Below are 114084 nucleotides of genomic sequence, written 5' to 3' on the forward strand. Positions count from 1 at the left end.
CCTTGTCGGCACGCTGTCCATGGCCCTGAACTTCTGGGCCTTGTCGCTGCTGTCGTTCCCCGAGGCAACGGCCATAGGCTATGCCGCGCCGCTGCTGGTGGTGATCTTCGCCGCCATGTTTCTGGACGAGGACGTGCGCCTGTTCCGCCTGTCCATGGTGGGCATCGGCCTGACCGGCGTGCTGATCGTGCTGTCGCCGCAGCTGCGGCTGGGCACCGATCCCGATCCCGCCCGGATGCTGGGCGCGGTGGTGGCCCTGGGCGGGGCCTCGGGGGCTGCACTGGCGCAGATCTTCGTGCGCAAACTGGTTCAAGAGGAACGCACATCGGCGATCGTGTTCTGGTTTTCCTTCACGTCAACCGTGCTGGGGCTGGCGACGCTGCCTTTTGGATGGGTCATGCCCGATGCGACAACCGCAGCCCTGTTGATCGGCAGCGGCATCCTGGGGGGCGTGGCACAAATCATGCTGACCTCGGCCTATCGTCATGCCGACGCCTCGCTGGTGGCGCCGTTCGAATATGTCTCGATGCTGCTGGCCATCGCCATCGGCTGGTATGTGTTCGGCGAGGCGCCGACCGGCGTAGTGCTGACCGGCGCGGCCCTGGTCATCGCGGCGGGAATCGCGATCATCTGGCGCGAACGGCGGCTGGGGCTGGAACGCAGCCGCCCGCGCAAGGCGATGACCCCGCAGGGCTAAGGGTCCGCCGGAACCGAAGGCCGTCGATCCGCGCTATAGGTCCGGCGCCCCGCGGGGGGGCATGACATGGGGGACCATCCGATGGTCAGAACGATCTTCACAGCGGCTGTGATCGCCGCGTCCTTGGCGGCACCTGTGCCGGCGCAGGATCTGGGCGAGATCGTGGGCGGCGTCGCGCGGCAGTATCTGCAACAGGAACAGGACCGGGCCACCTTTGCCCAGGCCCAGAGCCAAGGCACCCGGCGGGCCTATCAATCCTATCTGCAACAGTTCCCGGACGGGCTTTACGCCGCGCAGGCGCGGGACCAGATCGCACGGCTGGGCGGCGGAACGGCCGCCGCGCCCGCCAATCCGTACGACGGCGGCGGCACCGCCGGCCTGTCCCGGCAGCAACGCCTGTCGATCCAGCAGCGGCTGAACGCGCTCGGCTACAGCACCAACGGTGCGGACGGCAACTTTGGCCCCGGCACGCGCCGCGCCATCGCCCTGTGGCAACGGGACCGCAACTATGCGCAAACCGGCAGCCTCAGCACCGCCCAGGCGAACGAGATCCTGCGCGGCACCGCCGCCACGACGGTAGGTCGCCCGACCCAGGCCGAACTGGCCGACGCCGGGACAAGCGGCCCCGCCCAGGCCGAGGCGCGGCTTGGCCTGTCCCCATCGCAGCGCCGGGCGGTCCAGGCCGGGCTGACGCAGCGCGGCTTCGACACGCGCGGCATCGACGGAATCTTCGGCCAAGGCACCCGCAATGCCCTCGCGGGCTGGCAGCGCGCCAATGACCAGACCGCCACCGGCTATCTGACCGCGGCGCAATATCAGCGGCTGGCCCAGTAACCCGCAGCCCGCGTCGTCTTAGGCCATAGGCAAGTGCAGTTCCGCCCGCAGCCCGCGTCCGCCCGGCCCATCCAGCAGGGCCAGCCGGCCGCCGAACAGCGCCGCGATCTCGGCCACGATGGCAAGGCCCAGGCCAAGCCCCTCGGCCCCGGTTCCGCCGCGGGCGAAACGGGCGCCCAAGCCCGCGCGGGCATCGGCGGGAATGCCGGGACCATCGTCGATCACGGCCAGGATCGCCCCGTCAGGCCCGCCGCGGACGCTGACCGTCACCATGGCGCCGCGCCCTGCATAGGCAATGGCGTTGTCGATCAGGTTTGCCAAGGCCTCGGCCAGCAGCACGGGTTCCGCGCGGATCTGCGCGGGGTCGCCGCCAAGGCCGTCGTCGAAGCCCAGATCGATCCCGGCATCGGCGGCGCGGGGGATGGAATCGCCCGTGATGCCGCGCGCCAGGGCCGCCAGATCCACCGGGGCCAGGGCCGCCTGTCCCGGCGCGGCATCGATGCGGGCCAGCAGCAGCAGTTGCGTCAGCACCCGTTCGGCATGGGCAAGCGCCGCATCGCCCTTGGCCACGGCGGACTGCATCGCCTGCGGGGTGTCCGCCCGGCTGGCCAGGGCCATTTGCGTGCGCAGGACCGCCAGCGGCGTGCGCAACTGATGGCTGGCGTTGCCGGTGAAATTGCGCAGCGCGTCAAGCGCGGTGCCCAGCCGGGCCATGAAGGAATTGACCGCCTCGACCAGGCCCTGCACCTCGGTCGGGACGCGGTCGCGGATGGGCGACAGATCGTCAGGAGACCGAATCGCGATGGCGTCGCTCAGGCGATTCAAGGGGCGCAGGGCCAACGGCACCGCGATCCAGACGATCAGCGCGGCGCCCCCGATCATGCCCGTCAGCCGCAAAGCCGACCGGATCAAGATCGACCGGGCCAATTCCCGCCGGGCCAGCGTGGATTCGGCGACGGTCACGGCAAAGGGGATGGATTCGACCCCGGTGGACACGGTGCGGGCCAGGGTGATGACGCGGATCGCATCGCCCGCGAAGACGCCATCGGCAAAACCGCGTCCGTCGCTGTCGACCGGGGCAGGCGTCAGGGCGCGATACCCGGTCAGATAGCCCAGCGGCCCATCGACGCGATAAAACACCCGGTCCTGCGCGGTCGAGGTCAGCATTTCCAGGGCCGAATAGGGGATGTCCACCTGCAATCCCGTATCCTCGTCCACCGTCACCCGTTCGGCGATGGCCAGCGCGGATCCGGTCAGCACGCGGTCGGACACGCGGGTCGCGGTCGTCACGGCCTCGCGCCAGGTGTCGGCCAGGGCCAGCAGGCCCAGGATCGCGGTCGCGGCCAGCAGCCAGCCCAGCAGGCGGCGGCGCAGCGACCCCATCAGGACGACCTGTCGATGTAATATCCAATGCCGCGCGCGGTGCGCAGATGCACGTCGTGGGGGGCCAGCCTGCGGCGCAGGCGGCTGGCATACTGCTCGATGGCGTTTTCCGACAGGCTGTCGTCCAGGCTGGTCAGCGACTGGACAATGGTGTCCTTGGTCACGACCTTGCCCGCGCGCATGAACAAAAGTTCCAGCAGCGCCAGTTCGCGGGCGGGCAGATCCAGGGCCGCGCCGCCTGCCGTGAACCGCCGCGCGGCCAGATCCAGCGTGACCCCGCCCACGGTCACGACCGCCGCCCGCAACCCCGCCTGGCGGCGCAGCAGCGAACGGACCCTCGCCTCGAATTCGCCGATGTCGAAGGGCTTGACCATGTAATCGTCCGCGCCCAGGTCCAGCCCGCGCACCCGGTCCTCGGGCGCGCCCCGCGCGGTCAGGACCAGCACGGCCGCCTGGTTGCCCCGCGCCCGCAACTGGCGCAGCACCGACAACCCGTCCATCTGCGGCAGGTTCAGATCCAGGATCACCAGATCGAACCGTTCCGCCGCCGCAAGCGCCTCGGCCGAGGCGCCGTCGGCCACGCGGTCCACCGCATGGCCGGCGCCCGTCAGCAGGGACTGAAGGGCCTCGGCCAGCTGTTCATTGTCCTCGACCAGCAAAAGCCGCATCGCCCATCCCCCTTGGCGATCACGATAGCCGCGCGCCGGGGCGTTGTGAACCGGCCCCGCCGCTGGCATGGTGGCGCGATGATCCTGCGCGCGATCCTTGCCCTGCTGCTTCTGGCGCCGCCCCTGCGGGCCGAGGTCTTTACCTATCCCGGCGGGGATCAGGTGCTGACGATCTATTCGTCGCTGGACAACCACATGGCCGCGCCGCTGATCGCAGGGTTCCAGGCCGAGAACCCCGACGTGACGGTGGCGTATCAGGAATTGCTGACCGGAGAACTGAACGACCGGATCGTGGCCGAAACCGATGCGGGACGGCCCACGGCGGATTTCGCCTTTTCGTCCGCGATGGATCTTCAGGTCAAGCTGGCCAATGACGGCTATGCGCGGCCCGCGATCACGCCCGACAGCGCGGGCTGGCCCCGCTGGGCCAACTGGCGCGACACCGCCTATGCGCTGACCTTCGAACCGGCCGTCCTGATCTATTACCGCCCGGCCTTCCGCGACCGTCCGCCGCCCGCCTCGCGGTTCGACCTGATGGACTGGCTGGCGCGGGGCGGAGCGGCGGTGCGGGGCCGCATCGGCACCTATGACATCGAACGGTCGGCGGTGGGATATCTGTTCCTGGCCCGCGATCAGGAACATTTCCCCGACATCTGGGGGGTGATCGACGCCATGGGCCGGGCAGGGGTGCAACAGTTTTCCACCAGCCAGCAGATCCTGGAACGGGTCGCGGACGGGCGGCTGCTGATCGGGTACAACATCCTGGGATCCTATGCCGCCGACTGGGCGCGCGACCATCCCGACGTGGGCATGGTGCTGCCGCGCGATTTCACGGTGGTCGTGTCCCGCGTGGGGCTGGTGCCGCGCGCCGCCGCCCGGCCCGACCTGGGCGCGCGGTTCCTGGGCTTCTTCATGTCGCGGGCGGGCCAGACCATCCTGGCCGAAAAGCTGCGCCTGCCCGCCGTCAGCCTGGAGGTGTCGGGCGACAACAGCGCCCGGACCATGCAGGCCGCGCTTGGCGCGCAACTGCGCCCGGTGACGGTCAGCCCCGGCCTGCTGGTCTATCTGGACCAGGCCAAGCGCGCCCGCCTGATCGACCGCTGGCGCCGCGCGGTCGGGGGCGGGTAAGGGATTGACGCATGGAACGGGCGCCTTCTAATTCAGGACGCATCATCGGGGGACGATCATGGACAAGCCGCAAATCCTGCGCCTGAACGAGGCCGACAACATCGTCGTGGCCATCGCGGACCTGCGCGAGGGAACCCCGGTCGAGGGCGCCGTCCGCGCCAGCCGCCGCATCCCGCGCGGCCACAAGATCGCGTCCCGCGCCATCGCCCCCGGCGAACCGATCCGCAAGTTCGGCCAGATCATCGGCTTTGCCAGCACCCCGATCGCGCCGGGCGACTGGGTGCACGAACAGAACGTCACCATGGGCGATTTCGACCGCGACTATGCCTTCGCGTCCGAGGCCCGCGCCCCCGAATCCCTGCGCCAAGGCGAGGTTCCGGCGCATTTCCAGGGCTTTCGGCGCCCTGACGGACGGACAGGCACGCGCAATTACATCGGCATCCTGTCGTCGGTGAACTGTTCGGCCACCGTGGTCGACTACATCGCCGATCAGGCGATGCGGTCGGGAATGCTGGACGATCACCCCGACATCGACGGCTTTGTCGCCCTGCCCCACGGACAGGGCTGCGGCATGGCGTCCAGGGGCGAAAGCTATGACCTGCTGGCGCGCACGACCTGGGGCTATGCCAGCCATCCGAACTTTGCCGCCGTGCTGCTGGTGGGCCTGGGATGCGAGGTGTTCCAGATCGCGCGGCTGAAGGACGCCTATGGCATCGCCGAGGGCGATCATTTCCAGTCCCTGACCATCCAGGACACGGGCGGCACCCGCCGCGCCATCGACGCGGGCGTGGCGAAGCTGCGCGACCTGCTGCCCGTCGCGGCGCGGGCGCGGCGCGAGCCTATCCCCGCGTCCGAACTGACCCTGGCGCTGCAATGCGGCGGATCGGACGGATATTCCGGGCTGACGGCCAATCCCGCGCTTGGCGTCGCCGCCGACATGCTGGTGCGCCAGGGCGGCACCGCGATCCTGTCGGAAACGCCCGAGATCTTCGGCGCCGAACACCTGCTGACGCGCCGCGCCGAAACGCCCGAGATCGGCCGCAAGATCGTCGAGCTGATCGACTGGTGGACCGATTACACCACCCGCAACGGCGGAGAGATGAACAACAACCCCTCGCCCGGCAACAAGGCGGGCGGGCTGACCACGATCCTGGAAAAATCGCTGGGCGCGGTCGCCAAGGGCGGCACCTCGACCCTGCGCGGGGTCTATCGCTACGCCGAACGGATCGACCGCAAGGGGTTCGTCTATATGGACACGCCGGGATACGACCCGGTGGCGGCGACGGGGCAGGTGGCGGGGGGCGCCAACGTGCTGTGCTTCACCACCGGGCGGGGGTCGGCCTATGGCTGCAAGCCGGTGCCGTCCATCAAGCTGGCCACGAACACGCCCCTGTTCCAGCGGATGGGGGACGACATGGACATCAACTGCGGCGACATCGTGGACGGCGTGCCGCTGGAGGAAAAGGGCGCCGAGATCTTCCAGGCGATCCTGGCCACCGCCTCGGGCCGAAAGACCAAATCCGAGGATCTGGGCTATGGCCGGCATGAATTCGTGCCCTGGCAGATCGGCGCGGTGATGTAGGGCGCGATTTTTTCGAAACACGACGCTCATGTCAGGCTGATGACAGGTTCATCGTGTTTGGTCGCCTCATCCGGGCTGGAGGGTCCGGTCCGCACGTCCGTGCATCTGGGAGGATGACAAACCATGAAACGCACCCTTTTCGCAGGGCTGATCGCCGCCGCCCTCGCGGTTCCGGCCCATGCCGAAAACTATACCATCATCGCGCCCGCGGCGCCCGGCGGCGGCTGGGACCAGACCGCCCGCACCATGCAGGAAGCCTTGCAGGGCGAAGGCATTTCCGACACCGTGCAGGTCCAGAACGTCCCCGGCGCGGGCGGCACGGTGGGCCTGGCGCAGTTCGTGGCGTCCGCCCAGGGCAAGGCCGACCAGCTGATCGTCGGCGGCTATGTGATGGTCGGCGCGATCCTGACCAATGCCAGCCCCGTGTCCCTGGCCGACGTGACGCCCATCGCGCGGCTGACCGGCGAATACGAGGCGATCGTGGTTCCCGCCGCGTCCGACATCCAGGACATCGGCCAGTTGGTGGAAATGCTGAAGGCCGATCCCGGCGCGGTCAGCTGGGCCGGCGGATCGGCGGGCGGCGCCGACCACATCGCCGTGGGGCTGATCGCCAAGGCGGCGGGCGTGGATCCCACGAAAATCAACTATATCGCCTATTCCGGCGGGGGCGAGGCCCTGGCCGCGATCCTGGGCAGCCAGGTCACGGCGGGCATTTCGTCCCTGGGCGAATTCAAGGCCCAGGCCGATGCGGGGACGCTGCGGATCCTGGCCGTGTCGTCGGACGAACGGATCGAGGGGGTGGACGCGCCCACGCTGAAGGAAGCGGGCCTGGACGTGTCCCTGCAGAACTGGCGCATGGTCGCCGCCGCGCCCGGCCTTACCGACGAACAGAAGGCCGCGATCGGCGCCGACATCGACGCCATGGTCAAATCCAAGACCTGGCAGGATGCCTTGGCGACCAAGGGCTGGGCCGACACCTATCTGGCGGGCGACGAATTCCAGGCGCAGCTTGAACAGGACATCGCCGCCACCGATACGGTCCTTCGGGACATCGGTCTGGTGAAATGAACGGAACCACCCCCGAAACGCGTCGCCCCGATGGGGCGACGCTGGTGGCCGCGGCGATCCTGGCCGCCATCGCCATCGTCATCTGGCGCGACGCCGCGCGTCTGCCGCAGGCGGGGGGTTATGCGGGCGTCGGTCCCGCCGACGTGCCCCGCTGGATCGCCATCGGCCTGGGCGGCCTGGCGCTGTGGTCGCTGGTCGAGGCGTTCCGTTCCGGCAAGACCGGGCGAGAGCCGCAGAACGTCGGCCCGATCCTGTGGATCATCGGCGGACTGGCCGCGCAGCTGGCGCTGCTGACCACGGCGGGGTTTTCCATAGCCACGGGGCTGCTGTTCGCCGCCACGGCCCACGCCTTCGGCAAGCGCAACCTGGTTCTGACCGTGCCGGTCGGCATCGTCTTTGCCCTGGTCGTGTATCTGATCTTCGCGGGGCTTCTCAAGCTCAGCCTGCCCGCCGGTCCGCTTGAAGGGCTGATCTGGGGCCTGTTCCGGGGGACGCCCGCGTGACCACCTTCGATTTCCTGTTGCAGGGCCTGTCGGTCGCGCTTGATCCGATGATCCTGATGTATGCGCTGATCGGCGTGACGCTGGGCACCGCCGTGGGCGTGCTGCCGGGCATCGGCCCCGCGCTGACCGTGGCGCTGCTGCTGCCCGTCACCTATGGGCTGGACCCGGCCGGATCGCTCATCATGTTCGCGGGGATTTACTACGGCGGGATGTATGGCGGATCCACGACCTCGATCCTGCTGAACACGCCCGGCGAAAGCGCGTCCATCGTCACGGCGCTTGAAGGCAACAAGATGGCCCGCGCCGGGCGCGGCGGCCCGGCCCTGGCGACCGCCGCCATCGGATCGTTCATCGCCGGTCTGGGGGCCACGCTGCTTCTGGCCTTCGTCGCCCCCACCGTGGTCAAGCTGGCCCTGGTGTTCGGACCCCGCGACTATTTCGCGCTGATGGTTCTGGCCTTCGTCACCGTGTCGTCCGCCTTTGGGGAAAGCGCGCGCAAGGGGCTGATCTCGCTGTTCGTCGGGCTGGCGCTTGCGCTTGTTGGAATCGACCAGCTGACCGGCCAGGCGCGGCTGTCCTTCGGCGTGCCGCAGCTGCTGGACGGGATCGAGGTCACGACCCTGGCCGTCGCCATGTTCGCCGTGGGCGAGGCGCTGTTCGTGGCAGCCAGGCGCGACACCGTCGATGACGAGGTGATCGCGGTCAAGAGATCGGTCTGGATGACCGCCCGCGACTGGGCGCGATCGTGGAAACCCTGGCTGCGCGGCACCGCCATCGGCTTTCCCATCGGCGCCATGCCCGCGGGCGGCGCCGACATCGCCACCTTTCTGTCCTATGCCGCCGAAAAGCGCATGTCCATGCACCCCGAGGAATTCGGCAACGGCGCCATCGAAGGCGTCGCGGGGCCGGAGGCCGCCAACAACGCCAGTGCCGCCGGAACGCTGGTGCCCCTGCTGACGCTGGGCCTGCCCACCACGGCCACGGCGGCGATCATGCTGGCGGGGTTCCAGCAGTTCGGCCTGCAACCCGGCCCGCTGCTGTTCGCCACCAACCCCCAGCTGGTCTGGGGCCTGATCGCGTCCCTGCTGATCGCCAACCTGATGCTGCTGGTTCTGAACCTGCCGCTGATCGGGCTGTGGGTCAGGCTGCTGACCATACCGCGCCCCTGGCTTTATGCCGGGATCCTGGTGTTCGCGACGCTGGGCACCATTGGCGCCAACCCGTCGCCGGTCGAACTGTCGATGCTGCTGATCTTTGGCGTCATGGGCTATGCGATGCGGCTTTACGGCTATCCCATCGCGCCGGTGGTGGTGGGGCTGATCCTGGGACCGATGGCCGAACAGCAGTTGCGCCGGGCCTTGTCGATCAGCCAGGGCGATCTGTGGACGCTGGTCGGATCGCCGGTGTCGGCCACGCTGCTGGGGCTGTCGGCCATCGCGCTGATCGTGCCGCTGATCCTGCGGGCGCGGGGCAAGGGCGCCGTCCTGAACCAGTTGGCCTCGGACGAGGACTGAGGAGATCCGGGCATGGCCGCATGGCTCCGGCGCGATGCCGGGGCCATCCATGATGCAAACGGCATCCAAGCGGTCGGGGCCTGGTCAGGATCGATTACCCATGCACGGGTCGCATGACCGATCTGCGCATTTGCTGCGTTGCGGCGCGACCGGGAAAGCCCCATCTTTCGTCTGTCAACCAACGACAGAAAAGAGAGATGACCATGACCGCCCTCCGCACCGCCGTGACCCGCATCCGCGCGTTTCTGGACGTGATGGATGCCGCCATTTCCGCGTCGGCCGCAGTGCGTTCGCACCATGTGCCCGCCATCGCCGACCTGCGCCGCCTGGGGATCGATCCGAACCGCGCCGCACTGGACGCCCTGTCGCGCGTCTGATCCGCGCCCGCCCGGATGGTCAGGCCCGCCGACTGGCGGGCCTTTTGCGTTGCGGATCGCGCCGGCCATGGGCCGGACCAGTCAGAACGGGCTGTCGGGGTAATAATAGGTTTCGGCGTTGTCGGGCGTGACCAGCACCGATCCGATGATGAAATCGCCCGACACCGGCGCCGGCGAGACCATGCCCACGGCGGTCAGTTCGATCGCGGTGGCGATCATGGCGGGGGGATAGGTGACATTGGCGGGGATCATCGCGTCGCCGTCCATGGTGCGCTTGACCATCTCCTTCATGCCCGCGCCCCCCAGGACGAACTTGATGTCGTCGCGGCCCGCCGCCTCGATGGCGCCCAGAACCCCGACCGCCATGTCGTCGTCGGATGCCCAGACCGCATCGATCTGCGGATATTTGGACAGGAAATCCTGCATGACGGTAAAGGCCTTGTCGCGGTTCCAGTCGCCGTGTTCCATGCCCAGGACTTCGATGTTCTTGCCCTCGATCGCGGCCTGGAACCCTTCGACGCGTTCGTTGTCGATGGTGGTGGGGATGCCGCGCAGCACGACGATCTTGCCGCCATCCGGCATGGCCTGGGCCATGTATTCGCCCGCGACGCGGCCGAAGCCGGGGTTGTCGCCCGCGACATACAGATCCTCGATCCCGTCCTGCGACAGTCCGCGATCCACCACGGTGATCCAGGCGCCGGACGCCTTGACGTTCTGGACCGGCCCGGTCAGCGGTTCGGATTCGAAGGGCAGCACCACAAGCGCGTCGATGTTGCGGGTGGCCACCATGTCCTCGATGTCGTTGACCTGCTTGGCGGGGTCGGATGCCGTCGCCAGCACGAAATCCAGTTGCGGATAGGTTTCCTCCAGCCGGTCCACGGCGGCCTGCGCGAAATAGTTCATGCCGCCCGCCCAGCCATGCGTGGCGGCCGGGATCGACACGCCGATCACCTTGGTTTCCCCGTCCTGCGCAAGCGCGGGCGCGGCCAGCGCGGCGGCGATGGCCAGACCCGATACGAAATGCTTCATGGTTTTCCCTCCCAGTTGGACCCGGCTCATGCGCGGGCCTTGCCGTCGCGCTGCAACACCACAGCGAGAACGATGATGGCCCCCTGAATGGCGCCGTTCAGATAGGGCGATACGAAATCCGTCAGATTCAGCAGGTTGCCGATCAGCGTCAGGATCAGCACACCGATGACCGTGCCCCAGACCCGGCCGAACCCGCCCTTCAGCACCGTGCCGCCGATGATGACGGCGGCGATGGCCTCCAGTTCCCACAGCATCCCGGTCGCGGATGACGCGGATCCCAGGCGCGGCACATACATGATGGTGGCGATGCCGACCAACAGCCCGAGTGCTGCATAGGTCGTCAGCCGCACCCGATCCACGCGGACCGACGAATACTTGGCGACCTGTTCGTTCGATCCGATGGCCGCGCAATGGCGGCCAAAGGCGGTGGATCGCATGACGATTTCGCCAAGGACCACCACCACGGCAAAGACGATGATGGGCCAGGTGATGCCCGCGATGCCGCCGTAATAGACCGGCTGGTACAGGCTGCGCAGGTTGAAATCCAGCGACAGCGTGCCCCCGTCGGCCAGCCATGTGACCAGGCTGCGATAGATCCCCATGGACCCCAGGGTGACGATGAACGCCTCGATCCCCAGGCGGGTAATCAGGATGCCGTTCAGCAGCCCCGCCGCCAGACCCGCCAGCAGCGCCACGGCCATGCCGACCAGGATCACCGGAATGCCGACGCCCATCGTGGGCACCAGGCTGTTCATCACCAGGATCATCAGCCCGGCGATGAACGCGGCCATGGATCCGACCGACAGGTCCAGCCCGCCCGCCGTGATGACGAAGGTCATGCCCACGGCGATGATGCCGATGAAGGCCGACCGGGCCAGCACGTTCGTCACGTTGTCCCAGCCCAGGAAGTTCGGGTTCATCAGCGCCCCCGCGACGACCAGCAGGACCAGGGCCAGGATGGGGCCGATCACGGTCATGCGGATGCGGCGGGGGGCCGGTGCGGCGGCGTCGGTCATGCGGGTTCCCTTTCCGTCGCAACGCCCATGGCGAGCTTGACGATGGCATCCTCGGTCGCGTTCGCGCCCAACTCGCCGGTGACGCGGCCGTGGCGCATGACCAGGATGCGGTCGGCCAGCCCGATCACCTCCTGCATTTCCGACGAGATGACGACGATGGCCCGCCCCTCGGACGCCAGCTTGCGGATCAGGGCGTACATCTGCTGCTTGGTGCCGATGTCGATGCCGCGCGTGGGTTCGTCGATGACGATGATCCGCGGGTCCGCCAGCAGGGTCTTGGCGAACAGCAGCTTCTGCTGGTTGCCGCCCGACAGGTTGCCGACCAGGGCGGCCCGATCGCCGCGGATGTCGAAATCGGCAATGGCCTGGTCCAGGGCGCGTTCCTCGGCCCCCGTGTCGATCAGGCCCCGGTCGAATTTCGCCAAGGCCTGCAAGGTCAGGTTTTCGCGCAACCCCTTGGACAGCAGCAGGCCGCGCGTCTTGCGATCCTCGGTCAGGTAGCACAGGCCAAGCGCCTGGGCCTGCCATGGGTGGTCGATGCGGACGCTTTCGCCAAAGATCCTCACGTCCCCGGTGGCGGGGCGCAATCCGCACAGCCCCTCGAAGGTCTCGGTGCGGCCCGATCCGATCAGGCCCGCAACGCCCAGGATCTCGCCGCGCCGCAGGGTAAAGCCGACATCATGGGAAAAGCCCGGCACGGTGAGGTCGCGGACCTCCAACGCGACCTCGCCCGGCGTCGAAACCTTGGCGGGGAACAGATCCGACTTTTCCCGGCCCACCATGGCATTGGCCATCGCGTGCTGGTCCATGCGCGACGCCTCTCCGGTCCAGACGACGCGGCCGTCGCGCATGATGGTCAGGTCGTCGGCGATGTCTTCCACCTCGTCCAGCTTGTGGGACGTGAACAGCACCGCCGTTCCCGCATCGCGCAACGCGCGGACCTGGCGCAGCAGGATCGCGGTTTCCGCCCGCGTCAGCACGGCGGTCGGTTCGTCCATCACCAGCACGCGCGTGTCGCGCAGCAGGGCCTTGGCGATTTCCACCATCTGCTTGTCGCTGTTGGACAGGGTCGAGACCACCCGGTCGGGCGCGACGCGGCATTCCAGCCGGTCCAGCAGTTCCCGCGTCCGTGCCCGCATCGCGGGCTTGTCCAGCAAAGGGCCACGTTTCAGTTCCCGGCCCAGGAAGATGTTCTGTTCCACCGTCAGCTGTTCGGCCAGGTTGAATTCCTGGTGGATCATGGAAATCCCCTGCGCCTCGGCCTGGCCCATGTCGGCAAAGGCCACCGGCCGGCCGTCCAGAGCCACCTGCCCCGACGAGGGCGGCTGGTATCCCGCCATGATCTTCATGGTGGTGGACTTGCCGGCGCCGTTTTCGCCGATCAGCGCGTGGACCCGGCCGGGGCGCAGGGCGATGTCCACGCCATGCAGCACCTCGATCGGGCCAAAGCTGCGGCTGACGTTTTTCAGGGCCAGCACGCTCACAGCGTCACCCAGGCGGCATTGTCGCGGGACGACCGGATGCAGGCGTCGATGAAGCGCATTCCGGCCAGCCCCGCGTCCAGCCCCGGCAGCAGGTCCAGGTCGGGCGCGCGTTCGCCGCGCTGCGCCGCCCGGATCGCCCGCGCGGCCCCGGCATAGATATTGGCGAAACCTTCCAGATAGCCCTCGGGGTGGCCGCCCGGCGTGCGGCTGACCGCGTTGGCAGCCTCTGACGCGCCCGCGCCCCGGCGGGTCAGCAGGCGCTTGGGTTGGCCAAAGGGCGCGAACCACAGATAGTTCGGATCCTCCTGCCCCCATTCCAGCCCGCCCTTGTCGCCATAGACGCGCAGGCGCAGGCCGTTCTCGTTGCCCGGCGCGACTTGCGAACACCACAGCATCCCGCGCGCGCCATCGTTCAGGCGCAGCAGGATATGGGCGTTGTCGTCCACCCGCCGCCCCGGCACGAAGCTGTGCAGGTCGGCGGACAGTTTTTCCACCGTCAGCCCGGTCACGAAGCAGGCCAGGTTGTGCGCGTGCGTGCCGATGTCGCCGATGGATCCGCCCGCCCCGGACCGTTCGGGATCGGTGCGCCATTCGGCCTGCTTGTTGGCGCCCGTCTGTTCCGCAGCCTCGGTCAGCCAGTCCTGGGCGTATTCGACCTGCACGATGCGGACCCGGCCCAGATCGCCCGCCGCGACCATGGTGCGCGCCTGCCGGATCATCGGATAGCCGGTATAGTTGTGCGTCAGGATGAACAGCGCGTCCGAGGCCCGGATCGCGGATTCCAGATCCGCCGCCTGATCCATCGTCGCCGTCAGCGGCTTGTCGCAGATCACGTGGATGCCGCGTTCCAGGAACGCCGCCGCCGCCGGGGCGTGGACATGGTTCGGCGTGACGATGGCCACCGCCTCGATCCCGTCGGGACGCGCCGCCTCGGCCTCGGCCATGTCATCGAAACGGCCGTAGCAGCGGTCGGGATCCAGCCCCAGGGCCGCGCCGCTGTCGCGCGCCTTTTCGGGCGTTGATGACAGCGCCCCCGCCACCAGGTCGAAGTCCCCGTCAAGACGCGCGGCGATGCGGTGGACCGCGCCGATGAACGCGTCCTTGCCGCCCCCGACCATGCCCAGCCTGATGCGCGCCATCACGAGATCCCCAGCATCCGGCGGTTCGCGGCGTCGTCCGTGCCGCCGTCCGCGAAATCGTCAAAGGCCTTGTCCGTCACCCGGATGATGTGGTCGCGCACGAATGCGGCGCCTTCGCGCGCGCCGTCCTCGGGGTGTTTCAGGCAGCATTCCCATTCGACCACCGCCCAGCCGTCGAAATCGTTGGCCGCCATCTTGGAAAAGACCGCGCCGAAATCGACCTGCCCGTCGCCCAGCGACCGGAACCGCCCGGCCCGGTCCACCCAGGGCTGGAAGCCGCCATAGACGCCCTTGCGCCCGGTCGGGTTGAATTCCGCGTCCTTGACGTGGAACATGCGGATCCGGTCGCGATAGATGTCGAGGTTGTCCAGATAGTCCAGGCATTGCAGGACGTAATGGGACGGATCGTACAGCATGTTGGCCCGCGCGTGGCCGTTCACGCGGTCCAGGAACATCTCGAAGCTGTCGCCGTCGTGCAGATCCTCTCCGGGATGGATTTCATAGCAGATGTCCACGCCGCAGTCCTCGGCATGGTCCAGGATCGGGCGCCAGCGGCGGGCCAGTTCGTCAAAGGCCATCTCCACCAGCCCCGCCGGGCGCTGCGGCCAGGGATAGACGAAGGGCCAGGCCAGGGCGCCGGAAAAGCTGGCCATCGCGGTCAGGCCCAGGCGGCGGCTGGCACTCAGCGCCTTTTTCACCTGATCCACGGCCCATTCCTGCCGGGCCTCGGGATTGCCGCGCATGTCCGGCACGGTGAATCCGTCGAAGGCGGCGTCATAGGCCGGATGGACGGCGACCAACTGGCCTTGCAGATGGGTGGACAGTTCGGTGATCCGCACGCCGTTCGCGGCGGCCACGCCCGCGATCTCGTCGCAGTAATCCGTGCTGTCCGCCGCACGGGCCAGGTCGAACAGCCGCCCGTCCCAGCTTGGCACCTGGACGCCTTCGTATCCGCAATCGGCCGCCCATGCCGTGATGCCGTCCCATGTGTCGAACGGCGCCTGATCGCCCACGAACTGCGCCAGAAACAGCGCCGGTCCCTTGATGGTCTTCATGGCCGTCCCCCTTCACACATAGCGATTGACCAGGTTTTCCAGAATCTCCTGCCGGCCCGAGACCGGGTGCGGATCCAGCCCCGCTGCCGACGCCCGGTCGGCGATGCCGTCCAGCGTCGCGCCGGGGTCCAGCATCGCCCGCGCGTCCGGGCGGTCCCACCCGGCATAGCGGTCACGGCGCGCGGCCTCCAGCCGGTCGTCCTCCAGCATCGCGGCCGCCGCCGTCAGCCCGCGCGCGCAGACATCCATGGCGCCGGCATGGGCCATGACCAGATCGGCGGGGTCCAGCGACTGGCGCCGGATCTTGGCGTCGAAGTTCGTGCCCCCCGTGGTGAAGCCGCCGCCCCTCAGGATCTCGTAATAGGCCAGCGTCACGTCGGGCACGTTGTTCGGGAACTGATCGGTGTCCCAGCCCGACTGCGGGTCGTTGCGGTTCATGTCGATGGATCCGAAGATGCCGAGCGCGTTGGCAAGCGCGATCTCGTGTTCGAAGCTGTGGCCCGCCAGGATCGCATGGCCCTGTTCGATGTTGACCTTGACCTCGGTTTCCAGGCCGCAGCGTTTCAGGAGGCCATAGACCGTGGCCACGTCGAAATCGTACTGGTGCTTGGTCGGCTCCTGCGGTTTGGGTTCGATCAGGATGGTGCCCTTGAAGCCGATCCTGTGCTTGTACTCGACAACCATCGACAGGAACCGGCCCATCTGGTCCAGCTCGCGGCCCAGGTCGGTGTTCAGCAAGGTCTCGTAGCCCTCGCGCCCGCCCCACAACACGTAATTCTCGCCCCCCAGGCGATGCGTCACGTCCAGGCAGTCGCGCACCGTGGCGGCGGCATGGGCGAACACGTCCGGGTCGGGATTGGTCGCGGCCCCGGCCATGTAGCGGCGGTTGGAAAACAGGTTGGCCGTCCCCCACAGCAGGCGCGGCCCGCCATCGGCCATCCGTTCGCCCATCCGGTCCGCGACGCGGTTCAGCCGGTCGCGGCTTTCGGCCAGGCTGGCGCCTTCGGGGCGGATGTCGTGGTCGTGAAAGCAGAAGAACGGCGCCCCAAGGATCCGAAAGAAATCAAAGGCGGCATCGACGCGCCGTTCGGCCAGATCCATCGTGTCGGCGGGAAACCAGGGACGCTCGAACGTCCGCCCGCCAAAGGGATCGCCGCCTTCCCAGCAAAAGCTGTGCCACCAGGCCGCGGCAAAGCGCAGGTGGTCGGCCAGCCGCTTGCCCATCACCATCCGATCCGGGTCGTAATGGCGAAAGGCCGGGCCGTCCGCGTCGGGATCGAAGGTCAGCGGCGGGATCGCGTCGAAATAGCCGGTCATGCGCAGTCCTCTGGCAGGTTGTCCTTGAAGAAGATGGCGGGCGTGATCGTCGCGGGGACCGGATCCTCGCCATCGGCAATGGACTTCAGCGCGTCAAGCGCGCGGGCGGCCTCCTCGGCGGGTTTCTGATCGATCACCACGTCGATCAGGCCGTCCTGCAACGCGGCGCGCGAATGCGGGGTCAGTTCGTGCACGACGGCGAACGGCCGCCGCGCCATCCCGGCCATGACCGCAAACAGGCCGCGGTTGCCCGCGCCGATCGAATAGATGCCGGTGATGGCCGGATCGTCGGCCAGCGCCTGCCCCACCATCCGGCGCATCCGGTCGGGCTGGTCCCGGACCTGAACGGGCGGCAGCAGATCCAGATGGCCGTCCAGAACCTCGGCCGCGCCGGTCAGGCGGTCGCGGTGATCCTGCAAGGCCAGCGACCCCACCACCGGCAGGATGCGTCCCGGTCCGCCGCGATGCGCGATCCGCAGCAGGCGGGCGGCCGTGCGCCCGGCCACAAGATTGTCGATGCCCACGTAAAGACGCCGGCCCGGCATGTCGGACACCACCGCCACGACCGGCACGCCATCCGCGGACAGGCCGTTCGTCATTGTCCCCAGGCCTTCGGTCTGCGCGCCGACCATGGCGATGCCGTCGCACTCCGGGATCGGTGCGCCATCCGGCGGCAGGTCGCGCAGATCCAGCACAACCCGTTCCCCCGCTCGCGTCCGGGCCTCGTCCAGCAGGGCCTGCCGCAGATGCGAAAAGAAACCGTGGTCGCCGGGCGGGACATAGGCCACGAAGCGGTAGCTGCGCCCACGCGACAGATTGGCCGCGCTGATGTCGCGGCAATAGCCCAGATCGGCGATGGCCTGCCGGACCCGCAGCACAGACTTTTCGGCCACCCCGCCGCGTTGGTTGAGCACGCGGTCGGCGGTCGAATAGCTGACCCCGGCCGCCCGCGCCACATCGTGCAGCGTTGGGTTGCGCATGTCCCGATTGTCCTCCCTCGGGCAGCATCCGCGCGAAAATGAAAGACGTCAATCATTTTTTGCGCCCCCGTGCCGGGCAGGCCGAAATCAGGGGCGCAGGCCATGTCCCCGGTGGGTTCCGATGACGCACCATCACGATTTGGTTTCCGGGAATGCGCGTGTTTTTCGGAACTTGCAGCGCGTGTGCTGGTTGTCTGCCTGCAACCCCGATGGGTGTTCCAATGAGGTATATGATGACCAAGCTTCTGACGTCGACCGCCCTGATCGCCATGCTGGCTGGACCGGCTCTGGCGCAGACCGCGACGGATCCCGCCACCACCGCCCCGGCCACGACCGAGGCCCCGATGACCACGGAAACGATGCCGGCTGGCGATGCCGCCGCGATGCCCGCAGGGGACGCCGCCGCGACCACGGCGGCACCGATGGGCACCGATGCCGGGTTCGGCTTCATGTCCGACCCCACCGACATGTCGGCCGAGACGTTCATCGGCAAGAACCTGTATGTCGCGGAAGCCGACGTCGATATGAACGCCACCTATACCGAAGTCGATGCCGACTGGGATGACATCGGCGAGATCAGCGACATCGTCCTGTCGGCTGACGGGCAGATCAAGGGTGTGCTGATCGATATCGGCGGTTTCCTGGGTCTGGGTGCCAAGACGGTCGCCGTTTCGATGGACCAGTTGCGCGTGATCCGCGACGGCGATGCCGAGAACGAGTATTTCATCGTGTTCACCTCGAACCGCGAGGCTCTGGAAGCCGCGCCGGAATACGAGTGGGCCGAACGCACCTGATCCGAACGACCTTTCGGAACAAGCCCGAGGCGCAACCGCGCTTCGGGCTTTTTCGCATGACATCCACACCATGTGGGTCGGCGGTGCTGACGCGACAGCACCGCCCTTGCTGCGCAGTCGATCACGCCCCATATCGGCGGCATGGCTGACGACCCCTGCTGCCCGCTGTGCCTGCGCCCGATCCCCCCGGATGTGGCGCAAAGCCTGCACCATCTGATCCCGCGCGCGAAAGGCGGCGCCAAGGGACCGACCGTGCTGCTGCACCACATCTGCCACAAGGAAATCCACGCCGCGATCCGCGAAACGGATCTGGCCCGGACGTTCAACACGCCCGAGGCGCTGCGCAGCCATCCGCGCCTTGCCGCCTTTGCCGAATGGGTCCGCCGGCGCCCGCCCGGTTTCCTGTCGCGCGTCCCCGGCGGCACCCGCCGCACGCGGCGATGACCGCCTAATCCCCCCGGTTCAGCCGGTGATAGGATCGGATCACCTGGCTGTCGTCCACCGCCCCGTCGCCGCGTCCGCTGGCGGCCAGGAACATCTGATGCGCGGCGGCGGCCAGCGGGGTGGCGGCCTTGACCTCTCGTCCCGCGTCCAGGACGATGCCCAGATCCTTGACGAAGATGTCCACGGCGCTTGTGACGGCGGGGTCGGTCTGGCTCATCCTCGGGCCGCGATCCCGCAGCATCCAGCTGGACGCGGACGATCCCGACAGGATCTCCAGGGCGACCTGCGGATCGACGCCGACCTTGGCGGCAAGCGCCAGCCCTTCGGCGGCAACGGCCAGATGCACCCCGCACAACAGCTGGTTCACGACCTTGACGGTCGCGCCAAGGCCGGGTTCGGCCCCGACATGGAACAGCTTGTCGCCCATCGCCCCCAGCACCGGCCGAAGGCGCGCGAACACGCCGGGGGGGGCAGCGGCCATGATGGTCAGCGTCGCGGCCTCGGCCCCCGCGGTGCCGCCCGACACGGGGGCATCGACGAAGGCCCGGCCCGTGGCCAGAACGCGTTCGGCCAGATCGCGCACCGATCCCGGCGGGCAGGTCGCCATCAGCACGACGATCCCGTCCGGGGCCAGGGCGTCCAGGGCGCCGCCGTCGAACAGCACCTGTCGCGCCTGATCGGCATTCACGACCATCAGGATCAGCGCATCGGTGCCCCGCGCCGCGTCGGCCACCGACGCCGCAGGCTGCCCGCCGTTTTCGGCAAACCACCGCAACGCCGGCGGATGGGCGTCAAAGCCCCGCACGGCAAACCCGGCCCGGACCAGGTTCCGGGCCATCCGGGTGCCCATGGCGCCCAGTCCGACGAATGACAGTTCCATGATGATCCCCCATGCCCCGGCCCCAGCCTAAGGCAGCGGGTCGCGTGAGCTCAAATGAAATGACAAGGCCGATTTTTGAATTGGCTTCATCCCCCTCGGCGTCCTAGGATCGGGCCGATTCCAGGGCACGAGGCCGCCATGCGACGGATGCCATCGCTGAAATCCCTGCAAGCCTTCGAGGCGGCGGCCCGGCGCGGGTCGTTCACGGCGGCGGCCAACGAACTGCACGTCACGGCATCCGCCATCAGCCACCAGATCCGCTTTCTGGAACGGGCGGTGGGTCTTGGCCTGTTTCACCGCGACACCCGCACCATCGCCCTGACCGACGCGGGCGAGACTTATTTCCAACAGGTGTCCGAGGCGTTTTCCATGATTGAGGCCGCGACCCGGCAGATCGAACGGCACGGCAAGTCCGACATCCTGACCGTCCATTCGGTGCCCAGCTTCGCCACGCAATGGCTGATGCCGCGCCTGTCGCGGTTCAGCGCCCAGCACGGCAGCATCGACGTGCGGCTGTATGCCTCGACCGATCCGGCGGACCTGTCGGCGGGGCTGGTGGACGTGGACATCCGCTATGGCAGCGTGCTGCCATCGCGCGGGGTCGTCACCCTGCCCCTGCTGGACGAGGCGGTGATCGCGCTGTGTTCCCCCGATTACCGCGATCGCGCCGACCCCCCGCTGCGCGACCCCGCCGATCTGTCCCGCCACACCCTGATCCATTCCGAGGTGAACGTGCTGAAATGGGCCGACTGGGCGCGGCTGCACGGCGATGTGGCGCTGCAACTGGATCGCGGGCCGCGTTTCGACCGGTCCTTCATGTCGATCAGCGCCGCCGCCGACGGGCAGGGCATCTGTCTGGAAAGCCATATCCTGGTGGAACGCGAATTGCAGACCGGCCGGCTGGTGCATCTGTTCGGGGACGACGGCCGCCGTCTCAACTGCCATTCGATCTCGATGCTGCGGGCCAAGCAGAACGTGCCCAAGATCAAGGCCTTCCAGACCTGGATGGCCAGCGAACTGGGGCAATCGAGCGCCGAACGGGTGCTGGCCAGGATGAATTCAATTCATCAATAACCGTTCAGTTCGCGTTTGACCCTGCGGCACCCTGCCGCGACTATGAGGGTGCGGTCCCGTTCCGAGGAGGGGGCGGGCCTGCCGCGGGGCACGGCGCCGGTCCGCCTGCGATGCCTGAAAACAGGGGGAGCTTTCCATGTCTCGGACCGCATTCGGCCTGCTGAACGGCATATCCATGCGGCGCCTGGCCGGACATCGTCGGCGCGGCCCGCAGGGCGCCGCCCTGCCGTCGGGCCGCCGATCCTGACGGTTCCGCGCAGGGCCTTGCGGCCATGCGCGCCGCCGGGGCCGCCACGACCGGCCCGGCTTTGCCCCGCGAGGCCGCGACGGCCCCGATCACAACACCATGGGAGGATGACACATGACGACCACGTTCAACCGCCGCGCCCTGCTGCGGGGCGCCACGGCCCTGCTGGCCGCCCCGGCGATCCTGGGCTTTCCGCGCGGCGCCCAGGCGGCGACCACGATGACGCTGGGCCACAACGCCGCCCCCGGCAACCCGCGCGGCACCGCCGCCGATGAATTCGCGCGCCTCGTGGCGGAAAACACCGGCGGCGAATTCGCGGTCCGGGTGGCGGGCGCCGAACAGCTGGGCAACGAACAGTCGCTGCTGACCAGCCTGCGCACCGGCGCGGTGGACATGACGGTGAACAGCCAGGGATCCTGTTCGGCCCTGGTGCCGGAAATCGCGGCGCTTGGCCTGCCGTTCCTGTTCGACACGTCCGAGGATGCGTTCCGCGTGCTGGCCGGACCCGTGGGGGCCGCCCTGGCGGACCGCTTTGCCGCCGTGAACATGGTGCCGCTGGGCTGGTGGGACAACGGCATCCGCCACATCACCAATTCGCAGAAGCCCATCGTGGTCCCGGCGGATCTGGCGGGCCTGACCATCCGCACGCCCCCCGATCCGATGACCATCGACATCTTCACCACCCTGGGCGCCGCGACCGAGCAGATCAGCTTTGGCGAACTGTACATCGCGCTGCAACAGGGCGTGGTGGACGGCCAGGAAAATCCGCTGACCAACATCGCCAGCTCCAAGCTCTACGAGGTCAATCCCTATATCAGCCTGTCCGGCCACAAATGGGAGGTGTCGCCCTTCCTGATGTCCCAGATCCGCTGGCAACAGTTGAACGACGACCAAAAGGGCCAGATCCAGGCCGCGGCCGACGCCGCGACCACGATGCAGCGCGGGCTGATCCAGGACAGCGAAAAGACCCTGTTCGACCAGTTCAGCGCCGATCCGAACCTCAAGATCAACGAGGTCGACAAGGAGGCGTTCCGCGCCGCATCGGCCCCCGTGGCCGATATCTGGACGGCCAAGCCCTTTGGCGATTTCGTCCGCCAGCTGATCGACGCGGCCAAGGCCTGATCCATGACCCGGCCCAACGATCATCAGGAAGACCCGCAGCGCGACATCGCCACCGATGTCCCGCACCCGCCCGGCGGCCTGCTGCGGCTGGCCGACGGGCTGGACCGGATCATCTCGTTCGTGACGCGGACGGTCCTGATGGTCTCGGGCCTGGCGCTGCTTTTGCTGCTGTTCGCCAACGTCGTTGCCCGCTACGCGGCGGGCAGCGGCCTTCCCTTCGCGCAGGAACTGCCCGAACGGCTGTTTCCGTTCTTCATCGTCGCGGGCATCGCGCTTGGCGCGCAGCGCGGCGCCCACATGGCGGTCGAGGCCCTGCCCGAGATGTTCGACCGGCGCGGCAAGCAGGCCATCTATGTGCTGGCCCAGCTTTGCGTGATCGCGGGCAACGCCGTGGTGATGGTCGAGGCGTTCAAGGTCGGCAACATGTCCTGGATCGACCTCAGCCCGGTGCTGGGCCTGCCCGCCACCTACAGCTATTTCGCGCTGGCGGGCGGCGCCGCCCTGGTGATCCTGGCGACCGTCGCCATCATCATCCGTCTGGTCCGCATCGGCCCCGAGGCCCTGCCCATCCCCAACCCCGAGGAGACCGGCCAATGACGCTTGCCCTTGTTCTGTCCTTCACGGTCCTGATGCTGCTGGCCGTGCCGGTGGGCCATGCGCTCGTGCTGGCCTCGGCCTTTGCGATCTATTTCTTCGCCGGGTTGCCGCTGTCCATCGTGGTCCAGCAACTGTACCAGCAGACGCAATCCTTTCCGATGCTGGCGTTGCCCTTCTTCATGCTGGCGGGCACGCTGATGCTGGGGGGCACGCTGGGCAACGAACTGCTGGCCTTCGCGTCCAAGGTCATGCAGCGGTGGAAGGGCGGCCCCTTGGCCACCACCGTCGTCGCCTCTGTGGTGTTCGGCGGCGTGTCGGGATCGGCCGTGGCCAATGCCAGTGCCTTGGGGTCGGTGCTGATCCCCTGGCAAAAGCGGCAGGGATACCCGGCGGCCTTGTGCTCGGCCAACAACTCGACCTCGGCGGTCATCGACATCCTGATCCCGCCGTCGATCCCGCTGATCCTGTATTCGCTGGTCTCGGGCACCTCCATTGCCGACCTGTTCACGGCGGGGCTGCTGCCCGGCGTGCTGCTGGCGGTGGGGCTGATCCTGTGCTGCAACTGGATCGCCCGGCGGCGCGGCTTTACCGCCACCGACAATTCCGCCACCCTGCGCGAACTGGCCCGCCTGGCGCTGCTGTCCAGTCCGGCGCTGCTGCTGCCGGTGCTGATCCTGCTGGGCCTGCGCTTCGGCATCGCCACGCCGACCGAGATTTCCGTCCTGGCCGTCGTCTATGCCCTGGGGATGAGCGTGTTCCTGTACCGCGACATCACCTGGGCGCGGTTCCAGGACAACCTGATCGAGGCGGGCGTGGCCACCGGCGTCGTGATGCTGGTCATCATGGGCAGCGCGGCGGTGGGCTGGATCCTGACCTTCGACCAGGTGCCGACGCGCTTTGCGGCCTGGATCACGGAAACGGTGGAAAACCCGATCCTCATCATCCTGTCCATGAATCTCCTGCTGCTGGTGATCGGGATGCCGCTGGACCTGCCGCCCGCGATCCTGCTGCTGGGACCGATCTTCGTGCCGCTGGCGGCTTCGATCGGCATGGATCCGGTGCAGCTGGGCCTGATGATGGTGCTGAACCTGGGGATCGGGCTTTACACCCCGCCCATCGGCACGACGCTGTTCATCTCGGCGTCCATCGCCAAGACCACGCTGGGGGCCACGACGCGCGAGCTGTGGCCGTTCTTCCTGGTGTCGATGATTGTGCTGGCGCTTGTCAGCTATGTCCCCGCGCTGACCCTCTATTGACCGGGGCGCCCGCGCGCCCCTTCCCATCCAACCCCTTGCCCGCGCCCCCCATCATCGGGGCCGCCAGAAGGAGACTGCCATGAGCGGGACGACCGCACGACCCAACATGAGCCTGCCGCGACGCGCCTGGGAAATCCGCCGCAAGGCCGTCCGCATGGGCGAGGTCCAGGGCCAGGGCTATGTCGGCCAGGCCCTTGGCGTCGCCGACGTTCTGGCCGTGTCCTATTTCCACGCCCTGAACCACCGCCCCGACGATCCCGAATGGGAAGGCCGCGACCGCTTCCTGCTCTCCATCGGCCATTACGCCATCGCGCTCTATTCCGCGCTGATCGAGGCGGGGATCCTGCCCGAAACCGAACTGGAAACCTATGGCGCCGACGATTCGCGCCTGCCCATGTCCGGCATGGCCGCCTATACGCCGGGGATGGAGATCACCGGCGGGTCCCTGGGCCAGGGCCTGGGCATCGCGGTCGGCATGGCGCTCGGCCTGCGCGCCAAGAAGAACCCGGCCTTCGTCTACAACCTGATGTCGGACGGCGAACTGGGCGAGGGGTCCACCTGGGAGGCCGCGATGGCCGCCGCCCATCACCGCCTGGGAAACCTGATCTGCATCGTCGATTTCAACGACCAGCAGGCCGACGGAAAATCGACCGAAACCCTGTCGGCCGAACCCCTGCCCGACAAATGGGCGGCCTTCGGCTGGCATGTGCAGCGCGTGGACGGCAACGACATCGGCGCCCTGGTCGCGGCCTTCGACACCGCGCGCACCCTGCCCGGCGACCGCCCGCGCGCAATCATCTGCGACACGGTGATGTGCAAGGGCGTGCCCTTTTTGGAGGCCCGAGAGATCACGCATTTCGTCCGGGTCGAGCCCGACGAATGGCAAAAGGCGCTGACCGTCCTTGACGAAACCCGGCCGGAGTGACCCCATGACCATCCAGCACCGTTACGACCCGCACCGCAAATACGAACCCCGCCAGCCCGTCGGCGGCGGGGCCAAGACCTCGGCCATGATCGCCTCGCTTGCGGCCGAGGGCTATGATTCCGTGTCCGCCCCCTTCGGCCACGCGCTTGTGGACGCCGCCCGGAACGATCCGCGCATCGTCGGCCTGACGGCCGATCTGGCGAAATACACCGACCTGCACGTCTTCGCCGAGGCGTTCCCGGACCGCTTCTACCAGATGGGCATGGCCGAACAGGTGATGGTGTCCGCCGCCGCCGGCATGGCGCGCGAAGGCTTCGTGCCCTTCGCCACCACCTATGCGGTGTTCGCATCCCGCCGCGCCTATGACTTCATCGCCATGGCCATCGCCGAGGAATACCTGCCCGTCAAGATCGTCTGCGCCCTGCCCGGCCTGACCACCGGCTACGGTCCCAGCCACCAGGCGACCGAGGATCTGGCGATCTTTCGCGGCCTGCCGAACCTGACCATCGTGGATCCCTGCTGTGCCATCGACGTGGCCGGGGCGGTGCCCGCGATCATCGACCATCCCGGCCCGGTCTACATGCGCCTGCCGCGCGGCAAGGTGCCCTCGGTGATCCGCCGGCATTGCCCGGATTACACCTTCGAACTGGGCCGCGCCAAGCTGCTGCGCGACGGCGGCGACGCCCTGGTGATCTCGTCCGGCTTCATGACGATGCGCGCGCTCGATGCCGCGGTCGAAATGGAAAAGGACGGCATCTCGGTCGCGGTGCTGCACTGCCCGACCATCAAGCCGCTGGACACCGAAACCATCCTGGCCGAGGCCGGGCGCGGCACCCGCCTGGTCGTCACCGCCGAAAACCACACCCGCATCGGCGGGCTGGGAGAGGCCGTGGCATCCACCCTGCTGACCAACGGCGTCACGCCCGCGTTCCGCATGATCGGCCTGCCCGATCAGTTTCTGGACGCGGGCGCCCTGCCCACGCTGCACGACCGCTACGGCATCTCGACCACGGCCATCATCCAGCAGATCCGCGGCTGGCTTTGACTTTTTCCAACGGAGGACACCCATGACCACAGCCCTTCTGGACGGCAAATATGCCGTCATCACCGGCGCCGCGTCGAAACGCGGCCTGGGCCTTGCCACCGCGCGGCTGTTCGCCCGGCACGGCGCCACCGTCGCCATCCTGGACCTGGACGAGGGTGCCGCCAAGGAAGCCGCGGCCGAACTGGGCGCGAACCACGTCGGCATGGCCTGCAACGTCACTGATCTCGAAGGCGTCAAGCAGGTGATGGAGGCGCTGATTCAGAAATGGGGCCGCATCGACGTGCTGGTCAACAACGCGGGCATCACCCAGCCGCTGAAGATCATGGAGATCGGGCCAAAGAACTATGACGACGTGCTGGACGTGAACCTGCGCGGCACGCTGTATTGCACCCAGGCGGTGATCCCCGCGATGCGGGCGCAGAAATCGGGCGCCATCGTCAACATGTCCTCGGTCAGCGCACAGCGCGGCGGCGGCATTTTCGGCGGGCCGCATTATTCGGCGGCCAAGGCGGGCGTCCTGGGCCTGACCAAGGCCATGGCCCGCGAACTGGCCCCCGACAACGTGCGCGTCAACGCCATCTGCCCCGGCTTTATCGCCACCGACATCACCGCGGGCAAGCTGACCGACGACATGCGCATGACCATCAACGCCGGCATCCCCATGGGCCGCCCCGGCACCGCCGAGGAGGTGGCGGGCTGCGCACTGTTCCTGGCCTCCGACCTGGCATCCTATGTCACCGGGTCCGAGGTCGACGTGAACGGCGGATCGCTGATCCACTGACGAAGCGGCGCCGGACCGACCGGCGCCCATTTTTGGGAGGGGACCATGAAACTCGGCCTCGGCAGCTATGCGTTCCGCTGGAACATCGGCATCAAGGACCAACAGCCCGCCACGCCCATGACGGCGATGCAGGTGCTGGAGGTGGCCCACGGCCACGGGCTGGCGGTCGTGCAATACGCCGACAACCTGCCGCTGGACCGGCTGTCGGCCGACGACCACCGGGCGCTCAAGGCGCGGGCCGACGCATACGGCATGACGCTGGAACTGGGCACCCAAGGCTTCAACGCCGCCGAACTGGCCCGCTATATCCCCATCGGCCAGCGGATCGGATCAACCATCCTGCGCGTGGCGCTTGACGCCGAAGACGCGCGGATCCCGGTCCCGGCTCTGGCCGCGCAACTGCGCGAGCTGCTGCCCGACGGCAAGGCGGCGGGCCTGCGCTTTGCCATCGAGAACCACTTCAACTACCCCTCGCCCCGCATGGTCGAATTGCTGGACGCGGTGGCCGACGACGCGCTTGGGGTCTGTCTGGACGTGGCCAATTCCATCTGCGCGGGCGAATGGCCGATGGACACGGTGCGGATGCTGGCGCCCTATGCCATCAACCTGCACTTCAAGGACTATCAGATCACGCCCGACCCCTACGGCGTGGGCTTCCGCATCCACGGCACGCCGCTGGGCGAGGGCCGGGCCGAGCTGGACCAGGTTCTGGACGCGCTGTCCCATTGCCCCCCGGATCTCAGCGTGATCCTGGAACACTGGCTGCCGCAGACCGGCGACATGGCGGCGACCCGCGCCCTGGAACATGTCTGGCTGGATCGCAGCGTGGCGGCGGCGAAACGGCTGGTGGCCGGGCGCTAGCCCGCCCTGCCCCGCCCCCCGCCCCGCCGCCCGCGTCCGAACCAGACCCACCGCCCCGGACCCTGGGCGGCCAGCACCAGCAGCCCGCCCGCGACCGCCCAGTTCTTGACGGCGATCGTCACCTGCCAGGGATCGGCGCGCAACTGCCAGTGAAACCAGCTTGTCGCCAGGCAATAGGCCGCCAGCACCACCGCCCAGGCCCGGATGCGAGGCCCCACGATCAAGGCGATCCCCGCGGCCGCATTGAACAGCGCCAGGGGCCAGACCGCCGCGCCGGGCAGGTCGGCCATTCCCAGCATCGCCCGGACCGGATCCGGGTCGGCGACCTTCTGCGCCGCGCCCCCCAGAAACAGCAGGGCGATCAGCACCCGGCCCGCAAGGTTGGCCAGATCGGTCATCGGGCCGGGGCGTCCCCGTCGCCGGACACCAGGTCGGGCGCCATCTCGTGCCAGAACCGGGCGATCCGCGCGGCGTTCAGCGGCGACAGCCAGCCGTGGCGTTCGAAATCGTCGCGCAGCCGGGCCTCGGGCAACTGGCTGGCGAACAGCCGCTTGTCGGCGTCGCGCTGCGTGGGGGTGCGGGCCTTGACCGCCGCCAGGATCCGGCGCAGCCGTTCGGCGCGCGGGGACGGCGCCGGGGTCAGCGCCACGCCGGTCAGCGCCACGCCAGCCTGCGGCGCGGGGGCGTCGGCCGCGCCCTGAAAGGCGGCGGTCAGATAGCCGATCTTGCTGCGCACGTCGTCCTTGGCCTCGACATAGGCCAGCTTGGCCGACACCTGATCCTCGCCATGCGCGGCCAGCCACTGCCGGGCCAGCCGGTCGCTGACGCCAAGCGCGCGCAGCCGGGCATAGACCGGCCCGTGGCGCGCGCCCTCGCCGTCGTCGATGTCCAGGATCGCCAGCTGCGGGTTTTCCCGGATGCGGAACCGGATGTCCGTCACCGCCCGCCCGGTCTTCTTCGTTTCCGGCGCCAGAATGATGTTGCTGGTGCGGTTCACCTCGGCCACGGCGGGTTTGATGATCTTGGCGTTCAGATGCTTGAACGTCTCGTAATAGGCCGACCCGTCCACGCCCATCAGCCGCCGGAACAGCTCGATCGGCCACCAGCCGGTCGATCCGGTCCTGACGAAGCGATAGCAGTTCTCGTACAGCGCCAGCGCGTGCCCGCTGGTGAACCGCCGCTGGATGTTCAGGTTGATAAGCGCGAACACCTTGGGATCGTTCAGCTTTTCGGCAAGCGCGGGGGAATAGGCGTATTCGCAGACGCCGCCCTTCAGCTTGGCATAGGACAGCAGGCTGCTGACCCCCCATTCCTGCTGGCCCTTGTCGTCCAGCATGTCCCATTCCGCGACCGTTTCCACCAGCCCGCGCAGCGACTGCTTCAGCGTGTCGATGTCGTTGGAATTATAGCCGATCATCAGGCACAGGGTGCGGGCGTCGATCTGGTGGCGGGCGCTGCTGGTCAGCGTGTCATAGGCATTGAGCAGCAGCACGTTCGACAGCTTGCGCTGCAACAGCGTCAGCTTGCCCGACACATGGATCGCCGCCACGTGCTTTTTCACCGCGCCCCGGCGCAGCGCGCCCGTCAACTGATCGCGAGGGATGTCGTCCATGGCCGCCCGGTCTACCGCCTGTCTGTTCCGCCGCGCCGACTATGCCCCGAAAAGGTACCCGCTGGCAACGCATCATCGGGCACCGAACCCGCTGTGCGCCCGGCCCGGCCCAGTCCCGGAAACGGGTGCCCTTGGCAATCGCGTCCGGGCCGAGGCACCCGTTTTCGGGATGGCTCCCCGGCCCTGAACCGTCAAGGACGCCGATTTACGCCGGGTTTCGCCTCGAAAGGGGCCATTCCCGCGAATCGGTGCCCCCTTGCCCGGATTCGGGCGCCCATCGTCCCGTGAACAGGCGCCCTTGGTCCCGGAAACGGGTGCCGGATTTTCGATACGGCATTGAAAGGGCTTGCTTATCGGATCGCAAAGATTCTAAAGCGAATCATAGATCTTCTAAATCCGGCGATGATTTTCCATCGCAATTTGGGGATTTCGCGGCGAAACCGCGCGCGGCGATTCCCCTGCGGGGTTTCATGTGCAATAGATGCGGGGACGCGCCTTCATAAGCAGCACATCGCGGGAACAGCGACATGTCATCAGGCAAGGATCCCCTGCCCCCCTATTTCAGCATCGATCCGGCCAAGGCGGCCCGGCGGCTGGCCGATCCCATCGACACGGCCCGATTCGCCAGGGCGGCGGCCTTTGCCGCGCGGGGCCGCCAGGATCTAGCCGAACGCGGCTATGCCCCCGACGGGAACAAGCGCCTGCGCCGGTTTTCAACCTGGGAGATCTGCCGCTATCTGATCCCCGTGGCCCCCGCCCATTTCCGCCGCGTGCTGCGCCGCTTTCCCGACCTGCCCCAAGGCGTGGGCGAGGGGAATTCGAAGTGGTTCACCCTCGAGGACGTGCTGCGCCTGCGCGATCATTTCGCGGCCGAAGGGGCGGCGGGCCGCGAATACCGCCCCTGGCGCCCCGAGGGGCTGCCCGCCAAGACCATCGCGGTGGCCAATTTCAAGGGCGGGGTGGGCAAGACCTCGACCGCCGCGCATCTGGCCATGTCGGCGGCGCTCGATGGCTACAAGGTGCTGGTGGTCGATCTGGACAGCCAGGGCAGCATGACCTCGATCATGGGGGGGACGGTGGCCGACGAATGGTCCACGGCCTTTCCCCTGCTGGCCAAGGATTATGCCCTGGCCCTCCAGGACGAGAACCGCGTCCGCGAGGCGGCGGGCCAGCCGCCCCTGCCCTTTGACGAAACCCTGACCGAGGCGTTGACGATCACCGCCCGCGACGTGATCCAGCCGACCCACTGGCCCAACATCGATCTGCTGGGCGCGCAGCTGAACCTGTACTGGGCGGAATTCCAGGTGCCGGTCTGGCGCATGAACCTGCGCGGCTGGCCCTTGTGGGACGCCCTTGGCAACGCGCTGCGCAACGACCGCATCGTTAACGATTACGACATCATCCTTCTCGATACTCCGCCCGCGCTTGGCTATCTGACGATCAACGCCCTGGCGGCGGCCGACATCCTGCTGGTCCCCCTGGGCGCGTCGTTTCTGGAATTCGATTCGACGGGGCGGTTCTTCGACATGCTGTATTCGACCTTTGCCAGCGTCGAGGACGGGGAAAACGCCGCCCGCAGGCGCGAGGGCCTGCCCGAGATGCGGTTCGAATGGGACGCGGTGCGGGCGATCATCACCCGCTTCGACGCGGCCCAGCAGACCGATCTGGCCAATGTCATCCAGGCCTATTTCGGCGATTTCATGACCACGTTCCGCCAGGACGTGACGGCCATGGTGGGCCAGGCGGGCGAACAGGTGAACGGCATCTACGAGGCCGATTACCGCGAATTCAACCGCGACACCTATGTGCGCGGCCGGGAAACCTTTGACCGCACCTGGGCCGAGGTGAAGGAGCTGATCCTGGGCACCTGGTGGCGCGATCTTCAGATGGAACAGGCCGAAAGGGCCGCAGGGACGGAGCAGGCCGATGGTTAAGCGCAGGCGTCTGGAAACCCCCAGCAGCGACGATCTGACCCGGATCGAGGAGGAGTTTCGCCGCGAAACCCATGGCCGCCCGGCGGTCGGGCCGGGGATCGCGCCGATCGCCCAGGTGGCGGCCGAAACCGCCGCCGCAGGGTCGACCGAGGGCGCGGACGCGCGCGCCGCGCGGGCGCGGGACCGGGCCGACGCCGAACGCCTGCGCCTGGCCGAGGAGCGGGGCCTGCTGATCGCGGATCTGCCCACGGACCGGATCGACGACGGCGCGATGATCCGCGACCGCATGGTCATGGGCGAGGACGAGATGCAGGAACTGCGCCTGTCCATCGCCGCCCACGGCCTGCGCCTGCCCGTCGAGGTGTTCGCGATCCCCGCGCCGGGCGGGCAGGCGCCGCGCTATGGGCTGCTGTCGGGCTATCGCCGCCTGCACGCGGTGCGCGCGCTGCACGCCCTGACCGGGGCCGATGCCCACAGCCGGATCCGCGCCCTGATCCGCCCCCCCGCCGACGCCGACGCGGCCTTCGTCGCCATGGTCGAGGAAAACGAGGTCCGCGAGGATCTGAGCCATTTCGAGCGCGGCCGAATCGCCGTGATCGCCGCGAACCAGGGCGCCTTCGCCAATGTCGAGGATGCCGTGAACCGCCTTTACGCCACCGGATCCAAGGCCAAGCGGTCCAAGGTCCGGTCCTTCGCGCTGATCTTCGAGGAACTGGGCGACATGCTGGCCTTTCCCGAATCGCTGACCGAAAAGCGCGGGTTGCGCCTGGCCTCGGCGCTGCGCAACGGGGCCGAGGGGCGGCTGCGCCAGGCCCTGTCGGCCCGCACCCCCGAGGATGCAGAGGCCGAATGGCTGCTGCTGGAACCCGTGATCGCCGGGTCCGAGGACGCCCCCCGGCCGCAGCCCAGGGGCGGACGGCCGCGCGGCAAGGCGCCCGTGCAGTACGGCTGGCTCGACGACCGGACCGTCCGCACCACCGGCGGCATCACCATCCGCCGCGCCCGCGACGGCGACGCCCATGTCCTGCGCTTCGAAGGCGCCTCCATCGACGGCGACCTGATGGACAGCCTGATGGCCGAAATCCGCGCCCTGCTGGACCGCTGAGGTTTCGCGGCGAAACCCGGCGGCGCGGGATGCGAACGGGAATCAGGACAATCTTGCCAATCTGTCCGGGATCGCCAAGATGGGATCATGACAAGCTGGTCCCCAGATCCCGCCGGGCTGCACCGTCCGGCCTATGTGTCGCTGGCGGACCAGTTCGCCCGCGCCATCGGCGAAGGGCTGCTGCCCGCCGGCGCGCGCCTGCCGCCGCAGCGCAAGCTGGCCGACCGGCTGGATCTGTCGGTGCAGACGGTCTCGCGCGCGTACGAGGATCTGATCCGGCGCGGCCTGGTGGTCGGAGAGGTCGGGCGCGGCTCCTTCGTGCTGCCGGCCGGGGCGGAAAACAGCCCGCCCTATCTGGCCCGGCGTCCGGGCGAACTGATCGACCTGTCGATCCTCAAGCCCGTCACCGACCGGATGCACCTGGACCGGTTCCGCGACGGGATGCGGTGGCTGGCCGACAATCTGGCCGCGCCCTCGGCCCTGTCGTTCCGGCCGAATTCGGTGCTGCCCGCCCATCAGGCCGTCGCAAGCGCCTGGCTGCGCCGCGCCGGGATCGAGGCCGCGCCGGACCACATCGTCATCACCGACGGCGTGACCCAGGCGATGACCACGGCGGTGATGACCGCGGTTCCCCCCGGCGGCACGCTGGCGGCGGCGGCGCTGACCCATCACCTTCTCATGCCGCTGTCGCGCTATCTGGGCCTGCACCTGGAAGGGCTGCCCATCGATGGCCAGGGCATCCTGCCCGCGCCCCTGGACCAGCTCGCCCGGCGCGGCAGCCTGCGCGCGCTCTACATGCAGCCAAGCGCGATCAATCCCACGGCGACCGTCACCGGCGCCGAGCGACGCGCCGAGATCGCCGCCATCGCCCGCCGCCACGACCTGCTGATCGTGGAAAACGACATGCTGAACGCGATGATCGTGGATCGCCCCCCGCCCATGGCGGTGCTGGCGCCCGAACGGACGCTGCACATCAACGGCTTTACCAAGACCACCATGCCGGGGCTGCGGCTGGCCTATCTGGCCGCGCCCGCGCATCTGGCGGCAAGGGTGGCGAACCGGCATCTTGTCACCAACTGGATGGCGACCCCCGCCATGGTCGAACTGCTGAGCCACTGGATCGGCGACGGCACCGTGGACGACCTGATCGGCTGGCAGCGCGCGGCCCTGGCCGACCGCCACCGGATCGCCGCGCAGGTTCTGGGCGGCACCGGCTATCGCTGGCATCCGCAAAGCCTGCACATCTGGCTGGAACTGCCCCCGGATCGGGACGAGGACGGGTTCGTCGCCCAGGCCCGGCAGGCGGGGGTGGCCATCGCCTCGGGGCGGGCCTTCCGGCTGAGCGAGCGGGACCGGCGCAACGCGGTGCGCATCGCCTTGGGATCCACCGGACCCGAGGACTTGCGGCGCGGGCTGGTTCTGGTGGCCGAGACCCTGGCCCGCGATCCCGAACCGCTGCTGCCCATGGTTTAGACAGTCCGCCCTAAAATTGATATGATATTATTTTGTTAATTGACCTGATTTAAATGCGGTGCAATCTTTGCCCTGAACGCAAGGGGACCGCATGGACCAGCCGATCATCCGCATCCGGGATTTGCAGAAATCCTTTGGCCGCCTGACGGTGATCGACGGGCTGGATCTGGACATCGCCAAGGGCGAGAAGCTGGCCCTGATCGGGCCGTCCGGTTCGGGCAAGACCACCATCCTGCGGATCCTGATGACGCTGGAGGACATTTCCGGCGGCCGGATCGAGGTCTGCGGAGAGCCGCTGTTCCACATGTCCCGCAACGGGACCGAAGAACCGGCGAACGACGCCCATCTGCACCGGATGCGCCGCCACATCGGCATGGTGTTCCAGCACTTCAACCTGTTCCCGCACAAGACCGTGTTGCAGAACATCACCCTGGCGCCGGTGCTGACGCAGGGCGCCACTCGCGCCGACGCCGACCGGCGCGGGCGCGACCTGCTGGACATGGTGGGGCTGGCGGACAAGGCCGATCACATGCCCAGCCAGCTGTCGGGCGGCCAGAAGCAGCGCGTGGCCATCGCCCGCGCCCTGGCCCTGCAACCCCAGATCATGCTGTTCGACGAAGTGACATCGGCCCTGGATCCCGAACTGGTCGAGGAGGTGCTGGAGGTGATGCACCGCCTGGCGCGCGAGACCGACATGACCATGCTGCTGGTCACGCACGAGATGGGCTTTGCCCATGACTTCGCCGACCGCGTGCTGTTCTTCGACAAGGGCCGGATCGTCGAGCAAGGCCCGCCCGACCAGATTTTCACCGCCCCCCAAGAGGACCGCACGAAGTCCTTTCTGCGCAAGATCATCGCCGCCGGACAGCGCGTGTGATGCCAACCCGACAGGAGAGAACCATGAAGAAAGCCGTGATCGCGGCCCTGATGCTGGCCGCGCCGCTGCCGGCCCTGGCCGATACGCTGGACGACCTGAAGGAACAGGGCTATGTCCGCATCGCCATCGGCAACGAGCCGCCCTATACCGCCGTCGCGTCCGACGGCAAGGTGTCGGGCGCGGCCCCCGACGTGGCGCGCGCGGTGTTTGCCGCGCTCGGCATCGCCGACTTGGAAGCCTCGATCGCCGAATACGGCGCGATGATCCCCAGCCTTCAGGCCGGGCGCGTCGATGCGATCACCGCGGGCCTGTTCATGAAGCCCGAACGCTGCGACGCGGTCGCCTATTCCGAACCGATCCTGTGCGACGCCGAGGCGCTGCTGGTGCCCGCGGGCAATCCCAAGGGCTTTCAGTCCTATGCCGACATCGCCAACGACCCCGAGGCGACGATGGGCGCGCCGGGCGGCGGGACCGAGGAAAAGCTGGCCCTGGACGCGGGCGTGCCGCGCGACCGGCTGATCGTGGTGCCCGATCCGCAATCGGGGCTGAAGATGATCCAGGACGGGCGCATCGACGCCTATTCGCTGCCCGTGCTGTCGCTGAACGACCTGCTGGCCAAGTCCGGCGACACCGGCCTGGAGGTGTTCGCCCCGGTCCAGGGCGCCCCGGTCTATTGCGACGGGGCCGCCTTCAACAAGAACGACACCGCGCTGCGCGACGCCTTTGACGTCGAACTGGCCAAGCTGAAGGAATCGGGCGAGTTCGCCCGGATCGTCGAGCCTTACGGCTTTTCGGCCGCGGCGGCGATGTCCACCACCCGCGACCAGCTTTGCGCGGCGCAGTGACGCAACCGGGCGGGGCGTGATCCCCGCCCTTTCCGGCAACAAAAGAAAGGCGGCGGCGGCGCATGGGCGACTGGGCGGGATATCTGACCCTGATCCTTGGGGGGGCCTGGGTGACGGTCAAGCTGACCATCCTGGGGTCCGCCCTGGCGCTTGTCGTGGCCTTTGTCGCGGGCTTGGGGCGGTTGTCGCGCCGCGCCGCGCTGCGGTGGACCGCCACCGCCTATATCGAGTTCTTTCGCGGCACCTCGATCTTTGTGCAGCTGTTCTGGATCTATTTCGTGCTGCCGCTGACCGGGGTGCAGCTGTCGCCATTGCAGGCCGGGGTGATGGCGCTTGGCCTGAACGTCGGCGCCTATGGGGCCGAGGTGGTGCGCGGCGCGATCCTGGCCGTGCCGCGCGACCAGTACGAGGCCTGCACCGCCGTCAACCTGACCCGGTTCCAGCGGATGCGCCATGTGATCCTGCCGCAGGCGCTGCCGCTGATGCTGCCCACCTTTGGCAACAATGCCATCGAATTGCTGAAGGCCACGTCCGTCGTGTCGCTGATCTCGCTGGCCGACATGACGTTTCAGGCGCAGGTGGTGCGGTCGCAGACCGGCAACACGCTGATCCCCTTTGCCATGATCCTGCTGATCTATTTCGCGCTGTCGTCGATCATCTCGTTCGCGATCCGGCGGTATGAACGGCGGGTCACGCGCGGCCTGGACGGGGTGCGCTGATGGAATGGGATTGGGAATTCGCCTGGTCGATCCTGCCGCAGCTATTGCAAGGATTTGCGATCACGCTGGTCGCCACGGCCCTGGGCGCGGCGGTCGCGGCCGTGCTGGGGCTAGTGTTCGCGATCCTGCGCCGGTCGCGGAACCGGCCGGTGGCGCGGGCCACGGGGTTCGTCGTGGAATTCATCCGGGGCACGCCGCTGCTGGTCCAGCTTTACGTCATCTTTTATGTCCTGCCCGACCTGGGCATCCGCCTGCCCGCCCTGGCCGCCGGGGTGATCGGCATGGGGCTGCATTACGCGACCTATGCCGCCGAGGTGTATCGCGGCGGCATCGAGGCCGTGGCCCGCGGCCAGTGGGAGGCCGCGAAGGCCACCAACCTGACCGCGCGGCAGACCTGGATCCACGTGATCCTGCCGCAGGCGGTGCCGCCGATGATCCCGGCCATGGCGAATTACCTGCTGGCGATGTTCAAGGAAACGCCGCTGCTGTCGGCGATCACCGTGCTGGAATTGATGAACCAGGCCAAATCCGTGGCCAACAGTTCCTATCGCTATGTCGAGCCGATGACGATGGTGGGGGTGATGTTCCTGGCCGTCAGCGTGGTGTCGGTCATCGGGCTGCGGTGGCTGGAACGCCGATACGGAAGGATCGGCGGATGAGCCTGCGCATCGTTCTGGACGACCGCCCGCTGCCCCGCCGCGTCGGCCTGGTGACGCTGGCGACCGACCACACGACCGAGGTGGATTTTTCGGTCCTGCCCGCGCGCGGCATCGGCGTCTATGCGGCCCGGATCCCCTTTGCCAATCCGGTGACGCCGGAACGGCTGGCGGCGATGGCGGGCGACGTGACCGCCGCCGCCGCCCTGATCCTGCCGGATGAACCGCTGGACGCGGTGGTCTATTCCTGCACCTCGGCATCGGTGGTGATCGGCGACGATGCGGTGCGTGCGGCGATCCGGGCGGGCAAGCCGGGGACGGTCGCGGTCACGCCGATCTCGGCCGGGTTCGCGGCGCTGCGGGCGTTGGGCGCGGACCGGGTCACGCTGCTGACGCCCTATGTGGCCGAGACCGCGCAGCCGATGGCCGATTGCTTCGAGGCCGGGGGCTTTGCGCTGCACGGCGTGTCGTCCCTGGGCCTGGCCGACGACCGGGACATGGCGCGGCTGTCCCACGGCACGATCGTCGATGCCGCGCGCGCGGCGGTCGCGCCGGGCAGCCAGGCGCTGTTCGTCGCCTGCACCGCCGTTCGCGCCTGCGCCATCATCGACCGGATCGAGGATGCCGTGGGCGTCCCCGTCGTGTCGGCCAATTCCGCGACGCTGTGGGCCGCCGCACGGGCTTGCGGCGCGACGGGGCCCATCGCGCCCGGCCAGTTGATGAGGGTGCCATGACCGTCACGCCGGCCGACATCCGCACCGCTGCCGACCGCATCCGCGATCATGTCGTGGACACCCCGCTGCTGCCCGACGAGGCATTGTCCGCGATGCTGGGCCAGCCGGTGCTGATGAAATGCGAACACCGCCAGACCACCGGCGCCTTCAAGCTGCGCGGCGCCGCGAACGCCATCCTGTCGCTGGACCGGGGCGCGCTGCGGGGCGTCGCCACCGCATCGACCGGCAACCACGGTCGCGCGGTGGCCCATGCGGCCCGCGCGTTGGGGGTGCCCGCCGTGGTCTGCCTGTCCCGGCTGGTGCCCGCCAACAAGGTCCGCGCGATCCGCGACCTGGGCGCCGATGTGCGCCTTGTCGGCGACAGTCAGGACGACGCCATGGCCGAGGTGTCCCGCGCCGTGACCCGCGAGGGACTGACCGAGATCCCGCCCTTCGACCACCCCGCCGTGGTGGCGGGACAGGGGACCGTCGGGCTGGAAATCGGCGCGCCCGATACGGTTCTGGTGCCGCTGTCCGGCGGCGGCCTGGCGGCGGGCATCGCGGTGGCCGTCAAGGCGCTGTCACCCCGGACGCGCGTGATCGGCCTGACCATGGAACGCGGCGCCGCGATGGCCGCCAGCCTGCGCGCCGGGCATCCGGTTGCCGTCACCGAAACGGCCACGCTGGCCGACAGCCTGGGCGGCGGCATCGGCTTGCAGAACCGCGTGACCTTTGCCCTGTGCCGCGACCTGCTGGACAGTGTCGTCCTGCTGACCGAGCCCGAGATCGCCCAGGGGATCCGCCATCTGGGCCGCCTGGGCCACATCGTCGAAGGCGCCGCCGCCGTGGGCACCGCCGCCCTGCTGGCCGGCAAGGTCGTGCCCCGTGGCCCCACGGTCGCGATCCTGTCCGGCGGCAACATCGACCCCGCCCTGCACGCCCGCGTCATGGCCGGCGCGGACACGGTGGCCGCATGAGGCCGCCCGTCGCCATCCTGACCGAGGCCGATCTGCGCGGGCTTGTGCCGTTGGACGCGGAGGCCGTGGCCTGCGTCCGAGACGCCTTCGTGGCGCTGGCGACCAGGGCGGTCGCCATGCCACCGATCCTGCGGCTGGACATCCCCGAACATCGCGGAGAGGTGGACGTGAAGACCGCCTATGTGCCGGGCCTGTCGCATTTCGCCATCAAGATCTCGCCCGGATTCTTTGGCAATCCGGCGATCGGCCTGCCCTCGACCAACGGCATGATGGTGGTGCTGTCGGCCACGACCGGGCTGGTCCGGGCGCTGCTGTTGGACAACGGCTGGCTGACCGATCTGCGCACGGCCGCCGCAGGCGCGGTGGCTGCCGACGCCCTGGCCCGCAAGGACGCGACCCGCGCCGCGATCCTGGGCGCCGGGATGCAGGCGCGGATGCAGTTGCGGGCGCTGACCCTGGTGCGGCCGCTGACGCAGGCGGCCGTCTGGGCGCGCGACGGGGCCAAGGCGCGGGCCTTTGCGGCGGAAATGACCGATGCCCTGGCGATCCCCGTCACCGCCGCCGCCACGGTGGCGGACGCCACGCGAAACGCCGATCTGATCGTCACCACCACGCCCGCCGAACGCCCGATCCTGACCGCCGCGGACGTGGCCCCCGGCACCCATGTCACGGCGATGGGATCGGATGCTGGACACAAGAACGAGATCGCCCCCGGCCTGATCGCCGCCGCCCATTACGTCGCGGACCGCCTGTCGCAGACCCGCAGGATGGGCGAACTGCATCATTCGCCGCTGGCCGCCCGGAACTTTCCCGAACTGGGCCAGATCCTGGCCGGGCAGGCGCCGGGCCGCACCGGCGACATGCAGATCACCCTGGCCGACCTGACCGGCACCGGCATCCAGGACACCGCCATCGCCACCCTTGCCCTGATCCGCGCGGACGCGGCCGGGGCGGGCCAGACCTTCACCCCCTGAGAGCAGCCCCATGACCGATGCCACCTTGAAATTCACGCGCGAGGAATACGCGGACCGCCTGGCCAAGACCCGCCGCGCGATGGAGGCGAAAGGCGTCGATCTGCTGATCGTCACCGACCCGTCGAACATGAACTGGCTGACCGGATACGACGGCTGGTCGTTCTATGTCCATCAATGCGTGGTCGTGCCCCCGGACGGAGAGCCGATCTTTTTCGGGCGCGGCATGGATGCGGTGGGCGCGCGGTTCACCGCATACTTGTCGGAAGCCAACGTCATCGGCTATCCCGACAATTACGTCCAGAACACCCAAAAGCATCCGATGGACCTGCTGTCGCGGATCCTGCGCGACAAGGGCTGGGGCGGCAGACGCGTCGGCGTGGAAATGGACAATTACTGGTTCACCGCCGCCGCGTTCGCGTCGCTGCAAGAACACCTGCCCGATGCGCGCTTTCACGACACCACCGGGCTGGTGAACTGGCAGCGGGCGGTGAAATCGGCCACGGAACTGGATTACATGCGCAAGGCGGGCGCCATTGTCACCAGAATGCACGAACGCATCTTCGACGTGATCCAGCCGGGGATGCGCAAATGCGATCTGGTGGCGGAAATCTATGACGCGGGGATCCGTGGCACCGACGGTTTCGGCGGCGATTATCCGGCCATCGTGCCCTTGCTGCCGTCCGGGCGCGAGGCGGCGGCCGCGCATCTGACCTGGGACGACCGCCCCCTGCGGGCGGGCGAAGGCACCTTCTTCGAGATCGCGGGCTGCTATCACCGCTATCACGCGCCCCTGTCGCGCACCGTGTTCCTGGGCAAGCCGCCCCAGGTGTTCCTGGACGGCGAACAGGCCGTGCTGGAGGGGATGGAGGCCGGGCTGGAGGCGGCGCGCGCGGGCAACACCTGCGAACAGTTCGCGGGCGCGTTCTATGCGGTGCTCGGGAAATACGGCATCCTCAAGGACGGACGCACCGGATACGGCATCGGCGTCAGCTATCCGCCCGACTGGGGCGAACGCACCATGTCGCTGCGTCCGGGCGACCGGACCGTGCTGCAACCCGGCATGACCTTTCATTTCATGACCGGCCTGTGGTCCGACGCGATGGGGCTGGAGATCACCGAGTCCATCGTCATCACCGAGGGGGCGCCCGAACTGCTGGCCGCCGTCCCGCGCAAGCTGTTCGTGAAGGACTGATGGGATGCTGCACATGCAACTGACGCCCTCGCCCGTCACGGCAACGGTGGATTTCGCGGCGCCGGGGGTCAATCACGGCTTCCTGCGCCTGCCCTATTCGCGCGACGACGCGGCCTGGGGGTCGGTGATGACGCCGATCACCGTGGTGGTGGGCGGCGACGGCCCGACCGCGCTGCTGACCGGGGCCAACCACGGCGACGAATACGAAGGGCCGATCGCGCTGTTCGACCTGGCGTCCAGCATCCGGGCGCAGGATGTGACGGGCCGCATCATCATCGTGCCCGCGATGAACTGGCCGGCCTTCGGGGCGGGCACGCGGACGTCGCCCATCGACCGGGGCAACCTGAACCGCAGCTTTCCGGGCCGTCCCGACGGCACCGTGACGCAGAAGATCGCCGATTATTTCCAACGCGTGCTGCTGCCGATGGCGGATGTGGTGCTGGATTTCCATTCCGGCGGCAAGACGCTGGATTTCCTGCCCTATTGCGCGGCCCACATCCTGCCCGACAAGCGCCAGCAGGCGCAATGCTTTGACCTGGTGCGGGCATTCGGCGCGCCCTGGTCGGTCAGGATGCTGGAAATCGACGCGGTGGGCATGTACGACACCGCGGCCGAGGAGATGGGCAAGATCTTCGTCACCACCGAACTGGGCGGCGGCGGCACCGCGACCGCGCGCACGGCGGGCATCGCCCGGCGCGGCCTGCGCGACCTGCTGGTCGCCGCCGGCGTGTTGCGCGGCGAGGTCCAGGCCCGGCCGACGCAATGGCTGGACATGCCCGACGACGACTGCTTCACCTTCGCCGAGGACGGCGGACTGATCGAATTCCTGGCCGATCCCGGCGACCGGATCGAACGGGACCAGCCCGTCGCCCGGATCTTTCCCGTGGCCCGAACCGGCCTGCCGCCCGTCACCGTCACCGCCCGCCGCGCCGGGCTGTTCATGGCGCGCCATTTTCCCGGCATCGTCAAGCCCGGCGACTGCGTGGCCGTGATCGGCGTCGAGATCGGGGATGACCATGCTGTCTGACATGACGTTGATGCGGCCCGACGCCTTTGTCGGCGGCGAATGGATCGCTGCCGCCGCGCGCTTTGCCGTGACCGACCCGGCCACCGGCCGGACCGTCGCGCAGGTCGCGAAACTGGATGCGGGCGGGGCGCGCCGGGCCGTCGATGCCGCGCAATCGGCCTTTGGCCCATGGGCCGGCAGGGTGCCGCAGGACCGGTCGGCCATCCTGCGCCGCTGGTTCCGCCTGCTGCTGGACCACCGCGAGGATCTGGCCCGCCTGATGACCGCCGAACAGGGCAAGCCCCTGTCCGAGGCGCGCGGCGAGATCGACTATGCCGCCAGCTTTGTCGAATTCTATGCCGAGGAGGCCAAGCGCCCGAACATCGAAAGCGTGACCTCTCATCTGGCGACGGCCGAGATGGAGCTGTGGCGCGAACCCGTGGGCGTGGCGGCCCTGGTGACGCCGTGGAATTTTCCCTGCGCGATGATTACCCGCAAGGCCGCGGCGGCCCTGGCGGCGGGCTGCACGGTGGTCGTGCATCCGTCCGCCGAAACGCCGCTGTCGGCCACGGCCCTGGCGGAACTGGCGCGGCGCGCGGGGTTTCCGGCGGGCGTCTTCAACGTCGTGACCGGCGATGCGCCGGAAATCGTGGCCGAATGGTGCGCCGATCCGCGCGTGCGGGCGCTGTCCTTTACCGGATCGACCGAAATCGGCAAGCTGCTGTACCGGCAATCCTCGGACACGGTGAAACGGCTGGTGCTGGAACTGGGCGGCCACGCGCCCTTCATCGCCTTTGCCGATTGCGATCTGGATCTGGCGGTGGACGAGGCGGTCAAGGCCAAGTTCGCCACCTCCGGGCAGGATTGCCTGGGCGCCAACCGTTTCCTGATCGAACGGCCGATCCATGCCGAATTCTGCCGCCGCTTTGCCGATCGCGCCGCCGCGCTGACGCTGGGGCCCGGCGATCAGGATTGCGACCTTGGCCCGCTGATGAACGAAGCCGCCGCAGCCAAGCAGGAAGCCCATGTCGCGGATGCCCTGGCACGCGGCGCGCGGCTGCTGACCGGAGGCACGCGCGACCCCCAAGGCCCGCTGTTCTTCCGGCCGACCGTGCTGGCCGACGTTCCGGCCGAGGCGCTGATCTTTCGCCAGGAAACCTTTGGCCCCGTCGCCGCCATCGCCCCCTTCGACACCGAAAACGAGGCCGCCCGGATCGCCAACGCCACCCAATACGGCCTTGTCGCCTATCTTCACACCCAGGATCCGCGCCGGATCTATCGGCTGTCGCGCGCCCTGGAATTCGGCATGGTTGCCGTCAACCGCACCAAGGTCACCGGCGCGCCGATCCCCTTTGGCGGCATGAAGCAGTCGGGCCTCGGCCGCGAGGGAAGCCGTCACGGCATGGAAGCCTTTACCGACATCAAATACGTCTGCCGCGACTGGGCGGACCACAGGAGTGCCCCGGAATGCTGACGAATGACGAACTGGCCAAATGGGACCGCGAGAACCTTTTCCATCCTTCGACCCACCTGGGCCAGTTCGCGCGCGGCGATGCCCCCCAGCGGATCGTCCAGGGGGCCGAGGGCGTCCACATCATCGACCGCGACGGAAACCGCCTGCTAGACGGGTTCGCGGGGCTTTACTGCGTGAACGTCGGCTATGGCCGCTGGGAAATCGCCGAAGCCATCGCCCGGCAGGCCCGCGAGCTGGCCTATTACCACAGCTATGCGGGGCACGGGTCCGAGGCGTCGATCACGCTGGCCAAGATGGTGATGGACCGCGCGCCCAAAGGCATGGCGCGGGTCTATTTCGGCCTGGGCGGGTCGGACGCCAATGAAACCAACATCAAGCTGGTCTGGTATTACAACAACATCTTGGGCCGCCTGCAGAAGAAAAAGATCATTAGCCGCTGGCGGGGCTATCACGGATCGGGACTGATGACCGGCAGCCTGACCGGGCTGGATCTGTTCCACCGGAAATTCGACCTGCCGCTGGCGCAGGTCCTCCACACCGAGGCGCCCTATCCTTTCCGCCGTCCCGACCCCGGCATGACCGAGGCCGATTTCGTCGCCCATTGCGCCGAACGGCTGGAATCGCTGATCGCGGCCGAAGGGGCCGACACCATCGCCGCCTTCATCGGCGAGCCGGTCCTGGGCACCGGCGGCATCGTGCCCCCGCCCGCCGGATACTGGCCCGCGATCCAGGCGGTGCTGGACCGTCACGACATCCTGCTGATCGCGGACGAGGTGGTAACGGGTTTTGGCCGGCTGGGCAGCATGTTCGGCAGCGATCATTACGGCATCAGGCCCGATCTCATCACCTGCGCCAAGGGGCTGACCTCGGCCTATGCGCCCCTGTCGGGCAGCATCGTCGGGCAGCGGATGTGGGACGTGCTGGCGCGCGGGACCGACGAGAACGGCGTCTTCGGGCACGGCTGGACCTATTCCGCCCATCCCATCGGCGCGGCGGCGGGCATCGCCAACCTGAAGCTGATCGACGATCTGGGCCTTGTCGGGAACGCCGGAACGGTCGGCGCCTATCTGAACGACCAGATGCGCGCGGCGCTTGGCGATCACCCCCATGTCGGAGAGATCCGGGGCGAGGGGATGCTGTGCGCCGTCGAACTGGTCCGCGACCGCGACGCGCGCCAGTTCTTCGACGCGTCCGAGGGGATCGGCGCCAGGACCGTGGCCGCCATGCTCAAGCGCGGCGTGATCGCCCGCGCCATGCCGCAGGGCGACATCATCGGCCTTGCCCCGCCCCTGTGCCTGAGCCGGGCCGAGGCCGACACCATCGTCGCGGCGGCGCGGGACGCGGTGGCGGACATCCTGGGCTGACCGGGCGCCGCGCCGTTGCGCGCATCGTGGCGCGGCGCGGCAGGCAAGGCCGGGGCATCCGGTCCGTGACGCCTTCCATTGCCGGACCGGGAATGGGATGAACGCACCGGACAACCGATCATGGACCGCGCCATGCCCCCGAACCCCGCGACCCGCCGCGCTTATCCGACCCTGGCCCAGGCGGCCCGCGTCTGGGCGCGCATCGGCCTGCTGAGCTTTGGCGGGCCGGCGGGCCAGATCGCCCTGATGCACCGCGTCCTGGTCGAAGAACACCGGTGGCTGGGCGAACGCCGGTTCCTGCACGCCCTGAACTTTTGCATGCTGCTGCCCGGACCCGAGGCGATGCAGCTGGCGGTCTATATCGGCTGGCTGATGCACCGCACGGCGGGGGGCATCGTCGCGGGCCTGCTGTTCGTGCTGCCCGGCGTGGCGTCGATCATGGCGCTGTCCTGGATCTATGCCTTATGGGGCGATACCGGCGCGCTCGAGGGGCTGTTCTTCGGGCTGAAGGCCGCCGTGCTGGCCATCGTCGTGCAGGCGCTGATCCGCATCGGATCGCGGGCCTTGAGGAACGGCGCGATGATGGGCGTCGCGGCGGCGTCGTTCGCGGCGATCCTTGTCTTTGGCGTGCCGTTCCCGGCCATCATCGCGGCGGCGGGCCTGATCGGGTTTATGGGCGCGCGCGCGGGCTTGTCCGCGTTCCGCGCGGGCGGCGGGCGCGGCAAGGCCGGTGCGGTGCAGGTCGATGACACCGACACCCTGCTGGGCGACGAGCCGCCCGATCACGCGCCGATCAGCGCGGCCTGGGCCGCGAAGACCGCGGCGGCGTTCCTGGCGCTGTGGCTGGTGCCGGTGGCGGCGCTGTTCCTGATCCTGGGACCGCAGAACGTGTTTTCCCGGATCGCCGGATTCTTCAGCGTCATGGCGGTCGTGACCTTTGGCGGCGCCTATGCGGTGCTGGCCTATGTGGCCCAGCAGGCGGTGGACACCTTCGGCTGGCTGGCGCCGGGGGAAATGATGGACGGGCTGGGCATGGCCGAAACGACGCCCGGCCCGCTGATTATGGTCACGCAGTTCGTGGGATTCATGGGCGCGATGCGCGACGCGGGCACGATGCCGCCCCTTGTGGCGGGCACGCTGGGCGGGCTGCTGACGACCTGGGTGACATTCGTGCCGTGCTTTCTGTGGATCGTCCTGGGCGCCCCCTTCATCGAGCGGCTGCGCGGCAACCGCGCCCTGTCGGCGGCGCTGACGGCGGTGACGGCGGCGGTGGTGGGGGTGATCGGGAACCTGGCCGTCTGGTTCGGCCTGCATGTGCTGTTCGGCCAGTTGCGCCCGGTCGCGGCCCTGGGCCTGGATCTGGATCTGCCGGTCTGGCGCACGCTGGATCCGGCGGCCCTTGTGCTGGCGGTCGCGGCGATGGTGGCCGTGTTCGGGTTCCGTCTTGGCGCGGTCGCTGTTCTGGCGGGCTGCGCCATGGCCGGGCTGGCCCTGCGCCTGGCCGGGATCGTCTGACCCTGCAATCCGGACCGCGGGGACCGCGCCGGCCTGCCCCGGCACCCGTGAAATCCAGCAGACTCAACAGCCTTGTTGCCGCCGCCCGGAACCCGAACGATGCGGCGGCGCTTGTGTCAGAAGCGACCAGCGGCGGGCAGGGCGATGACGGACATCGGGCAATTGCCGGTTCCTCCGATCCGGGCGGACGGCCTGCAAATGCAGGAATACCGCGACCGGCAGCGGCGGTACTGGCGGATACAGCGCATGGGGTGGTGGGGCTTTGGCGCAATCATGCTGCTGGCGATCCTGGGGCTGACCGGCAGCGGCGGCGTCTTTCAGACACAGACGCTTCGCTTTGCCGATGCCACGGTCGAGGTTCCGCGCGTGTCCCGCTGGGAAGGGACGGACGGCGTGTCGATCGTCTTCGCCAAATCCGAAGCCCGGCACGAGGTGCGGATCGGCCAGCCGTTCTTCGACCGCTTTTCCATCCGGCGGATCCAGCCCGAACCTGACCGGAACCTGCTGATCCCCGGTGCCCAGTCGCTGGCCTTCACGGCCGAAGGCCTTGGCCCGCACCAGGTCAGGATGGACCTGCGCGCCCTGCATTTCGGCTGGACCGCGTTCGACATCACGATCGGGAACGAAACCCGCCGCGCGTCCTTGATCGTTCTGCCCTGAGGTCATCATGGATTCGGTCATACGCGGTCTTGTCATCTATGCCATCCTGCTGATCGGGACGCGCCTGACGGGGCGCCGGACGCTGGCGCAGATGACGCCCTTTGATCTGGTGCTGGTGCTGATAATCGCGGAAACGACCCAACAGGCGCTTCTGGGGGACGACTTCTCGATCACCAACGCGGCGGTGCTGATCGTCACGCTGTTCGCCACCGATGTGGTGCTGGCGTGGATAAAGGGCCGTTCGAACCGCATCGCCTCTCTGCTGGACGGAAATCCCACGGTGCTGATGAGCGAGGGCACCCTGGATCCCGAGGCCATGCGGCGGTCGCGCGTCAGCGTGGGCGACGTGCTGGAGGCGGCCCGCGCCCAGCACGGCCTGAAGGCCCTGTCCGACATCGACGCCGCGGTGCTGGAGGTCGGCGGCGGCATCAGCATCATTCCCAAGGAAAGATAAGGCAGGCGTCCCATGGCAGCGCGCACGTTCTGGAAGGGGTATCTGACACTGTCGCGGGTGACATGCCCCGTCAGCATGATCCCCGCGACCACCGAGGGCGAGAAGGTGCGGTTCCACACGCTGAACGCCGAAACCGGCAACCGCGTCGTCAGCCAATATGTCGATGCCGTGACCCAAAGGCCGGTACGCGAGCACGATCAGGTCAAGGGCTATCAACGCGGCGAGGACGATCATGTCATTCTGGAGGACGAGGAGATCGAGGCCGTCGCCCTGGACAGCACCCGCACCATCGACATCGGCATGTTCGTGCCCGACCGCTCGATCGGCTGGGTCTGGTACGACACGCCGCATTTCCTGATGCCGGGGGACGGGGCGGGGCAGGACGCCTTTGCCGTGATCCGCGACGCCATGGCCACGACCGGCACCGCGGGCCTGTCCCGGCTGGTGATGTATCGCCGCGAACGCGCCGTGATGCTGAAGCCGCGCGGCAGGGGGATCGTCCTGTGGACGCTGCGCTTTGGCGACGAGATACGCGACGAGGGCGAGGTTTTCGACCTGCCCGCTATCGGCGCGCCCGAGTCCGGGGCACTGGACCTGATGCGCAGGCTGATCGGGGAACGCACGGTGTCCTGGGATGCGGGCATGGTGGACGATCCGGTCCAGGACCGGCTGCTGGACATCATCGCGGCCAAGAAAAAGGCCAAACGGCGCGCCGGCCGCGCCAAGGCCGCACGGGCCGAGGATGCCGCGAACCGGTCCAACGTCATCGACATCATGGAGGCGCTGACGAAAAGCCTGGGGTCCGAAAGGGGTGGTGGCGGCAGCCGGTAAGGGGACGGCGGCCTGGCCGCCAGGGATTCACCCGGCCTTCTTGTCCGACCGGCCCGACCGCGCGGTCCGGGGCGCGCCGCGGGGCTTTGCGGGCCGGCGGGCGGGGTCGGTCCGGGCCGCGCTGTCGCGCAGGGCCGCCAGCAGATCGACGCTCTCGCAGGGGGCGGGTTCCCTGGGGGGCGGCAGTCTGCGACCCTCGGCCTTGGCGCGGACCAGATCGGCCAGGGCATCCTCGTAACGGTCAACGACCGTGCCGGGATCGAAAGCACCGCGCCGGGTTGCGACAAGGGCGCAGGCCAGATCCAGCATCTCGTCCCCGGTCCGGGTGTCGGGCAGATGCGCGAACGCCTGGGCGGGATCGCGCACCTCGTAGGCGAAGTTCAGCGTCGTGCCGATCAGCCCGTCGTGATGGGCGCGGATCAGCACGGTCCTGGCCCGCCGGAACAGCACCGTCTGCGCCAGGGCCGCCACCTTTTCGGCCCGCATCCCGTCCCGGATCAGGGCAAAGGCCTTGATGGCGCCGGGATCGGCATGGGCGATGTAATAAGGCTTGTCGAAATACAGGTCGTCGATGTCGTCGCAGCCGACAAAGGCACTGACCGACAAGGTCTTGTCGTTGTCGGGCAGGGCGGCCTCGATCTCGTCGGGGTCCAGCATGATGTGGTCGCCGGCCGCAGTCTCGTATCCCTTGACCTGATCGTCGGGGTCCACGGGCTTGCCCGTGCCGCTGTCCACGAAGATGCGGCGGACGCGGTTGCCGGTCTTTCGGTTCAGCGTGTGAAACCCGATGCGGTCCGATGTCGAGGACGCCGGATAGAGCGCGACGGCGCAGCCGATCTCGGCGATCTTCAGGAAACCCTTCCAGCTTGCCCTGGGTGCCATGGCGAACCTTTCCGATCAAGGCGGATCCGAACGGCTCAACGGAAATCCGGTTCCATCCCGCATCCGCCCCGTGACCTGCCGGACCTGGTCCGCCAAAGGCCCCTCGATCAACCGCGCGCCGCCCGAGGGATCGTCGCCCAGAAGCCCGTTGGGACACAGCCGGTCGTCGTCCCAGCCGGGATGGTTGGCCACAGGATACAGGCAGACGCCCTCGACACGGGCGCCCCGCGCGCGGGCGCGGGCCACCTGATCGCGGACATAGGCGAACCAGGACGCGCGCCTTGCGCCTTCGGTCCCGGTTTCGGCGATCATCAGGGGGCGGTCATACCGCGACGCGACCTCGACCAGCAGGTCGGACAGGGGGCGATAGCGGGGATGGTCCATGTCGATGGGCGGGCCGCCGTGGATCCACTGGTTGTTCCAGTAGTAATTGACCCCGACGATATCCAGCAGGGACGGATCGCCGCCCAGTTGCGGCCACATCCGGCCCGAGATCAGCTCGAACGCCTGGAACTGCGCGTCGTGATGGCCTCGCGCCTCCCACAGCGGCTTGCCGTTCTGCGGGTCGTGATGGATCGCCAACAACGGTTCGGCGTGAACGAAACGCGCGCGCGGATCGACGGCGCGCAATTCGCGCATCGCGGCGATCGACGCGCGGGCCAACTGGCATTTCAGCTCGTATCCGCGATGGGACGCGAAGGGGTTGAGATACCGCGCGTCCCCCCCGGCCCAGGACAGGAAGCTGATCTCGTTGACCGGGCACCAGAAGGGCACCGCGTCGGTGATGTCCCGATGGTGCCGGGCCACGATGCGGGCGAAACCCGCGAAACGGTCCACGAAGGCGGGGGTCCAGATGTCCAGATCGTCCGGCCATCCGTAATGCAGCAGATCCCAGATGACCTGCGTGCCGGTGTCGGCCGCGGCCTGCATCATCGGCGTCAGGTTGGAAAGGTCGTACCGGCCCGGCGCGGTCTCGATCCGGTGCCACCGCGCGCCGTCGCGGCAGGCGCGGATGCCCAGATCCGCCAGTTGCCGGTAATCCTGCGCGGCATGGGTGTCGTGGCCGATGGCGGCGATCAGATCCAGGCGGCGCCCGTTGCGCAGGCGGTGGGTCGATGCCTCCCATCCGCCCAGCACGACGCTGGCAAAGGTCGAGGGCGGCGGCGCGGGCCGGCGTTCGGCCAGCACCCGGTCAATCAGCGCCCGCCATTGCGGCACCACGACCGGCGCGGAATAGGTGGCCCGGACATGATCGCGCAGGGCGGCGCCCAGCCGTCGGCGCAGGGGCGCGTCGTCCAGCAGCCGCGTCATGGCCCCGGCCACGGCGGCCGGATCCTCGTGCGGCACGAACAGGCCGCTGATGCCATCGGTGATCTGTTGCAGGGCGCCGTTGTCGGGGGTGGCGATGACGGGCAGGCCCGCCGCCCCGGCCTCGGCGATGACATGGGGCATCCCCTCGCCCCGCGACAGCCAGCAGAAGATGTCCATGGCGGCCAGCAGATCCGGCACGTCCGGGCGGTTGCCGGTAAAGATGATGCGGTGGCCCAGGGGCGCGGCCATGCGGCGCAACTCGTCGGCATAGTCCGGCATGAAGGCATCCGGGCCGCCGACGATCACGAAGCGCGCCCTGGGATGGGCCGGTGCAACGCGCAGCGCGGCGGCGATGACATCCTCGACCCGCTTCTTGCGGTCCAGGCGGCCGACCCAGCCGATCAGGATCTCATCCGCAGCGATGCCCAGGGACGCACGGACCCCATCGCGCCGGTCGGGGCGGAATTCCTCCAGATCGACCATGGACGGGATTTCCACCGCATCCCCCGGCCGATCCGGCATCCCGCCCGCCGCCGCCGCCCGGATGCTGTCGCAGACCCCGACATAGCGGGCCGTCAGATGCTTTGGTCCCGCCAGGGCCTCGGACACCAGCCCGCCATGTTCGATCAAGGGCGGGCGCAGGGCCATCCCTTCCAGGGCAGGATAGATGTCGGCGACGTTCTGGCAGGACACGACCACATCGGCGCCCGAGAGCGCGCGGCGCAGGTAATCGACCGTCTCCTCGAACCCCAGGGCATAGGGGGCGGTGTCCACCTGCACGCCCAGCTCGGCCAGTTGCCGGTGGGTCTGGTCGGGCATCCCGTCCTTGCGGAAACAGGGGATGACGGTGATGCGATACCGGTCGCGCGGCAGGGTGCGGGCCAGCAGGCGGATTTCGGTCTCCTCGCCGCCCACGACCAGCCAGGCCATGACGAAGGTAATGCGGATCAGGCGGTGGCCGTCATGGGGCGCGGGAAAGGTTTCGGGGGGCACGAAGCCCCAGACCTGCCGGTCGTCCATGCTCATGCCTCGAACACGATTTGCAGGAAATCGGGGCGTTCGGCCAGCAGGCGGCGCAGGAAATCGGGCGCGTCGCCATAGGGCACGACATGGGTAATCATGTGCTGCCGGATCAGGTGGCCTTCCGTCTGCAACAGCCGCAGCGTTTCCCCCGCCAGCCGCCGCTGGTCCCAGGCATGGGCCACCGGGCGCGGCATCCGGTTGATCTGCGCGCAGCGGATCGCCAACCCGTTGTGGTGGAACTCCTCGCCCAGCCGGGCGCCGTCCATGCCGCCCTGATAAAAGGCCAGGTCGATCACCGTGCCCTGCGGGCGCAGCGCCTGAAGGCAGCGGTGCAGGCTGTCGGACCGCGCGCGGGTCTGGAACACGTATTCCGCCCCGCGCCCGCCGACCTTGTGGTGCCAGGCCGATTTGGCGTATCGCACGGCCTCGTCCTCGGCCATGGCGGCAAAGCCCATCCTGCGCGCGATGTCCTGGCGGAAGGGCGACGGGTCCACCACGACGATTTCCGAGGCCCCGCCCTGGCGCGCGAACAGCGCGCAGAACAGCCCCACCGTGCCGCCGCCCCAGACCAGGACGGGGCGACCTTCGACCCCCGCGCCCAGATACGGGACCGATGCGCCGAACTGGTCGGCATCGGCATGCAGGATGCCGTTGGCGGCGATCGGCCCCATCTGCGCCACGAAGATGCCCAGGATCGGATCCAGGCCGTCGGGCAACGCCAGCAGCAGGTCATGGGCGGGGTTCGCGGTGTGCCCGGTCTTGTGGCCAAAGGTCGTGGCCACGACATCGCCGCTGGCAAAGCCCGGCGCGCGGGCGTCGATGACGCGCGCTACCTCCATATAGCCCAGGAAATTCACCGGGAAATGCGCGGACGGCTCTCCGGGAACGAACAGGCCCTGCCCGTCGTCCCAGCGGCTGTGCAGATAGGGATTGCTGCCTTTCAGGAAGGTCAGCTCGGTCCCCGCCGACAGGCCCGTGTACATCAGGTCCAGCCGCACCTGCCCGTCGCCCGCCGGGCCTTCGTCATAGCCGAAGAAATACGGCTCGTGCGGGCGTTCGATCCCCAGGGACCGGATGTGGCGATGCTCATGCGGCATGGTCGGAGCCTTGCGCAGCGGATGCACGAAAGATGGGCTGCGGGTCAGCCCGCAGCCCCTCCATCGTCACAAGGGCGCCGTCGCGGGCGGACTGCGCGACCGCCAGGGCCACGCGGTGGGTCATCAGCGCCTCGGCGTAGGGACAGCGGATGCGGTTTTCGCGGCCCTGGACGGCCTCGATGAAATCCCGGTCCTCGCGCCAGACGGGATCGCCCTGCGCATGGCGGACGGGACGCCCCCGGCCCACATCGATCATCAGGTCGTGGTCGGTGATCTCCAACGCCATGCCGTCGGCAAAGACGTGCAGGCCGACGCGGTGGTTCCACCGCAAAAGACAGGTGGCCGACAGGTTGGCGATGGCGCCGCTGGCGAAGCGCAGCGTGGCCGCCGTCGCGGTGGGCACGGTCAGGCCCTGGAAATCGGCGCGGTCGCGGCGGGCGGCCATACCGAACACCTCGGTCACGTCGCCGGCCAGGAACCGGGCCGCGTCGATCACATGGGTCGCCTGTTCGACCACCTGCCCGCCGCTGCGGTCGTGGTCCCACCACCATTGCGGGGGCGGCGTCTGGTCCAGCCAGAATCCCTGGATCAGATGCGCGGGGTTCTGCGCCAGATGCGCCCGCGCCTCGTCCATCGTGTCCAGATAGCGCCAGTGGTATCCCACCGCCGTCACCAGTCCCGCCGCCGCCACCTCGGCCGCGATCTCCTCGGCCAGGGCGAGGTTCAGCGAGACGGGCTTTTCGACAAAGAGCGGCAGCCCGCGCGCGATGCAGGCGCGTTCCGGCGCGCCATGGGCAAAGGGCGGCACGCAGATATAGACGGCGTCCAGATCCTCGGCCGCCAGCATGGATTCGTGATCGGCATAGGCCACCGCGCCGTTCGCCTCGGCCGCTTGGCGCGCGCGGTCCCCGTCAGGGTCGCAGACGGCGGCGATCTGCACGTCCTCCATCGTGCGCAGCACGCCGAAATGGCGGTGCGCGATGCCGCCCGCGCCGATGAAGCCTAGCCGTGTCTTGGTCATTCCGTCCTCGCTTCGCTGCCGCATCACATCGCGGTAGATCGTTTGAACTTGGTCCGCCATGCGGGCGGCGGTAAAGCGTTCGGCCCAGCGGCGGCGGCCGTCGCGGGCCACGGCGGCGCGGCGCACGGGATCGGCCAAGGCCTCGGCAAGCGCATCGGCCAGGGCGCGCGACCGTCGCGGCGGGACCAGCCAGGGATGATCGGACCCCAGGGCCTCGGCCGTGCCGGTCACGTCCGTCGCGACGACCGGCAGGCCGATGGCCATGGCCTCGAGCACGACCAGCGGCAGCCCCTCGAACCCCGAGGGCAGAACCAGCAGGTCCGCGGCGGCCATCCGCGCGGGGACATCGTCGCGCCGGCCCAGGAAACGCACGGCATCCGACAATCCCAGCCGCGCCGCCCAGCTTCGCAGGCGGTCCATGCCCGGCCCCTGCCCGACCAGATCCAGCCGCGCGCGCATCCCCCGGCGGTGCAGGCGCGCCAGGGCCGTCAGCAGCGTCCGATGCAGCTTTTGCGGGGTGAAACGGCCGACGCACAGCAGGGTCAGCCCGTCCCCGCCCCGATGATCCACCCCCGGACGGGCCGTGCCGTTCGGGACGGCATGAACCGGCAGGCCGCGTCCGATGGACCTCATCGCGTCGCGCCATCCCTGTGCCGCCGCGTCTGACACGGCGATCAGACGGTCCACGCCGTCGCTGGCGTCGGCATAGGCCTCGATCTGGCGGGAACAGGTCAAAAGCCAGGGCAGATGTTCAGTGCGGATCACCGCCATGCCCGCCCGCGCCGCAGCGGCCGCGATGGCATGGCCTTCCCAGCCGATCCCCGCGTGAAGATGGACGATCCGCGCCCGGCTGGCCGCGATCAGGGCCGGGGCGTCGCCGGGATCGAAGGTCCGGGCCGCGATCCCCGACGCCGCGGCCCGTGCGGCCAGGGCCTGTCCCGCGGCGTGATCGGGAAATGCCAGCGTCGCCATGCCGGGCGGCAGACCTGCCGCCAGCGTCAGCATGTGTTCGCCGACGCCCGATGGGTCGGGACTGTCTGTCACCAGCAGGGCGCGCATCACGATGCCGTCACGCCAGGGGCGCCATCGCGCCCGGCGCGGCCAGCCGTTGGTCCAGCCGCCCATGGAGGGCAAGCGCCTGCGCCACCACCCGATCCATGCTGCACCAGCGATAGCCGGCCAGACGCCCCGCGAAGATCACGTCCGGTTCGGCTGCCGCAAGCGCGTCATAGCGGCGGAACAGCGCCAGATTTTCGGGCGTCGGGACAGGATAGAACGGATCGCCGTCGTCTGCCGGGTATTCATGGGTGATCGTGGTCCGCGCGTGGATCTGTCCGGTCAGATGCTTGTGTTCGACGATCCGCGACCAGGGCACGTCCTCGGCCGGGAACGCGACGACCCCGGCCTGCTGGAACTGCGGCCGGTCCAGGGTTTCATGCCGGAACCGCAGGCTGCGATAGGGCAGCGCGCCGAAGCGGTGCCCGAAATAGGCGTCGATGGGACCGGTATAGACCGTCAGGCGGCCCGTGTCCGCTGCGCCGAGGTCATGGAAATCGGTGCCAAGCGCCACCTCGATGCCGGGATGATCCAGCATCCGTTCGAACATCCGGGTATAGCCGTCGCGCGGCATCGCCTGATGCCGGTCGGTGAAACGGCGGTCGTCGGCATCCGTCCGGGCCGTCACGCCCGACGCGGCAGACGGGTCCAGCAGCGACGGATCCAGGCCCCACCGCTTGCGCGAACTGCCCTGAAGGAACCGTTCGTACAGATCGGTCCCGACCGCCTTCACCATGGCGTCGCGCGCGGTGCGGATTTCCGGGACGGGCGGCGCGATGCGGGCCAGAAAGGTCCGGGCCTCGGCTTCGGTGCGCATGTCAAGGCCGTGGACGGCGTTCAGCGTCGTGCGGTTGATCGGCATTGGCACCGTCATGTCCCCCACGCGGGCCATCACCCGGTGTTCATAAGGGCGCCATTCGGTGAACCGGCCCAGCCAGGCGAACACCTCGTCGCTGTCGGTGTGGAAAACATGCGGGCCATAGCGATGGACCCGGATCCCCGCCTCGTCCGGGCTGTCAAAGGCGTTGCCGGCGATGTGGTCGCGTCGGTCCACCAGCAACACGCGTTTGCCCGATTCCTCGGCGAACTGGCGCGCCAGCACTGACCCGGCAAAGCCCGCGCCGCAGATCGTCACGTCGTGCTTTCGGGCGCCGCGCAGGGTCGGCGGGGCGGGCACGTTGACGGCCGGTCCGATGGCCAGCCGCGTGCCGGACACCCGGTTCAGGCAGGCCCGCATCCGCTGGAAGGTGTTGTCCCAGCTGAGATCGGACAGCAGCCGGTCCGCCGCGTCGCGCCACGCCGCGGGCTGCCTGCTGCGGGCCAGGGCGGATTCGCAGGCGCGCACGAAGGCCGGGGCGTCGTTGGCGATGTGGACCGCCGACAGTCCGCCGTAATGGCGCACCACATCGCGCACCGGGGTGGATACAACCTGCACCCCGCCCGCCAGATATTCCGGCGTCTTGGTGGGGGATATGAAGCGCGTCGCGTCGTTCATCGCGAACGGCATCAGCGCCACGTCCCATCCCGCCAGATAGTCCGGCAACCGGTCATAGGTCCGCTGCCCCAGCCAGTGGATGTTGGGCGCGCGGGGCAGATCGTCCGGGCTGATCTTGGCAAGCGGGCCGATCATCACCACCGACCAGTCGGGATGGGCCTTGGCCACTGCCGCGATCAGGCCAAGGTCCAGCCGTTCGTCGATGACCCCGTAATAGCCCATCCGGGGCCTGGGCAGCACGGCCTGGTCCGCGGGTTCGGCCACGGTGCCGCGCGCGCGGGCGAAATGGGTCGTATCGACCGATGACGGAAAGGGGTGGATGTTGCGGTGCCGCCCGGCCTTGGCCTCGAAGATCGAATGGCCACCGGTAAAGACGACATCCGCCGCCGCCATCAGCGCGGCCTCGTTCGCGGCCAGGCCGGGCGGGGCAAAGCGAAAGGCCGACAGTTCGTCCATGCAGTCATAGACCACGGCCGCCGCATCGACATGAGCCGCGATGGGCCACATCATCGGCGTATAGAACCACAGGACCGGGCGATGAATGCCGGTCAGGCCCATCATCTGATCCAGAAGATCCGACAGGGCGCGGGCCTGATCCTCGGGCGGCCACCCGGCGGGAACGCGGGGACGGATGGACTGGACGGTCGTGCCGTCGAAGGCGTGGAATTCCAGATAGGGCAGGTGGTGATCGGTGGGGATCGCCTCCTCCCAGAAGAACAGGCGGTAATGATCGGCAAAGCGCGACATCAGGTGCTGCGGGCGCTGCAACACGAAATCCCAGCGGAGATGCGAAAAGCAGATCAGAGCGGGGCGGGCCGGGGGAACAAGGGGGATCAACGGGTTGGCATTGGTCATGGCACCATCCTTGCCGTGCGGATCTGGGTCAGCGTGTCGGCCAGCCGGGCCATGCTGGGCCGCCATCCCCAGCGGGACAGGGCCACGTCGCGCGGGTCATAGCGCGCATGATCGCGCAGCAGCCTGTCCAGGGCCTCGGCGAAATCGGCGCCCTCATGGGCCGCGATCCCGGTTTCCGGCGTGATGAATTGCAGCCCGCAGGACAGACGGGCATTGGCCAGGACCGGCAGGCCCGCCAACTGGTATTCGGTCAGGATCGCGGGCGCGCCATCGTCCTCGCCGCAGACCACGCCCACGCGGGCGCGGTTGATCTGACGGTTCACCTCGTCATGGCTGATCGCCGGGGGGCCGACGATGTCCAGATCCAGCCCCTCGCGCGCGGCACGGTCGCGGAATTCATCGGTCTGGTGGCCATAGCCCACGACCAGCAGCCCCCGCGTGCCGGGACGCCGCGCCATGGCGTCGAACAGGATGTCGTGGCGCTTGTAGGGCTGGGCGCAGGCCACATAGACCACATCGCGGTCCTTGTCGGCGCCGGTCGGAAAGAAGGTCTGGCCAGACGCGAAGGCCGGGCCGATGGGCAGCACCAAGGTCCGCGCACCCGGAATCCGCGCCTCGATTTCCCGCGACTGCCAGTCGGCGCCGGTCAGAAACAGGTCGAAACGCGCGGCCAGACCGTCGGGGATGCGCAACGCCGGGGCGTCGATCGAATTGTAGATCTTCAGCGACGCGGCGCAGGCGTCCAGCAGCGCGGCGTCCACCCCCAGCCCCCACACGCACAGGATGTCGGGCGGACCGACCGCGCGGATGAAGTCCACCGCCTCGGCCGAGCCATAGGGGGCAGGTCCATCGGCGCGAAAAACGCGCCGGGTCAGCACGGGGTTCAACGGATCGGGGGTGCCCAGGGGCCGGCGGGCGTCGCGGTCGGATTCCCCGTCGCGTCCCGCAAAGGTCCAGATCTCGGCATGATCGACCACCCCGCCGGCCACCGCCGCCAAGGGCAGGCGTTCCAGATAGCCGCCCGTCACCGCAACCGACCGGGAACGGTCCGGCCGGGCAAAGGCAGGCTGCCAGCCATCGTCCTTGACCGGATTTTGTGGAACGCTGGGCGGAACTTGCGAGCAAAAGTCGGAAATCGCAACGATCCAGCCGGGCATGGTTCCATCCGCCATTGAAGCGACAGTCAACGGGGCGTGTTCACGAAAGGTTGCGTTGATCTTTATTAACGTGACAATCCCGTCCGGCGGTGGCGCGAAATTGGGCGTCGACGGCGCCGCGGTTTCCGGCGACAGTCCCATTCAGCCATACGGAGGACGGGATGACCACGCTGATCGACGCCATTCGCATTTCGGGCTTCGGGGGGCGGAATGTCCTGTCCCTGGACCGGATCGACCTGCCCGCGCCCGGACCGGGAGAGATCCAGTTGCGCCACCTGGCCATCGGTCTGAACTTCATCGACATCTATCACCGCAAGGGGGTCTTTGCCGCGCCGTTGTCCCTGCCCAGCGGCCTGGGGGTCGAGGGCGTGGGCGAGGTCACACTCATCGGCGACGGCGTCGCGGGCATCGCGCCGGGCGATCGGGTGGCTTATGTCGGCGGGCCGCCGGGGGCCTATGCCACGGCGCGCAACCTGCCCGCCGCACGCGCCATCACGGTGCCGGACGGCATCGACAGCGCCACGATGGCGGCGATGATCTTCAAGGGATTGACCGCCGAATACCTGATCCACCGCTGCGTCGCGGTCCGGCCCGGCGACCGGGTGCTGTTCCACGCGGCGGCGGGGGGCGTCGGGTCCATCGCCTGCCAATGGTTGAAAGCCATCGGCGCCGAGGTGATCGGCACGGTCGGATCCGGCGCCAAGGCCGATGCCGCGCGCCGCAACGGCTGCGATCATGTCATCGTCACCGGGTCGGAGGACGTGGCCGCCAGCGTCCGTCGGATCACCGGTGGCAAGGGGGTGCGGGTCGCCTATGATTCCGTCGGCGCCGACACCTTTGCCGGGTCGCTGGACAGTCTGGCGCCGCGCGGCACTCTTGTCAGCTTCGGCGAAAGCTCCGGTCCCGTCGCGCCGCTGGCCGTGGCGTCGCTGGGGGCCAAGGGATCGCTGTTTCTGACCCGCCCATCCATTGCGCATTACACCGCGGACCGCGCCGAATACAAGGCTGCGGCGCAGCGCCTGTTCGCGGCCATGGCGGACGGGACGCTGGCGCCCCCGCAGGTCACGACCTATCCCCTGGCCGACGCAGCCCGCGCGCAGGACGACATGGAAAACCGCCGCACCCAAGGATCGGTCGTGCTGCTGCCCTGACGGCTCAGCCCCATTTCGCCAGCGACGCCGCAAGGTCCGGGTGATCCCTGGCGGCGGCCTGCAACGTCTCGCCCGCCGCGGCGGCCTGCCACGCGCGGCGAATGGCGCGCACGCCCGCCGCGGGGCCGTTCGGATGGCCGTGGATGCCGCCGCCGCCCAGATACATCAGGTCCAGCGTGCGGCCGGTGCGTTCATATGTTTCCACCGCTTGCCCGCCCCACTGGCCGGAACAGGCCACAGGCAGCGGCCGGTCGGCATCGGAAAAGATCGGCGTCATCACATCATGGAAAGATTTTACAAAGCTGTCGTCCGGTTCCCAATATTTCGCCCGTATCCCGTTGATCTGGAACTGGTCCACGCCCAGCAAGCGCCAGATTTTCTGATAGGCGCGGAACTCCATCCCCAGGGCCGGATGGCGGGTCAGGATGTCCCAGCCGTTGCGGTGCGCGTGCAGGCAAAGCGCCGACCGCTTGCGCAGGAAGGCCATGCCGCCATGGCCCACCGAATTGATGTTGACCACCGCCGCATTGCCCCCCGCCGCCAGAACATGATCGTGGTTGCGCATCATCACGTCCGGGTCGGCGGACGAGATGCCGAAGGCGTACATGACCGTCTTGCCGGTCCGGTCGGCGTGGCGCCGGATCACCGGCATGATCGCATCGACCCGCGCCGCCAGCGGCGAATAGCCGGGCGACATCAGCTTTTCGTCGTCCTTGATGAAATCCACCCCGGCCTCGCACAGGATCTGGACGACCTGCGCGGTATCCGGGGGCGAAAGCCCCAGCGAGGGCTTGATGATGGACGCGATCATCGGGCCTTCGGACACCCCCATCAGGCGCCGCGATCCCGCGATGCCGAATTGCGGGCCGGGATGGCCGGCAAAGGCGGACGGCAGGTCGAAATCCATGACGCGCACGCCGGTCAGCCCCCGGATGGCATGAACGCCGCCCACGGTGATCGTCATCAGCGCGGCGATGTCGGTGCCGATGGCCTCCAGGGGCCAGGCGATCGTCACGTCGGCGCGGTGAAAGGGACCGGGCGTGTCGGTCGGAAAGCCGGGGGTTTCGGCGTCGGGCAAGGGGTCGATCCGCTCGACTCGGGCGGCATGGCGGGCCTTCAGCGCCTCGGTTTCCCCCGGCAGGTCGGTGAAGGTTCCGGTGGACTGGTCGGCGGCGATCTTTGCGGCCAATGCCGCGATGCTGCCCGGCGTCTCGATGCGATAGGTGACGCGGATATGGTCGGTCATCTTGCCCCCCTTGGACCGCCGCCATCGCGGATCCAGCCGAAGTAATCCTCGGATCCCATCTGCCCGCCTTTCAGCGCGATCTCCAGCCCATCGTGGGGACCGTCGCCAAAGGCCCGGCACAGGGCCGCGCCGGGAACGGTCGGCGCCACCGCGACAAGCGCCGACAGCCCCAGCTGCCGCATTCCGTGCCCCGACGTGTCCCCGCCCGAAATCACCGCCCGCCGGATGTTCGTCGCGCGCAGCGTCGCGTCCAGGATCCGGCCCAGCGATTCCCCGATGCGGCGGTTGGCGGCGGCGGGGTCCATGCCGCTGCGGGCAAGGGCCGCGCGAAAGGCATCGACCTGCGGGCCTTGGCCGGATGCGGAATGGACCAGCGGGCTGTGGCCCGCCGATGCGGCGGCACGGGCGGCCTGGGTCAGGCGCCGTTCCTCGGCCGCCCTGTCGGCATCGCCGCCGGTCACGGCGCGGGCGTCAAAGGGCAGCAGCGCGAATCCGTTTCGCTCCGCCCAGTCCAGTTGCCGGGCGGTGGTGGGGGACACCGATCCCGACACCGCCACGATCCTGTCGCAACGGGCCACGCCGCCGGGCGGCGACACGGGCGGAATCGCGCCGCTGTCCTGCCAATGGCGGACAAGCGCGTATTCGACGCCCTGGCTGCCGGCGACAAGGCCCAGTTCCGCGCGGTTTTCCCAGATCAGCCGCCCCGCCGCCGTTTCGCTGGCCGGATCCATGCAGTCGATGGACAGGATCCGGGCGCCGGTCGCCAGGATCGACTGCAAGAACCGCGGGTCGGCAAGCCTTTCCAGCTCGATCAACGCCGAAGGCAGGTCGGTCTGGGTCGCCAGATGCCGCAACAGGTCGGATTCGCCCATCGGCGTGACCGGGTGACGCGCCATGACCGGATGACGGTCCAGCCGGAACACCCCGTCCAGCGTGCCCGCGAACAGATGGCCAAAGGCCTGATAGCGACGCATCTGCGGCGCGGCGGTCAACAGGGGCACGGCGCGCGCGGGACGCGCCCGCAGCGCGATCTCGATCGCCGCGCCGATGGATCCGCTGTGGGGCGCGGAATCGAAGGTCGAGCAGATCTTGTAATGCAGGATCGGCGCGCCCAGCCGGTCCAGCCATTCCAGCATCGGAGGCAGGTTTCGCGCCATCCAGGCGGGGTCGTGGCTGCGCGCGGTCGTGGCAAGACCGACAGCCCGCCGATCCGCGAAACGGGCCGCCAGATCGTCCGAAGGGATGTCGGTGAACAGAACCGACGGCAGTCCGGCAAAGGCCAGCACCTCCATCACCGCGGCCGATCCGGTGAAATCGTCGCCCAGCCATGTCACCCACGGCGCCATCCCGTCCCTCCTTGACAGACTGTAATCGTTATTATCTCATCATACCAGTTTGGCAAGACTGATTCTTGCGGCGGAGGATGATGGAATGACCAAGGTTGCCCTGTTCGGCGCGGGCGGAAAGATGGGTGTGCGCCTGTCCGCGAATCTGGCCAAGACGGATTTCCATGTGGCCCATGTCGAGGTAAGCGAGGACGGCCGCAACCGCCTGAAATCCGAACTGGGCTTCGACTGCGTGGACGGCGACGCCGCCCTGGCGGGGGCCGAGGTCGTGATCCTGGCCGTGCCGGATACCGTGATCCGCAAGGTCGCGGCGGCCGTGGTGCCGCAGGTGGCCGCCGGCACGATGATCGTGGTCCTGGACGCCGCGGCCCCCTTTGCCGGGCATCTTCCAGACCGCGCGGACATCACCTATTTTGTCACGCATCCCTGTCATCCCCCTATTTTCAATGATGAATCGACGCCCGAAGGACGGGCCGACCATTTCGGCGGCGTCGCGGCCCGCCAAGGCGTGGTCAATGCCCTGATGCAAGGTCCGCGCGACCATTACGACCTGGGCGACCGCATCGCCCGCGCCATCTATGCCCCCGTGGCCCGCAGCTACGACGTCACCGTCAAGCAGATGGCCATGCTGGAGCCGGGGCTGTCGGAAACCGTCTGCGCATCCCTGCTGATGGTCATGCGCGAGGCGATGGACGAGGTCGTGGCCCGCAGCGGCGTCAGCAAGGAATGCGCCCGCGATTTCCTGCTGGGCCATATGAACATCCTGGGCGCGGTCATCTTCGAGGAACGGCAGGGCCAGTTTTCCGACGCCTGCAACAAGGCCATCGAATTCGGCATCCCCATGCTGATGCGCGACGACTGGAAGAAGGTGCTGGAGTGGGACGAGGTCGCCGCCAGCATCGACCGGATCACCTGACGGAAAAGAAATCGTCATGTCATCATACCTGTTGACAGAACGACGTTTCCCGCACAGCCTGAAAACGTCAGAGAGGAACCGGCGCAGCCGGCTGATCCCAAGGGAGGAAAAACCATGAAACTGACCCGCCGGCTGATGATCTCGGCCCTTGGCCTGGCCATGACCGCCGCCATGCCGTCCTTTGCCAGTGCCGAGGGGCTGATCGCGATCATCACCCCCAGTCACGACAACCCCTTCTTTAAGGCCGAGGCCGTGGGCGCCGAGGCGCGGGCCAAGGAACTGGGCTATGACACCGTGGTCATGGTCCATGACGACGATCCGAACAAGCAGCTGGAACTGTTCAACACCGCCATCGCGCAGGGAGCGAAGGCGATCATCCTGGACAATGCCGGCGCCGATGCCACCGTCGCCGCCGTCCAGAACGCCAAGGATGCGGGCATCCCGTCTTTCCTGATCGACCGCGAGATCAAGGAGTCCGGCATCGCCGTCAGCCAGATCGTGTCCAACAACTATCAGGGCGCGCAGCTGGGGGCCGAGGAATTCGTGCGCCTGATGGGCGAGACCGGCCAATACGCCGAGCTGCTGGGCCGGGAGGCGGATACCAACGCGGGCATCCGGTCGTCCGGCTATCACGACATCATCGACCAGTATCCCAACATGGAGATGGTGGCCCAGCAGACCGCCAACTGGTCCCAGACCGAGGCCTATACGGTGATGGAGACGATCCTTCAGGCCAATCCCGAGATCAAGGGCGTGATTTCCGGCAACGACACCATGGCCATGGGCGCCTGGGCCGCGTTGGAGGCCGCGGGCCGCACGGACGTGATCGTGGTGGGCTTCGACGGGTCGAACGACGTGCGCGATTCCATCAAGGCGGGCGGCATCAAGGCGACCGTGCTGCAACCGGCCTATCGCCAGGCGCAGCTGGCCGTGGAACAGGCCGACCAGTATCTGAAGACCGGATCGACCGGCCTGGATGAAAAGCAGCTGATGGACTGCGTGCTCATCAACGGCGACAACGCCGACAAGCTGGAAACCTTTGCCCTGGCAGAATGATCCCCGGCTGGCCCGGCGGCGCTGCCGGGCCGCTTTCCCCTGCACCGGAGTCCCGCATGATGCGCGCGATGACCGCGATCCTTGGCCTGCTGCTGGCCCTGACGGCGCTTGGCGCCTGCAAGATCGTCCCGAACCCGGAACCCGGCAGCGAAAACGCCGCGGCCCAGACGGACGAGGATCGCATGGCCGCCAAGGCGGGCGAAATCTATGCCGCCCGACTGGTTCCCTATGTCAGCGGCAAGGCCATCGACCTGCCCGTGCTGACCACGGCGCTGCAAGGCGGCCTTGACGCCGCAGGCAAGGCCCATGGCGTGCGTCCCCAGGCCGAGGGCAGCGCCTGGAACTTTCTGCTGAAAGGCCAGGGCACCGTGGTTCAGGCGAACCGGGAATCCCGCGCGGCCACCATGGACCTGGACGTGACCGGCGACGGCCAGGCCGACGTGACGATCCAGCTTGGCCCGGTCATCAGGGGCACCGCGCTGCGCGACGCGGCCGATTTCATCGTCTTCACCGATTATCGTGACCAGATCGAATTCGCCAAGCTGGCCCGCGCGCTGAACGACCGCGCCCATGGGGCCATTGCGCTGCCCGAGGGCGACCTGACCGGCCGGACCGTCCGCTTCGAAGGCGCGGCCACGTTGCGCGCCGCCACGGATCCGGTCCTGATCGTGCCCACCCTTCTGGAAATTCAGCCATGACACAGGACATCGGCTTGCAGATCCGGGGCGGCACCAAGGTCTATCCCGGCACGCGTGCGCTGAAGGGCGTCGATTTCGACCTGCGCATGGGCGCGGTCAACGTGCTGGTGGGCGAAAACGGCGCGGGCAAGTCCACGATGATGAAGGTCATCGCCGGGGTCGAGCAACTGACCGAGGGCCAGGTTCTGATGAACGGGGCCGAGGTCCGTTTCCACGGCACCGACGACGCCCGCCGCCACGGCATCGGCATCGTGTTCCAGGAACTGAACCTGTTCCCGAACATGACGGTCGCGGAAAACATCTTCATCAACCGCGAAATCACGCGCGGGCGCATCGACATCGACATGGCCGCGCAGCGCCGGGCCACGCGCGCGCTGATGCGGCGGCTGGAACACGACATCGACCCCGACGCGATGGTGGGCGACCTGCGCGTGGGCCAGCAGCAGATCGTCGAGATCGCCAAAAGCCTGGCCCAGGACGCGCGCATCCTGATCCTGGACGAACCGACCTCTGCGCTCTCCGCCGCCGAGGTCGAGATCCTGTTTCGGGTCATCGCCGACCTGCGGCGGCAGGGGGTGGGCATCGTCTACATCTCGCACCGGCTGGAGGAGCTGATCCGCATAGGCGATTACATCACCGTGCTGCGCGACGGCGCGATCACCGGGGCGCGCTCGATGGCGGGCGTGGACGTGGACTGGATCGTCCGCGCTATGATCGGCGAGGCATCCAGGGATTTCGCCAAGGACATCGACCACCCTTACGGCGCCGAGGTCTTCCGGGCCGAGGACGTGACCCTGCCCCGCGCGGGCGGCGGCATGGCCGTCGATCACGTCGGCATGTCGCTGCGCGCGGGCGAGATCCTGGGCGTCTATGGCTTGATGGGCGCGGGCCGCAGCGAGTTCCTGGAATGCGTGATCGGCCGCCACCCCCATTCGGGCGGGCGCATCTTCGTGGACGGCAAGCAGCTTCGGACAAAGACCGTCGCGGGCCGCATCCGGTCGGGGATCGCGCTGATTCCCGAGGATCGCAAGAACGACGGGCTGGTGCAGATCCTGTCGATCCGCGAGAACATGACGCTGTCGTCGCTGGCCGCCTTCACCACCGGCTTTCACATGAACCTGGGCACGGAACGCGGCACCGTGCGGGACTTTGTGAAACGGCTGACGGTCAAGATCGCGTCGATGGAAAATCCCGTGTCCAGCCTGTCGGGCGGCAACCAGCAGAAGGTCGTCATCGGCAAGGCGCTGATGACCCGGCCCAAGGTGCTGCTGATGGACGAGCCGTCCCGCGGCATCGACATCGGCGCCAAGGCCGAGGTCTTCCGCACCATGCGCAAGCTGGCGGCCGAGGGGCTGGGCATCGTCTTCGTCACCTCGGACATGGAGGAGCTGATGGCCCTGTCAGACCGCATCGTCGTCATGTCGAACGGCCGCGTCACCGGCGAATTCGACCGCAAGGACGCCACGGAAACCCTTGTCATCGCCGCCTCGGCCAAGGGCCACGCCCCCATCAAGGAATCCGCCGCATGACCCATGCCGCCGCCGCCCCCGCCAACCTGCTTCTGGTGCTGCTGAAGGCCCGGACCTTCATCGCGCTGATCCTGGTCTTTGCCTTTTTCGCCTTTGCCGCGCCGAATTTCCTGTCCACGGCGAACATGGTCATCATGTCCAAGCACGTCGCGCTGAACGCGTTCCTGGCGATCGGCATGACCTTCGTCATCATCTCGGGCGGGATCGACCTGTCGGTGGGATCCATTGTCGGTCTATGCGGCATGGTCGCGGGCTGGCTGGTGCTGTACGGCATCGACCCCGGCCTTGGCTGGTCGATCCAGTTCAACACGGTCGAGATCTGCCTGATCGTGATGCTGGTGGGCGTCCTGATCGGGGCGGTCAACGCCTTTCTGGTCACGAAACTGAACGTGGCGCCCTTCATCGCCACGCTGGGGACGCTGTATGTCTGCCGGGGCGCGGCGATGCTGTTTTCGGACGGGCGGACCTTTCCGAACCTGAACGGCAATCCCGAATACGGATCCGACACCTTTCGCCTGATCGGGGCGGGGAACGTGCTGGGCCTGCCGATCTCGATCTGGATGCTGATCGTGGTGGCAGGGATCGCGGCCTATGTCGCGCGGCGCACGCCCCTGGGCCGGTATATCTATGCCGTCGGCGGCAACGAACGCGGGGCGGCGCTGTCGGGGGTCAAGGTCAACCGGATCAAGTTCTTCGTCTATATGTTCAGCGGGCTTTGCGCCGCGCTTGTGGGGCTGATTATCTCCTCGCAACTGGTGGCCGCGCATCCGGCCACCGGCCAGTCGTTCGAACTGAACGCGATCGCCGCGGCGGTGCTGGGCGGCACGTCCATGTCGGGCGGGCGGGGCCGGATCGGCGGCACCATCGTCGGCGCCTTCGTGATCGGCGTTTTGTCGGACGGGCTGGTGATGATGGGCGTGTCGTCGTTCTGGCAAACGGTCATCAAGGGCCTTGTCATCATCGCCGCCGTGGTGGTCGATCAGGCGCAGCAGAAGTTGCAGGCCCGCGTCGCCTTGCAGGCCGAGGCGGGGAAGTGACATGAAAGGCGCGCTGATCGGCTGCGGGTTCTTCGCGCAGAACCAGATGCATGGCTGGGCCGGGATCCCAGGCGTGGACATCGTGGCCGTCTGCGACCGCGATCCCACGCGGCGCAACGACACGGCGGCCCGTTTCGGCGCCCGCCCCTATGCCGACGCCGCCGACATGCTGGCGGCGGAATCGCCGGATTTCGTGGACATCGCCACCACCGTCGCATCCCACCGTCCGCTGGTCGAACTGGCGGCGGCGGCGGGGGTCCACGTCATCTGCCAGAAGCCCTTTGCCGAAACGATGCCGGACGCCCGCGCCATGGTCGCCGCCGTCGATGCGGCGGGAAGGACGCTGATGGTGCACGAGAACTTCCGCTGGCAATCGGCGGTCCGCGCGGCCATCGAGGCGGTGCGCGGCGGCGCCGTGGGCCGGCCCTTTTTCGGGCGGGTCAGCTTTCGGTCGGGCTATGACGTGTTTTCGGGCCAGCCCTATCTGGCGACCGATCCGCGCTTCATCATCCAGGATCTGGGCATCCACATCCTGGACGTGGCGCGCGCGCTGTTCGGCGATGTGGCCACGCTGGCGGCCAGCACGCGGCGCATCAACCCGGCGATCCGCGGCGAGGATGTGGCGACCATGCTGCTGGAACATGACAGCGGCGTGACCAGCGTGGTCGATTGCTCCTACGCGACCCGCCGCCTCCCCGAGACCTTTCCGGAAACCCTGCTGGAGATCGACGGCGACAAGGGCACGCTGCGGCTGGATGCGGGATACCGGCTGGTGATCCAGGCGGGCGGCGAGCAGATCCGCGACGTGGCCCCGCCGGTCCTGCCCTGGGCGGAACGGCCCTGGCACAACATCCAGGAAAGCGTGCGGATCATCCAGGCGCATTTCGTGGACTGCCTGCGCCGTGGCACGCAGCCCGAAACCTCGGGGCACGACAACCTCAGGACGCTGGCCTTGGTCGAGGCCGCCTATCGATCCGCCGCCGACCGGACGCGCATCGACATGCGGGCGCCGGAATGGACCTGACCGCCCTTTACGGCACCGACAAGCCGCCGCGCCAAGGACAGGTGCTGCGCGCGGGCGCGGCGACGGCCACGCTGGAGGCGGGGCAGTTGCGCCATGTGCGCGTGGGCGGCGTCGAGGCGATCCGTGCGGTGTCCTTTCTGGTCCGCGACCGGGACTGGGGCACGGTGGATCCGGTGATAACCGGCCTGGCCCTTGACGGGGGGCGTGTCGCCTATGGCGCCCGGTATGACATGGGCGCGGGCCGTCTGGACGTGCAGGTCGCGCTGACCCTGACGCCGGACGGCCTCATCGCCGAAGCGGTCGCCACGGCCCATGGCACGGTGGAAACCAACCGCGCGGGTTTCACCGTCCTGCACCCCATCGAGGGCGTGGCGGGCGCCCCGGTCCGCGTCGGCCATCCGGGCGGCGTCGAGGATGCGAGCTTCCCCGCGCTGATCGAACCCTGGCAGCCCTTTCAGGACATCACGTCCCTGACCCATCAGGCGGGCGGGCTGCGCATCGAATGCCGGGTTGAGGGCGATGTGTTCGAGATGGAGGATCAGCGCCAATGGGGCGATGCGTCCTTCAAGACCTACAACCGCCCGCTGGCCCTGCCATGGCCCTATGCCATCGGGGATGGCGAAGAGCTGCGGCAGGCGGTGCGGATCGCCTGGACCCCCGCCGAGTCTGCCGATCCGGTCGCGCCGATCCGGGCCGAGGCTCCGGGCGCGGCCTTCCCCGAAACGGCGCTTGTGCTGACCCCCGCCGATGCCCGCCGCGCTGCGGCCAATCCCGACCACCTGCGCCGCATCGGCGCCCAACGGGTTCTGTGCCATCTGGACATCGCGGCAGGACACGGCCTTTCGGAATTGGGCGGCTTTGCCGCGTTGCAAGCCGCCCTGCCAGACCTCGCCTATGACCTGGAACTGATCGCCGCCTGTCCCCCAAAGGGCGATCTGGAAGCCGAGTTCGCCGGATATGCCGCCGATATGGCGTTGTCGGGGTTGGGCGTGGCGTCGGTGATGGTGTGCCCTTCGGTGGACCGGCAATCGACCCCGCCGGGATCGGAATGGCCTCCCTGCCCGCCTGCCGAGGCGATCCACGCCGCTGCCCGCGCGGCCTTTCCCGGCGTGACCCTGGGCGGCGGCGTGGCCAGCTTTTTCCCTGAACTGAACCGCAAGCGCCCGCCTGCCGATGCATGGGATTTCATTACCCACGGCCTTTGCCCCATCGTTCATGCCGCCGATGACCAGTCGGTCATGGAAACGCTGGAGGCCGCGCCGCATATCCTCGCCTCGGCCCGCGCGATCGTCGGCGGCCGCGATTACCGGCTGGGACCGTCCACCATCGCCATGCGGCAGAACCCTTATGGCAGCCGCCCGATCCCGAACCCGGATCGCGGCCGCGTGTGCATGGCCGACGACGACCCCCGGCAGGACGGCGCCTTTGCCGCGGCCTGGACGCTGGGGCTGGCGGCAAGCATCGCGCCCGCCGGAATCACGGTCTGGACGCCCGCCGCGCTGTACGGGCCGCGCGGGCTGATCCGCGATGATGGCAGTCTGCGGCCCGTGGCGGCGGTGGTGCAGGCCCTGGCCGCGCAGGCGGGCAGGCCCGTGCGCCGTGCGGCCATTGCCGACGGCCGCGCCGATCTGGTTTTCGACGACGCCGCGCTGACCGCCAACCTGACCCCGGACGGTCCCCACCCCTTTGGCTGGCAAAGCCGTCCGCCTTCGCCTATGGCTTGACGCAAGACCGCAGACAAGGGCCGCCGCCATGAAACAGGATCCGCTTGCCCCCCCCGACCGGATCGTCCGGCGCAAGCTGTCCGATCAGATCTTTGACCGGCTGCGCGACATGATGGCCAGCGGCGAGCTGCCCCCCGGCGCGGCGGTGCCGTCGGAACGCGACCTGATGGAGCGTTTCGGCGTCGGCCGCCCTGCCGTTCGGGAAGCCTTGCAGCACATGCACACCATGGGCCTGATTACCATCAGTCACGGCGAACGCAGCCGGGTGAACGAACTGTCGGCGGGCAGCGTGCTGGCCCGCGTCGATGACGCGGCGCGGATGCTGCTGTCGGCGGAACCCGAACAGCTTGAGCATCTCAAGCAGGCGCGCCGCATGTTCGAATGCGGGCTGGTGCGCGTGGCGGCCGAGAACGCCACCGTTCACGATGTGCGCGACCTGCGCGACCTGGTCGGCGAACAGCGCGCCCGGATCGGCGATGCCGAGACTTTCGTGACCGCCGACATGGCCTTTCACGCCCGCATCGCGCAGATTTCCGCGAACCCCATCCTGATGGCGACCAGCCAGGCGATGCTGCGGTGGCTGTTCCAGTATCACGGCGTGCTCTTGCACTGGTCTGGCAACGAGCGGATCACGCTGGGGGAACACGACGGGATCGTGGATCGGATCGCCGCCCGCGACGCCGAGGGGGCGGTGGCGGCGATGGGGGCGCATCTGGATCGGTCGAACCCCCTTTACCGCCACCCGTGTTCCTAGGGGAGTTGAGGTTTTGGGTCCAACGCCCCGCGTGTGAGACGGTCCACCAGCACCGCGACGGCGACGATGGCGAGGCCGGCGCGCAGCCCAAGGCCCATTTCCATGCGGGTCAGGCCGCGCGTCACCTCGGCGCCCAGGCCGCCCGCGCCCACAAGGCCGGCTAGCACGACCATGGCGAGCGAGAGCAGAATGCACTGGTTCAGGCCGACCAGCAGCGTAGGCATGGCCGCCGGAAGCTCGATCTTCCACAGGATCGTGCGGGGTTTCGCACCGATGGCCTGACCCAGTTCCTTCAGGTCGTTCGGCACACCCCGGAAGGCCAACGTCGTCAGGCGCAGCATCGGCGGGATGCCGTAGACGATGGTGGCAATGATCGCGGGCACACGGCCCAGGGAAAAGATCATCACCGCCGGGATCAGATAGACCCAGGGCGGCACAGTCTGCATCACGTCCAGCACGGGGCGCAGCGTCGCCTCGACCCGTGCGCGGCGGGCGGCCAGGATGCCCAAGGGAAAGGCGATGGCCACCGCGATGGCCACGGCCACGACCACCAGAGCGATGGTCTGCATGGATGCCTGCCACAGCCCGCCGATCCAGCAAAAGCCCAGGCAGCCCAAGGCCAGAACCGCGACCCACAGGCCGGCGGCGAAAAAGGCCAGGACGACGACGATGGCGATGACGGCACCGGCGGGCAGGACCAGCAGGGCGGATTCGATGCCGCCCAGGACCGTCTCGATCACCTGGGTGACGACCGCGAAGACCCCGTGGAAATTGGCGTTCAGCCAGTCGATCGACGGGGCCAGCACGGCGCCGGGGTTGAAGGTCATCAGGGTTTCCTCGCGGTGGCCTGGGTCAGGCGGTCCAGAAGCATCGTCAGCACGACGATGGCGATGGACGCATTGATGGATGTCGCGATGTCCAGCGTGCGGATCGCGCCATAGATCGTCTCGCCCAGGCCGCCCGATCCGACGATGCCTGCGATTACGACCATGCCAAAGGCCATCATCAGGCTCTGGTTGATGCCCGCCATGATCGACGGGACGGCGAAGGGCAGCCGGATCTTCCAAAGCATCTGGCCGCGGCTGGCGCCGATGGCCTGGCCCAGTTCCAGGAACGCGGCGGGGGTCTGGCGGATGCCCAGCGATGTCAGGCGGATCGCGGGCGGCATCGCGACGATCACGGTGGCCACCAGGGCGGTGGCGGGGCCATAGCCCATCAGCGCGATGGCGGGCAGCAGATAGATATAGGGCGGCAGGGTCTGGATCAGGTCGAGCGCCGGGGTCAGCGCGCGGTCCAGGCGCGGCATCAGCCCGGCCAGGACGCCCAGCGGAACGCCGATCGCCAGGGCGATGACGCTGGCCGCGACCACCAGGGCCAGGGTCTGCATGGTCTCCTCCCACAGGCCCATGGCCCGGCAGGCGGCAAGCGCTAGGGCGGAGCCGATCCCGAAGGCCGGGCCGAGGACGCGCCAGCCGATCAGCCCGGCCAGACCGGCCACGGCCCAGAAGGGCGGCAGCATCAGCAGCCACAGGGCAGCGTCATAAAGCCCTTCCAGCACGGCACGGATACCGTCGAAGACAAAGGCAGCGTGGTCGGTCAGCCAGAACAGCGCGTCATCGACCACGCGGTCGAAGGTGGTGACAAAGCGTTCCATGCTGCCCCCTATGCTGCGGCGCGGGGTTCGGCATCGCCCCGCACGCCCAGCAGCAGGCTGCGCGTGGTGACGACGCCGACGATGCGTCCATTATCGGCAATCGCGATGGCATCGCTGCCCGTGCCGGTGATCTTGCCGATCAGCGCGTCGATATCCGCATCGGGCGAGCACTGCGGCAAGCTGTCGAGCGACACCCCGGGCCACTGGCGGCGCCACTGGTCCACGGGGATCATCACCGAATGGGCCTTGACCAGATGCAGGCGCGAGATGCCGGCCACGAAGTCCACGACATATTGATCGGCGGGGTTCATCACGATCTGTTCGGCGGTGCCGTCCTGGATGATGACGCCGTCCTTCATGATGGCGATGCGGTCGCCGATGCGGATCGCCTCGTCCAGGTCATGGGTGATGAACACGGCCGACTTGCCCAGATCCTTGGCCAGCTGACGGAACTCGTCCTGCAACTGGCGACGGATCAGGGGATCCAGGGCACTGAAGGGTTCGTCCATCAGGATGATCTCGGGGTCGGCGGTCAGCGCGCGCGCCAGGCCCACCCGCTGTTGCATGCCCCCCGACAGTTCGCGGGGATAACGCTGGATCCAGTCCGACAGCCCGACCTTGGCCAAGGCCGCCTCGGCCGCGCGGTTGCGGTCCTCGCGCCCCACCCCCTGCACCTCGAGGCCGAAGGCCGCGTTTTCCAGCACCGTGCGCTGCGGCAGCAGGGCCACCGACTGGAACACCATGCCGATGTGGCGGGCGCGGGTCTCGCGCAGGGTGGCCGCGTCCATGGCGGCGATGTCGCGGCCCTTGACGGTGACGGTGCCGAGGCTGGGTTCGATCAGCCGGTTCAGAAGGCGGATCAGCGTGGACTTGCCGGACCCCGACAGGCCCATGACGCAGAAGATCTCTCCCCGCCGCACCTGGAGGCTGGCGTCCGACACGCCCACCACGCAGCCGAACTCCCTCAGCACCTGCTGCTTGCCCAAGCCCCGCCCGGTGATCGCGCCGATCGCCTCGCGCGAGCGTTCGCCGAAGACCTTCCACACCGACCGGCAGTCGATCAGAACCTCGTTGCTTTCCATGGCCACCCTGTCGTTTTCCTGGTTGGAGAGCGGGCAGCCTGGGGCCGCCCGGCGGGATCAATAGGCCTTGATGTTGCTCCAGCGGCCGATCAGGTCCGCATGGGCCTCGGTCCAGTCGGCGACCGCCTCGTCCATGGTCTTGCCGCCGTTGACCGCGGCGTTGATCGCGGTGATGTCGGCCAGGGGCACATAGACGCTGGCCAGGATCTCGCGCGCCTCGGGGTTTTCGGCGGAAAAGCCGTCCTGCCCGATCCAGTAATAGGTCTGGGGCGGGGCGAAGATGCCCTTGGGGTCGGCTAGGAACTTGGTGTCGTATTTCTGGACCATCCACGACGGTTCCCAGACGATTACGGCGATGGGTTCCTGCCGGTCGGTCGCGGATTGCAGCGCGGCGGTCATGGCCGCGGTGCTGCCTTCGACCAGTTGCAGGTCCAGGCCGTATTGCGACACCACGTCGGCGGCTTCGCGCATGACGCCCGCGCCCGGCTCGATCCCCACGATGCGGCCGCCGAACTGGTCGGCGTTTTCATTCAACTGTTCGATGGAATCGATCGTCACATAGCGGGGCACCGCGATGCCCTGGTACAGCCCGTGCGATACAGGGGAAATCTTTTCCAGCCGGCTCTTGTTGCGGTCCCAGTAATCCGAGGCGGCATAGTCGATCTGCGACACCATGACCTGCACGTCGCCCTTGGCCAGGGCGGCATAGGCGATGCCCCATTCCGAAAATTCGGTCACCGCGACAGTGAAGCCCTTGTCCTCCAGCACCTTCTTGGTGATGCCGGCGATCGGGGTCAGATCCTCCCAGGCCATCGTGCCCATCTTGATGACCTTGTCGTCCTGGGCCATGGCCGGGGCGGCAAGACCCAGGGCGACGGCGCCTGCCAGGATCGTGGTAAAAAAATTGTGCATCGATTCTCCTCTCTGTCGGGCCAGTCGGCGGGCAAGGGTTTACCCGGCGCCGCGCCGAAGGCGGCGGTCGGGATCATGGCCCCGCTGGCGTTTTCCTGATGACCGGGTCCGTCGGTCGCGGTCCCTCCGAGGCTCCCGTCCCCGGCTGCCCATGGTTATCCGCCATCGGTTGCCGTCGGGGCAAACGAGAATATCCTGCGGTGGCGCATTAGAAATTCTAGGCGCAGCCCGTCAGGGCCTCAGGGACGCCAGCATGTGATCCACAAAACCCGCGACCCCCGGTCGGCGCAGGGATTTCTGGCGGCAGTTGAGGAAATTGCCCCGGCCGATGGTCAACGGACCCGGATGGGCCAGCACCAGCCTGCCGTCGCGCAGGGACGCGCGGACCATGTGCTGCCAGCCCAGCATCACGCCCTCTCCCGCCAGGGTCGCGGCCATCAACAGGTTGACCTTGTTGGTGGACAGGCTGGACGGCCGCCCGGCCCAGACGGCGCCTTGGGCCGCGAACCATTCCTTCCAGCCCAGCGGCTGCCACCCGATCGCGTCGGCGGACCAGTGGCGGTCGTGCAGGTGCAGCAGGTTCGCGCGGTTCAGGCTGTCCGCGTCGTCAAAGGGGCCATGCTGCGCCAGATAGGCCGGGGTGCAGACGGGCTGGGCCACCTCGGGGAACAGGAAATGCAGTTCCTCGCCCACCTCGCAGCGTTCGTTGCCGCACAGGATCGACAGGTCCACCTCGGAATAGTTGCGCAGGGTGTCGTCGGCATCGGACGCCAGCACCACGAAGCCGATGTCGGGATGGGCCTGGCGAAAGCTGTCGATCAGCGGCTTCAGCCAAAAGCTGGCCATGCCGTCGGTGGCCGACACCGTGATGGTTTCCGGCCCATCGTCGCCCGCGATGACCGACACGCCCGCGCTGATCCGGTCCAGCCCGTCACTGACCGCGGCGGCCAGGCTGATGCATTCGGGCGTCAGTTCCAGGGCATTGTGCTTGCGCAGGAACAGGTCCACCCCCAAGGCGCGTTCCAGCAGGCGGATCTGCTGGCTGATCGCGCCCTGGGTGACGTTCAGTTCCCGCGCAGCCAAGGTAAAGCTCAGGTGTTTCGCCGCCACCTCGAAGGTCGCGAAAGACCCGAGCGAGGGCAGATAGCGGCGCTTGATCGGCGGCATGGCGGCAAGATCCCGTTGCTGACGGGGGATCATTCTAGCCGGGCCTGCCATTCTTTCCAGCGCATATAGGCGTTGGCGCCGATGGTGTCGAAGGGATGAGGCGGCAGGCGCACCGGCTCGGCCTCGGACGTGAAGAAGGCGGTGATGTCGCTGGTGTTCCCGGTCGCCAGTTCGGCCGCGCCGATGCCGGTCAGCGTGCCACGCGCGGTGCCCAGCCCGTTCTGGACGCAGGCCGCATACAGGCCCGGTTCCAGTTCCCGCATGACCGAGACGTTGTTTCGCGACAGACACAGGTGGCCCGACCAGGAATATTGGAACGGAACGCCCCGCAGCATCGGAAAGCGGTCGTCGAATTTCTGGCGCATCGCGCGCACGACACGGGCCAGATCACGCGCACTGGTCTGCATGTCCGGGCGGTAATAGCCGCCCTGCCGGATGACGATGCGGTTGCCGCCCTGCGCGGGGCCGATGCGCCGCACGGTGGTGCCCATCGGATCGGCGGGCGTGGCGCCCCAGCATTCCTGGCCCCCAAGCGCGCGGATGGCATCCGGGGAAAGCTCCTCGGTCATGCAGGCGTTCAGCATGACATGCATCAGCCGCCCGCGCTTGAAGCCGAAGCTTTCCAGGTGGCCGTTGTTGGCCATGATGACCCTGGGCGCGCGGATCTCGCCCCGCTCGGTCGCCAGGCTCCAGCCATTCCCGCTTTCGATGCGCAGCACCGGCGAATTCTCGTAGATCCGCACCCCGCCGCGTTCCAGCCCCGCGGCGAAGCCCTGCACATAGCCCGCCGGTTGCAGCATCGCCGTGCCGGGGGTGTAAAGGCCCCCCTGGTAATAGGCCGACCCGGTGATCTCGCGCATGGCCTGCGCGTCCAGCATCTCGTGCGGTTCGCCCAACTCGCGCAGATGGGCGGCATAGTGGATGTTGCCGTCCAGGCCGGGTTTCGAGGCCGCCGCGTTGATCTTGCCGGTCCGCTGGAAATAGCCCTGCGGGATCGCATAGTCCCCCACCGCCTGCGCCGCGAAGTCGATGGCGTGGCGGTTCAGGCGGGTCAACTGCCGGTCGTGGCTGTCGCCTGATCCCGCATAATCGCCCGAGGTCAACTCGTGCGGCAGGTCGATCATGAAGCCCGAATTGCGCCCGGTGCCCCCGTCGGAAATCCGCGCGGCATCGACGATGGCGATGTCCAGATGGGGGTCGATCTGGCGCAGGCGCCGGGCCGCCGACAGGCCCGCGAAGCCGCCGCCGACAATGGCCACGTCGCAGCCCGCCTGCCCCTCCAGCCGCGCGCGGGGATGGACGGGGGGCAGGATGACGCTCCACCCGGCAGGGCCGTTGAAGACCGGGGTGCGGCTGGCCTGATGGACCGCCATGTCAGTCCACGCCCGCGTCCGAATGGTCGGTCAGGTCCAGCCAGATGGTCTTCAGCTGAGTGTACTGGTCATGGGCGTGGATCGAATTGTCCCGCCCGCCAAAGCCCGACTGCTTGTAGCCGCCGAAAGGGGTGGAAATGTCGCCCTCGCCAAAGCTGTTGACCGTGACCGTTCCCGCCCGCAGCATCCGCGCGCCGCGCAGCGCCCGCTTGCCGTTGGCGGTAAAGATTGACGCGGCCAGCCCGTATTCGGTGTCGTTGGCGACCGCGATGGCTTCCTCGAAGCTGGCGACCTGGATCACGGTCAGGATCGGCCCGAAGATTTCTTCCACGGCCAGTTTCGAATCCCGCGCGGTCTGGACGATGGTGGGTTCGATGAAGCCGTTGGCCGGGGACGCGCCGCCCAGCAGGATCGTTTCGCTCTGCGCGGCCTTTAGATAGGCCGAAACCTTGCCGAAATGCGCGGGGCTGACCAGGGCGCCGACGCGGACCTGCGGATCCAGCGGATCGCCAAGAATCCATTCTCGGGCATGGGCCTTGATCCGGTCCATCAGCGCATCCTGGATGCCGCGATGCACGATCAGGCGGGAACCTGCGGAACAGTTCTGGCCCATGTTCCAGAAGGCGCCGTTGACGACGTGGGCCGCGACGGCATCCAGATCCTCGGCATCGTCCAGCACGATGCAGGGGTTCTTGCCGCCCAGTTCCAGCACGACCTCTTTCAGGTTGCTGTCGGCGGAATAATGCAGGAACCGGCGGCCCGTCACCGTCGATCCGGTAAAGCTGACCATGTCCACGTCGGGATGGCGGCCCAGCGGTTCGCCCACGTCCGCGCCCGATCCGGTGACGACGTTCAGCACGCCGCGCGGCAGCCCGGCCTCGACTGCCAGTTCCGCCACGCGCAGCGCGGTCAGGGACGTCTCGGCGGCGGGCTTGACCACCACCGAACACCCGGCGGCAAGCGCCGGGCCGATCTTCCAAGCCAGCATCAGCAGCGGAAAGTTCCAGGGCAGCACCAGCCCCACGACGCCCACGGGTTCGCGCAGGATCATGGCGATGTGGTTGTCGGACGCCGGGGCCACCTGGTCATAGATCTTGTCGATCAGTTCGGCGTGCCATTTCAGCACATGGATCGTTTCCGGCACGTCCACGGTTTCGCAGTCAAAGATGGTCTTGCCCGCGTCCAGGCTCTCCATCACCGCCAGCTCGCGGGCGTTGCGCTCCATCAGCCGGGCCAGCCGGATCAGGACGTCCTTGCGTTTGGCCGGGTGCAGGCGCGACCAGCGGCCGTCCTCGAAGGCCTCGCGCGCCTTTTCCACGGCCAGATCCACGTCGGCGGCATCGCATGCGGCGACCTCGGTCAGCGCCTCGCCCGTGGCGGGGTTGGTGGTGGTGAACGTCTTGCCGCTGATCGCGGGGCGAAAGCCGCCGTCGATGAAGGCGTTCTGCGGCAGCACCAGCGACGCGGCGATGGCCTTGTATTCCTCGGTGGTCAGCAGATCGCTCATGCCCGGTTCCCTTCCGTGATCGCGGCAACGGTGGTTTTCAGCGTGCGGATCACCTGTTCCAACGCCCGCTTTTCGTCCTTGTTCAGCCCCTTCAGCGGCGGGCGCATGGGTCCGGCGCGCAGGCCCGTCACCTCGACCCCGTGCTTGACGCACTGGATGAACTTGCCGCCCTGTTCCAGCACCCGCATCAAGGGCAGCATGGCCGACATGATCCGGCGGCCCCTGTCGAAATCGCCATCCATCGCGCAGGCCCGATACAGCGCGATGTGTTCCTCGGGCAGGAAGTTCGACCCCGCGCAGATCCAGCTGCGCGCGCCCCAGGCGAAGAATTCAAGCGCCTGGTCGTCCATGCCGCAGGACATCTGGATATGCGGATAGTCCCGCGCCAGCAGATGCACCCGGTTGATGTCGCCCGAGCTTTCCTTGATGCCGATGACGTTCCCGGACCGGCCCACGCGGTCCAGGAAGGTGGTCCCCATCTCGACCGACATGCGGCCGGGATAGTTGTAAAGGATGATCGGCAGCCCGCAGGCCCGGTCGATGGCCAGGGCGTTCAGGGCGTTTTCCTGTTCCGTGGGCACGGAATAGGGCGGCGTTCCCAGCAGGATCGCGTCCGCCCCCATGTCCCGCGCCCCTTGCGCCAGGGCGATGCTGTCGGGCGTGCGCATGGCCCCGGTGCCGACGATGACGGGCACCCGGCCGTTCGTGCGTTCGGTGATGAAGCGCGCCAGTTCCAGCCGCTCCTCGACCGTCTCGGCATAGTTTTCGCCGGTCGATCCGCCCGAGATCAGGCCGTGCACGCCCGCGTCGATCAGGCGTTCGATCAGTTGGGCCAGGGCATCAAGATCGAACGACCCGTCCGCGTGGAATGGTGTGATAAGCGGGGTGTAGATGCCTTCCAGCACCATCCGGGGGGTCATGTCGCGGCCTCCTGAAACGCAAGGGTGTCGGGACAACAGCTACGCCCCCCATGGCCTTTTCCGCAAACGACAATATTCTGGGACGGTGCATTAGAAAAACTATGCAGGGGGCGGGGGTGGATCGGGACGGCGTGGCGGTGGTGGTCGGCGCCTCGGGCGGGATCGGGGCGGCCTTGGCGGACCAGGTGCGGGCCAGAGGCCGGTTCCGCGCGGTGATCGGCCTGTCGCGCCCCGGCCTGGACCTGACGGACGAAGGCAGCATCGCCCGCGCCGCGCAGCGGGTGGCCGACGCCGGAACGCCCACGCTGGTCATCGTCGCGACCGGCTTGCTGCATGGGCCGGGGGTCGAGCCGGAAAAGGCCCTGCGCGCCCTGGACCCCGCCGCGATGACCACCGCCTTTGCCGTGAACGCCATCGGCCCGGCGCTGATCCTGAAACATTTTGCGCCGCTGCTGCCCAAGGATCGACGGGCGGTGTTCGCGGTCCTGTCGGCCAAGGTCGGCAGCGTCAGTGACAACCGGCTGGGCGGCTGGCATTCCTATCGCGCGTCCAAGGCCGCGCTGAACCAGATCGTCCGCACGGCGGCGGTGGAATTGTGCCGCAGCCATCCGCAGGCGGTCTGCGCGGCCTTCCATCCCGGCACCGTGGCGACCCGGCTGTCGGAAAGGTTCGCCAAGACCGGCTTGCAGGTGCTGGAACCGGCGGAGGCCGCGACCGCCCTGCTGGACGCCATCGGCCGGCTGACCCCGGACGACAGCGGCGGTTTCCTGGACCGCTTCGGCGCCCCGATCCCGTGGTAGGCTTGCGCAGGCCCACCGATCCGCCGCATCCTGCGTCCCATGGATCTGCCCCTTGCCCCCCTGACCCTGCCGCCCGACCAGGCCCAGGCGCTGACCGCGCTGTACCGGCGCGGCACGCCCGCCAACACCTTGCGGGCCTGGGAACGCGATCTGGCCTATATCGCGGCGTGGAAACAGGCGTCCTTCGGCACGGTCCTGGACTGGCCGGAATCCGAATCCGTGGCGCTGCGGTTCCTGCTGGATCATTCGCTGGATCTGTCGGATGCCCCCGGCCCCGCGCAGGATGCGGCCCTGGCGCTGATCGCGGCGGGGCTGCGCCGGACGCTGGCCTGCCCCGCCCCGGCGACGCTGGACCGGCGCATCGCCAGCTGGCGGGCCTTCCACCGGATGCAGAACCTGCCATCGCCCTTTGACGCGCCTCTGGTGTGTCAGGCCCGCGCGCGGGCGCGGCGGGCGGCGGCGCGGCCACGGGCGCGCAAGTCCGACAACCCGATCACCCGCCCCGTGCTGGAATCGATGCTGGCCACATGCGATCACAGCCACCGGGGCCTGCGCGACAAGGCGCTGCTGATGCTGGGCTGGGCCTCGGGCGGGCGCAGGCGGTCCGAGATTTCGGCCCTGAACCTGGACGATGTGGACATGCGCGATTTCGACGCCCAGGGCCTGCTGCGGATCCGGTTGCTGGCGACCAAGACGACCGGTCCCGACCTGGCCCCCCGCCTGCCGCTGAAGGGCCGCCCGGCCCGCGCCGTGATGGCCTGGATCACCGTGGCCCGCATCGACACCGGCCCGCTGTTCCGCCCCGTCAGCCTGTCCGACCGCGTGCTGACACGCCGCCTTGGTCCCGAAGGGATCCGCGACATCGTGCGCCACCGCCTGGTCCTGGCGGGCTATCCGCCCGATTTCGCCAGCGCCCACGGGCTGCGTTCCGGTTTCCTGACCCAGGCCGCGCTTGACGGCGCCCCCCTGCCCGCCGCCATGGCCCTGTCGCTGCACCGCAGCCCCGCGCAGGCGCAGCGGTACTACGCGGATGTCGAGATCGCCGACAATCCGGCGACCACTCTGCTGGGCTAGGGTCCGCGGCGGCGGAACGTCTTGGCTGCCCTGGGGGTTGTGCTGACTGCAAGCACGGGGGAAGACCGATGACCGATGCCATCTTGATGCTGGACGGGCTGGATCCGCTGACGGGCACCGCCGAAACCGGGGGCGACTATATCCAGTTCCGCACGGATGCGGTGCTGGACACGGCGTCGCTGGAACATGGCCACGAAGGCCGGATCGACCTTGGGGGACGAACGGAAAGGGTCATGCTGAAAAGCGCCCATCCCCACCATCCCAGCTCTGGGGATCCGGATGCGGCGGATATGCTGGAACTGACGCTGCAACGCTTTGACCCGCAGCCGGGCTAACCGGCTCCTCGGCCTCGGCGGCGGCCTAGCGTCCGGTGATGCCCTCGATCGGCCGGGGCGGGACCGGACGCGTCACCAGATGGCGTTTGCGCCGTTCATAGAACGCGTTGCCGCCGGTCGTCAGCACATACTGCATATTGTCATACGGAAACCGGTACCCGGCCGTGTGAAAGAACATCGCGTTTCCGATCAGCGGGTGCCGTTCGCCCCGCAGGACGGATCTCGCGGCCTCGCGGACCTTGGGAAGGGAACGGTCGTTCATCTTGCGCGACAGAACGCCCGAGGCGAACTGGTTCTTCTGCCCGACGACGCCGCAGACCGACCGCGGATACTGGCCCGACTGCACCCGGTTCATGACCACGCTGCCGACAGCCACCATGCCGTCGCGGCTGGATCGATTCGATTCGAAATACATGGCGCGCTCCATGCATTCCTGCGCGGACATGCGCCCGCCCAGGCCGCAGCCTGCCAGCACCAGCAATGCCGCCAGCGACATGCCGGTCCGAAACCCCAAGATAGCCTTCATCGCCCTGCCCCGCCGTGCCTGTTGTTTTGGGCAAGGCTTACCAAGAACCGCGACGGCGCCGCAAGCGGCGTCCTGTCAGCCCTTGTCGCGTTCGATGATGCTTTCGACCTCGGGCGCCGCGACGAACCGCCAGGCCCTGCGTGGCCCTGCCATGACGTTGAGGTAGTAGAGTTCGAACCCATGGGGTGCGCCGCAGGGATGGTGGCCGCGCGGGACCAGCACCACGTCGCCGTCGCGCACCGCCATCGCCTCGTCCAGGCTGCCGTCGTCGGTATAGACCCGCTGGACGGCCCAGCCGTTGCAGGGGTTCAGGCGGTGGTAATAGGTTTCCTCCAGATAGGTGATGCGGGGAAAGTCGTCCTCGTCATGGCGATGGCTGGGATAGGACGACCAGTTGCCGGCGGGGGTGAAGACCTCGGTGACCAGCAGGCTGTCGCAGAAATCCTCGGCCTCCATGGCGATGTTGTTGATCCAGCGGGTGTTGGACCCGGTGCCGCGCTGGGTTAGGGCGATGCCGTCCGGGCCGATTCGGCGGGCGGGATGCCCGCCCCGGCCCGGCGCGGTGCAGACGGCGATGGTGCAGTCGGTGGCGGCGGTGGCCCGCCAGTCCTGTCCGTTCGGGACATAGAGGCAATGCGGCGGGGTCTTTTCAAAGACATCCATGCGGTCCCCCAGGATGCCCCAGTCCCGGCCCGCGGCGGTGATGGCGGCCTTGCCCTCGACCAAGACCAGGATCGCTTCACTGTCCCCGGTGGCCTCGGCCACGCTTTCGCCCGCGCGCAGGCGGTGCAGCGAAAAGCCGACATGGCGCCAGCCTGCCGATTGCGGCGTGATCCGGTGCACCTCGCCGTGGCGGCCAAGGGGCCTTCGAAGAAGAACGCTCATGGTGTCGGTCCTTTGCGTTGGAGCAAATATCCTCGGGGGGGAACGGGGGGCGAAGCGCCCCCGTCCTTGCGGGGCGAGGATCAGGCGGCCGCGGCGCGGTCCAGACCCGCCTCGGCCGCGGCGGCCTTCAGGGTCCGCAACCCCAGCGACTGGTATTCCAGCGGGTTGCGCAGCGCCGGATCCTGCTCGGCCTCGATCACCAGCCAGCCGTCATAGCCCGCCTCGGCCAGGATGCGCAGCAGCGGCACGAAGTCGATCGCGCCCTCGGGGTCTCCGGGCACGGTGAAGGCCCCGGCCAGCACGCCTTGCAGAAAGGACAGGTTTTCGGCCCGGACCCGCTGCGTGATGTCCCGCCGGATGTTCTTGGCGTGGAAATGCGCCACGCGCCCGGCATGTCGGCGCAGCACTGCCACGGGATCGCCCCCGCCAAAGGCGCAGTGGCCCGCATCGAACAGCAGCTGCGTGGCAGGCCCGGTCGCGGCCATGAAGGCGTCGATCTCCTCGGGCGATTCCACCACTGTGCCCATGTGGTGGTGATAGGCCAGGGTGACGCCCTGGGACGCCACATAGGCCGCGAATTCCTCGATCTTGCGGCCGAATTCGGCCATCTCCTCTGGCGTCAGCCGGGGCCGGCCGTTCACGGCCACGTCGGGGCTGCCATGCACGGTGTTGGAACATTCGCAGGCGATGCAGACCGTGCAGCCATTGGCCTTCAGCTTGGCCAGATGCGGCTGGACGGCGGCGATCTCGTCGGCGACGCTGCCGGTCAGCAGGTTCGTGGAATACCAGCCCGAGATGAAGGCCAGGCCGTATTGTCCCAGCAGGCCTTTCAACTCCTGCGGATCGTCGGGCCAGCGGTGGCCGTTCTCGATCCCGTCGAAGCCGATGACCTCGCCCGCCTCGTGCAGGATCTGTTCGGTCGGGATATGGGCGCCGATGGTCTGGTCGTCGTCGTTGGCCCAGGCGATCGGGTTGGTGCCATAGCGGATCATGGTCCGGTCCTTTCAGTTCACCAGCCGCGCGCGGGCGGCGTTTTCCAGATAGGTCTGATAGGCGTCGCGCAGCCTGTCCGTCGCGCCCACGGCCGGGACGGCCACGTCCCACCAGTGGCCCGCCTGATCGGTCAGGCCCCCGTCCAGACCCGTGGCCGGGCCGTCCTTGGCGGTGGTGTCGATGACGATCACCGTGGGGACGCTTCGCCCCCGTGCCGCGATGATCTGCGCCTCGAGGTCGGCGATGCCGGCGGCCTTGACCGCATGGGCGCCCATGGACCCCGCATGCGCCACATAGTCGATCCGGGGCTGATCGGCGACGTTGCAGTCCGCATACATGTTGTTGAATTCCGCCCCGCCGCAGACCTGCTGCAACCGGTTGATGCAGCCGTAGCCGCGGTTGTCGGTCAGCACGACGGTGAAGGGGATACGGCGCATCACCGCCGTCGCCAGTTCCGAATTGGCCATCATGTAGCTGCCGTCGCCCACGAAGCAGACCACCTCGCGGGAGGGAGCCGCCAGCTTGATCCCCATGGCGCCCGCGACCTCGTACCCCATGCAGCTATAGCCGTATTCCATGTGGTAGCCGCCTTGGGCGGGCTGCCACAGCAGCTTCAGCGCGCCGGGCATGGTGCCGGCGGCGCACATGGCGATGGCGCCAGGGGCCGCGCGCTGCACGGCGCCGATCACCTGGGCGTCGGTGGGCAGGTCGTTGCCGGGCGCGGGGGCCGCGCAATGGGTATCCACGGCGGCCAGCCAGTTGGCGCGGGGGGCGGGATTGAAGTCTACCTTGTGATCGCCCAGCATCGCGGTCAGCTTCTCCAAAGCCACGCGCGCGTCCGCCACCAGCGACACCGCGCCATGCTTGGCCGCGTCATAGGGCTGCGCGTTGATCGACACCAGCCGGGCATCGGGGGCGAACAGGGTCCGCGAGCCGGTGGTGAAGTCCTGCAACCGCGTGCCCACCCCGATCACCAGATCCGCATCCCGCAGCACGGCATTGGCGGCGGCCGACCCGTCCACGCCCGAGGCGCCGAAGTTCATCGGATCGGCCTGCGCCAGGGCCGATTTGCCCGCCTGCGTTTCCGCCACCGGAATGCCGTGGCGGGCGGCGAAATCGGACAGCGCGGCCTCGGCCCCGGAATAGACCACGCCTCCGCCCGCGACGATGGCCGGGCGTTTGGCGGCGCGGATCAGGCCGGCCACCTGCGCCAGTTCGCGGGCATCGGGTTCGGGGCGGCGGATGCGCCAGACGCGGGGCGCGAAGAACGCCTCGGGCCAGTCCCAGGCCTCGGCCTGCGTGTCCTGGCAGAAGGCCAGGCACACCGGGCCGCAGTTGGCCGGATCGGTCATCACCCGCAGGGCGCGGGGCAGCGCGGTCAGCAGCTGCTCGGGCCGCTGGATGCGGTCGAAGTAGCGCACCACCGGGCGGAAGCAGTCGTTGGCCGATACCGTGCCGTCGTCGAAATCCTCGACCTGCTGCAAGACCGGATCCGGACGGCGGCTGGCGAAGACATCGCCCGCGATCAGCAGGACCGGCAGGCGGTTCACATGGGCCAGCGCCGCTGCCGTCACCATGTTGGTGGACCCCGGCCCGATCGAGGCGGTCACGGCCTGCGCGCGGCGGCGCGCGCTTGCCTTGGCGAATGCGATGGCCGCATGCGCCATGGTCTGTTCGTTCTGGCCCCGCCAGGTCGGGAAGGCGTCGCCGATCCCGTGCAGCGCCTCGCCCAGGCCCGCGACGTTGCCATGGCCGAAGATCGCCCAGCAGCCTTCGATGAAGCGTTCGCCGTCTTCGGTCATCTGCACCGACAGCCAGCGGACCATGGCCTGCGCGGCCGTCAGGCGGATCGTTGCGCTCATCCCAGCACCTCTTGCATGTTCAGCCGTCGCGGGGCGCGCCCGCCGGTCAGGATCCGGTTCATGCCGCCACCCGCGCGCTTGCCCGCGCCCGGTCCCAGACGGCGCAAAGACGGCCGTAGCGCCGGGCCATTTCCGCGACGGCCTCGTCGTCGGTCAGGTCGCCGTCCAGCCAGGCCCGCGCCACCGCGCCGAAGATGGTGCGGCCCACGGCAAAGCCCCGGACCAGCGGAAAGGCGGCGGCCACGGCAAAGCTGTCCGACAACTCGGCCTCGGGCGCGTCCAGGCCCAAGACAACGATGCCGCGGGTGTGGGGGTCGTTCTCCTCGATGGCCGCGATGGCCTTGCGCCAGGCCACCCCTTCGGTCATCGGCTCCAGCTTCCACCAGTCGGGATACACGCCCGCCGCATAGAACTGCCGGATCAGGGTGGCGGTCGTTTCGTTATCGACCGGGCCGACCTTGGACGGGATGATCTCCAGCAGGAACTCCAGGTCGTTGCGGCGCGCGGCCTGGAACAAGCGCTTGACGGTTTCCTCTTGCGCGGCCCGCGTCGCCGCGTCGTCGCCTGGGTGGCAGAAGCAGAGAACCTTGACCACATTCTCGCGCGCCCAGCCTTCCAGCCCGCCGCAGTCGAGGCCCAGTTCCGGTTCCAGTTCCAAGGGCCGCGACCCCGGCCATTCGGCGGGCCGCCCGATCCACAGCCCCGTGCCCGATGCCGCGTGCAGCGCATCCCGCCCGATGCGGTTGTCGCACAGGATGCCATAGCCCGGCTGGCCCGCCTGCACCTGCAACGCGGCCTTCAGGCACAATTCCTTGAAGGCGCCGCCCCGTTCCGGCGTGTATCCGGGCATCTGTTCCAGCTGCATCCGGTGGTCGAAGGCAAAGACCCGCATCGTGGTCCAGTCGCCGCCGGTGCGCCGGTGGCGGTTGGTGGCCCAGTGGACCTGTTCCAGTTCGGGATCGTTGCGCAAGTCGGGCCGCACCACGCCGCGCCGCAGGAAGAACTCCAGTTCCGCAAGGCTGGGATAGGCGGGCGTGCAGCCGTGGCGGGACACCGCAAGCGCCCCGCAGGCATTGGCGTATTCCAGGGCCTTGGGCCACGGCTCGTTGTCCAGCCAGCCCTTCATCAGCCCTGAAAAGAACCCGTCGCCCGCGCCCAGCACGTTGAAGACCTCGATCGGGAAGCCCGGCCCGGCCTCGCCTTCGTCCAGTGTGTCGGGGATGGCGCCGGTAAAGGCCACCGCCCCTGCCGCACCCCGCTTGCAGACCAGGGTAGCATCCGAAACCCCCCGCACCGCCCGCAGCGCGGCGACCGTGTCGGTGGTGCCGCCCGCGATGTGGAACTCCTCCTCGGTCCCCACGATCAGGTCGAACAGGTGCAGCGTCGCTTGCAGCCGGGCGGTGACGGCCGCGCTTTCCACGAAGCGGCTTTCCCCGTCGCCATGCCCCGCCAGCCCCCACAGGTTCGGGCGATAGTCGATATCCAGCGCCGTCCGCGCCCCGTGCCTGCGGCCCAGGTTCAACGCCTTAATGACGGCCGCTTCCGTCCGCGGATGGCTCAGATGCGTCCCCGTCGCCAGCACCGCGCGGGCGTCCGCGATCAGCGATTCGTCGATGTCGTCCTCGCACAGCGCCATGTCCGCGCAGTCGCTGCGATAGAAGATCAGCGGGAACTGTTCCCGGTCGCGGATCCCCAGGATCACCAGGGCCGTGAGCCGGTCGGGGTCGGTCACAACGCCGCGCACGTCCACCCCTTCGCGCACCAGTTGCTCGCGGATGAAGCGGCCCATGTGTTCGTCGCCCACCCGCGTGATGAGGCCGGACCGCAATCCCAGCCGCGCGGTGCCGCAGGCGATGTTCGTGGGGCTGCCGCCGATATACTTGCGGAACGACCCCATGTCCTCCAGCCGCCCGCCCACCTGCGCCCCATACAAGTCAATGGAACTGCGGCCGATGGTGAGAAGGTCAAGGGATTTGGTCATCGGATCGGTCCTTGTCTTTGGGATCAAAGCTGCGCGGAAACGAAGGCCATGCTGGTCTTCAGCGCGCCTTTGGGATCGGCGGCGTCGTGAACCTTGGACGCGAAGGGTTCGAAGCTGAACGGGCCGTCATAGCCCGCGTCCAGCAGCGCCCGGATCTGGGCCACGTTTTCCAGCCGGTCCGCGTCGTCTACCAGCACCCGGTGCGCGTCCAGCATGGCGTCCACCGCAACGTCCGGGTCGGTCACGCCCGAGATGTGGACAAGCCAGGTCCAGTCCGGGAAGAATTCGGTTTCCCCGGCCAGATGATGATGAAAGGTGTCGTGCATCAGCCTGTAGGTGCCCTCGCCCCCTGCCGCCTTTATGGCGCGGATCGCCTCGGCCTTGGTGCGCAGGGACGAGATCGGGAAGCCCAGCGGTTCGACCAGCCCGGTCAGGCCGCGCGTGTCCAGGATCGTCTTCATGGCCGCCAGCGCGCCGACCAGGCTATCGAAGGAGACCTTCGTGCCGTCGTTCAGGGGGCACATCACCAGGGCCTTGGCGCCACAGGCGGCGGCGTAATCGGCCATCGCCTCGGCGCGCGCGGGCAGGTCGCCCCCCCAGACGTTGAAGGGATAAAGGGCATTGATCGACACGATGGTCACGCCGGCCTCCTCGGCCTCGGCCTTCACTTGGGCGGGATCCCACGCGGACAGCACGTCGGGCAGGTCGTTGCGAATCTCGACGGCGGTGACGCCAAGCTCGCCGGCAGCAGTGAAAAAATCGGGTAGCGACAAGTTCGGCGCGGCGATGTGGTTCAGGGCAAAGCGCATGGGTCAGCCTTGGGCGTAAAGGGCGGGACGGTCGGGATGGGCGATGGCAATGGCCTGGCCCTCGGATTCCTGCGCCTGAACGCAGGCGTCGGACGCGACGGCGGCCATGTAGCCGTCCCACGAGGTCGGGCCAGATGCCGTGCCCTGCGCGGCAGCCTTCAGGAAATCCTGCAATTCCACGTCATAGGATGCCACGAAGCGGTCCTTCCAGTCAGTCAGGATCGGATTTTGCAGGCTGGCGTTCAGGCGCATCTTGATCGCCATCGGTTCGGGCAGGGACGCCACGCCATCCTCGCCCACAACCTCGCACTGGATGTCATAGCCGTAATGGCAGTTGACGAAAATCTCGGTGTTGATGACCACGCCCTTGGCCGTCACCAGCGTCACGATCTGCGGATCGCGCAGTTTCGCATGGGTGCGCGCGCAGGACCGGGGAAAGGTCACGCGGGCGGACACATAGTCGTCATCCAGCAGCCAGCGGAAAACGTCGATCTCGTGGATCAGCGTGTCGTGGATCGCCATGGGGGTGGTATAGGCCTCGGGGACCGAGGGGTTGCGGTGGGCGGCATGGACCATGATCGGCGCGCCGGTCTGGGCCAATGCGGCCTTCAGCGCGACATAGCCTTCGTCGTAACGGCGCATGAAGCCGACCTGCACCAGGCGGGTGCCGTGCGCCACCTCGGCATCGACGATGCGTTTCGCGCCTTCGGCGGTGGTGGCCAGCGGCTTTTCGCAGAAGCAGGGCTTGCCGGCGGCGATGGCGGCCAGCACGTATTGTTGGTGCGTGGCGCCCCAGGACGTGACCAGAACCGCGTCCACATCGGGGCTGGCGATCAGATTCTCGCCCGTGTCGAACACGGTGGCGTCGGGTGCGATGTCGGCGCGGACCGCCTCGGCCGAGGCGCGGTTCACGTCCGACAGCGCGGTAATGGTGCCGCCGGACAGCACCTGATTGATGCGGCGAGCATGGTCGCGGCCGATGGCTCCGGTGCCGATGACACCAATTCTGACGGTCATTTCCTGGAACCTTCCTTCCAATATTGATCGATGTATTTCTGCATTTCGGTGCGCATGAAGCGGCCCGAGTGGTCGGCGCGGTCCTCCCAGGCAAAGACGCAGGCGGTCATGATGCCGTCGAAACCGATGGCGGCCAGTGTGCCGAAGAAATCGTCCCACGGCACCTCGCCCTGGCCGATGTTCAGATGCTGGTGCACGCGGGCCTGCGTGCCCGGCGGGTTCAGGATATAGCGCAACCCGCTGGACGCCTTGTGGTTGAAGGTATCCCCCACATGGACATGGGCCAGCACGTCGGCGGATTCGCGCAGCATCGCCACCGTGTCGTCCCCGAAATAAAAGGTGTGCGGCGCGCAATACAAGAATTTCACGCGTTTCGAATTCACCGTGCGAATGATGTCCAGGGCGGGCTGGATCGTTTCGCACCAGTCCTCGGGATGGGGTTCGACGTTGAGCTGGATGCCCTCGCGCTCCAGGATCGGGACCAGCTCCTCCATCGATCGCCACCAGGCGTCCTCGCAGGCCTCGATCATCGACCCGGTGTGGCAGCAGTAACATGACCCCTTGTCGGGGTGGGGGCCGCGCCCGAATTCGCTGTTCATCGTGTCCACGCCCAATTCGACCGCAATCTCGATGGCGCGCTTCCAGTGCTTGACGGCGGCTTGGCGTTCGGCCTCGTCGGGGCTGGCCCAGCGATACATGGGCAGCAGGGATGCGATGCCCACATCCGCGTCCTTCAGCGCCTGTTTCAACGCCTTGATGCGGTCGGGGAACACACGGGGCGCCTTGAACCATTCCAGGAAATCGCCGCGCGGAGACAGCTCGATCCAGTCATAGCCAAGCTCCTTGACCTTGGCGGGGATCGCCTCGAGCGGCAGGTGGCGGTGCATGAAGGGGTCGATGGCGATGCGCATGGGAGATCCTGTGTCTTGTCTGAAAAAGCCGGGCAAGGCGCGGGGAGGAGGAGACGCGCCCCGCCCGGCGGCACCGCTTACTTCCGGTAATCGGCGATGTTGTCGGGCGTCACGGGTTCGAACGGGATCCAGTGTTCGGGTTCGATGGTTTCGCCCCCCGCTGCGGCGACGGCGGCTTTCACCGCCTGCCCGCCCTGGCCCGTGGCGTTCTGGTAAACGGTCACGTCCATCTGCCCCGCTTCCATCGCGGCCAGACCGTCGGCGGTGGCGTCGATGCCCGCGATCACGATGTCGCCTTTGCCAGTGGTGGCCGCCAGGGCCTGGGCCGCGCCGATGGCCATTTCGTCGTTGTTGGCGACGATGGCATCGAATTCCAGACCGGCGGTCATCCAGGACGTGACCAGATCCTGCGCCTGGACGCGGTTCCAGTTGGCGACCTGCTTTTCAACGATTTCCACCGCGCAATCCGGCCGGGCAAAGGCTTCCTCGACCATCCGGGTGCGGACCAGGGCCGCACGGTTTTCCAGCGGACCCATCAGGATCACGGCCTTGGGATTCTCGCGTCCCTTCAGCGCGGCGCAGACGGCGGTGGCCTCCAGGCGGCCCGCGTCGGTTTCCTGGGAACCCACATAGCCGGTGCCCTCGGACATTCCGGTTTCCAGTTCGGCGGGCGGATGGTTCACATAGATCAGCGGAATGCCCGCCCCGGTCGCGGCGGCGGTGATCGCGGCGGTGCTGTCGCCGTCCACCGCGTTCACGATGATCGCATCGACCCCGTTTGCCACGAAGTTCTGGACCTGGTTCAACTGTCTGGCCACGTCCAGCTGGGCATCCTCGACCGACAGGGTGACGCCTTCGGTCTTTGCGGCCTCGGACCGGATGCCGTCCAGCAGGATCGTCAGGAACGGGTTGTCGAACGAGGTCATGGTGACGCCGATCTGCGTGTCGGCCCAGGCCGGGGCGGCCAGTGACAGGCACAGCGCGGTAGAGGCGGTCAGTCTGGTCATGGTCAGGATTCCGTCATGATGGTGGGGTGCCGGGACGGCCCGATGCCGGGCCGCGCGGGGTCAGGCCTTCCGGCGCTTTCGCTGGCGGTGAACGTCCGCCACCACGGCGGCCACGACGATCGCGCCCTTGATCATTTCCTGGTAATAGGCGTCCAGCCGCAGGAAGGTGAAGCCCGAGATGATGACCCCGAAGATCACCATGCCGATGGCCGTCCCCAGGATCGACCCGCGCCCGCCGTTCAGCGACACGCCCCCGATCACCGCCATGGCGATGGCGTCCAGTTCATAGGCCAGCCCCATCCCGGCCTGCGCGGTCTGGCCGCGCGCCGCCACCACCATCCCGGCCAGGGCGGCCAGCATCGCGGCGATCACATAGACCTTGACCAAGTGGCGTTCCACATCGATGCCCGACACGCGCGCGGCCTGGGCGTTGGCGCCGATGGCATAGGTGAACTTGCCATAGCGGGTGTATTTCATCGCCACATGGAAGATCGCCGCGACCAGGATGAAGATCACGACCGGCATCATGCCGCTGCCGATCCAGGCAAAGCCTTCGGTCGGAAAGCTGACCGGCTGGCCCTTGGTGTACCATTTGGCGAACCCGCGCACCGTGACCATGGTGCCCAGCGTGGCGATGAAGGGCGGGATCTTGGTATAGGCGATCAGCCATCCGTTGATGAGGCCCACGACGGCCCCGCAGCCAAGGCCGATCAGCAGGGGCACGATCATCGGCAGGTCGGTCAGGCCCGGATAGACCGCGCGGGCATAGGTGGACACCTGGGCGAACGACATCGCCACCATGGCGACCGCGCCCACCACCGATCCCGACGACAGGTCGATCCCGCCCGAGATGATGACCTGCGTGACCCCCACGGCGATGATGCCGATGACCGAGACCTGAAGGATCATGATCTTGAGCCGGTTCCAGGAAAACAGGAAGGACTGGCCCTGGAAGATCCAGCCCAGGATCTCGAACACCAGGGCGATGCCGATCAGCACCAGCAGGATGTTGACCTCGGTCGGCAGGCGGCGCTGCGGACGGGCGGCGCGGCTGGCGGAAATGTCTTGGCTGCTCATGAGGATGGTTCCCTTACTTCGCCGCAAGCGACATGATCTTGACCTGATCCGCCTCGTCGCGGTTCAGGAAGCCCGACACATGGCCCTCGTGCATGACCATGATGCGGTCGGACATGCCCAGCACCTCGGGCAGTTCGGACGAGATCATCAGGACCGCCACGCCCTGCGCGGCCAGTTCGGTAATCAGGCGGTGGATTTCGGATTTCGCGCCCACGTCGATGCCGCGGGTCGGCTCGTCCAGGATCAGGATCCGGGGTTTCGTCAGCAGCCAGCGGGCGATCAGCAGCTTCTGCTGGTTGCCGCCCGACAGGTTTTCCACCGTTTCCTGAAGGTTCGGAGTCTTGACGCGCAGGGTGCGGGCCATGTCCTCGGCCAGGGCATTCACCTCGCGCTGCTGGACGAAGCCGTTCCTGACATGGCTGCGGGTAATCAGCGCGGACTGGATGTTTTCCAGGCAGTCCAGCGTCAGGAAGCAGCCGGTTTCCTTGCGGTCCTCGGTCAGGAAGGCCATGCCGTGCGCCATCGCCTGGGCAGGGGTCTTGATAGAGACCTCGGCCCCGTCGATCAGGATCCGGCCGGATTCGGCTGGGTGGACACCGAACAGCGCCTCGGCCACGTTCGACCGCTTGGACCCGACCAGACCCGCCAGGCCCAGGATCTCGCCCCGCCGCAGGGAAAAGGACACGTCGTGGAAGACGCCGGGCAGGGTCAGGTTCTGCACCTCCAGGATCGTGCCGCCGATGGGGCAATCGACCTTGGGGAACATGTTGGTGATCTCGCGCCCGACCATCATGCGGATGATGTCGTCGCGCGTCACGTCGGACGCGTTGTGGGTGCCCACGTACTTGCCGTCGCGAAAGACGGTGAATTCGTCGGCGATCTCGAACAGCTCGTTCATCTTGTGGGTGATGTAGACGATGCCGATGCCGCGTTCGCGCAGGTCGCGGATGATGGCGAACAGGTGGTCGACCTCGCGTTCGGTCAGCGCGGATGTCGGTTCGTCCATGATAAGCACGTCGGAATTGTGCGACACGGCCTTGGCGATCTCGACCATCTGCTTTTGCGCGACCGTCAGTTCGGACACCTGAACCGTCGGATCCAGCCCGATGTTCAGCCGCGCGAACAGATCGGCGGTCATCTGCGCCATCTTCGCGTGGTCGATCAGGCCCAGGCGGTTCGTGGGTTCGCGGCGGATCCAGATGTTTTCAGCCACCGTCATCCAGTTCATCAGCGCCAGTTCCTGGTGGATCATCGAGATCCCCTGTTCCAGCGCGTCCAGCGGCGATTTCAGCGCGACGACCTGGCCGCGCAGCCGGATCTCGCCCGCGTCGGGCTGATAGACCCCGGCGATGATCTTCATCAGCGTGGACTTGCCCGCGCCGTTCTCGCCCATCAGGGCATGGACCGTGCCGGGGCGGATGCGCAACTGCACGTTGTCCAGCGCCAGCACGCCGGGGAATTCCTTGCGGATGCCGCTGATCGACAACACGCCTTCGCGGTCGATCGTAGTCTTCACGCGGTCGATCGCCGCGGCCGTCCTGGGACTGACCATCACCTGTCCTTTGGCCTGGGAAGGGATGCCGGGGCGCCGAACCGCCCCGGCGCGTGGGTTCAGTTCTTGGCCTGATAATCGGCCAGGTTCGCGGGCGTGACCAGTTCGAAGGGCACATAGACCTTGGTGTCCACGGCCTCGCCGCGCGCCAGTTTCAGCGCCGCGTCCACCGCGCCCTGGCCCTGGCCCGCCGCGTTCTGGAACACCGACACGTCCAGGTCGCCCGCCGCCATCGCCGCCAGCGCGTCCTGGGTCGCGTCGATGCCGCCGACGATCAGGTCGTCCATCGACATGCCCGCCGATTTCAGCGCCTGGACCGCGCCGATGGCCATTTCGTCGTTGTTGGAAATCACCGCGTCGAATTCCAGACCCGAGGTGATCCAGTTGGTCATCAGGTCGGCGGCCTGGGTGCGCGACCAGTTGGCGGTCTGCTCCTCGACGATCTGGATGAAGCTGCATTCGGGCGTGGCGATCACGTCCTTGATGTCCTGGGTGCGCATCCGCGCCGCCTGGTTCGACAATTCGCCCATCAGCACGACGGCCTTGGCCTCGGTCTTGCCGGCCTCCTTCAGCAGCCGGCAGATTTCCTGGGTCTGCAACGTGCCGGATTCCTTTTCGTCGGACGCGACGAAGGCCTGCTTTTCGGGCAGGGTGTCCACGTTCACGGGTTCGCGGTTGACATAGACCAGCGGGATCCCCGCATCGGCGGCGGCCTGCGACATGGCGACGGTGGCGTCGGTGTCGACCGGGTTCACGATGATCGCATCCACGCCCGAGGCGACGAAGTTCTGGATCTGGTTCAGCTGTTTGCCGACATCGTTCTGGGCATCCTCGATCTGCAAGGTCACGCCGTCCAGGGTGGCGGCATGGTCCTGCATCCCGTTGCGCAGAACGGTCAGGAAGTTGTCGTCGAACAGTGCCATCGACACGCCGATATTCTCGGCCTGGGCGGAACCAGCCATCACCGCGCAGATCGCGGTTGCCGTCAGCAGTCGCTTCATTCTCAGTCCTCCACTGATGGTGCATTGGCACCTTGTTCGTTGACCCGCGCCAGACATCGGGGTGCGCACGGTCAACCCGGCGAATGCGGGGTTTCGGTCACGGCCGGTCTTGGCGGGCGGCGACACGTCTCCTCAGGGTGTCGCAGGGGCAAGATCACCGATGTAGGTCGGCCGGTCAATCATCCCGTGGCCCGTGAAACCATCATTCGTGATGCAAAATGATGCCCGCAATGATGGTTTCACATCACTTTCAGAGGCTTTCCGGCGTCCAGATCTGGAACGGCAGGAACCGCTGGCCGGGATTGTCGGCCATGCCGTGGTCGCAGGCCTGGATCATCAGGGCGACGGTTTCCTCGCAGACCTGCCGCAGCGGCGTGCTGATGACGACGGCCAGGGTGCGGTCCTGCAACGCCTCGCGCGTGTCGGGGGTCAGTTCGTTGACGATCAGCGCCACGTCGCCGGGCTTGCGCAGTTCGCGCAGCGCGGCGATGGCGCCTTCCATCCCACCGCCCGCGCAATAGATCCCCACAAGGTCGGAATGCCGTTCCAGCAGTTCGGTTACGGCCTCGTGGGTCAGTTGCCGCGTTTCCAGGTTGACCTGAGGGTTCAACAGGTCGAATTCCGGCGCATATTCCCGGAAATAGCTGCGAAAGCCGGTCTCGCGCAGTTCGTGGCCGTGGAACCTGTGCCCGCCGATGAACACCGCGACCTTGCCGGGGCGCCGAGCGATCCTTGAAATCAGCCAGCCGACCGACCGACCGACCTTGATGTTGTTGGTCCCGACATAGCTTTCGCGCACGCCTTGCGCGAAATCGGACAACAGCGAAAAGGTCGGAATGCCCCGCGCGCGCAGGTCGCCGACCGCCGCCGTGATCTTGTGGTGATCCAGCCCGGTTGCCGCCACCGCATCGACCTTGCCCGCCAGCGATCTCAGCAGCTGTTCCAGTTCCCCCGGCAGGGTGGACTGGGCAAAGCGCACCGTGACGCGGATCCGGTGCGAGGTGACGGACGCCGCATGGTCCTGAAACAGCCGGGCGAAGTCCTGATAGAAGGGATGGCGTTCCTTTTGCAGGATCAGCGCGAAATGCCGTTCGGGCAGTGCCGCCATCAGCCGCGCGCGGATCGCGTTGGCGCCGTGGTATCCGATGCGCTGCGCGGCCTCTTGCACGCGTCGGGCGGTTTCCTCGCGCACCTTGAGGCGGCCGTTCAGCACGCGGTCGGCGGTGGCCAGGCTGACGCCGGCTTCTTTTGCCAGATCGGCGATGGTGGGGCGGCGCATCGGGTTCCCCGTGCATGATGTAATCCGTCAGAGATGTGACGGTTTCACATCATGCGGGGACGCGTCAAGGCTGCCAGCCGCCGCGCAGATCGACCGGCTGGCCGGTGGCGATGGACCGCAAGGCGGCCTCGGCCAGACGCTGCGCCTCGTAGCCGTCGCGGATCCCGGCCAAGGGGGCGGGGCCGCCGTTCAGCCAAGCCGCAAAGGCCGCCATCTCGGCGCGATAGGCCCCGTCGAAGCGGGCGATGAAGTAATCCATCGGCGCCGCGGTCAACTGGCCCGCAGGCCCACTGACGCGGACATCGGATTGCGGGCGGTTGTCGATGAACAGAACCTCGGCGGCGCAATGCGCCTCCAGCCGCTGGTCGTATCCCAGAGGGCTGCGGCGGTTGTTGGTCATCGTGACCATGCGGCCGGATTCGGTCAGCATCGTCACCGCCAGCGTGTCGATGTCGCCCGCAGCCCCGATGGCCGGGTCGATCTGGCAATTGCCGACGGCATGGACGGTGGCGATCTCCTCGGCGCATATGCAGCGGGCCTGATCGAAATCGTGGATCGCCTGGTCGCGCAGCATCCCGCCCGACTGGCGGACATAATCGATGGGCGGCGGGCCGGGGTCGCGGGTGTGCATCACCCGCTGCTCCAGCCGCCCGGCCTGCCCCGAGGCGATGCGGTCCCGCACCGCGCGGAAGTTCGGGCCATAGCGGCGCTGAAACCCCAGCATGCAGCGGATGCCCGACGCCTCGACCGCGTCGGTGATGCGCGCGACGGTTAGCCAGTCCAGCGAGATCGGCTTTTCGCAGAACACCGCCAGCCCGCGTTCGCTGGCCGCAAGCAGCAGGTCGGCATGGCTGTCGGCCGAGGAACAGACGACGATGCCGTCCAGATCGTCGGACAGCGCGTCGGCGGCCGACGACCGGCGCGCGCCAAGCCGCGCCGCAAGCGGAGACAGGATTGACCAGATGCGCGACCGTTGCGCCGGAAATGGCTGCGGCGCTCACCGCATGCCCCGGCACGGCCAGAATGGTGCGGAACCCTGGCCGCCCCCTGGGATCGCGCGCATCATGGAAGTGCAGTTCCGCCCAGCGTTCCTGATCGAACCGCACCCCGCCCCCGGTGCCCACGACTTTATGGGTCAGGCCCATCGTGCAGCCCGCCTGGACGCGGCTGGCCGCGATGCCGCCCGGCATGCCAGAGGCGAAACGCAGCAGGAACTGCGCATGATCGTCAGCGCAATGGCAGAGGCCTTGCCCTTGGAAACCGCGCCGATGACGCCGAAACCGATCCCCCTGTTCCTGCGCAACGCTAGGGGGGCGTCCCGCCCTGCGGCAAGCGATTGCCTGAGGGGAACCCCTCAGACGCTTTCGGGCATGACGATCTGGATCTCGGTGGCGATGGACCCGGCGTCCCCGTCCAGCCGCCCGACCAGGCGGGCCACGGTTTCCACGGCAAGCCGCGCCTCCAGCATGGGCTTCTGGTCGATGATCGCCTGCACCTTGCGGTCGCGCAGCATGATCCGGCGTTCGGGCGTCAGTTCGTGGGTGAGGATGGCGATGGGGCGGGACTGGCGCAGCGGCGCAAGGGCGGCCACCAGTTCCGAACAGCCGGTCGTGCACAGGTATATGCCGTGCAGATCCGGGTTGGCCCGCGCGGCGCGCAGGGCCATGGCGGCGGCGGTTGCCTTGTCCTCGTGCGTTTCCAGAACGTCCGTCACGCGGATGGCGGGGTGACGTTCGGCCAGCACGTCGATGAAGCCGCCGCCCCGCGCGCCGTGGCCCGGCATGTCGAAGCGGCCGATCAGGACCAGGGCCTCGCCCCCCGCCGGACCGATCAGGTATCCCATCAGATCGCCCGCGACGCGGCCCGACTGGCGGTCGTCGGGACCGACGAATGCGGCGCGCCGCGCGGTCGGCACGTCGTCGGCCATGGTCACGACCGGGATGCGCGACGGCAAGGCCTCGATCGCCGTCACCACCTGGGGGGACGCCGGAACGGTCAGGATCATTCCGTCGGCCCATGTCCCGGCGCGGGCGATCCGGGCGGCGACGCGGTCGGGCCGTGTCGGGTCGATCTGTTCGATCTGGAACAGCAGGTTCAGATCGCGGTGGATGGCGCGGGCCTGGTCGAGGCCGCGCCGCAACTGGTCGTGGAACGGATTGGATGGCGGCTGGATCAGAATCGCGATGCGCTTGGCCGTCGTGGGCCTGACCGTCAGGTTCCGGTCCAGCCCCAGCTGCCGGGCGGTGTGCAGGATCGCCGTTTCCTTGTCCGCCGACACCCCGCCGCGCCGGTTCACGACCCGGTCCACCGTCGCGACCGAAACGCCGGCCGTCCGGGCCACATCCTCCAGCGTCACCTTGGCCATCTGTCCCCCGTGCCCGATCTGGCGCGACCATGACGGATTGATGGTTTCCCCTCAAGACATTCCTTCGGTCCGCGCATCCTCGCAGGTAATCCTGCACGCAACCGGAGGAGAACCATGACCATCACAATCACGACGGCGCCCTGCTGCTGGGGCGTGGACGATGTGACCGATCCCGACCTGCCCGACTGGCGGCTGGTCCTGGCCGAGGCCGCGGTGGCGGGATACGGCGGACTGGAACTTGGGCCGTACGGCTATATGCCGCTGGACGCCGGTGCGGTGTCGGCGGAACTGCGCGGGAACGGGCTGTATGTCGTGGCGGGCACCATCTTCGACGATCTGGTCGATCCGGCCAACCGCGACAACCTGGAACGCCAGACGCGGCAGATTTGCGCGGTCATCACCGCCCTGCCCCGCCCGCCCGTGGCGCCCGGCCAGCGGTTCGCCGCGCCCTATCTGACGGTGATGGACTGGGGCCACGACGCGCGCGATTACGCGGCGGGCCATTCCGACCGCGCGGTGCGGCTGGACGATGCCGCCTGGGCCGGGATGGTCGCCAACATCCGCGCCATCGCCCGGATCGCGCGCGACGAATGGGGCGTCCGCGCGGTGATCCATCCCCATGCGGGCGGCCACATCGAATTCGCCGACGAGATCGAACGCATCGCCCGCGACGTTCCCGCGACCGAGGCCGGGCTGTGCCTGGACACCGGCCATACATTTTATGCCGGAATGGATCCGGTGGCCATGCTGGACCGATACTGGGACCGGCTGGACTACTTGCACTTCAAGGACATCGATGCCGCGAAATTCGCCGATGTGATGACCCGCCGCATCCGGTTCTTCGATGCCTGCGCGATGGGCGTGATGTGCCCCATCGGCGACGGCTGCATCGATTATCCGGCGATCCTGGCGCTGCTAGAACGGCGCGGTTACGCGGGATACGTCACCGTCGAACAGGAACGCGACCCGCGCAACGCCGGGGGATCGCTGGCCGACGTGACCAAATCCCGCCGCTATCTGGAAACCGTGGGCTTTGCCCACCCCGCGATGGAGAGAACCCGATGATCGACGGCACCCGATTGACGAAATCCGCGATCCGCTGGGGCATGGTCGGCGGCGGCAAGGGCAGCCAGATCGGCTATGTCCACCGGTCCGCCGCGCTGCGCGACGGGTATTTCGACCTGATCGCCGGGGCCTTCGACCTGGACCCGCAGCGTGGCCGCGACTTCGGCGCCGAACTGGGCCTGGACCCCGACCGCTGCTATGCCGATCACAACGCGATGTTCGCGGCGGAATCCGCGCGCCCCGACGGCATCCGCTGCGTCACCATCGCCACGCCGAACAACACCCATTACCCCATCGCCAGGGCGGCCTTGCAGGCGGGCATTCACGTGATCTGCGAAAAGCCGCTGACCTTCACCACCGCCGAGGCCCTGGACCTGCAAGCCATCGCCGGCGAACGCGGGCTGGTGGTCGGCGTCGCCTATGGCTATTCCGGCCACCAGATGATCGAGGAGGCCGCCCGGCTGGTCGCCGATGGCGCCCTGGGCGACATCCGCATCGTCAACCTGCAATTCGCGCATGGTTTCCACAGCGCGGCGGCGGAACTGGACAGCCCCGCCGCCCGCTGGCGCGTCGATCCGGCATTCGCCGGTCCCAGCTATGTCCTGGGCGATCTGGCGACCCATCCCCTGTATATCAGCCAGGTGATCTGCCCCCATCTGAAGATCAGGCGCCTGCTGTGCACCCGGCAAAGCTTCGTCGCCTCGCGCGCGCCGCTGGAGGATAACGCCACGGTGCTGATGGAATACGACAGCGGCGCGGTGGGCACCTGCTGGACCTCGGCCGTGAACGCGGGGGCGATGCACAGCCAGAAGGTGCGGGTGGTGGGATCCAGGGGATCGGTCGAATGGTGGGACGAGCATCCCAATCAGCTGCGGCTGGAAATCCAGGGCGAACCCGCGCGCCTGCTGGACCGGGGCATGGCCTATCTGCACCCGCAGGCCCTGGCCGACGACCGCATCGGCGCGGGCCATCCCGAAGGGCTGTTCGACGCCTGGGCCAACCTGCACTACCGCTTTGCCTTGGCCATCGAGGCGCACGAGGACGGCGTTCCGTCCCGCGTGGCGGGCCTGCGCTATCCCGGCATCGACGCGGGGGTCGAGGGCGTCCGCTGGGTGGAAACCTGCGTGCGCTCGGCCGACGCGGGCGGGGTCTGGGTGGATTACCTCTGATCTCCGTGGAACCCTTGGGCAGGGATTGCCGTCACACCCCCTGACACTGCCTGAAGGGAGACAGGGCGATGACCGAATTCTGGATATGCCGGCGCGACAATCCGCATTTCCGCCTGACCCGGAACGGCAAGGACTTTTCGGCCATCGATGCGCCCATGGTCTTTGCCAGCCATGACGATGCCTTCGATTACATGACCCAAAGAAACACCCAGCCTCCGCTGGAAGGGGTATCGCTGGAAATCGTCGGGTCCGATGCCGGACGACCGGCGCCCCGCCGCTGGTATAGCATTTGATAAGTGGGGACGGCGGAACGGATATGTCCGGCGCGTCGTTTCATCAACGATCAGGAAAGGGCACCATGACCGACGATCCGCAGATTCTGCCAGTTGTGAAGGAAGAACTGGTTCTGACCAAAGAGCAGCGTCTTGCCGGGCGGGTCCGCGTCAGCACCAGGACCGAAGCCGTCGATCAGATGCTGTCGGTCGATCTGACCGAGACCCAGGTCGAGGTGGTTCGCGTCCCCGTCGATCGCAGGATCCAGACGGTGCCCGAGGTCGTCACGAAAGACGGTGTGACGATCGTTCCCGTGGTGGAAGAAAGGCTGGTCGTGACGCGGGAACTGTATCTTCTGGAGGAAGTGCACATCCGTCACGTCGAACAGCGGCGGACACAGGAAGTGCCCGTCACGACCCGACATCAGACCGTCCATGTTCAGCGCGTGCCCGTGGAACCAGGGGCATCCGCATCCAATTCCGTTGCAAAGGACCAAGACGATGACTCATGACAACGATTATGGAACCACCGGCCGCACCGGCGGAGCCTCGGTTTCGGCCATGTTCGACGACCGCGCCGATGCCCAGCGGGCCGTTGACCGGCTTGTCGCCATCGGCATTGCGCAGGACCGGATCCGCATGGTCGAAGGCAATGCCTCGACCGACGGCACGGTGGCTGCGGACGATCAGGAAAAAGGCTTCTGGGCCAGCCTGGAGGACTTCTTCTTTCCGGACGAGGACCGCTATACCTATGCGCACGGCCTGTCGCGCGGCGGTTATCTTGTCACGGTCACGGGCATCGACTCGGGGCGTTACGACGAGGTTCTGGATGTCCTGGACGACGAAGGCACCGTCGATCTGGACGAACGCGAGGCAAGCTGGCGGGCCGAGGGCTGGGGCGGCTACGAGGCCAGCCCCTATGCCGCAGGCACCCCCGGCATGATCGACGCCGATCCCATCGCCTCCGGGACTTCGGTGGGCACGGGTTATCGGTCCGACGATTCCGACCGCGCCTGGATGCCGTCGGCGGACATGTCCAACGACGAAACCATTCCCGTGATCGAGGAACGCCTGCGCGTCGGCAAACGCGACACCAGCCATGGCCGGGTCCGGGTCCGCGCCTATACGGTCGAGGAACCCGTCAACGAAAGCGTCACCCTGCGCGACGAACGGGTCGAGATCGAACGCCGCCCGGTGGACCGCACCTTGACCGATGCGGACACCGCCTTCCGCGACCAGACGATCGAGGCCGAGGAATACCGCGAGGAAGCCGTGGTTTCGAAAGAGGCCCGCGTGGTCGAGGAGATCGGAATCCGCAAGACCTCCGACACGCGCGAGGAAACCATTTCCGACACCGTTCGCCGCACCGAGGTCGAAATCGAGGATGACCGCAGCGGACCGGGCACCACCCGGAAATAAGCGGGCAGACGCCACCCCTATGGACCAAGGCCTGTCGGACGGGCCTTGGTCCCGCGCTTTTTTCCCCAGCGTGCAAAGGCTGGACCGGCCCGCATGAAATGAGGGCTTCGCAGCATCGGAAATTAGATATAACGGTGATCCAGAAGCCGACATATTGGTCCGGCACGTTATATGACTCGATGAGCATTTCAATGAATGGAATGTCCAAGCCTTTTGCGCCTGGTACCCGGCAGGTGATGTCCTTGCAAGGCGGCGGCGAATGCGGCGCCTTGTTGCGCGGATTGGACTGGGATGCAAATCCCCTTGGATCGCCCGAAACCTGGCCCGACGAACTGCATGTCGTGGTGGGCATGGCCATGGCATCCGCGCAACCCATGCTGATCGTCTGGGGGCCTGCCCAGATCACCCTGTACAACGACGGTTACGCGGCGATGTGCGGCAACCGCCATCCCCATGCCCTGGGACGGCCTTTCGGGGATCTGTGGTTCGACATCTGGGATGCGGTCAGGCCAATCATCGAAGCGGCCTATGCGGGCATCGGCACCTCGATGGACGACATCGAATTCACGATGCACCGGCATGGTTATCCCGAAAAGACCAACTTCGCATTTTCCTATATTCCGGTGCGCGACAGCGCGGGCGCCGTGCTGGGCATGTTCTGCCCCTGCACGGAAACCACGGCCAGCGTGGCCGCGAGGGCTGCCGAACAGGTCGAGCGCAGCGGCTTTTTGCAGGTCTTCGAAGTCGCGCCCGGCGCGATTGCCCTGCTCAGCGGTCCCGATCACATGTTCCGTTTCGCCAATGCGGACTATCTGCACCTTGTCGGCGGCCGCGAGGTGATCGGCAAATCCGTGCGCATGGCGCTGCCCGAGGTGGTCGGGCAGGGTTTCGTCGATATTCTGGACAGGGTGTATCGCACCGGCGAACCCCATGTCGGCCGCCGCATTCCCATAGACCTGAAAAGCCACGGCGACGCGGTGGCCCGGACCCGGCTTCTGGACTTCCTGTACCACCCGATCCACGACACCGAAGGCGCGGTCAACGGCATCTTCGTGCAGGCCCTGGATGTCACCGATCTGGTGGGCGAGGAACAGAAACAGCAGATGCTGAACCGCGAATTGGGGCACCGGCTGAAAAATCAACTGGCCATGATCCAGGCCATCGTGAACCAGACCCTGCGAACCGCCGAGGATCTGCCGTCCGCCGGGCGGACCCTGGGTGACCGGATCCGTGTCCTGGCAGGCGCCCATGACATGCTGATCGAAGGCCGCGCCAACCGGGCCACCGTCGATGGAATCATCCGCAAGACCCTGGCGCTGCACGGGGATCGCCAGGGCACCCGGATCCGGGTCGATGGGCCGGATCTGGCCGTCGCTTCCCGGCCCGCATTGTCCCTGTCGCTGATCCTGCACGAACTGTCGACAAACGCGATCAAGTACGGGGCGCTTTCCAACGATGTCGGAACGGTCGACATCCGGTGGCAGATCGTCACGCAGGACGGACAGGACCGGATCGTCCTGACCTGGACGGAACGGGGCGGTCCGCCCGTCGCCACCCCCGACACTGTGGGATCGGGCACGAACCTTATCAGCACCGGGCTTTCCGGTACGGCCACCTGCGATGTCGGGATCGACTATGACCCTCGGGGGCTGCGCTGCGAGATCGTCGCCGATCTGGCCAGCTTCCAGAACGAGAACTAGGCCCGTGGACCCGCAGCGTCGGCCTGTGCCAGATAACGGGTCACGACGCCGACCAACTGTTGTGTCGCCACCGGCTTGTCCAGAAATCCGACCGGACCGGACGCCTGCGCCCGTTCGCGCGTCTTGCCATCCAGGCTGGCGCTGACAAAGACCGATGGCACGTCATGGGCCTGACGCAGCCGGATGGCGGTTTCGACCCCATCGGTATCATGCGCCAGGTTCACGTCCATGGTGGCAAGATCGACGGTATCTTCCAAAGCGATGCGCAACGCCGAAAACATGTCGCGGGCGAGCCTCGTGCGGAAGCCCGCCTCGTGCAACGCTTCCGACAGGTCCAGACCCACCAGAATCTCGTCCTCTACAATCAGGATAAGCCGCGACATCGGACACCCCTGCTATCGTCCTGCATTTCCGGTTCAGCAACCTTGGCTCAACAACGATCGGCGGGGTTTGTTCCGGCGTCGATCAACCGCAACCGCGCGCGCCCGGTCCGCCGCGCGCGCCGTCAGGTTTCGACAAGCGGGCGGTTGTTCTGGACATGGCGGACGGCCAGCTTGCGCGCCATGCGTCCCGACGACAGCGTCCGCGCGGCGGGATGGCCGCCGCCGCCGCGCAATTCGGGAAAGATCGCAAGGATTTCGCCCAGGGCCACGGGGCCGACCGATTTCAACGCCTCGTGGCCGGTATGCAGCGATTCCGTTTCGGCGCCGTTCGCAAACACGATCTGGTGGGCGTCGAACATGAAATGCACATAGGTCACGCCATCCAGATCCCGCGCGACGTCGATGCCGTCGATCTGGCACAGTTGCTTGGCCGCTACCAGAACCTCGGCGCTGTCGAAGATCCGCTGGGCGATCCGGGACCGCACCAGAATCCGATGCTGCGGCGAAACGATCAGGTCGTCCGCAGGCAGACCCCGGCCCAGCGCGCGCCGGCGGATGCGGATGGGGCGCAAATGCGGGTGCGTGGCCAGATCGGTGTGCGACAGCCTGCGCCGCCCGATCCAGCGGATCGGTTGCAGGCCCGCATCGCGGGTTCTGACCGCCGTGCCGACCCGCAGGTCGCCGGCCCTTGTCTGTCCGTTGGCGGTGTCGATCAGCGCGTCGGCGCCAAAGCAGATGACGCCCGTGGTATCGGTGGCCAGCAACGCAGACTCGATGGCTGCGCCGCGATTCTGGATGGTCAGCGTGAAGCTGGATCCAAAGCCGTTCGCGGCCGCGATGCTGTTCAGCCGCCCATCGTCCTGGTCGGCCCGCAGCCAGCCCAGGGGGGTGCTGTACGGCCGCAGGCCTGCCGCCACGCGCGACGCGTTGATGATGGCCATGTTTGACGCGTTGTAATGGGCGGTCAGGTCCACGACGTCGTTGTTGGCCGGGTTGCCGTCGTTGATCCCGCCGCTGTTGCCCGAACCGAAGTCGGCGATCAGATCGCCCGACCCCGCCACGAAGCGGTCGTTGTCCGCCCCCCCTGTCAGCGTATCGGCGCCCGCATCGCCGTTCAGGACATCGCTGCCCTGACCGCCTGACAGGCGGTCGTCGCCCTCGGCGCCGAACAGGGTGTCGTCGCCCGCGCCGCCCTCCAGACGGTCGTCGCCCGCGCCGCCGTCGATGGTGTCGGCGTCGGCCCCTCCATCGACGGTATCGTTCCCGGTCCCGGCGGTGATGCTGTCCCGGCCGCCCCCGGCCGAGATCCGGTCGGCGCCGCCGCCGCCGTCCACCGTTTCGGCGCCGGCGCCCCCGGTGAACAGATCGGCGCCGTCGCCCGACGCGAACCGGGCACCGGCGGCGTTGCCGGCCGCGTTGATCGTATCCGCGCCCGATCCCGTGACGACGGTTTCGATCGTGGTGAAGGTCGCGGTCGAGGTCGCGGTGCCGGTGGCCGCGGCGAAGGTTCCTGACCCGTTCGCAAAGGTCACGGTGGCTGCGCCGGTCAGGCCCGCGCCGTCCAGGGTGTCGGATCCGGTGCCCCCGGTGATGGTGTCGTTCCCGGACAGACCCGTCAGCAGGATCAGGTCGTTGTCCGCGCCCGCGTCGATCACGTCGTTGCCCGCCCCGGCATTGATCGTGTCGTTGCCCGCCCCCGCGCGCACGCGGTCGTCGTTCCACCCGTTCGCCGCGCCCGACAGCCCATCGCCGCCGTCGATCTGGTCGGACCCCCCTGCGACGGGTTCCACAAAGCCCGCGACGATGGAGTCCGCCCCGGCCGTGCCCTCGACATAGCCGTTGTCCCAGCCGATGATCTGACGGTCGGCGATCATGTTCAGGCCGGTGTCGTCACGGACCGAATTGATCGTGACAAACAGGATGGGCTTGGCGACCAGCACCGATTCCGGGGTGTTGGGCGGCGGCGCCAGGAACAGTTCCCCGGTGGTCGCCTGGGCAACGACCGCCGACAGCGTGGCGGTCGTGCCGTCGGCATAGGTGACGGTCGCGCCGTACTGCGCCACGCCGTCAAAGGTCAGCCGCCGCGTTCCCGATCCCGTGTCCGTTTCGATCTGGTCGTCCGACACCGTGTTGTCCGTGTCCAGGCCGGTGGCGCTGCCGCCATTGTTGATCGTGGTCGCCGGCCTGACGGCGTTGAACAGCGGCGATCCGGCCGACCCGAACCGCGCGCCCACCAGAAGCGAGGCGTTTTCCGAATCCGCATCACCTTCCTGGGGATCGATCTGGACGATCTGGTTCGCGGCATTGCGCGGGATGCCAAGAAAGATCCAGTTGAAGGTCGTCGGCATGTCTTGCTCCGGCAAAAGGATGATCGGTACAGGGGATACGCGTCCCGCCAGGGCGCGCGGGGGAAATGTCAGGTGATGCCGGACAAGGCAGGACTGCCGGGCTTTCGCCGGGACGGGTGCGACAGATTGGGCATGTCGATCCTGCAAGGCGGAAGGCTGGTCATGTCGCACCTGTCAGACGGCGTCAGTCAATCGAGGCTTGCCTGCATCAGGCAGGGGGCGAAATAGCACGGCTTTCACAGCCCGCCTAGGAAATTTCTACTTTAGATTGCAATTTGCATAAAAATTTCGCCTTTGGTCCCGCGCGGCATCCTCCGCCGCGCGGGATGTCCGCCGATGGCGTGTCAGGCCATCACAAGGGCAAAGCGCATCCATTTCTCCAGCGTGTCGACGGGCGATCCGTCCGGCATCCGCAGCGGGCTTTGCGCGGGTTCGAAACCGCGCGACAGGGCCGAATCGGGATCGGACAGCATCACGCCGATGAACGAACTGGCGACGATCCAGCTGCCCAGCTCGCCCAGGCGATTGCCGCCCCCCGCCTCGGCCTCGGCCAGGATATAGAACCACAACGGCGTCCGGCAATGCAGCGCCGATCCGGACCCCCTCAGGAAATCCCCCAGGTCGGGTTTGTCCCTGAGCGCCGTGGAAATGTCGCGGATGGGATCCGAGGTGACGGCGCCCTGTGCCTTCAGGTGGCGGTGCAGCGCCTGCCCGGTCGGCAACCGCAGCGATAGTCCCCGGCGCAGGTTGCGCCGCGCCAGATGCCGGAACAGCGCCTTCAGGTCCGGCGTCGCGGCATCGCCGCCTTCGTTCACCATGTCCCCCAGAGGCGGGGCCAGCACCGTGTCGATGGACCGCGCGGCGTGTTGCGACAGGCCATCGTCGAAATCGGTCTTGACGGTCAGGAAGCGCGGCCAGTCGATGATCCAGTTCGCGGGCAGCTTGGCCTTGGCGGGCGCGGCCGGGAACGGGCGGAAGCCGCCCCCGGCGGTGAAGCCGAACAGCAGGTTGAAAGGCGATTCCGGCAAAATCGCGCCGGGCCGCCCGAAGTTGGGGTTATAGTCGTAGATCCCCCGCACCATCGTGTGCCCGAACCGATAGGCGGCGGCCGAAAATTCCAGCGGCAGGACATTGCCCAGCGTGCGTTTGGGGTTGCGTGCATAGTAATCGTCGCGAAAGGCGAAAAAGGCCCGCGCGCGGTCGTCCAGGATGCGGTCCACCACCGCCGGGTCGCAGACGGCCCGCAGATAGACCTGAAGCGTCAGCCATTGATAATGCAACCGCACCAGATCGCGGGCGGACGAAAATTCGGCCACCCAGCCCGTGTCGCGGTCGTTCAGGAAATCCACGGCCCGGTTGTGAAAGCGCAGAAAGCTGAGATGGAACTGGGCGATGACCAGGTTTTCCTCGTTCCGCTTGTCGCCGATGATGGCGCGCTGCGGCAGGCTGGCCTCGAACGCGGCAAAGTCGGCGGGGGAAAGCTGGCCACGCGCGATGTCCAGATAGGCTTGGCGCACGCGGTCCTCGACCTGGGCGAACCGGGGCAGGTCGCGATGGGCGTCCAGACTGTCCGGCATCGGCTCGTTGTCGCCGCCGGTCAGGCAGGTGCCGACGCGCATCTTGGCGCGCAGCGTCGGGTGGCGCATTCCGGCGATGACGGCGGCCGCGTTGGCCGCCTGTTCCGGGGTCATGCCGGGACCGACGGGCAGCCCGCCGTAAACGCTGTCCAGATCGAACCGGGGCGTCCGGGCGTTCTTCAGCAGGCGTTCGATGTCCTCGGCTGCGATCAGGGGATGGCCCGTCGCGATGTCCGACAGGGCGGCATCGCGGTCGGTCCGGGCGGTCAGTTCGTGGTCCAGGAACTGCCCCCAATAGGTCATCACCGCGGGCAGCGTGGATTCGGTATTCTCGGGTTCGGTGTCGGGCACCATGCGCCGGGCCAGTTCGTCGAGATCGTCAAGGGCCGTGTCGGGCAGATAATCGTCGGCATTGCCCGAGGGTGGGAAAAGATAGCCGAAATCGGCCCGTTCGTCGGGGGCGACATCGCCATCGGCAGGCTGGCCCGCCTCGAGGCCCCCGGCGATGGGGGTCGCGCGCGGCGGTTCGACGGGACCGCCGTGGGATTGAACGAGAATCGTCATGTGACTTGGCTCCTATGTCTGATGGCACCCGTTTTCGGGATGCGTGAAAATTGGTGCTGCTGCCTGCGCGCCGCGTAGCCGGACAGGGAAATGGCCGTGCCCGCATCGGCCACGGTTTGTCGGATGGCAAAATGCCGCCCGCCGTCAGAAAAGAACGGTCTTCAATGTGTCAGATGATGAAAACCAAGGCATCGAACCCCTGACCGGAAAAACCTGCAACCCCTGCGATGTCTGGTGCAAACGGCACCGGCGTCGATGGTGCCATCGCTGGCGGGGCGCACATCACCCATTCGGGGGATGGGTCAGAATTCTGTGGCCGATGGCCGCCACGCGCCGGATCAGCTGCGTGCGGTTGCCGCAATCGGCCTTGTTCAGCAGGGACTTGACCTGAGAGTTGACGGTTTCGACCGACCGGTGCCTGCGGGCGGCGATCTGCCGGTTGGTCAGGCCGTCGGCCAGCAGGCACACCAGTTCGGATTCGGATCCCGTCAGCGACAGCCGTTCCGATACCGCGTCCAGGTCGATGTCGGCCTGGCAGGCAACGTCCAGGCAATAGATCGCGAAACCGTCGGCCCGCCCCTGCCCAAACCGATCGTGCGGCTGCAGCGGCGCCAGGTGGATGGCCAGTGCCATGCCCTCGTCGGCCGGGCAGCAGGCGGGCCGGGCGTCCTGCGCGACGGCCAGCGGTTGCGCCAGCTGCCGGCGGAACCAGGCTCGGTCCCGCGCCCGGCCCATGTCCAGGCGGTTGTCCGGCGACACGAGCATCAGCCCCGTGGCGGCCGCCAGGCGGCGGAATTCGGCGTTCTGCGCGACGATGGCGCGGTCCGGCCGGATGACGCAGACACCGATCCGCAGCCAGTCCAGCGACGCGGCAAGATCACGGGCGATCCCGCGAACCTCGGACACGACCTGGCCAAGCTCCAATGCTCTGGCGATATGGGGCAAAAGAACGTCCAGCCCGGCCTGGGCGGCGGCATCGATGCCGCCGCGGCGGCGCAGAAAGCGGACGACGACCCTGCTCCGGCCGTCGGACGCCACGGCGCCGGGCGGAGCTGTCCGTGCAAAGAGGATTCGGTCGGTTCCGCCACGATGTCCCAGGGGATCGTCGCGGTATCCGGGCGGCAGCACGATGCGCAGGTCGTCGTCGTCCCGTTCGACCAGCACCACCCGGCGGGAACCGACCAGCAAGGCCACCCGGCCAAGCACGGAATGCCATTGGCCGGGGTGGGAAACGGTGCCGTAGATGTCGGCGATCAGCCCTTGAATGTCGCTGTCCATGACAAAAGCGCCGCGGTTTGCCTGCGACACCCTAGCAGAAATTCGGGACTGCGGCCAATCGCGGCCGCCCGACGCCGCCGCCCCGGCGTCAGATGTTGATCTGTTGCCCCAGTTCGACCACCCGGTTCGACGGCAGGCGATAGAAGTTCGTGGGTTCGGACGCGCTGCGATACAGGTTCGCATACAGCCGGCCGGCCCAACGCGGCATCAGGTTGGCCTTGCCCGCCCGCAGCACACGGCGGTTCAGGAAATAGCTGGTGTTCATGATGTCCAGCTTTTGCCCGACCTTGCTGGCGCCGGCCAGGGCCTTGGGCACATTCGGCTGTTCCATGTAGCCGAACCGGCAGATGGTGCGCCAGAAATGCGGCGACAGCTGTTCGATCTGCAAGCGTTGGTCTTCGGGAACGCGAGGCGTCGTCCAGACCTCGACCTTGACGATGAAGTTGCGTTCATGGAGCACGCGGTTGTGCTTGAGGTTGTGCATCAGCGCGGCGGGCGACACCATCGGGTCGGCGGTCAGGAACACGGCGGTTCCGGGCACGATGGTCGGGGGCGATTTTTCCAGCTTTCCCACCAGCAGATCCAGGGGGATGCTGTCCGCCGACAGCTTGCGCTGAAGGATGATGGTGCCCCGTAGCCAGACCACCATGACGACGATCACAAGGCCCGAGAACAGCAGCGGGATATAGCCGCCGTCTACGACCTTGATAAGGTTGGCGGCAAAGAAGATCAGTTCGATCGCCAGGATCGGCAGCATGATCGCCAGAACCCAGATCCAGTTCCAGCCCCAGGCCCAGCGGAACACGATGATCGCCAGCAGGGACGTGATGACCATGTCCCCCGTGACCGCGATGCCATAGGCGCTTGCAAGATTGGCCGACGACCCGAAACCGATCACAAGCGCGCAGACGCCTGTCATCTGGATCATGTTGACCTTAGGCAGATAGACCTGTCCCCGTTGGGTGTTCGACGTGTGCTGGATTTCCAGACGGGGGAACAGGCCCAGCTGCACCGCCTGCTGGGCCACGGAAAACGCGCCGGAAATCACCGCCTGGCTGGCGATCACCGTGGCCAGCGTGGCCAGGATCACCAGGGGCAGCCGGAACCAGTCCGGCGCCAGCATGAAAAACGGATTGGACGCGGCCTGGGGGTCGGCCAGCACCAGGGCACCCTGCCCCAGATAGGACAGCGCCAGCGCCGGCAAGGCGATGGTGGTCCAGGCGATGCGGATCGGACGGCGGCCGAAATGGCCCATGTCGGCATACAGCGCCTCGGCCCCCGTCACCGCCAGAAACACCGACCCCAGCACCGGCAGCGCGCTGAAGCCGTTGTTTATCAGGAAATTCAAGGCGCGCACGGGGTTGAGTGCCTGGAGAATGCGCGCATCGTCAAGGATGTGGGATGCCCCAAGCACCCCCATGGTCCCGAACCAGGCCAGCATCACCGGCCCGAAGAACCGCGCCACCGCCTCGGTCCCGGTCCGTTGCACGGCAAACAGCACCACCACGATCAGCAGCGTCAGGGGCACCACCCAGGCCTCGAACGCGGGGGTCACGAGCTTCAGCCCCTCGACCGCGGACAGGACGGAAATGGCGGGGGTAATCATCGTGTCGCCGAAAAACAGCGACACGCCCACGATGCCCACCAGATACAGCCACCACGCCCGCCGGCGCAGCGCGCCCTGGGCCATGGCGACCAGCGACAGGGTTCCGCCTTCGCCATTGTTGTCGGCGCGCAGGATCAGGATGACGTATTTCACCGTGACGATCAGCATGACCGTCCAGAACAGCAGCGAGACAATGCCGATCACGGCGGTTTCGGGCAGGCCTTCCTCTTGCGCGTGGACCAGCGATTCGCGCAGCGCGTACAGGGGCGACGTGCCGATGTCGCCATAGACCACGCCCAGGCAGGCCAGGATCAGCCCCCGGGTCAGCGCCCCGTCCGGCCCGTGGGCACCGGGTTCCGCCGGGGACGGATCGGAAGGGCTGTTTCGGGATGGATCCGGATTCGGGTCTTGGGACGCGATTTCAGAAATGACCATGGCTCACGCACCGCCGACAATTCCAAGCCGCCTTGGTGGACCTTCTGCGGGCCTTTGGCAAGGCGAAGGACGCAGCGGAACGGGCGAAAGATCCGGGCGGCGCGCCCGGCGGGCAGGACGACCAGATCCGCCCCGCTGCGGCGGCGGCAAAAAAATCCGGCGCCCGGCTGAAACTTTCGCACCGCCGTCATCGTGCCTTCCTGCGTCCCTCGATCACGAGGAGGCTTTTTGGAGGAGAAGTGGAACATGATGACGATCTCCAAGGCGTTGGCCGCCGGATGTCTTGTGCTGGCATCGGTGGGCGCGGGCATGGCGCAGGACAACCCGATGGTGGGCGGGGCCGCGATGATGGCCGACAGGAACATCGTGGAAAACGCCGCGAATTCGGCCGATCACACCACGCTTGTGGCCGCCGTTCAGGCCGCCGGCCTGGCCGAGACGCTCCAGGGTGCGGGGCCGTTCACCGTCTTTGCCCCCGTCAACGCCGCGTTCGAGGCGCTGCCGCCCGGCACCGTCGACACGCTGCTGAAGCCTGAAAACAAGGACATGCTGACCAAGATCCTGACCTGCCATGTGGTTGGCACCAATGCCATGTCGGACGCCATCGCCACCATGATCGCCGACGAGGGCGGAAGTCATGTGGTCGAGACCCTTGGCGGTTGCAAGCTGACGGCCCAGGCATCCGGCGACACGATCACCCTTACCGACGAGAACGGCACAATGGCGACCGTCACCATCGCCGACGTGCGGCAGTCGAACGGCGTGATCCATGTCATCGACAAGGTGCTGCTGCCGAAAAGCTGATTTCGGCGATCCCTAACGGCGACAGGACGGCGATCCGGGCCACTGGCCTGGATCGCTTTTTGTTTGTCTGGGCGGCTTTCCCTTGCGAAGCACGGAATACCATCCATATAACATCCTTGTGGATGGAGAAACATTATGGCCGAACTGCGGACGCTGCGCGACAAGATGCCCGATACCGAAAAGATCACCATCAATCTGGGCTATGTCGATCTGGGCCGGATCGATCTTCTGGTGCAGGAAGGTTTCTATTCCAACCGCAGCGACTTCATCCGCACCGCGATCCGCAACGGGCTGGACAGCCATCGCGACGCCGTGGCCCGGTCGATCGAACGGCACACCATGGATCTGGGCCTGCGGGACTATAGCCGCGCCGAGCTTGAGAGGGTGCGGGACGCGGGCGAGGTTCTGCACGTCAAGGTCGTGGGCCTTGCGCGTCTGGCCCCCGACATCACGCCGGATCTTGCACGGGCCACCATCGCCTCGATGACGGTACTGGGCGGCCTGCAAGCCGCCCCCGAGGTCAGGAAAGCCCTGGCGGACCGTATTCTTTAACCACTTTCAAAGGACGATAGCATGAAGACCCTTGACGTCGGCGCCCTGCGCCAGGCGATGGAAAACCTGCGTTTCGACGGCGCGAACGATCTGGTGCAGCGGACCTTGGCGCGGCACGGGCTGGCCGTTCCGGACCAGATCCTGCCCGGCGCGGCCTTCCAGCCGCCCTTCACGGCGCCGGTGCCGGGCTTGGCCACTGATCCGGTGCCGTCCGGCGCCAGTTTCCAGGCCGACCGCTTTGCCTGCGCGGCGGGGGGGCGGGAA

At 67.9% G+C, this 114084-nt stretch carries 105 protein-coding genes (2 of these 105 running past the window's edge); 57 read left to right on the forward strand and 48 right to left on the reverse strand.

What is annotated here, in order from left to right; genetic code table 11:
* On the forward strand, positions 1–697 hold the 3' portion of the coding sequence (locus CHB77_RS09130) for a DMT family transporter (RefSeq protein ID WP_089387903.1). Its footprint begins 236 nt before the window's first position; the window shows 697 of its 933 coding nt (coding positions 237–933); the start codon falls outside the window, past its left edge; it ends in the stop codon at positions 695–697.
* Between the two features lie 81 nt (positions 698–778).
* Entirely contained in the window at positions 779–1531 is a 753-nt protein-coding gene (locus CHB77_RS09135) for a peptidoglycan-binding domain-containing protein (protein ID WP_089388045.1), read from the forward strand.
* 18 nt (positions 1532–1549) lie between these two features.
* Here the strand turns inward: CHB77_RS09135 and CHB77_RS09140 are convergent, their stop codons facing one another.
* Entirely contained in the window at positions 1550–2914 is a 1365-nt protein-coding gene (locus CHB77_RS09140; protein WP_089387904.1) for a sensor histidine kinase, read from the reverse strand.
* Complete coding sequence (locus CHB77_RS09145; protein WP_089387905.1) at positions 2914–3582, reverse strand: response regulator transcription factor; 669 nt, start codon at positions 3580–3582, stop codon at positions 2914–2916. The genes CHB77_RS09140 and CHB77_RS09145 overlap by 1 nt, the downstream gene beginning before the upstream one ends.
* A gap of 78 nt (positions 3583–3660) precedes the next feature.
* Between CHB77_RS09145 and CHB77_RS09150 the strand changes: the two genes are divergently transcribed.
* The 6 genes from CHB77_RS09150 (at position 3661) to CHB77_RS09175 (ending at position 9754) form a co-directional block, all read left to right on the forward strand.
* Positions 3661–4710 (forward strand): ABC transporter substrate-binding protein, encoded by a 1050-nt coding sequence (locus CHB77_RS09150; protein WP_089387906.1) that lies wholly within the window; start codon positions 3661–3663, stop codon positions 4708–4710.
* Positions 4711–4768: 58 nt separating this feature from the next.
* Entirely contained in the window at positions 4769–6292 is a 1524-nt protein-coding gene (locus CHB77_RS09155) for a UxaA family hydrolase (RefSeq protein WP_089387907.1), read from the forward strand.
* Positions 6293–6415: 123 nt separating this feature from the next.
* Positions 6416–7360, forward strand: coding sequence for a tripartite tricarboxylate transporter substrate binding protein (locus tag CHB77_RS09160; RefSeq protein WP_089387908.1), 945 nt, complete (start codon positions 6416–6418; stop codon positions 7358–7360).
* Positions 7357–7863, forward strand: a complete 507-nt coding sequence (locus CHB77_RS09165) for a tripartite tricarboxylate transporter TctB family protein (RefSeq protein WP_089387909.1) — start codon at positions 7357–7359, stop codon at positions 7861–7863. Before CHB77_RS09160 ends, CHB77_RS09165 begins: the two co-directional genes overlap by 4 nt.
* Positions 7860–9377 carry a tripartite tricarboxylate transporter permease gene (locus CHB77_RS09170; RefSeq protein ID WP_089387910.1) on the forward strand — a complete coding sequence of 506 codons (1518 nt, stop codon included), beginning with the start codon at positions 7860–7862 and terminating at the stop codon, positions 9375–9377. The genes CHB77_RS09165 and CHB77_RS09170 overlap by 4 nt, the downstream gene beginning before the upstream one ends.
* 197 nt (positions 9378–9574) lie before the next feature.
* The gene (locus tag CHB77_RS09175) at positions 9575–9754 is read left to right on the forward strand and encodes a hypothetical protein (protein ID WP_089387911.1); all 180 of its coding nucleotides are present in this window, start codon (positions 9575–9577) and stop codon (positions 9752–9754) included.
* An 81-nt stretch (positions 9755–9835) separates the two neighbouring features.
* Here the strand turns inward: CHB77_RS09175 and CHB77_RS09180 are convergent, their stop codons facing one another.
* From CHB77_RS09180 to CHB77_RS09210, 7 genes are read right to left on the reverse strand one after another with little or no spacing between them, the layout of a single operon-like run.
* The gene (locus tag CHB77_RS09180) at positions 9836–10783 is read right to left on the reverse strand and encodes an ABC transporter substrate-binding protein (protein WP_089388046.1); all 948 of its coding nucleotides are present in this window, start codon (positions 10781–10783) and stop codon (positions 9836–9838) included.
* Between the two features lie 26 nt (positions 10784–10809).
* Positions 10810–11799, reverse strand: a complete 990-nt coding sequence (locus tag CHB77_RS09185; RefSeq protein ID WP_089387912.1) for an ABC transporter permease — start codon at positions 11797–11799, stop codon at positions 10810–10812.
* Positions 11796–13283: a sugar ABC transporter ATP-binding protein gene (locus tag CHB77_RS09190; protein ID WP_207303033.1), complete on the reverse strand. Its 1488-nt coding sequence runs from the start codon at positions 13281–13283 to the stop codon at positions 11796–11798. The genes CHB77_RS09185 and CHB77_RS09190 overlap by 4 nt, the downstream gene beginning before the upstream one ends.
* Positions 13280–14422, reverse strand: coding sequence for a Gfo/Idh/MocA family protein (locus CHB77_RS09195; RefSeq protein WP_207303032.1), 1143 nt, complete (start codon positions 14420–14422; stop codon positions 13280–13282). Before CHB77_RS09195 ends, CHB77_RS09190 begins: the two co-directional genes overlap by 4 nt.
* Positions 14422–15477, reverse strand: coding sequence for a sugar phosphate isomerase/epimerase family protein (locus CHB77_RS09200; RefSeq protein ID WP_089387914.1), 1056 nt, complete (start codon positions 15475–15477; stop codon positions 14422–14424). The genes CHB77_RS09195 and CHB77_RS09200 overlap by 1 nt, the downstream gene beginning before the upstream one ends.
* A gap of 12 nt (positions 15478–15489) precedes the next feature.
* Entirely contained in the window at positions 15490–16794 is a 1305-nt protein-coding gene (xylA, locus tag CHB77_RS09205) for a xylose isomerase (RefSeq protein ID WP_089387915.1), read from the reverse strand.
* Positions 16791–17774 carry a LacI family DNA-binding transcriptional regulator gene (locus tag CHB77_RS09210; protein WP_089387916.1) on the reverse strand — a complete coding sequence of 328 codons (984 nt, stop codon included), beginning with the start codon at positions 17772–17774 and terminating at the stop codon, positions 16791–16793. The genes xylA and CHB77_RS09210 overlap by 4 nt, the downstream gene beginning before the upstream one ends.
* A 233-nt stretch (positions 17775–18007) precedes the next feature.
* Between CHB77_RS09210 and CHB77_RS09215 the strand changes: the two genes are divergently transcribed.
* The gene (locus CHB77_RS09215; RefSeq protein ID WP_165456244.1) at positions 18008–18568 is read left to right on the forward strand and encodes a PRC-barrel domain-containing protein; all 561 of its coding nucleotides are present in this window, start codon (positions 18008–18010) and stop codon (positions 18566–18568) included.
* Positions 18569–18709: 141 nt separating this feature from the next.
* On the forward strand, positions 18710–19012 hold the full coding sequence (locus CHB77_RS09220; RefSeq protein WP_089387918.1) for an HNH endonuclease: 303 nt from the start codon (positions 18710–18712) through the stop codon (positions 19010–19012).
* A gap of 4 nt (positions 19013–19016) precedes the next feature.
* Here CHB77_RS09220 and CHB77_RS09225 read toward each other — a convergent pair whose 3' ends face one another.
* Complete coding sequence (locus CHB77_RS09225; RefSeq protein WP_089387919.1) at positions 19017–19892, reverse strand: NAD(P)-dependent oxidoreductase; 876 nt, start codon at positions 19890–19892, stop codon at positions 19017–19019.
* A gap of 138 nt (positions 19893–20030) precedes the next feature.
* On the opposite strand from CHB77_RS09225, the gene gcvA reads away from it, so the two are divergent.
* The 8 genes from gcvA (at position 20031) to CHB77_RS09265 (ending at position 27800) form a co-directional block, all read left to right on the forward strand.
* Positions 20031–20966 (forward strand): transcriptional regulator GcvA, encoded by a 936-nt coding sequence (gcvA, locus tag CHB77_RS09230; protein ID WP_089387920.1) that lies wholly within the window; start codon positions 20031–20033, stop codon positions 20964–20966.
* Between the two features lie 361 nt (positions 20967–21327).
* Positions 21328–22335 (forward strand): TRAP transporter substrate-binding protein, encoded by a 1008-nt coding sequence (locus CHB77_RS09235; protein ID WP_089387921.1) that lies wholly within the window; start codon positions 21328–21330, stop codon positions 22333–22335.
* A gap of 3 nt (positions 22336–22338) precedes the next feature.
* A complete protein-coding gene (locus tag CHB77_RS09240; protein WP_089387922.1) occupies positions 22339–22932 on the forward strand; it encodes a TRAP transporter small permease in 594 nt (197 codons plus the stop codon).
* On the forward strand, positions 22929–24188 hold the full coding sequence (locus tag CHB77_RS09245; RefSeq protein WP_089387923.1) for a TRAP transporter large permease: 1260 nt from the start codon (positions 22929–22931) through the stop codon (positions 24186–24188). Before CHB77_RS09240 ends, CHB77_RS09245 begins: the two co-directional genes overlap by 4 nt.
* Positions 24189–24267: 79 nt before the next feature.
* Positions 24268–25113 (forward strand): transketolase, encoded by an 846-nt coding sequence (locus CHB77_RS09250; RefSeq protein ID WP_089387924.1) that lies wholly within the window; start codon positions 24268–24270, stop codon positions 25111–25113.
* A gap of 4 nt (positions 25114–25117) precedes the next feature.
* Positions 25118–26158, forward strand: coding sequence for a transketolase family protein (locus tag CHB77_RS09255; RefSeq protein ID WP_089387925.1), 1041 nt, complete (start codon positions 25118–25120; stop codon positions 26156–26158).
* Between the two features lie 22 nt (positions 26159–26180).
* Positions 26181–26939, forward strand: a complete 759-nt coding sequence (locus CHB77_RS09260; RefSeq protein WP_089387926.1) for an SDR family NAD(P)-dependent oxidoreductase — start codon at positions 26181–26183, stop codon at positions 26937–26939.
* A 45-nt stretch (positions 26940–26984) separates the two neighbouring features.
* Positions 26985–27800 (forward strand): sugar phosphate isomerase/epimerase family protein, encoded by an 816-nt coding sequence (locus CHB77_RS09265; protein ID WP_089387927.1) that lies wholly within the window; start codon positions 26985–26987, stop codon positions 27798–27800.
* On the opposite strand, the gene CHB77_RS09270 is transcribed toward CHB77_RS09265, so the two are convergent.
* Entirely contained in the window at positions 27797–28198 is a 402-nt protein-coding gene (locus CHB77_RS09270; protein ID WP_089387928.1) for a DoxX family protein, read from the reverse strand. The two genes, CHB77_RS09265 and CHB77_RS09270, sit on opposite strands and share 4 nt — an antisense overlap.
* Positions 28195–29412, reverse strand: a complete 1218-nt coding sequence (locus CHB77_RS09275; protein WP_089387929.1) for a replication initiation protein — start codon at positions 29410–29412, stop codon at positions 28195–28197. The genes CHB77_RS09270 and CHB77_RS09275 overlap by 4 nt, the downstream gene beginning before the upstream one ends.
* Before the next feature lie 527 nt (positions 29413–29939).
* On the opposite strand from CHB77_RS09275, the gene CHB77_RS09280 reads away from it, so the two are divergent.
* The 18 genes from CHB77_RS09280 (at position 29940) to ku (CHB77_RS09365) (ending at position 48181) form a co-directional block, all read left to right on the forward strand.
* The gene (locus CHB77_RS09280; RefSeq protein WP_089387930.1) at positions 29940–31346 is read left to right on the forward strand and encodes an AAA family ATPase; all 1407 of its coding nucleotides are present in this window, start codon (positions 29940–29942) and stop codon (positions 31344–31346) included.
* Complete coding sequence (locus CHB77_RS09285; protein ID WP_089387931.1) at positions 31339–32451, forward strand: ParB/RepB/Spo0J family partition protein; 1113 nt, start codon at positions 31339–31341, stop codon at positions 32449–32451. Before CHB77_RS09280 ends, CHB77_RS09285 begins: the two co-directional genes overlap by 8 nt.
* An 87-nt stretch (positions 32452–32538) precedes the next feature.
* Positions 32539–33924: a MocR-like ectoine utilization transcription factor EhuR gene (gene ehuR / locus CHB77_RS09290; RefSeq protein ID WP_089387932.1), complete on the forward strand. Its 1386-nt coding sequence runs from the start codon at positions 32539–32541 to the stop codon at positions 33922–33924.
* Positions 33925–34015: 91 nt separating this feature from the next.
* A complete protein-coding gene (gene ehuA, locus CHB77_RS09295; protein ID WP_089387933.1) occupies positions 34016–34801 on the forward strand; it encodes an ectoine/hydroxyectoine ABC transporter ATP-binding protein EhuA in 786 nt (261 codons plus the stop codon).
* A gap of 23 nt (positions 34802–34824) precedes the next feature.
* Positions 34825–35646 (forward strand): ectoine/hydroxyectoine ABC transporter substrate-binding protein EhuB, encoded by an 822-nt coding sequence (gene ehuB / locus CHB77_RS09300; protein WP_165456243.1) that lies wholly within the window; start codon positions 34825–34827, stop codon positions 35644–35646.
* A gap of 62 nt (positions 35647–35708) precedes the next feature.
* Positions 35709–36365: an ectoine/hydroxyectoine ABC transporter permease subunit EhuC gene (gene ehuC / locus CHB77_RS09305; protein WP_089387935.1), complete on the forward strand. Its 657-nt coding sequence runs from the start codon at positions 35709–35711 to the stop codon at positions 36363–36365.
* On the forward strand, positions 36365–37024 hold the full coding sequence (gene ehuD, locus CHB77_RS09310) for an ectoine/hydroxyectoine ABC transporter permease subunit EhuD (RefSeq protein ID WP_089387936.1): 660 nt from the start codon (positions 36365–36367) through the stop codon (positions 37022–37024). Before ehuC ends, ehuD begins: the two co-directional genes overlap by 1 nt.
* Positions 37021–37755 carry an aspartate racemase/maleate isomerase family protein gene (locus CHB77_RS09315; protein ID WP_089387937.1) on the forward strand — a complete coding sequence of 245 codons (735 nt, stop codon included), beginning with the start codon at positions 37021–37023 and terminating at the stop codon, positions 37753–37755. The genes ehuD and CHB77_RS09315 overlap by 4 nt, the downstream gene beginning before the upstream one ends.
* Positions 37752–38711 carry a hydroxyectoine utilization dehydratase EutB gene (gene eutB / locus CHB77_RS09320; RefSeq protein ID WP_089387938.1) on the forward strand — a complete coding sequence of 320 codons (960 nt, stop codon included), beginning with the start codon at positions 37752–37754 and terminating at the stop codon, positions 38709–38711. The genes CHB77_RS09315 and eutB overlap by 4 nt, the downstream gene beginning before the upstream one ends.
* A complete protein-coding gene (locus CHB77_RS09325; RefSeq protein WP_089387939.1) occupies positions 38708–39685 on the forward strand; it encodes a cyclodeaminase in 978 nt (325 codons plus the stop codon). Before eutB ends, CHB77_RS09325 begins: the two co-directional genes overlap by 4 nt.
* 10 nt (positions 39686–39695) lie before the next feature.
* Entirely contained in the window at positions 39696–40877 is a 1182-nt protein-coding gene (gene doeA, locus CHB77_RS09330) for an ectoine hydrolase DoeA (RefSeq protein ID WP_089387940.1), read from the forward strand.
* Positions 40878–40890: 13 nt separating this feature from the next.
* Positions 40891–41904, forward strand: a complete 1014-nt coding sequence (gene doeB, locus CHB77_RS09335; protein ID WP_089388048.1) for a N(2)-acetyl-L-2,4-diaminobutanoate deacetylase DoeB — start codon at positions 40891–40893, stop codon at positions 41902–41904.
* Positions 41894–43357, forward strand: coding sequence for an NAD-dependent succinate-semialdehyde dehydrogenase (locus CHB77_RS09340; RefSeq protein ID WP_089387941.1), 1464 nt, complete (start codon positions 41894–41896; stop codon positions 43355–43357). Before doeB ends, CHB77_RS09340 begins: the two co-directional genes overlap by 11 nt.
* On the forward strand, positions 43351–44721 hold the full coding sequence (locus tag CHB77_RS09345) for an aspartate aminotransferase family protein (RefSeq protein ID WP_089387942.1): 1371 nt from the start codon (positions 43351–43353) through the stop codon (positions 44719–44721). The genes CHB77_RS09340 and CHB77_RS09345 overlap by 7 nt, the downstream gene beginning before the upstream one ends.
* A 120-nt stretch (positions 44722–44841) precedes the next feature.
* On the forward strand, positions 44842–46236 hold the full coding sequence (gene chrA, locus CHB77_RS09350) for a chromate efflux transporter (protein WP_089388049.1): 1395 nt from the start codon (positions 44842–44844) through the stop codon (positions 46234–46236).
* Between the two features lie 144 nt (positions 46237–46380).
* Positions 46381–46896, forward strand: coding sequence for a hypothetical protein (locus CHB77_RS09355; protein WP_089387943.1), 516 nt, complete (start codon positions 46381–46383; stop codon positions 46894–46896).
* Positions 46897–46903: 7 nt separating this feature from the next.
* Positions 46904–47350, forward strand: a complete 447-nt coding sequence (locus CHB77_RS09360; protein ID WP_089387944.1) for a DUF421 domain-containing protein — start codon at positions 46904–46906, stop codon at positions 47348–47350.
* Between the two features lie 12 nt (positions 47351–47362).
* A complete protein-coding gene (gene ku / locus CHB77_RS09365; protein WP_089387945.1) occupies positions 47363–48181 on the forward strand; it encodes a non-homologous end joining protein Ku in 819 nt (272 codons plus the stop codon).
* A gap of 27 nt (positions 48182–48208) precedes the next feature.
* Here ku (CHB77_RS09365) and ku (CHB77_RS09370) read toward each other — a convergent pair whose 3' ends face one another.
* From ku (CHB77_RS09370) to CHB77_RS09390, 6 genes are read right to left on the reverse strand one after another with little or no spacing between them, the layout of a single operon-like run.
* Complete coding sequence (gene ku, locus CHB77_RS09370) at positions 48209–49063, reverse strand: non-homologous end joining protein Ku (protein ID WP_089387946.1); 855 nt, start codon at positions 49061–49063, stop codon at positions 48209–48211.
* Positions 49064–49078: 15 nt separating this feature from the next.
* Positions 49079–51394 carry a glycosyltransferase family 4 protein gene (locus CHB77_RS09375; protein WP_089387947.1) on the reverse strand — a complete coding sequence of 772 codons (2316 nt, stop codon included), beginning with the start codon at positions 51392–51394 and terminating at the stop codon, positions 49079–49081.
* A gap of 2 nt (positions 51395–51396) precedes the next feature.
* Positions 51397–52494: a zinc-dependent alcohol dehydrogenase gene (locus tag CHB77_RS18030; RefSeq protein ID WP_131023339.1), complete on the reverse strand. Its 1098-nt coding sequence runs from the start codon at positions 52492–52494 to the stop codon at positions 51397–51399.
* A complete protein-coding gene (locus CHB77_RS18775) occupies positions 52484–54640 on the reverse strand; it encodes a glycosyltransferase (protein WP_131023338.1) in 2157 nt (718 codons plus the stop codon). The genes CHB77_RS18030 and CHB77_RS18775 overlap by 11 nt, the downstream gene beginning before the upstream one ends.
* The gene (glf, locus tag CHB77_RS09385) at positions 54585–56921 is read right to left on the reverse strand and encodes a UDP-galactopyranose mutase (protein WP_207303031.1); all 2337 of its coding nucleotides are present in this window, start codon (positions 56919–56921) and stop codon (positions 54585–54587) included. The genes CHB77_RS18775 and glf overlap by 56 nt, the downstream gene beginning before the upstream one ends.
* A complete protein-coding gene (locus CHB77_RS09390; RefSeq protein WP_089387948.1) occupies positions 56918–58078 on the reverse strand; it encodes a glycosyltransferase in 1161 nt (386 codons plus the stop codon). Before CHB77_RS09390 ends, glf begins: the two co-directional genes overlap by 4 nt.
* 161 nt (positions 58079–58239) lie before the next feature.
* Between CHB77_RS09390 and CHB77_RS09395 the strand changes: the two genes are divergently transcribed.
* Positions 58240–59229: a quinone oxidoreductase family protein gene (locus tag CHB77_RS09395; RefSeq protein ID WP_242626600.1), complete on the forward strand. Its 990-nt coding sequence runs from the start codon at positions 58240–58242 to the stop codon at positions 59227–59229.
* Positions 59230–59233: 4 nt separating this feature from the next.
* Here the strand turns inward: CHB77_RS09395 and oiaX are convergent, their stop codons facing one another.
* Together oiaX and CHB77_RS09405 are read right to left on the reverse strand one after the other, a co-directional pair.
* Positions 59234–60475 (reverse strand): 3-oxo-isoapionate-4-phosphate decarboxylase OiaX, encoded by a 1242-nt coding sequence (oiaX, locus tag CHB77_RS09400; protein WP_089387949.1) that lies wholly within the window; start codon positions 60473–60475, stop codon positions 59234–59236.
* On the reverse strand, positions 60472–61821 hold the full coding sequence (locus CHB77_RS09405) for a four-carbon acid sugar kinase family protein (protein WP_089387950.1): 1350 nt from the start codon (positions 61819–61821) through the stop codon (positions 60472–60474). Before CHB77_RS09405 ends, oiaX begins: the two co-directional genes overlap by 4 nt.
* A gap of 85 nt (positions 61822–61906) precedes the next feature.
* On the opposite strand from CHB77_RS09405, the gene CHB77_RS09410 reads away from it, so the two are divergent.
* From CHB77_RS09410 to nanR, 8 genes are all read left to right on the forward strand, one after another.
* On the forward strand, positions 61907–62737 hold the full coding sequence (locus tag CHB77_RS09410; protein WP_089387951.1) for a phosphogluconate dehydrogenase C-terminal domain-containing protein: 831 nt from the start codon (positions 61907–61909) through the stop codon (positions 62735–62737).
* A 114-nt stretch (positions 62738–62851) separates the two neighbouring features.
* Complete coding sequence (locus CHB77_RS09415; protein ID WP_089387952.1) at positions 62852–63793, forward strand: D-ribose ABC transporter substrate-binding protein; 942 nt, start codon at positions 62852–62854, stop codon at positions 63791–63793.
* A 56-nt stretch (positions 63794–63849) separates the two neighbouring features.
* The gene (locus CHB77_RS09420) at positions 63850–64491 is read left to right on the forward strand and encodes a DUF2291 family protein (protein ID WP_242626599.1); all 642 of its coding nucleotides are present in this window, start codon (positions 63850–63852) and stop codon (positions 64489–64491) included.
* Entirely contained in the window at positions 64488–66020 is a 1533-nt protein-coding gene (locus tag CHB77_RS09425) for a sugar ABC transporter ATP-binding protein (protein ID WP_089387953.1), read from the forward strand. The genes CHB77_RS09420 and CHB77_RS09425 overlap by 4 nt, the downstream gene beginning before the upstream one ends.
* Complete coding sequence (locus CHB77_RS09430) at positions 66017–67057, forward strand: ABC transporter permease (RefSeq protein ID WP_089387954.1); 1041 nt, start codon at positions 66017–66019, stop codon at positions 67055–67057. The genes CHB77_RS09425 and CHB77_RS09430 overlap by 4 nt, the downstream gene beginning before the upstream one ends.
* Before the next feature lies 1 nt (position 67058).
* Positions 67059–68081, forward strand: coding sequence for a Gfo/Idh/MocA family protein (locus tag CHB77_RS09435; RefSeq protein WP_089387955.1), 1023 nt, complete (start codon positions 67059–67061; stop codon positions 68079–68081).
* Positions 68072–69805, forward strand: a complete 1734-nt coding sequence (locus CHB77_RS09440; protein ID WP_089387956.1) for a D-apionate lactonase family protein — start codon at positions 68072–68074, stop codon at positions 69803–69805. The genes CHB77_RS09435 and CHB77_RS09440 overlap by 10 nt, the downstream gene beginning before the upstream one ends.
* A 28-nt stretch (positions 69806–69833) precedes the next feature.
* Positions 69834–70559, forward strand: coding sequence for a transcriptional regulator NanR (gene nanR, locus CHB77_RS09445; RefSeq protein ID WP_089387957.1), 726 nt, complete (start codon positions 69834–69836; stop codon positions 70557–70559).
* On the opposite strand, the gene CHB77_RS09450 is transcribed toward nanR, so the two are convergent.
* The 8 genes from CHB77_RS09450 to CHB77_RS09485 form a co-directional block, all read right to left on the reverse strand.
* Positions 70556–71386 (reverse strand): ABC transporter permease, encoded by an 831-nt coding sequence (locus CHB77_RS09450; protein ID WP_089387958.1) that lies wholly within the window; start codon positions 71384–71386, stop codon positions 70556–70558. The genes nanR and CHB77_RS09450 overlap by 4 nt on opposite strands.
* Positions 71386–72213, reverse strand: a complete 828-nt coding sequence (locus CHB77_RS09455; RefSeq protein WP_089387959.1) for an ABC transporter permease — start codon at positions 72211–72213, stop codon at positions 71386–71388. The genes CHB77_RS09450 and CHB77_RS09455 overlap by 1 nt, the downstream gene beginning before the upstream one ends.
* Before the next feature lie 8 nt (positions 72214–72221).
* Positions 72222–73295, reverse strand: coding sequence for a quaternary amine ABC transporter ATP-binding protein (locus CHB77_RS09460; RefSeq protein WP_089387960.1), 1074 nt, complete (start codon positions 73293–73295; stop codon positions 72222–72224).
* Between the two features lie 57 nt (positions 73296–73352).
* The gene (locus CHB77_RS09465; protein WP_089387961.1) at positions 73353–74207 is read right to left on the reverse strand and encodes a glycine betaine ABC transporter substrate-binding protein; all 855 of its coding nucleotides are present in this window, start codon (positions 74205–74207) and stop codon (positions 73353–73355) included.
* A gap of 231 nt (positions 74208–74438) precedes the next feature.
* A complete protein-coding gene (locus tag CHB77_RS09470; protein WP_242626598.1) occupies positions 74439–75407 on the reverse strand; it encodes a LysR substrate-binding domain-containing protein in 969 nt (322 codons plus the stop codon).
* Positions 75404–76747 (reverse strand): NAD(P)/FAD-dependent oxidoreductase, encoded by a 1344-nt coding sequence (locus CHB77_RS09475; protein ID WP_089387962.1) that lies wholly within the window; start codon positions 76745–76747, stop codon positions 75404–75406. The genes CHB77_RS09470 and CHB77_RS09475 overlap by 4 nt, the downstream gene beginning before the upstream one ends.
* Position 76748: 1 nt before the next feature.
* Positions 76749–78254 (reverse strand): aldehyde dehydrogenase, encoded by a 1506-nt coding sequence (locus CHB77_RS09480; RefSeq protein ID WP_089387963.1) that lies wholly within the window; start codon positions 78252–78254, stop codon positions 76749–76751.
* A complete protein-coding gene (locus CHB77_RS09485) occupies positions 78251–79174 on the reverse strand; it encodes a dihydrodipicolinate synthase family protein (RefSeq protein ID WP_423212890.1) in 924 nt (307 codons plus the stop codon). Before CHB77_RS09485 ends, CHB77_RS09480 begins: the two co-directional genes overlap by 4 nt.
* 116 nt (positions 79175–79290) lie before the next feature.
* Here CHB77_RS09485 and CHB77_RS09490 point away from each other — a divergent pair, with 116 nt between their 5' ends.
* The 3 genes from CHB77_RS09490 to CHB77_RS09500 all read left to right on the forward strand — a co-directional run bounded on the left by CHB77_RS09490 (position 79291) and on the right by CHB77_RS09500 (position 81383).
* Complete coding sequence (locus tag CHB77_RS09490) at positions 79291–79974, forward strand: SDR family NAD(P)-dependent oxidoreductase (protein ID WP_242626597.1); 684 nt, start codon at positions 79291–79293, stop codon at positions 79972–79974.
* A gap of 39 nt (positions 79975–80013) precedes the next feature.
* On the forward strand, positions 80014–81048 hold the full coding sequence (locus tag CHB77_RS09495; RefSeq protein WP_089387966.1) for a tyrosine-type recombinase/integrase: 1035 nt from the start codon (positions 80014–80016) through the stop codon (positions 81046–81048).
* A gap of 68 nt (positions 81049–81116) precedes the next feature.
* Positions 81117–81383, forward strand: coding sequence for a hypothetical protein (locus CHB77_RS09500; RefSeq protein WP_089387967.1), 267 nt, complete (start codon positions 81117–81119; stop codon positions 81381–81383).
* Positions 81384–81408: 25 nt separating this feature from the next.
* On the opposite strand, the gene CHB77_RS09505 is transcribed toward CHB77_RS09500, so the two are convergent.
* The 15 genes from CHB77_RS09505 to CHB77_RS09575 form a co-directional block, all read right to left on the reverse strand.
* Positions 81409–81879, reverse strand: a complete 471-nt coding sequence (locus tag CHB77_RS09505) for a cell wall hydrolase (protein ID WP_089388054.1) — start codon at positions 81877–81879, stop codon at positions 81409–81411.
* A 105-nt stretch (positions 81880–81984) separates the two neighbouring features.
* Entirely contained in the window at positions 81985–82794 is an 810-nt protein-coding gene (iolB, locus tag CHB77_RS09510) for a 5-deoxy-glucuronate isomerase (protein WP_089387968.1), read from the reverse strand.
* 80 nt (positions 82795–82874) lie between these two features.
* Positions 82875–83786 (reverse strand): myo-inosose-2 dehydratase, encoded by a 912-nt coding sequence (gene iolE, locus CHB77_RS09515; protein ID WP_089387969.1) that lies wholly within the window; start codon positions 83784–83786, stop codon positions 82875–82877.
* A gap of 12 nt (positions 83787–83798) precedes the next feature.
* Positions 83799–85649, reverse strand: a complete 1851-nt coding sequence (gene iolD, locus CHB77_RS09520; protein WP_089387970.1) for a 3D-(3,5/4)-trihydroxycyclohexane-1,2-dione acylhydrolase (decyclizing) — start codon at positions 85647–85649, stop codon at positions 83799–83801.
* Positions 85650–85707: 58 nt separating this feature from the next.
* Positions 85708–87630: a bifunctional 5-dehydro-2-deoxygluconokinase/5-dehydro-2-deoxyphosphogluconate aldolase gene (locus CHB77_RS09525; protein ID WP_089387971.1), complete on the reverse strand. Its 1923-nt coding sequence runs from the start codon at positions 87628–87630 to the stop codon at positions 85708–85710.
* Between the two features lie 23 nt (positions 87631–87653).
* Entirely contained in the window at positions 87654–88439 is a 786-nt protein-coding gene (locus CHB77_RS09530; RefSeq protein WP_089387972.1) for a TIM barrel protein, read from the reverse strand.
* Between the two features lie 3 nt (positions 88440–88442).
* On the reverse strand, positions 88443–89456 hold the full coding sequence (locus CHB77_RS09535; RefSeq protein WP_089387973.1) for a Gfo/Idh/MocA family protein: 1014 nt from the start codon (positions 89454–89456) through the stop codon (positions 88443–88445).
* Positions 89453–90367, reverse strand: a complete 915-nt coding sequence (locus CHB77_RS09540) for a sugar phosphate isomerase/epimerase family protein (RefSeq protein ID WP_089387974.1) — start codon at positions 90365–90367, stop codon at positions 89453–89455. Before CHB77_RS09540 ends, CHB77_RS09535 begins: the two co-directional genes overlap by 4 nt.
* Before the next feature lie 77 nt (positions 90368–90444).
* A complete protein-coding gene (locus tag CHB77_RS09545) occupies positions 90445–91374 on the reverse strand; it encodes a substrate-binding domain-containing protein (protein ID WP_089387975.1) in 930 nt (309 codons plus the stop codon).
* Positions 91375–91434: 60 nt separating this feature from the next.
* Positions 91435–92451 (reverse strand): ABC transporter permease, encoded by a 1017-nt coding sequence (locus CHB77_RS09550; RefSeq protein ID WP_089387976.1) that lies wholly within the window; start codon positions 92449–92451, stop codon positions 91435–91437.
* A 13-nt stretch (positions 92452–92464) separates the two neighbouring features.
* Positions 92465–94003 (reverse strand): sugar ABC transporter ATP-binding protein, encoded by a 1539-nt coding sequence (locus CHB77_RS09555; protein ID WP_089387977.1) that lies wholly within the window; start codon positions 94001–94003, stop codon positions 92465–92467.
* 59 nt (positions 94004–94062) lie between these two features.
* Positions 94063–95004 (reverse strand): sugar ABC transporter substrate-binding protein, encoded by a 942-nt coding sequence (locus CHB77_RS09560; RefSeq protein WP_089387978.1) that lies wholly within the window; start codon positions 95002–95004, stop codon positions 94063–94065.
* A gap of 250 nt (positions 95005–95254) precedes the next feature.
* Positions 95255–96283, reverse strand: a complete 1029-nt coding sequence (locus CHB77_RS09565) for a LacI family DNA-binding transcriptional regulator (protein ID WP_089387979.1) — start codon at positions 96281–96283, stop codon at positions 95255–95257.
* 64 nt (positions 96284–96347) lie between these two features.
* Positions 96348–97247 (reverse strand): Gfo/Idh/MocA family protein, encoded by a 900-nt coding sequence (locus tag CHB77_RS09570; RefSeq protein ID WP_089387980.1) that lies wholly within the window; start codon positions 97245–97247, stop codon positions 96348–96350.
* Positions 97248–97637: 390 nt separating this feature from the next.
* Positions 97638–98648, reverse strand: a complete 1011-nt coding sequence (locus tag CHB77_RS09575) for a LacI family DNA-binding transcriptional regulator (protein WP_089387981.1) — start codon at positions 98646–98648, stop codon at positions 97638–97640.
* Between the two features lie 114 nt (positions 98649–98762).
* Between CHB77_RS09575 and CHB77_RS09580 the strand changes: the two genes are divergently transcribed.
* From CHB77_RS09580 to CHB77_RS09605, 6 genes are all read left to right on the forward strand, one after another.
* Positions 98763–99713 (forward strand): TIM barrel protein, encoded by a 951-nt coding sequence (locus tag CHB77_RS09580; protein ID WP_089387982.1) that lies wholly within the window; start codon positions 98763–98765, stop codon positions 99711–99713.
* The gene (locus CHB77_RS09585) at positions 99710–100882 is read left to right on the forward strand and encodes a Gfo/Idh/MocA family protein (RefSeq protein WP_089387983.1); all 1173 of its coding nucleotides are present in this window, start codon (positions 99710–99712) and stop codon (positions 100880–100882) included. The genes CHB77_RS09580 and CHB77_RS09585 overlap by 4 nt, the downstream gene beginning before the upstream one ends.
* A gap of 68 nt (positions 100883–100950) precedes the next feature.
* Positions 100951–101175, forward strand: a complete 225-nt coding sequence (locus CHB77_RS09590; RefSeq protein WP_089387984.1) for a hypothetical protein — start codon at positions 100951–100953, stop codon at positions 101173–101175.
* A 65-nt stretch (positions 101176–101240) separates the two neighbouring features.
* On the forward strand, positions 101241–101666 hold the full coding sequence (locus CHB77_RS09595; RefSeq protein ID WP_165456240.1) for a YsnF/AvaK domain-containing protein: 426 nt from the start codon (positions 101241–101243) through the stop codon (positions 101664–101666).
* Entirely contained in the window at positions 101656–102573 is a 918-nt protein-coding gene (locus tag CHB77_RS18650) for a YsnF/AvaK domain-containing protein (protein ID WP_089387986.1), read from the forward strand. The genes CHB77_RS09595 and CHB77_RS18650 overlap by 11 nt, the downstream gene beginning before the upstream one ends.
* A 200-nt stretch (positions 102574–102773) precedes the next feature.
* Positions 102774–104273 carry an HWE histidine kinase domain-containing protein gene (locus CHB77_RS09605; RefSeq protein WP_165456239.1) on the forward strand — a complete coding sequence of 500 codons (1500 nt, stop codon included), beginning with the start codon at positions 102774–102776 and terminating at the stop codon, positions 104271–104273.
* Here CHB77_RS09605 and CHB77_RS09610 read toward each other — a convergent pair.
* The 5 genes from CHB77_RS09610 to CHB77_RS09635 form a co-directional block, all read right to left on the reverse strand.
* Entirely contained in the window at positions 104270–104656 is a 387-nt protein-coding gene (locus tag CHB77_RS09610) for a response regulator (RefSeq protein WP_089387988.1), read from the reverse strand. The two genes, CHB77_RS09605 and CHB77_RS09610, sit on opposite strands and share 4 nt — an antisense overlap.
* Positions 104657–104778: 122 nt before the next feature.
* Complete coding sequence (locus tag CHB77_RS09615) at positions 104779–107004, reverse strand: Hint domain-containing protein (RefSeq protein ID WP_089387989.1); 2226 nt, start codon at positions 107002–107004, stop codon at positions 104779–104781.
* A 344-nt stretch (positions 107005–107348) separates the two neighbouring features.
* Positions 107349–109145: a peroxidase family protein gene (locus CHB77_RS09625; RefSeq protein WP_089387991.1), complete on the reverse strand. Its 1797-nt coding sequence runs from the start codon at positions 109143–109145 to the stop codon at positions 107349–107351.
* A 282-nt stretch (positions 109146–109427) separates the two neighbouring features.
* Entirely contained in the window at positions 109428–110423 is a 996-nt protein-coding gene (locus CHB77_RS09630) for a helix-turn-helix transcriptional regulator (protein ID WP_165456238.1), read from the reverse strand.
* A gap of 88 nt (positions 110424–110511) precedes the next feature.
* Entirely contained in the window at positions 110512–112464 is a 1953-nt protein-coding gene (locus CHB77_RS09635) for a potassium transporter Kup (protein WP_089387993.1), read from the reverse strand.
* A gap of 246 nt (positions 112465–112710) precedes the next feature.
* On the opposite strand from CHB77_RS09635, the gene CHB77_RS09640 reads away from it, so the two are divergent.
* From CHB77_RS09640 to CHB77_RS09650, 3 genes are all read left to right on the forward strand, one after another.
* Positions 112711–113268: a fasciclin domain-containing protein gene (locus CHB77_RS09640; protein WP_089387994.1), complete on the forward strand. Its 558-nt coding sequence runs from the start codon at positions 112711–112713 to the stop codon at positions 113266–113268.
* Positions 113269–113403: 135 nt separating this feature from the next.
* A complete protein-coding gene (locus CHB77_RS09645; protein WP_089387995.1) occupies positions 113404–113820 on the forward strand; it encodes a CopG family transcriptional regulator in 417 nt (138 codons plus the stop codon).
* A 21-nt stretch (positions 113821–113841) separates the two neighbouring features.
* On the forward strand, positions 113842–114084 hold the beginning of the coding sequence (locus CHB77_RS09650) for an extracellular catalytic domain type 1 short-chain-length polyhydroxyalkanoate depolymerase (RefSeq protein WP_089387996.1). 804 nt of this gene lie beyond the right edge of the window; the window shows 243 of its 1047 coding nt (coding positions 1–243); its start codon is at positions 113842–113844; the stop codon falls past the right edge of the window.

This window comes from Paracoccus sediminis (assembly GCF_900188295.1).
Lineage (GTDB): Bacteria > Pseudomonadota > Alphaproteobacteria > Rhodobacterales > Rhodobacteraceae > Paracoccus > Paracoccus sediminis.

Bases quoted from the DNA above. Each gene is read 5' to 3' on its own strand.
- CHB77_RS09480 (WP_089387963.1), bottom strand. From the start codon at position 78,254: ATGAGCGATCTGCTGACCACCGAGGAATACAAGGCCATCGCCGCGTCG.
- doeB (WP_089388048.1), top strand. From the start codon at position 40,891: ATGCAACTGACGCCCTCGCCCGTCACGGCAACGGTGGATTTCGCGGCG.
- CHB77_RS09565 (WP_089387979.1), bottom strand. From the start codon at position 96,283: ATGCGCCGCCCCACCATCGCCGATCTGGCAAAAGAAGCCGGCGTCAGC.
- chrA (WP_089388049.1), top strand. From the start codon at position 44,842: ATGGACCGCGCCATGCCCCCGAACCCCGCGACCCGCCGCGCTTATCCG.
- iolB (WP_089387968.1), bottom strand. From the start codon at position 82,794: ATGAGCGTTCTTCTTCGAAGGCCCCTTGGCCGCCACGGCGAGGTGCAC.
- CHB77_RS09245 (WP_089387923.1), top strand. From the start codon at position 22,929: ATGACGCTTGCCCTTGTTCTGTCCTTCACGGTCCTGATGCTGCTGGCC.
- CHB77_RS09460 (WP_089387960.1), bottom strand. From the start codon at position 73,295: ATGGAAAGCAACGAGGTTCTGATCGACTGCCGGTCGGTGTGGAAGGTC.
- CHB77_RS09410 (WP_089387951.1), top strand. From the start codon at position 61,907: ATGACCAAGGTTGCCCTGTTCGGCGCGGGCGGAAAGATGGGTGTGCGC.
- CHB77_RS09455 (WP_089387959.1), bottom strand. From the start codon at position 72,213: ATGGAACGCTTTGTCACCACCTTCGACCGCGTGGTCGATGACGCGCTG.
- CHB77_RS09220 (WP_089387918.1), top strand. From the start codon at position 18,710: ATGGCTGACGACCCCTGCTGCCCGCTGTGCCTGCGCCCGATCCCCCCG.
- CHB77_RS18650 (WP_089387986.1), top strand. From the start codon at position 101,656: ATGACTCATGACAACGATTATGGAACCACCGGCCGCACCGGCGGAGCC.
- CHB77_RS09265 (WP_089387927.1), top strand. From the start codon at position 26,985: ATGAAACTCGGCCTCGGCAGCTATGCGTTCCGCTGGAACATCGGCATC.
- CHB77_RS09355 (WP_089387943.1), top strand. From the start codon at position 46,381: ATGACGGACATCGGGCAATTGCCGGTTCCTCCGATCCGGGCGGACGGC.
- CHB77_RS09560 (WP_089387978.1), bottom strand. From the start codon at position 95,004: ATGAAGCGACTGCTGACGGCAACCGCGATCTGCGCGGTGATGGCTGGT.
- CHB77_RS09160 (WP_089387908.1), top strand. From the start codon at position 6,416: ATGAAACGCACCCTTTTCGCAGGGCTGATCGCCGCCGCCCTCGCGGTT.
- CHB77_RS09135 (WP_089388045.1), top strand. From the start codon at position 779: ATGGTCAGAACGATCTTCACAGCGGCTGTGATCGCCGCGTCCTTGGCG.
- CHB77_RS09345 (WP_089387942.1), top strand. From the start codon at position 43,351: ATGCTGACGAATGACGAACTGGCCAAATGGGACCGCGAGAACCTTTTC.
- CHB77_RS09550 (WP_089387976.1), bottom strand. From the start codon at position 92,451: ATGAGCAGCCAAGACATTTCCGCCAGCCGCGCCGCCCGTCCGCAGCGC.
- CHB77_RS09180 (WP_089388046.1), bottom strand. From the start codon at position 10,783: ATGAAGCATTTCGTATCGGGTCTGGCCATCGCCGCCGCGCTGGCCGCG.
- CHB77_RS09150 (WP_089387906.1), top strand. From the start codon at position 3,661: ATGATCCTGCGCGCGATCCTTGCCCTGCTGCTTCTGGCGCCGCCCCTG.
- ku (WP_089387946.1), bottom strand. From the start codon at position 49,063: ATGGCACCCAGGGCAAGCTGGAAGGGTTTCCTGAAGATCGCCGAGATC.
- CHB77_RS09415 (WP_089387952.1), top strand. From the start codon at position 62,852: ATGAAACTGACCCGCCGGCTGATGATCTCGGCCCTTGGCCTGGCCATG.
- CHB77_RS09505 (WP_089388054.1), bottom strand. From the start codon at position 81,879: ATGTCGCTGGCGGCATTGCTGGTGCTGGCAGGCTGCGGCCTGGGCGGG.
- ku (WP_089387945.1), top strand. From the start codon at position 47,363: ATGGCAGCGCGCACGTTCTGGAAGGGGTATCTGACACTGTCGCGGGTG.
- nanR (WP_089387957.1), top strand. From the start codon at position 69,834: ATGAAACAGGATCCGCTTGCCCCCCCCGACCGGATCGTCCGGCGCAAG.
- ehuR (WP_089387932.1), top strand. From the start codon at position 32,539: ATGACAAGCTGGTCCCCAGATCCCGCCGGGCTGCACCGTCCGGCCTAT.
- ehuD (WP_089387936.1), top strand. From the start codon at position 36,365: ATGGAATGGGATTGGGAATTCGCCTGGTCGATCCTGCCGCAGCTATTG.
- CHB77_RS09315 (WP_089387937.1), top strand. From the start codon at position 37,021: ATGAGCCTGCGCATCGTTCTGGACGACCGCCCGCTGCCCCGCCGCGTC.
- CHB77_RS09435 (WP_089387955.1), top strand. From the start codon at position 67,059: ATGAAAGGCGCGCTGATCGGCTGCGGGTTCTTCGCGCAGAACCAGATG.
- CHB77_RS09200 (WP_089387914.1), bottom strand. From the start codon at position 15,477: ATGAAGACCATCAAGGGACCGGCGCTGTTTCTGGCGCAGTTCGTGGGC.
- CHB77_RS09375 (WP_089387947.1), bottom strand. From the start codon at position 51,394: ATGGACGACCGGCAGGTCTGGGGCTTCGTGCCCCCCGAAACCTTTCCC.
- CHB77_RS09140 (WP_089387904.1), bottom strand. From the start codon at position 2,914: ATGGGGTCGCTGCGCCGCCGCCTGCTGGGCTGGCTGCTGGCCGCGACC.
- oiaX (WP_089387949.1), bottom strand. From the start codon at position 60,475: ATGACCGACCATATCCGCGTCACCTATCGCATCGAGACGCCGGGCAGC.
- CHB77_RS09605 (WP_165456239.1), top strand. From the start codon at position 102,774: ATGTCCAAGCCTTTTGCGCCTGGTACCCGGCAGGTGATGTCCTTGCAA.
- CHB77_RS09540 (WP_089387974.1), bottom strand. From the start codon at position 90,367: ATGCGCATCGCCATCGACCCCTTCATGCACCGCCACCTGCCGCTCGAG.
- CHB77_RS09625 (WP_089387991.1), bottom strand. From the start codon at position 109,145: ATGACGATTCTCGTTCAATCCCACGGCGGTCCCGTCGAACCGCCGCGC.
- CHB77_RS09630 (WP_165456238.1), bottom strand. From the start codon at position 110,423: ATGGACAGCGACATTCAAGGGCTGATCGCCGACATCTACGGCACCGTT.
- CHB77_RS09390 (WP_089387948.1), bottom strand. From the start codon at position 58,078: ATGCCCGGCTGGATCGTTGCGATTTCCGACTTTTGCTCGCAAGTTCCG.
- CHB77_RS09585 (WP_089387983.1), top strand. From the start codon at position 99,710: ATGATCGACGGCACCCGATTGACGAAATCCGCGATCCGCTGGGGCATG.
- CHB77_RS09270 (WP_089387928.1), bottom strand. From the start codon at position 28,198: ATGACCGATCTGGCCAACCTTGCGGGCCGGGTGCTGATCGCCCTGCTG.
- CHB77_RS09485 (WP_423212890.1), bottom strand. From the start codon at position 79,174: ATGACCCCCCGGATGGTGCTGGAAGGCATCTACACCCCGCTTATCACA.
- doeA (WP_089387940.1), top strand. From the start codon at position 39,696: ATGACCGATGCCACCTTGAAATTCACGCGCGAGGAATACGCGGACCGC.
- CHB77_RS09635 (WP_089387993.1), bottom strand. From the start codon at position 112,464: ATGGTCATTTCTGAAATCGCGTCCCAAGACCCGAATCCGGATCCATCC.
- ehuB (WP_165456243.1), top strand. From the start codon at position 34,825: ATGAAGAAAGCCGTGATCGCGGCCCTGATGCTGGCCGCGCCGCTGCCG.
- CHB77_RS09465 (WP_089387961.1), bottom strand. From the start codon at position 74,207: ATGCACAATTTTTTTACCACGATCCTGGCAGGCGCCGTCGCCCTGGGT.
- CHB77_RS09145 (WP_089387905.1), bottom strand. From the start codon at position 3,582: ATGCGGCTTTTGCTGGTCGAGGACAATGAACAGCTGGCCGAGGCCCTT.
- xylA (WP_089387915.1), bottom strand. From the start codon at position 16,794: ATGACCGGCTATTTCGACGCGATCCCGCCGCTGACCTTCGATCCCGAC.
- CHB77_RS09525 (WP_089387971.1), bottom strand. From the start codon at position 87,630: ATGACCAAATCCCTTGACCTTCTCACCATCGGCCGCAGTTCCATTGAC.
- CHB77_RS09255 (WP_089387925.1), top strand. From the start codon at position 25,118: ATGACCATCCAGCACCGTTACGACCCGCACCGCAAATACGAACCCCGC.
- CHB77_RS18030 (WP_131023339.1), bottom strand. From the start codon at position 52,494: ATGCCGCATGAGCATCGCCACATCCGGTCCCTGGGGATCGAACGCCCG.
- CHB77_RS09610 (WP_089387988.1), bottom strand. From the start codon at position 104,656: ATGTCGCGGCTTATCCTGATTGTAGAGGACGAGATTCTGGTGGGTCTG.
- CHB77_RS09225 (WP_089387919.1), bottom strand. From the start codon at position 19,892: ATGGAACTGTCATTCGTCGGACTGGGCGCCATGGGCACCCGGATGGCC.
- CHB77_RS09155 (WP_089387907.1), top strand. From the start codon at position 4,769: ATGGACAAGCCGCAAATCCTGCGCCTGAACGAGGCCGACAACATCGTC.
- ehuA (WP_089387933.1), top strand. From the start codon at position 34,016: ATGGACCAGCCGATCATCCGCATCCGGGATTTGCAGAAATCCTTTGGC.
- CHB77_RS09395 (WP_242626600.1), top strand. From the start codon at position 58,240: ATGACCACGCTGATCGACGCCATTCGCATTTCGGGCTTCGGGGGGCGG.
- ehuC (WP_089387935.1), top strand. From the start codon at position 35,709: ATGGGCGACTGGGCGGGATATCTGACCCTGATCCTTGGGGGGGCCTGG.
- CHB77_RS09420 (WP_242626599.1), top strand. From the start codon at position 63,850: ATGATGCGCGCGATGACCGCGATCCTTGGCCTGCTGCTGGCCCTGACG.
- CHB77_RS09615 (WP_089387989.1), bottom strand. From the start codon at position 107,004: ATGCCGACGACCTTCAACTGGATCTTTCTTGGCATCCCGCGCAATGCC.
- CHB77_RS09555 (WP_089387977.1), bottom strand. From the start codon at position 94,003: ATGGTCAGTCCCAGGACGGCCGCGGCGATCGACCGCGTGAAGACTACG.
- CHB77_RS09235 (WP_089387921.1), top strand. From the start codon at position 21,328: ATGACGACCACGTTCAACCGCCGCGCCCTGCTGCGGGGCGCCACGGCC.
- glf (WP_207303031.1), bottom strand. From the start codon at position 56,921: ATGACCAATGCCAACCCGTTGATCCCCCTTGTTCCCCCGGCCCGCCCC.
- CHB77_RS09280 (WP_089387930.1), top strand. From the start codon at position 29,940: ATGTCATCAGGCAAGGATCCCCTGCCCCCCTATTTCAGCATCGATCCG.
- CHB77_RS09640 (WP_089387994.1), top strand. From the start codon at position 112,711: ATGATGACGATCTCCAAGGCGTTGGCCGCCGGATGTCTTGTGCTGGCA.
- iolE (WP_089387969.1), bottom strand. From the start codon at position 83,786: ATGATCCGCTATGGCACCAACCCGATCGCCTGGGCCAACGACGACGAC.
- CHB77_RS09450 (WP_089387958.1), bottom strand. From the start codon at position 71,386: ATGACCTTCAACCCCGGCGCCGTGCTGGCCCCGTCGATCGACTGGCTG.
- CHB77_RS09165 (WP_089387909.1), top strand. From the start codon at position 7,357: ATGAACGGAACCACCCCCGAAACGCGTCGCCCCGATGGGGCGACGCTG.
- CHB77_RS09535 (WP_089387973.1), bottom strand. From the start codon at position 89,456: ATGACCGTCAGAATTGGTGTCATCGGCACCGGAGCCATCGGCCGCGAC.
- CHB77_RS09575 (WP_089387981.1), bottom strand. From the start codon at position 98,648: ATGGCCAAGGTGACGCTGGAGGATGTGGCCCGGACGGCCGGCGTTTCG.
- CHB77_RS09645 (WP_089387995.1), top strand. From the start codon at position 113,404: ATGGCCGAACTGCGGACGCTGCGCGACAAGATGCCCGATACCGAAAAG.
- CHB77_RS09430 (WP_089387954.1), top strand. From the start codon at position 66,017: ATGACCCATGCCGCCGCCGCCCCCGCCAACCTGCTTCTGGTGCTGCTG.
- CHB77_RS09405 (WP_089387950.1), bottom strand. From the start codon at position 61,821: ATGGCGCCGTGGGTGACATGGCTGGGCGACGATTTCACCGGATCGGCC.
- CHB77_RS09275 (WP_089387929.1), bottom strand. From the start codon at position 29,412: ATGGACGACATCCCTCGCGATCAGTTGACGGGCGCGCTGCGCCGGGGC.
- CHB77_RS09500 (WP_089387967.1), top strand. From the start codon at position 81,117: ATGACCGATGCCATCTTGATGCTGGACGGGCTGGATCCGCTGACGGGC.
- CHB77_RS09440 (WP_089387956.1), top strand. From the start codon at position 68,072: ATGGACCTGACCGCCCTTTACGGCACCGACAAGCCGCCGCGCCAAGGA.
- CHB77_RS09580 (WP_089387982.1), top strand. From the start codon at position 98,763: ATGACCATCACAATCACGACGGCGCCCTGCTGCTGGGGCGTGGACGAT.
- gcvA (WP_089387920.1), top strand. From the start codon at position 20,031: ATGCGACGGATGCCATCGCTGAAATCCCTGCAAGCCTTCGAGGCGGCG.
- CHB77_RS09260 (WP_089387926.1), top strand. From the start codon at position 26,181: ATGACCACAGCCCTTCTGGACGGCAAATATGCCGTCATCACCGGCGCC.
- CHB77_RS09185 (WP_089387912.1), bottom strand. From the start codon at position 11,799: ATGACCGACGCCGCCGCACCGGCCCCCCGCCGCATCCGCATGACCGTG.
- CHB77_RS09325 (WP_089387939.1), top strand. From the start codon at position 38,708: ATGAGGCCGCCCGTCGCCATCCTGACCGAGGCCGATCTGCGCGGGCTT.
- CHB77_RS09475 (WP_089387962.1), bottom strand. From the start codon at position 76,747: ATGGCGGTCCATCAGGCCAGCCGCACCCCGGTCTTCAACGGCCCTGCC.
- CHB77_RS09590 (WP_089387984.1), top strand. From the start codon at position 100,951: ATGACCGAATTCTGGATATGCCGGCGCGACAATCCGCATTTCCGCCTG.
- CHB77_RS09425 (WP_089387953.1), top strand. From the start codon at position 64,488: ATGACACAGGACATCGGCTTGCAGATCCGGGGCGGCACCAAGGTCTAT.
- CHB77_RS09360 (WP_089387944.1), top strand. From the start codon at position 46,904: ATGGATTCGGTCATACGCGGTCTTGTCATCTATGCCATCCTGCTGATC.
- CHB77_RS09195 (WP_207303032.1), bottom strand. From the start codon at position 14,422: ATGGCGCGCATCAGGCTGGGCATGGTCGGGGGCGGCAAGGACGCGTTC.
- CHB77_RS09210 (WP_089387916.1), bottom strand. From the start codon at position 17,774: ATGCGCAACCCAACGCTGCACGATGTGGCGCGGGCGGCCGGGGTCAGC.
- CHB77_RS09340 (WP_089387941.1), top strand. From the start codon at position 41,894: ATGCTGTCTGACATGACGTTGATGCGGCCCGACGCCTTTGTCGGCGGC.
- CHB77_RS09285 (WP_089387931.1), top strand. From the start codon at position 31,339: ATGGTTAAGCGCAGGCGTCTGGAAACCCCCAGCAGCGACGATCTGACC.
- CHB77_RS09470 (WP_242626598.1), bottom strand. From the start codon at position 75,407: ATGATCCCCCGTCAGCAACGGGATCTTGCCGCCATGCCGCCGATCAAG.
- CHB77_RS09545 (WP_089387975.1), bottom strand. From the start codon at position 91,374: ATGACCAGACTGACCGCCTCTACCGCGCTGTGCCTGTCACTGGCCGCC.
- CHB77_RS18775 (WP_131023338.1), bottom strand. From the start codon at position 54,640: ATGGGCGGCTGGACCAACGGCTGGCCGCGCCGGGCGCGATGGCGCCCC.
- CHB77_RS09175 (WP_089387911.1), top strand. From the start codon at position 9,575: ATGACCATGACCGCCCTCCGCACCGCCGTGACCCGCATCCGCGCGTTT.
- iolD (WP_089387970.1), bottom strand. From the start codon at position 85,649: ATGAGCGCAACGATCCGCCTGACGGCCGCGCAGGCCATGGTCCGCTGG.
- CHB77_RS09215 (WP_165456244.1), top strand. From the start codon at position 18,008: ATGACCAAGCTTCTGACGTCGACCGCCCTGATCGCCATGCTGGCTGGA.
- CHB77_RS09250 (WP_089387924.1), top strand. From the start codon at position 24,268: ATGAGCGGGACGACCGCACGACCCAACATGAGCCTGCCGCGACGCGCC.
- CHB77_RS09240 (WP_089387922.1), top strand. From the start codon at position 22,339: ATGACCCGGCCCAACGATCATCAGGAAGACCCGCAGCGCGACATCGCC.
- CHB77_RS09495 (WP_089387966.1), top strand. From the start codon at position 80,014: ATGGATCTGCCCCTTGCCCCCCTGACCCTGCCGCCCGACCAGGCCCAG.
- eutB (WP_089387938.1), top strand. From the start codon at position 37,752: ATGACCGTCACGCCGGCCGACATCCGCACCGCTGCCGACCGCATCCGC.
- CHB77_RS09595 (WP_165456240.1), top strand. From the start codon at position 101,241: ATGACCGACGATCCGCAGATTCTGCCAGTTGTGAAGGAAGAACTGGTT.
- CHB77_RS09530 (WP_089387972.1), bottom strand. From the start codon at position 88,439: ATGCGCTTTGCCCTGAACCACATCGCCGCGCCGAACTTGTCGCTACCC.